The organism is Massilia luteola (assembly GCF_034420155.1).
GTDB lineage: Bacteria > Pseudomonadota > Gammaproteobacteria > Burkholderiales > Burkholderiaceae_D > Telluria > Telluria luteola.
The window spans coordinates 1-91,296 of record NZ_JAXOFN010000026.1; the positions used below are offsets into that span (position 1 = coordinate 1).

A 91,296-nucleotide genomic window follows, 5' to 3' on the forward strand; every position below is an offset into this window, starting at 1 on the left:
ATCGGCATAGGGGGCAGCTAATGTTAGCTGCGCCCCTGCCACACCACCCGGCATGCGGGTCCGCACCGGGCGGTTCGAGTAGTTGAGGTCAGGACAAGCGTGGTACTCCCGACCGGTCGAAGTAGGCAACCGTAAGGACTGACTTCAACAGCCGGTCGGCGTTGCGCCACCAGCGACGGCTATTTGCCGCAACCTGCTCGGCAACAGCAGGCATTGCCCCGAGTCGAAGCAGTTCCCGATACATGGTCGTCCCGCGTTTCCAGTGCTTGAGCTGGATCGCCCGGAGCCTGTGACGCAGCCATTCGTCGAGTTGTCTCCATATCTTCGGGGTTTCGGCATATTTGAAGTACCCTTTCCAGCCAAGCATGTAGGAGCGCAGCCTCTCGACGATCTGGAGCATGCTGCGGCCGCCAGAGCGTCTTGTCAGTTCGCGGATGCGTTGCTTGAATGTTGCCAGCGGCTTCTCCGCGACCTTCAATTTCACCACCCTCCCCCTTCCCACCCACAGGCTGTAACCGAGGAACTTGCGACCGAAGGTGCTGCCGACCGCGCTTTTGGTTTCGTTGACCACGAGGTGCAACTTGGCATAGAGGCGGCGCAACAGCACCATCACCCGCTCGCCCGCACGCTTGCTGCGAACGTACACGTTCGCATCATCGGCGTAGCGCGCAAAGCAATGGCCGCGTCGTTCCAATTCCTTGTCCACTTCATCGAGCAGGACATTGGCCAGCAAGGGCGAGAGCGGACCGCCTTGCGGCGTGCCTTCATGCCGAGACTGCACCACGCCATGGTCCATGATGCCGCTGTTCAGATAGGCGCGCACCAGCCGGATCACGCCAGCGTCGTCGATGCGTTTCCGTAAGCGGTCGATCAGGATGTCATGGTTGACCCTGTCGAAGAATTTCGACAGGTCCACATCCACCACGATCCGCCGCCCCGACTGGACGTACGCTCGGGCGGCAAGTACCGCGTCCTGCGCACGCCGGCCTGGGCGGAAGCCGTAGCTGTGCTCGCTAAATGTGGGGTCAAGAATCGGTTGCAGCACTTGGAGCAGTGCCTGCTGGATCAGCCGATCCGTCACCGTCGGGATGCCAAGCTCGCGCTCGCCACCGTCGGGCTTCGGAATCGTTACCCTGCGTACCGGGCTGGGCCGGTACGTCCCCGCCAACAATTGTTCGCGTATCCCCGGCCAGGCCACGGCCAGGTAGCGCGAGGTTTCGTCGATGTCCCGACCATCCACCCCGGCTGCGCCCTTGTTGGCGCGCACACGCTTGAACGCTTGCAGCAGGTTTTCCCTTCTCAACGCTGCATGCAGCAGCATTGATCCCGCGTCTCCTGACGCATGTCGCGGGCGACAGGCTTCGTCGCTGGAGATTTCAGCCAAGGCTTCACCCTGACCTACGGCCTCCCGCCCCGCCTTGGCGGGCATCTGACGCATTGCCTGTCGCATCGACATGCCGGACAACACTCCTACTCGTTCGGTCCTTCGTCGGCGGGGTCGAGCCTTCCCGGCGCTACCGCCAACTACTATGACCTCTGCTGAGACCCCGCTACGGCAGCGCCGCCGCCCTTTCAGGCGTGAGGCGGGGCGTCCCCAGGTAAGGGCCGCACTCCTTCATCACACAACCGCCGCATCTACGCCGCTTCGCCTCGACCACAAGAGCTTCGCGGTTTGTCGCCCGCTCGCCCTGCTCGGCAGCGCCTTCTATGCGATTCTTGTCCATCGGCTCATGATTTACGATTCACGCTTCCTCCCCACGGTCGATTACTCTTCCGCAGTTGCGCTTCACTTCGCTCGCTGTGGTCAGCTTGCGGCGGGACTTTCACCCGCAAGAGTGCGCCCATGCTGGGCGCACAACAAAAAACGGACCCGCGTGGGTCCGTTTTCGATGCTGCGGACGGGTCGCCCCGTCCCTGCGGGATGCCGATTACTTGGCGGCGTCCTTGTGCGCTTCGGCCGCGGCTTCGGCGCGCTTTTCGTTGGCCTTGGCGTGGGCCTTGGCCTTATCGGCGTTGGCGTCGACGATCTTCTTCTGGGCCTTTTCATCGGCCTTGATCATGGTCTTCTGGGCGCCGTAATTGGCGTCGGCGGTCTTTTCCTCGGCCTTGGCGCTGGCCTTGGCCTTGTCTTCCGGATCAGCCTTGGCGACCTTCTCGTTGGCCTTGGCGATCTTCTTCTCGGCCTTGCTCTGTGCCTTGGACTTCTTCTCGTTGGCCTTGGCGGTGGCCTTGCTGATCTTCTCGTCCTGCTTCGAGACCTCCTTGGCTTCCTTCTCGTCCGCCTTGTTGATCTTCTTGTCGGCCTTGGCGTCGCCGGTCGACGTCATGCCGGCGGTGCCGCTCTGGCCCGAGGACATGGTCGTGTCGGTGGTCGTGACCGGGGTCGCCGGTGCGGTCGCGGTCTGCGCATAGACCGAGGTGGCGAACAGGCCGGCGATCAAGGTAGCGAGCAGTTTATTCATGGTGGTTCTCCTGAAGTGAGTATGGTGGGAAGGCGCGACGGCGCGCCGTGTGTTTTTGTTAACTCGAGCCATCAGAATAGGCTTCGGCGGTCCGGCGCTCTGTTCGCCAGCGCACGCAGTACATACCGGCCGTCATCCAATTTGTGACCAGATCTTTCCGTCGTCAGGAACCGCTGCCGTCCGTCCCGTGCGTGCGTGCGGCCGCTTTCGCGGCGCCCTTGCGCTTCGATTCGGCACGTTTCTTCTCGGTCGCCCGGGCCGAGCTTTCCGTCTTCATGCGGCTGCCCGGCACATCCTTCACCGCGCGCGCATTCGCCTTCATGACCTCGCGCTCGGCTTTCGTGCCGGGCGCGCCGCGTCCGCCGGTGGCCTTCGCGTGCGCCGCGGTGCTGTCGGGCGCCGTCGTGTTGGTCGCCTGGGCATTCACATTGTCGGCCTTGCCCGGCGCCGGGTTGATCACGGCCGTGCTCTTGCCGACGACCCTGCCCGTACTGTCGACGCCGGCCGCCTGCCGGCCGGTGTCCCCGTGCTTCGAGCGCGTGTTGGCCGTGCCGTCCGTGCGCAGGCCGGTGCCGGACACGCCCGCGGCGGTGGTGTTGTTGCCGGACACCGCCTGGCCGATCGGCGGCGTGCCGGCGCTGGTCTGCGCCCAGGCCGACGACGCCAGCAGGGCGCACGCAAGGGTGGAGAGGAATTTGTTCATGATGATCCCGTTTCGTATGGTGCATGTCGAAACGAGGATAGGAGGGGCGCCCCCGTATATCTGTTCGGGAGCGCACCCTGGCGAAGCGTTACGCGATTACCGCTTGCTGGCCGGGCCGGCGTACAGGTCGATGATGTCGCTGATGCCGTCCTGGCAGACCGGACAGAACTGCTCGCTGCGGTCGAACATGATGCACTGCATGGCCGGACGGTAATAGCCGGTCGCCTCGTAATTCGCCCCTTCGAACGCGCCGATCGCCTTGCGGTACCTGGCCTGCGCGAACAAGGCGTTCGTGTGCGCCAGGTCGTCCCGGAACAGCGCGTTCATCTCCGCTTCCGGCCGGTTCGCTGCCCGCAACGCCGCGCGCTTTTTCTGGTATGCGCGCGAATACGCTTCGTACTCGGCCTTGGGCCACGGTGTCGGCAGCGGCGTGCCGGCCTGCACGTACTTCTTCCACTTCAGGTGGGCCGGGTCGCGCAGCGCCGTCACGTTCGGCTCCCACGGCTCCATGCGCGCGCCGCTGGACTGGTAGGCGACGGGCGACGTGTAGTACTCGTCGGCCAGGCCGGCGAAGTGGTGGCCGAACTCGTGCACGAACAGGTAGTTGGCCCAGTCGTTATTCGCCGCCGCCGTGCTGAACTGGCCGAAGATGCCGCCACCGCCATACGTATCGTTGTTGACGAGGATCTCGATGAATTCGTAGGGCGCGTACTGGGCGATGTCGCGCAGCGCACGATTGTCGAGGGTCAGCACATAGCGTTCGCTGCCGAAGATGTCGTAGCGCGTGCCCAGCGCGGACGCGTGGTGCACGCCCGTCGACGGCCGCGACACCCCCGATTCCTGCGTCGGCACCGCCAGCGCCCACACGTTGAAATCGTTGGCGCGCTCCTTGAACGGCGACACCTCGAACAGGTGTTGCGCCAGGCGGCGCACGGTGGCCTCGAACCTGGGCATCTCGGCCTGCGTATAACCGTCGCCCAGCACGAGCAGGTCGACCTTGTGCGGCGACGGGCCGCTGATCCGGATCGGAATCGGCTTTGCCGGCGCCGGTCCCTGCGCGCGCACGACGTCCTGCGCATCCGGGTCGACGTCGACGCTCCACGCGACGGAGAACTGGTTGCGCTCGTCGCGCTTCAGGATGCGCACGCGCACCGGGCGGTCCGGCTTCGGGAAGCGCACGGATTCATGGAAGCCGCGGCTGAGTGTATTGGCTTCCGCGGTCGACTTCCACTCGCCGAACACGGTGGAAAAGTCGCGCGAATACAGCAGGTCGCCCGTCTTCGCATCGGCCACCTCGACGCGGTTGTTGCCGCGGTTGGTGTCGTCGAACGGGCGCGCCATGTCGCCCGGCCACGGCAGCGGTTCGATCAGCACGCGCTCGATGGCGTACTGTTCGGACAGCGCGTTGCCGCTGTGGATGTAGTCGAGGCGGACGGTGGCGGGCTGGGTTGCCTGGGCAAGGGCCAGCGCGGGAAAGGCCCAGGCGGCCAGCAGGCGCAGTATCGATCGGTACATGAGGTCTCGATTCCTCATCAATGCGCCGCGGCCACGGCATTGTCGGCCTTCGGCAGGTCCTTCAGCAAGCTTTGCAGATTGCCGTCGATGCTGCCATAGGCGCTGCGCACCTGGGTCAGCGCCTTGAGCATCTCGTGCGGCGTCGCCGTGCCGGTTTCCAGGTCGCTCATCATGTCCGTCATGCGCGGACCGTCGACGAAACGCGTGCCGCCGCCGGTCGACAGCGCCTGCACGTCGCGGATATCGGCATAGGCCGTCACATAGCGTTGCAACTGCTCGTCGGCCATCCACGTGACGGCCTGGTTGGCGACGGCGGCGTCCCACGCTTCGTGACGCAGCGAAGGCACCGTGATGCTGAGAACGAGTCCCGGCTTCCAGTCGGTCTGGAAGCGCGCCATCAACGCATCGTCGGCCACCTTGTCCCGGATGCCCTGCAACAGTTCGGCGCGGACCTTTTTGACCTGCGCCAGATCGTGCTCGTTATGCGCGAGCACGTCGTTGATTTCCTTGGCGTTCGCCCGCAATTCGGCCTCGATCTTCTCGCTGGCCTCGTGGGCGAGCTGCCGGTGGTCGAGCGCCTGGAAGGCGTGCTCGAGTGCCAGGGCGGTCAGGATACTGATGACGATCATCACGTATTCGCCGCCGAATTCCTTCAGGCGCTTTGATTTCGGAACTTCGAAGTGCATGGTCATACCCTGCGATAGAAATAAACGTGCAATCTAGCGCAGGTTTGATTTTCTGACAATCAACAAAGTGTCACCAACCCTGGTCACTGCCCCGTCGCCAGTTCGAACCCCTCGTCGACCCAGCCCGTGATGCCGCCGATCATCAGCTTCACGGGCCGCCCCAGCTTCGCCAGCCGGTATGCCGCGCGATGGGCGCCGTTGCAATGCGGGCCGGCGCAATAGACGACGAACAAAGTATCGAGCGGATAATCGCGCAGCTTCGCCTCGACGATTTTCCCGTGCGGCATGCTGATTGCCTGCGGCACATGGCCGCGCGCATACAGGTCGGGGCTGCGTACGTCGAACAGGACAAAATCCTGGGTTCCACTGGCGATCGCATCGTACACGTCCCAGCAATCCGTCTCGAATTCGAAAGCGGTGCCGAAATGGACCATCGCGCGCTCGCCGGATGCCGCGGGGATGGTGGATACGGATGAAGTCATGGGTCTCTCCTGTCAGTGAGCCGCCAGTGTCGCAGCGCCGGCACGCCGGCGGCAGTACCTTGCGTGACAGAAATTGGTAACATTGCGCCATGTCCCATCACGTCTCCATCATCGCCTACGATGGCCTGTGCACTTTCGAATTCGCCTGCGCCATCGAGCTGTTCACCCTGGAGCGTCCGGAACTGGGCGTGCACTGGTACAGCCATACCGTGTGCGCCATCGAGCCCGGTCCCCTGCGCGCCAGGGGCGGCCTGACCGTGCAGGTGCCGCACGGCCTCGACGCGCTGGCGCGGGCCGACACGATCGTCATTCCCGGCTGGCGCGACCTGGCGGATGCGCCGCCGGCCGCCCTCGTCGATGCCCTGCGCGCGGCGCATGCACGGGGCGCGCGCATCTGCTCGATCTGCACGGGCGCGTACGTGCTTGCCTACGCCGGCCTGCTCGATGGCCTCGTGGCGACCACGCACTGGCACTACCTGGACGACATGCGCGCCCGCTTTCCCGGCGTCGCGATCGATGCGGACGCACTGTACGTCGACGCCGGGCGCATCGTCACGTCGGCCGGTTCCGCGGCCGGCCTCGACATGCTGCTGCATCTCGTGCGCACCGACTTCGGCGCGGCCGTCGCCAACAAGGTCGCGCAACGCCTCGTGATCCCGGCCCACCGCGACGGCAACCAGGCGCAGCGTGTCGCGCGTCCTCTCCCCGACGCCGGCACGGACTTGATCGCCCGCCTCATGGACCAGGTGCGCGAAAACATCCGCGTCGACCATACGGTGGCCTCGATGGCGGCCGCCGCATGCCTCGGGACGCGCACGTTCCAGCGCAGGTTCAAGGAAAGGACGGGCCTGGCGCCGCTCGGCTGGCTCGTGCGCGAACGCGTCGCCCTGGCCGCGCAATTGCTCGAGTCGCGGCCCCAGCTTGCCATCGATGCGATCGCGGACCTGGCCGGGCTCGGCTCGGCCGAATCGCTGCGGCGCCATTTCCGCGCGCACGGCCTGGCGACGCCCGGGCGCTACCGCAAGCGCAGCGGCGCGCGCGCGCCGACCTAGGCCGGCTATTTGTACTGGTACAGCGGGCGGCGGATGAGGATGGGCCGGATGTCCAGCCTCATGTTGTAGATCGAATAGGTTTCCATGGACGCCGACTGGTAGCCGACGCTGTCGTCCGTGCGGGTAAAGCGGAATTCGAAGCCGAGATCGGGCTGGACGCCGTTCGGGCTGCCGAGCGTGATGCCGATGGCGTCCGGCTGGTCGCTGTCGATCAGCTTGCTCATCAGGTCGACGACGGTGCTGTTGCCGAGGATGTCGGCGGTGAACAGGGGCTCGCGGTAATACGGCCGCGACGGGTCGAGCTTGCCGTCGGCCTTGTCGTCCGACGGCGTGTATTCATGGGTGACGATGTTGAAGCGGTCGCCGTTGTCGAGGTAGCTGACACGCACGTTGGTCACGTTGAACGCGCCTTCGTGCACGGTGGCATCCGCCAGGTCGAGCACGAGCGCGCCCTTGTAGCCGATCACCTCGACGTCGCGGCTGGGCAGCACGACCATCGCCGTGTCCTCGTCGATGCCGAGCCCCAGTTTGTAGCCCTTCTTGAGCATGGCGGGCAGCATGCGCGCGAAGCGGCCGCGTACGAGCAGGTGCTGGTCGATGAACACGTCGTCGCCGATGAAACCGAGCCCGTCCGTGATCTCCTGCCCTTCCGCGACACCCAGCTTGAGCGTGGCCAGCACGGCCTTGGGCCGGGCGAACATCGTGCTGCTCATGATGGCGGCGCCGGCGCTGGAGCCGGCGATCACGCCGCCGCCGCGGTACATCTCCCACAGGGCATCGAGCACGCGGGTATTGCTGCCGTCCTCGTGGCGCAGGGCGCGCGTGATGCGGCTCTGGTCGCCGCCGGCGAAGAACGCGCCGTTCGCACCGCGCACGGCCTCGGCCAGCCCGGGATCGTCGGCGGCGGCCCGGTAGTCGCTGCCGGACAGCTTGACGGCGACGGGCACGAAAAACGCCTTGGCGCCATAACTGTCGAGGCGCCCAACGAGGCTCTTGCCGGACTGTTCCGGCATCCCCGACGCCGACGCGAACACGGCGATGCGCGCGCCCTTGCCGCCCGCCAGCTGGATGATGCGTTCCCACACGGGGCCATTCGCGGGACGCAAATTCCCGCCGATGATGACGAGGGATCCCTTGGGCGGCGGCGCGTCGGCGGCGGCGCACCAGGGCGCGCCGGCCAGCAGCAGCACGGCCAGCAGAAGTCGCAGCGCGGAGCGAATCATATAATCCTTCCCAGCGTCAACATTTAACGAACAGACCGATCGTAAGACTGATTCTAGAGGACTGTCGCCGTGTTGAGTCCGGTCAGGAAAGATAGATGTTCGGGTAGAAGCGCTCCATCAGGGTGTCCGGACGTTGCGATGGCGCGAATCCGAAACGGGCATACAGGCTGTGCGAATCGCTCGTGTTGAGCGTGAAGCGCCGCAGCCGCTGCAGGCTCGGATGCTCCATGACGACGCGGAGCAACTGCTTGGCATAGCCGTGTCCGCGGTACTCCGGGACGACGAAGACGTCGACCAGGTGGGCCACGGTCGCATAGTCGGTGACGACCCGCGCGAACGCGATCTGGCGATCGTCGAGGTAGCCGCCGAAGCACAGCGAATTCTCGATCGAGCGCTCGACCACGGTGCGCGAGATACCCACTGCCCAGGTCGACTGCTCGCTGAGGAAGCGGTAGATCATCGGAATATCGAGCCGCGTCCGGTCGGTGCTGACCTGGAAACCGGAATCGTTGGTAGTTGAAATCATGGACACGCCGCACCGTCACTCTGGTAAAAAAACCAATTCTAGCCCCGTTCCGGTCCGCGCGGACGATTCGGTCAATCGTGCGTGCATGATCGGACCGGCGCCGGGGCAGATAGCGCTCCGGCAAGCGCAGCGAGGCATCCTCGACGCGCCACCACGTTCGCCATCCGCCGGCGCTCGCCGTGCCCTTGCCCGCAAGGGTCGTCTCCTATCGTTATGTTTATGAACGGAAAAGTTGGCGGCACCGATTCGCCGGGGGCGCGTCTGCACAGTTTATAATCAGGAATCCAAGAAAATCCCCTCACCGTCTCCCATCATGACTGAACAATTTGCCAAAAAAGCGGAAGCCTGGTCGGCTCGCTTCTCCGAACCCGTCTCCGACCTCGTCAAGCGCTACACCGCGTCCGTGTTCTTCGACAAGCGCCTGGCCCTGTTCGACATCCAGGGTTCGCTCGCCCACGCCGACATGCTGGCCGCCCAGGGCATCATCAGCGCCGAGGACCGCGCCGAGATCGAACGCGGCATGGCCCAGATCCGCGGCGAAATCGAAACCGGCAAGTTCGAGTGGCTGCTCGACCTGGAAGACGTGCACCTGAACATCGAAAAACGCCTGACGGAACTCGTCGGCGACGCCGGCAAGCGCCTGCACACGGGCCGCTCCCGCAACGACCAGGTGGCGACCGACATCCGCCTGTACCTGCGCGCCGCCATCGACGACATCCTGACCCTGCTGAAAGGCCTGCGCGGCGCCCTGACCGACCTGGCGGAACGCAACGCGGACACCATCATGCCGGGCTTTACGCACCTGCAGGTGGCACAGCCGGTGACGTTCGGCCACCACCTGCTGGCCTATGTGGAAATGTTCGGCCGCGACGCCGAGCGCATGGCGGACACGCGCCGCCGCGTGAACCGCCTGCCGCTGGGTGCCGCCGCCCTGGCGGGCACCACCTTCCCCATCGACCGCCTGCGCGTGGCCAGGACCCTCGGCTTCGAAGACGTCTGCCACAACTCGCTCGACGCTGTATCTGATCGCGATTTCGCGATCGAGTTCACGGCCGCCGCATCGGTCTTGATGATGCACATCTCGCGCATGTCGGAAGAGCTGGTGACATGGATGAGCCCGCGCGTGGGCTTCATCGACATCGCCGACCGCTTCTGCACCGGCTCGTCGATCATGCCGCAGAAAAAGAACCCGGACGTACCGGAACTGGCGCGCGGCAAGACGGGACGCGTCTACGGCCACCTGATGGGCCTCCTGACCCTGATGAAAGGCCAGCCGCTGGCCTACAACAAGGACAACCAGGAAGACAAGGAACCGCTGTTCGACACCGTCGACACGGTGCTGGACACGCTGCGCATCTTCACCGACATGGCCTCCGGCATCTCGGTGAAGGCCGAGAACATGCGCGCGGCCGCCCTGCAGGGTTATGCGACGGCGACCGACCTGGCCGACTATCTCGTCAAGAAGGGCCTGCCGTTCCGCGACGCCCACGAAGCCGTGGCGCATGCCGTGCGCGCGTGCGACGACGCCAAATGCGACCTGTCGGAGATGTCGCTGGAGCGCCTGCGCGAGTTCTCGCCGCTGATCGAGCAGGACGTGTTCGCCGTGCTGACCCTGGAAGGTTCCGTGGCGGCCCGCGACCACGTGGGCGGCACGGCACCGAACCAGGTGCGTGCGGCCATCGCGCGCATCCGGAGCCAATTGGCGTAGGGTCGGCGGCCCCCGCCCACGCGTGACGTATGTGGTGTGTTGACGTCACGCGTGGACAGAGCGTGCCCGCCCGACATTAGGGAGGGCACCATGCAACGCTACGGCAACCAGAGTCGCGAATCCGGCGTCGTCGCCTACGACATCGACCCCGGCCGGATCGTCGTCCAGTTCAGGAACGGCGACCGCTATCTCTACACGGAAGACAGCGCCGGCGCGGCCAATATCGCCAGGATGCACGAGCTGGCCCGGGCCGGGCGCGGGCTGTCGACCTTCATCAGCCAGCACGCGCACGACCGCTACGAACGCAAGATTACTACCCACAAGAAAGATCCATGACCGCAACGCCCGACCTGCCCCAGCGCGACTTCGCCGCCTTCCTGTTCGACATGGACGGCACCCTCCTCACTTCCATCAAGGCCGCCGAGCGAGTCTGGGGCGACTGGGCCGCCGGCCACGGGCTCGACGTGGCCGCCTTCCTGCCCACCATCCACGGCAAGCGCACGGAAGAAACCATCCGCGCCCTTGAACTGCCCGGTGTCGATCCGGTGGCGGAAGCCGCGCGCATCACCCTGGCGGAAATCGAGGACGTGGCCGGGATCGAAGCCATCGAAGGCGCCGCCGCCTTCATCGCCGGCCTGCCGGCGCAGCGCTGGGCCATCGTCACCTCCGCGCCGCGGGCGCTGGCCGAAGCGCGCATCGCCGCGGCCGGCCTGCCGCAGCCGGCCGTGCTGGTGGCCGCCGAAGACGTCGAGCGGGGCAAGCCGGCGCCCGATCCCTTCCTGCTGGGCGCGCGCAAGCTCGGCGTCGAACCGCAGGATTGCCTCGTGTTCGAGGACACGCTGGCCGGCCTGCGCTCGGCCGCTGCCGCCGGCATGGCGAGCATCGTCGTGACGGTCACGCATGCGCATCCGCTCGAGACGGACGTTACTGCAGTGCTCGATTATGCGGACCTGCGCGCCGTGACGACGGCGGACGGCCTGCTGCGCGTGCAGCGCCGCGCGTGACGCCGGAACAACGGTAGGCTATCGCGGCTCGTCCGGACTGACGCCGGCCTGCTCCCCGTGGTCGGCGCGGAACACGCGCGGGTCCAGCGTCTTTTCGTCCGTTTCGATGGCAGCGCCCTTGCCCGTGGCCGGCATGGCCGACGTGCGCGTGTCGCGCTTGGGATAGGGCGTACCGTCGCGGTGAAAATAGCTGTCGGTCTTGCCGCTGTAGACGAGGTCGATGTCCGGATACTGGGCCTGGTCCTCCTGGTGACGGGAGCCGACGCACAGGAACAGCGCATTGCCCCAGCCCCGGTTGATGAGCTGGTGGCCGTTCGGCCGCCCGGCCGGAAAGGCCGCGCAATCGCCCGCGCGCATCAGGGTTTCGCCTTCGTCCGTGACGAGCGTCAGTTCGCCGGACACGACCATCACGAATTCGTCCTCGTGGCTGTGCCAGTGGCGTTGCGACGAGGCGGCGCCGGGTTGCAGCTCGACGAGGTTGGCGCCGAACTGGGTCAGGCCGCCGGCGTCGCCCAGCGACTGCCGGCTGCGGCCATTGACGGCTTCGGCAAAGGGATCGGGATACCCGGTACCGGTCAGCACGGGAATACTGCTCAGGTCTAGCCGCGACATGGATCACTCCTTTCACGGAACGTCGAAAAACCCGGCGACGGTTTTTCGAGGTCCCTTTCAGTTTCACGCGCGGCTTCGGACCCTCCTCAGCCGCGTTTTTGCACCAGCGTCAGGATATCGTAACTTGCGACGAGTTCGTCGTTCTGATTCGTTACCTGTACGTCCCACGCGACCACGCCCTGCCCGCGCCCCTGGTCGTCCGTGCGGTTGCGGTCGACCTTGCGCTTGCACGTGAGGCGCGCGCGGATCGTGTCGCCGATCGCCACCGGCGCCACGAAGCGCAGGTTGTCGAGGCCGTAGTTCGCCAGCACCGGCCCCGGTGCCGGCGACACGAACAGGCCCGCCGCCGCCGACAGCACGAAATAGCCGTGCGCGATACGCTTGCCGAACTGCGTGTCACGCGCCGCGATCTCGTCGAAGTGCATGTAAAAATAATCGCCCGACACGCCGCCGAAGTTGACGATGTCGGCCTCGCTGACGGTACGACGGTGCGTCAGCAGCGAGTGGCCGATCTCCAGGTCTTCGAAATAGCGGCGGAACGGGTGCACGTCCGATTCCTTGACGGCCGCGCCGCGCACGTATTCTCCCGTGACGGCGGCAAGCATCGTCGGCGACCCTTGCACCGCCGCCCGCTGCAGGAAATGTTTGACCGCGCGGATACCGCCGAGTTCCTCGCCACCGCCGGCGCGGCCCGGACCGCCGTGCTTGAGCATCGGCAGCGGCGAGCCGTGCCCCGTCGAGTCGACGGCCGCGACGCGGTCGAGGATGTGCACGCGGCCATGCGACGCGGCCGCCACCGGCACGGCGTGCGCCGCGATGGCCGGGTCCTTGGTCACGAGCGTCGTCACGAGACTGCCCCTGCCGCGCGCGGCCAGCGCCAGCGCCTCGTCGATGTCGCGGTAGGCCATCATCGTGCTGACGGGGCCGAAGGCCTCGATATCGTGCACGGCGTCGTTATCCATCCCGTTGCGGCACAGGAGGAGCGTGGGCGCGAAGAAGGCGCCGGCAGCGGCGCCGGCGCCGACCGGATTGAAACCGTCGCGGGCGCTGAACAGCACCTCGTTGCCGCGCGCGAGCATCTCCACGCGCGCGCTGACGTCGCGCTGCTGGTCCAGCGACGCGAGCGCGCCCATGCGCACGCCCTCGACCTTCGGATTGCCCACGACGATCTTCGCGAGGCGCGCGCGCAGGCGCTCGCCGACGACGTCGACGAGGTGCCCGGGCACGATCACGCGGCGGATCGCGGTGCACTTCTGGCCCGCCTTGCCCGTCATCTCGCGCGCCACTTCCTTGACGAACAGGTCGAGCTCCTCGTCGTCGGGCGTGACGTCGGGTGCGAGGATGGCGGCGTTGAGCGAATCCGCCTCCGCCGTGAACGGTACGGATTCGCGGATCAGGTTCGCATTGCCGCGCAGCTTGGCCGCGGTGTCGGCCGAGCCGGTGAACGTGACGGCATCGAAGCCGTTCAGGCGGTCCAGCAGGTCGCCCGTCGAACCGATGACGAGCTGCAGGCAGCCTTCCGGCAGCAGGTTCGATTCCATCATCATCTTCACGACGGCATGCGTGAGATAGCTGGTGGCGGTGGCCGGCTTGGCGATGCAGGGCATGGCGGCGAGGAAGCTCGGCGCGAATTTTTCCAGCAAGCCCCAGATCGGGAAGTTGAACGCGTTGATGTGCACCGCGACGCCGCCGCGCGGCACGAGGATGTGCGTGCCCGCGAAGCCGCCCCGCTTGCCGAGGGCCATGGCCGGACCTTCGTGCAGCACGTTCGACGACGGCAGTTCGCGCCCGCCGATGCCGGCGTACGCGTACAGGGTGCCGATGCCGCCTTCGACGTCGACCCAGCTGTCCGGCCGCGTGGCGCCCGTCAGGTGCGAGATCTCGTACAGCTCTTCCTTCCGCTCCATCAGGTAGGCGGCGAGGGCTTTCAGGCACTGGGCGCGCTGCTGGAAATCCATCCGCATCAGCGCCTGCACGCCCGTCTTGCGGGCATATGCGACGGCCTCGCCGAAGTCGATCCGGTCGGCGTGCGTGTGGTAGATCAGCTGGTTGTCCAGGGCGCTGTGCAGCGGCTGGTGGGCTTCGGTGCCGAGCCAGCGGCCGGCGATCAGGCTTTGCAGGGTGGGGGTCATTTCTTGTCTCCTCCGGGAGGTGTATGCGACGTCGGATGCTTAACTTGGGTCCCCGCCTCCGCGGGGACGACGTTCTTAAGCACGAGTCCTAAAATTACCGTCGTTCCCGCAAAGGCGGGAACCTGATTTCAGCGTGTATCAACGCGGCTACTTTTTGGGCTTGTGCGGCTCGTCGAACACGATGCGCCGCCTCCCCGGCTCCACGTCCGTGAGCGCTTCGACTTCGCGCATCGTGCGCATCGACCTGACGTTCAGGTCGTGGTACTGCCGCGTGCCATAACGCTTCCACGCGATTTCCTCGTCGGACACGGCGCGCACGATCTTCGCCGGCGCGCCCAGCACGAGGCTGCGCGGCGGGATGACCATGCCGGCCTTGACGAAGGCCGCCGCGCCGACGATGGATTCGCTGCCCACGACCGCCTTGTCCATCACGACCGCATTCATACCGACCATGGCATTGCGTCCGACCCGGCAACCGTGCAGCACGGCGCCGTGGCCGATGTGGCCATCCACCTCGACGACCGTGTCGTCTTCGGGAAAGCCGTGCATCACGCACGTGTCCTGCACGTTCGCGCCCTCTTCCAGGATCAGGCGGCCGAAGTCGCCGCGCAGCGACGCGAGCGGCCCGACATAGCAGCGCGGGCCGACGATCACGTCGCCGATCAGCACCGCCGTCGGGTGCACGTACGCGGTCGGGTGCACGACGGGACGCAGGCCATCGATTTCATAGACCTTGACCATCTCACACCCGTTCCACGATCAGGGCGATGCCCTGGCCGACGCCGATGCACATCGTGCACAGGGCATAGCGGCCGCCCGTGCGGTGCAGCTGGTTCACGGCCGCCGTGACGAGTCGCGCGCCGGATGCGCCCAGCGGGTGGCCGATGGCGATGGCGCCGCCGTTCGGGTTCACGTGCGCCGCGTCGTCCGGCAGGCCCAGGTCGCGCAGCACGGCGAGGCCTTGCGACGCGAACGCTTCGTTCAGTTCGATCACGTCCATCTGGCCGATGGAGAGGCCCGTCATCGCCAGCAGTTTCTTCGTCGCGGGCGCGGGACCGAAACCCATGATGCGCGGCGCCAGGCCCACGGCCGTCATGCCGACGACGCGGGCACGCGGCATCAAACCGTATTGGTCGACGGCCGCGCCGGACGCCATCAGCAGCGCGCAGGCGCCGTCGTTGACGCCGGACGCGTTGCCGGCGGTGACCGTGCCGTCCGGCGCGACAACGCCCTTCAGGCGGGCCAGCGATTCCAGGCTCGTGTCCGGGCGCGGATGCTCGTCGGTGTCGAACACGCGCGATCCGCCTTTCTTGTCGTGCAGCGTCACCGGCACGATCTCCTCCTTGAACACGCCGGCCGCATGCGCCGCGGCCCAGCGCTGCTGGCTGCGCAGCGCGAACGCGTCCTGGTCGCCGCGCGCGATGCCGAATTCGCGCGCCACGTTCTCGGCCGTCTCCGGCATCGAGTCGATGCCGTACTGCGCCTTCATCTTCGGGTTCACGAAGCGCCAGCCGATCGTCGTGTCTTCGATCTTCGCGGTGCGCGAAAACGCGCTGTCCGCCTTGGCCATCACGAACGGCGCGCGCGTCATGCTCTCGACGCCGCCGGCGATGATCAGGTTCGCCTCGCCGGCGCGGATGGCGCGCGCGGCGCTGCCCACGGCATCCAGGCTGGAGCCGCACAGGCGGTTGATGGTGGAACCGGGCACGCTGGGCGGCAGGCCGGCCAGCAGCGCGGCCATGCGCGCGACGTTGCGGTTGTCCTCGCCGGCGCCGTTGGCGCAGCCGTACAGCACGTCGTCGACCTGCGACCAGTCGACGCCGGGATGACGTTCGATGAGCGCGGCGATCGGCAGCGCGGCCAGGTCGTCCGCGCGCACGCCGGACAGGGCGCCGCCGAAGCGGCCGAACGGGGTGCGGATGGCGTCGACGATGAATGCGTCAGTCATGCTGGAGCTCCTTATTGGTGTTTGGGTCGCTTGTCGACCACGCGGCGCGCCTTGCCCGTCAGCGAGCGTTCGATGCCTTGCGCGGGCAGCAGCGTGACGGCGGTCGTCACGCCGATATAGGTCTTGATGCGGTGCCGCAGGTCGCGGGCCAGCGCATCGACGTCCGCCGCCGCGTCGCCTTCACGCAGCTCGCAATGGAGGGCCAGCGCGTCGAGGTGGCCGTCGCGCGTGACGACGAGCTGGTAATGCGGCGCCAGCGCGGGCATCTGCAGGATGAGTTCCTCGACCTGGCTGGGGAAGACGTTCACGCCGCGGATGATCAGCATGTCGTCCGAGCGTCCGCTGATGCGGTCCATGCGGCGCATCGAGCGCGCCGTGGGCGGCAAGAGCCGCGTGAGGTCGCGCGTGCGGTAGCGGATGATCGGCAGCGCTTCTTTCGTGAGCGACGTGAATACCAGCTCGCCCTCTTCCCCGTCCGGCAGTACTTCGCCCGTGTCGGGGTCGATGATCTCGGGATAAAAATGGTCTTCCCAGATTACGGGACCGTCCTTCGCTTCGATGCATTCGCTCGCCACGCCCGGCCCCATCACTTCCGAGAGGCCATAGATGTCGACGGCGTCGATGCCGGCGCGCGCTTCGATCTCGCTGCGCATCGCGTTCGTCCACGGCTCGGCGCCGAAGATGCCGACCTTGAGCGACGACGCGGCCGGATCGAGGCCCTGGCGCCGGAATTCCTCGACGATGTTCAGCATGTACGACGGCGTCACCATGATGATCGAAGGCTTGAAATCCTGGATCAGCTGGACCTGTTTTTCGGTCTGCCCGCCCGACATCGGCACGACCGTGCAACCGAGGCGTTCGGCGCCGTAGTGGGCACCGAGGCCGCCGGTGAACAGGCCGTAGCCGTAGGCGATGTGCACCATGTCGCCGGGCCGGCCGCCGGCCGCGCGGATCGAACGGGCGACGACGCTTGCCCACGTGTCGATGTCGCGCTGCGTGTAGCCGACGACGGTCGGCTTGCCCGTCGTGCCGGACGACGCATGCACGCGCACGACCTGCTCGCGCGGCACGGCGAACAGGCCGAACGGATAATTGTCGCGCAGCGTCTTCTTTTCCGTGAACGGGAATTTCGCCAGGTCGGCGAGCGTCTTCAGGTCGTCCGGATGCACGCCCGCTTCATCGAACGCGCGCCGGTAGTGCGCCACGTTGTCGTAGGCGTGCGTGAGGCTCCACTTGAGGCGCTCGAGCTGCAAGGCCTGCAGCTCATCGCGGCTCGCACGTTCGATCGGGTCCAGTTCGCCGGGTTGCGGAATGCGTTGCACCATCGTTGTCTCCTCCGTTTTACATGTCCACCGGTGAAGGTGGCGCTTCGACCACGTGGCCGGCGACGCGATGCGACTTCCCGCGGAACAGCGCGACCTTGCGCCCGTCCCCGTCCGTCACGACGACGTCGTAGACACCCGTCTTGCCGGACAGCGCCTGCTCGACCGCTTCCGCGACGAGCACGTCGCCCGCGCGGCCGGGCGCCAGGTAATCGATCGTGCAGCCGGCGCCCACGGTATTCAAATTGTGCGAATTGCAGGCGAACGCGAACGCGCTGTCGGCCAGCATGAAGATGTAGCCGCCGTGGCAGGTGCCGTGGCCGTTCAGCATGTCGTCGCGCACCCGCATGCGCATGCGCGCGTAGCCGGGACGGATCACGTCGAGCGTCATGCCCAGGGCCTGGCTGGCCGGGTCGCGTTCGTACATCGTCTTGCCGGCCAGTTCGGCCAGTGCTTGCGGATTACCGTGCATGGATGCGTGCTCCGTCGGGGTTGGCGGCCAGCTTGCGGCGCAGCAGCGGCGACACGCGGTAGCGGTCCTCGCCGTACGCCGCGCCCAGGTTGGCCAGCACGGTGAACACGTGGCGCAGGCCCACGGCATCGGCCCACGCCAGCGGACCGCGCGGATAGTTCACGCCCTTCTGCATCGCGATGTCGACGGCGGCCGCGGAGCACACGCCCTGGTTGACGGCATCGAGCGCCTCGTTGGCCAGCATCGCGACGGTGCGCATCACGGCCATGCCCGGCACGTCGTCCAGGCGGGACACGGTGAAGCCGGCTTTCTGGAACAGGCCGACGGCGGCATGCCAGGCGGCGTCGCCGCACTGGTCCGCGCGCGCCAGCGCGATGCGCGTGGCCTGGGACGGGTCGAGCAGCAGGTCGAACAGGATCGTGTCCGGGCAGCCGTCATCGAACGCGCGCTGCGTGGCGCTGCGGCCGTCCGTCAAAACGATGGCGGCGCCGCCGGCGTGGAAGATCGGGCCCGCGCCATCCGCGTGGTCGATCGCGATGCCGGCTGCGCGCAGGCGCGCCTCGATTGCGTCGAACAGCGGATGCGCACCGGCGCGCGTCACGCGCACGTTCTCCTGGCAGGCCTGCGCCGCCTCGGCCTGCGCCGGCGGCATCGCCACGCCCTCGCCATAGCGGTAGAATCCGCGTCCCGTCTTGCGGCCCAGGAAGCCGGCGTTCACCAGTTCCTGTTGCACGACGGACGGCGCGAAGCGCGGATCGCCGTAGTAGGCGTTGAAGACGGATTGCGTGACCGAGTAATTGACGTCGTGGCCGATCAGGTCCATCAGCTCGAAGGGGCCCATGCGGAAACCACCGCAGTCGCGCATCACGGCGTCGATCGTGGCCGGATCGGCGGCGCGTTCGAGCAGCAGGCGCAGCGCCTCGGCATAATAGGGCCGCGCCACGCGGTTGACGATGAAGCCGGGCGTGGACTGCGCATGCACCGGGTTCTTGCCCCAGGCCGCGGCAGTCGCGTACACGGTGTCGGCGCAGGCCTTGTCGGTGGCGACGCCTTCGACGACTTCGACCAGCGCCATCAGCGGCACCGGATTGAAGAAGTGCATGCCGACGAGGCGTTCCGGGTGCTTCAGCGCCGCGCCGATGGCCGTGACCGAAATCGACGACGTGTTGGTGGCGAGGATGCAGCCAGGGCGCACGATGTCTTCCAGTTCGGCGAACAGGACACGCTTGACCTCCAGGTTCTCGACCACGGCCTCGACCACCAGCGCGGCGTCGGCCGCCTCGTCGAGCGCGCGCATCGGCAGCACGCGTTCGCGCGCGAGATCCGCCTCCGCCGCGCCCATGCGGCCTTTTTCGACGAGCCGTGCCAGAGCCCTGGCTATGCCGGCGATGGCCTGCCCGACGGCTTCCGGACGGGTGTCGTACAGGCGCACCGTGTGTCCGGCGACGGCCGCCACCTGGGCGATGCCGGCGCCCATCGCGCCGCTGCCGATGACGGCGACCACGCTGTTCTTTTCCAGTGCCTGGGCCATCCTCACTCTCCCTTGAATGCCGGCTGGCGCTTGGCGATGAAGGCACTCACGCCTTCGCGGTAATCATGGCTGTAGCCCAGTTCCCGCATCATGGTCCCTTCCAGCTGCAGTTGCTGTTCCAGCGTGTTCGTCCAGCTTTCCTGCATCGCGCGCTTGGTGAAGGCCAGGCCTTTCGTCGGCGCGGCAGCGAAGTGGCGGGCCATCGCCAGCGCTTCGTCCATCAACGATTCGTCCGCCACGCAGCGCCAGATCAGGCCCCATTCCTCGGCCTTTTCGGCCGGCAGCTTGTCGCCCAACAGCGCGAGGCCCATCGCGCGGGCCGGCCCGATCAGGCGCGGCAGCACCCACGTGCCGCCCGTGTCGGGGATCAGCCCCAGCTTGCAGAACGCTTCGATGAAACTGGCCGACTTCGCGGCCAGCACGATGTCGCACGCGAGCGCCAGGTTGGCGCCGGCGCCCGCGGCCACGCCGTTGACGGCGCAGATCACTGGCAGCGGCAGGCTGCGCAAGGTGAGCACGAGCGGCGCATAGAATTTTTCGACGGATTCGCCCAGGTCGACGCCCGGCGCGCCCGGTTCGACCGCGCGGTCGTTCAGGTCCTGGCCGGCGCAGAAGCCACGCCCGGCGCCCGTCAGCAACAGCACGCGCACGCTCTTGTCTTGTTCCACGCGCGTCAGCGCGTCGCGCACCTCGCGATGCATGGCCTGCGTAAAGCTGTTCAGGCGCTCGGGGCGGTTCAGGGTCACGGTGGCGATGCCGGACTCGATGGTGAACCGGATGGTTTCGTAGGTCATGCGTGTCTCCATTTTTATTCGACCACGTCGAAATCGACGACGACCTTGTCCGTCACCGGGAAACTCTGGCAGCTCAGCACGAAGCCGCGCGCGACTTCGTAGTCTTCCAGCGCATAGTTGACGTCCATGTCGACCTGCCCCTCGCGCACCTTGCAGCGGCACGTCGAGCACACGCCGCCCTTGCAGGAGTAACGCATGTCGATGCCCGCGCGCAGGCCGGCGTCGAGGAGCGATTCCTTGTCGCGGTCCATCGTGAAGACGGCGTGGTTGCCGTCCATGATCACGGTGACTTCGGTCAGGTGGTGCGCTTCGCTTGGCGCCTGGCGGCGCGGCTTGCGCGGCTCTTGTGCGCTGCCTGCCGCGAACAGTTCGATGCGGATGCGCTCTTTCGGCATGCCCGCTTCCTGCAGCGCGGCGGACACGCCGTGCATCATGTCTTCCGGGCCGCAGATGAAGGCGTGGTCGACGTCTTCCACGCGCAGCCAGCGCTGGAACAGCTGGCGGCATTTATCCTGCGTGATGCGGCCGCTGAACAATTCGATGTCCTGCTGCTCGCGGCTCATCACGTAGATGAGGTTCAGGCGTTCCAGGTACTGGTCCTTCAGTTCGGCCAGCTCGTCGCGGAAGATCACGGACGACGTTGCGCGGTTCCCGTACAACACGGTGAAGCGGCTGTGCGGCTCGGCGATCAGGGTCGTCTTGACGATCGAGAGGATCGGCGTGATGCCGCTGCCGGCCGCGAAGGCGAGGTAGTGGCGGCGGCTGTCCGGTTCGAGCGGCAGGTTGAAACGGCCTTCCGGCGGCATCACGTCCAGCGTGACGCCGGGACGGATGCACTCGTTGGCCCAGGTCGAGAACAGCCCGCCCTGCACGCGCTTGATGGCGACGCGCAGGCGGTCGTCCTGCACGGCCGAGCAGATCGAATACGAACGGCGCACGTCTTCGCCGTCTATCGTGGCGCGCAACGTCAGGTGCTGGCCCTGGCGATACCGGAAGGCTTCGCGCATGTCGGGCGGCACGTCGAAGGTGACGGCGATGGCGTCGCGCGTCTCGTGCTTCACGTTCGCCACGGTCAATGGGTAGAACTTGCTCATGTGGGCCTCAATGGCATTTAAAGTAGTCGAACGGCTCGCGGCAATCGAGGCACTGGTAGAGCGCCTTGCACGGCGTCGAGCCGAACTGGCTGGTCAGGCGCGTGTGCATCGAGCCGCAGTGCGGACACGCGACGTCGGGCGGCCGGATCGCGTGGCGCTTCACGCCGTGGGACAGGGCGCTGATGTCGATCACCTGCCGCACCGGCGGCGCGATGCCGTAGCCCTTCAGCGCGGCCTTGCCGGCGTCGCTCATCCAGTCCGTCGTCCACGCCGGCGACAGGCGGGTGGCGATGCGCAGACGGTCCACGCCGCGCGCGCGCAAGGCCTGTTCGATGTCCTCGGCGATGACGTCCATGGCCGGGCAGCCGGAATACGTCGGGGTGATCGTGACGACGCATGCGCCGTCGTCGGCCACCGTCACGTCACGCACGATGCCCAGGTCCACGACCGAGATCACCGGGATCTCCGGGTCGGGGACTTCTGCAAGCCAGGCCCGGACCTGGTCGGCCGTGACGGTCGGCGCGTCCACGCTCATCACCATTCCACGCCCGGATAGGCGCGCTGCAGGACCTGCATCTCGGCCAGGATATAGCCGAGGCGTTCCGTGTGGCGGCCCTGCTTGCCGCCGCGCTGCACGTAAGCGTCGACCGGCGGCATCGTCAGGGTCGCCTCCTCCAGCACCTCGGCCACGTGGCCCAGGAAGGCGGCGCGCAGCGGCCCGGCGGCCGGTGCGACGCCCTGCTCGACCATCGCCAGGTCGACGTCGTCGTAGATGAACATCTCGCCAGCATACGTCCACAGTTCGTCGAGCGCGTCCTGCATCTTGCGGTGGCTGACGTCCGTGCCGTCGCCCAGGCGCACGACGAGGTCGCCGCTGCGGCGCAGGTGGTACGTCACTTCCTTGACCGATTTTTCCGCGATCTCGGCGATGCGGCGGTCGCTGGAGGCCAGCAGGCCGCGCATCAGGAAGTAGTGCCACGTATCGAACAGGAACTGGCGCGTCAATGTCTGCGCGTAGTCGCCGTTCGGCTGCTCGACGAGCAGGCAGTTGCGGAATTCACGGGCATCGCGCAGATAGGCGAGGCGGTCCTCGTCGCGGCCCCGACCCTCGATGTCGCCGGCATACGTGAGCCACATGCGCGTCTGGCCAAGCAGGTCGAGGGCGACGTTGGTCAGCGCCATGTCCTCTTCCAGCGCCGGGCCCTTGCCGCACAGCTGCGACAGTTGCTGCGACAGGATCAGCGCGTTGTCGCCCTGGCGCAAAAGGTAGTCGAACTTGTTCGCGTCCACGGCCGGCTCACAGGTTCTTGACTTCTTCCGGCATCGGGAAGAAGGTCGGGTGGCGATAGACCTTGCTGTTCGACGGTTCGAACAGTGCGTCCTTGTCGGCCGGGCTGGAGGCGACGATGTCGGCGGCCTTGACGACCCAGATCGACACGCCTTCGTTGCGGCGCGTGTAGACGTCGCGCGCGTTGTTGATCGCCATCTCGGCATCCGGGGCGTGCAGGCTGCCCACGTGTTTATGGGCGAGGCCGTGCTGGCTGCGGATGAAGACTTCCCACAGGGGCCATTCTTTGCTCATTTTTGTCTCCGTTAAGACCGTCATTCCCGCGCAAGGCCACCGTTCCCGCGCAAGACCGTCATTCCCGCGCAAGACCGTCATTCCCGCGCAGGCGGGAACCCAAGTTTTTCGAACCGCACGAACATTGGGTCCCCGCCTGCGCGGGGACGACGGTTTCACGGGACGACGGTTTCACGACTCGACGGTTTCGCCGGGATGGCGGTTTCACGGGGATGACGGTGTCGATAAAGTGTTTGAATTCTTATGCGGCCGCTTTCCTGGCCGCCTGCTTGTCCGCATGCGCCACGAGCGCCTCGCGGAACCACGCGCCGTCCTCGTACGCTTTTACCCGCGTACGCAGCCGGTCCTTGTTGCACGGCCCATTCCCTTTCAGGACGTTGTAGAACTCGTCCCAGTCGATGGCGCCGAAGTCGTAATGCCCGCGCTCCTCGTTCCACTTGAGGTCCGGATCGGGAACGGTCAGGCCGAGGAATTCGGCCTGCGGCACGGTCTGGTCGACCATGCGCTGGCGCAGTTCGTCGTTCGAGAACAGCTTGATGCGCCAAGCGGTCGACTGCGCGCTGTTGACGGACTCCGCGTCCGACGGGCCGAACATCATCAAGGAAGGCCACCACCAGCGGTTCAGGGCATCCTGCGCCATCGCCTTCTGTTCGGGTGTGCCCTGCGCGAGCTTCATCATGATGTCGTAACCCTGGCGCGCGTGGAACGACTCTTCCTTGCACACGCGGATCATCGCCCGCGCATACGGGCCGTACGAGCAACGGCACAGCGGGATCTGGTTGATGATGGCCGAACCGTCCACCAGCCAGCCGATGGCGCCGATGTCGGCCCAGGTCAAGGTCGGGTAATTGAAGATGCTCGAATACTTGGCGCGGCCCGCGTGCAGGGCCTCCAGCAGTTCGTCGCGCGACACGCCCAGCGTTTCCGCGGCGCTGTACAGGTACAGGCCGTGGCCGGCCTCGTCCTGAATCTTGGCCAGCAGGATGGACTTGCGCTTCAGGCTCGGCGCGCGCGTCACCCAATTGCCTTCCGGCAGCTGACCGACGATCTCGGAATGGGCGTGCTGGGAAATCTGGCGGATCAGCGTCTTGCGATACGCCTCGGGCATCCAGTCCTTTGCTTCGATCTTCACGCCGGCGTCGATGCGCGCCTGGAACGCCTGCTCTTCCTCGCTCATGTCGGCGCGGGCCTGGACCTGTTTCAGGCCGGTTTCCACCATCTGGGCATACATGGACAGTCTCCGTTTGTCATCTGCTCCGATTCATAATACGATACAAGAATCGTGATGTATAGCGAAATTTTGAATCATATCGAGACCGGGTAAAATCGCCGCCATGACCGACCCCAGCAGCCTTCAGTGGATCAACCACTTCCTCGGCACCAACCCGCCGCGTTCCAAATCGCTCGTGATGACGATCTTCGGCGACGCCATCGCGCCGCACGGCGGCCGTCTGTGGCTGGGCAGCCTGATCGAACTCGTGGCGCCGCTGGGGGCGACGGACCGGCTCGTGCGCACGAGCGTGTTTCGCCTCGTCCAGGAAGGCTGGCTGGTGGCCAGTCGCGAGGGCCGGCGCAGCAGCTATGCGCTGCAGCCCGACGCCGAGCCCCGCTTCGCGCGCGCCAACCGCCGCATCTACGCGCCGCCCGGCGTCGACTGGGACGGCCGCTGGACGCTGCTGCTGGCGCCCAACGGCAGCATCGACAGTGCCCTGCGCGCGACGGTGCGCAAGGAACTCGAATGGGAAGGTTTTGCCATGCTGGCCCCCGGCCTGCTGGCGCATCCGGCGGCCGACCAGGATGGCGTGGCCGAGGTGCTGCGCCGCGTGGACGGCGCCGGCAAGGTGTTCGTGTGCGCCGCGACGGAACTGCCGGATGTCGGGGCGCGGCCGTTCGCGGAACTGGTGCGCGAAGGCTGGGATTTATCGGGCGTCGTGGCCGGCTACCGCCGCTTCATCGCGGATTTCACGCCGCTGCTCGACCTGTTGCGCGCGGCGCCGGCACCGGACCCGCAGCAGGCGTTCATCGTGCGCACCTTGCTGATCCACGCCTACCGCCGCGTCCAGCTGCACGATCCGAGGCTCCCGCTGGCCCTGCTGCCGCAGCCGTGGCCGGGGTCGGAGGCGTATACGCTGGCGCAGGCGATCTACCGCCTCGTGTGGGCGCCGGCCGAGCGGCACCTGATGGATGTGTTGCGGCGCGAGGATGCGGAAGCGCCTGAAGCGGATGCAGGGTTGGCCGAGCGGTTCGGCGGCCTGCAACTTCAATAAACAACGTCGCCGCCGCGAAGGCGGGGGTCCAATGTTGCGTGCGTGGCTGAAGCATCAAACTTGGGCTCCCGCTTGCGCGGGAACGACGAGCCAACTCAACAATCCAGCGCGAACTGCGCCGCCGCCATCGGATGGCGGATCCGGTCCAGCGCGAGTTCCAGGTCCAGCCCGGGCCAGTACAGGCACGCCCGGCCCAGCTGTTCGATGCGGCACAGCTGCGCCACCGTGGCGTGCTCGAACCAGGGGAACAGCGCGAACGGCAGATACAGTTCCTCGTCGCGCCAGCGCAGCCAGAAGCCGCGCCGGTCGATGCTCGTGATTTCCGGCCGCGCCACACGAATATCCTTCATCGCCTATCCTCCCGTGCCGCATCGATACGATTCGGCCAAGCAAGAACGGTAACAAAAGCGCCGGCACCACGCTTTGAGCGGCAGCAGAGCATCTGGTTTCCGACGGCGAAAGCGGTATCATGCTCGCCTCACACCCAACAAGAACAGGACGACATACCATGTCTATCAAGATCAGCAGCCAGTTCGACGCTGGCGCCATCGAGGTCGTGAACGCCACGAGCGCGAACGCCATCGACCTGAACATCCGCAAGGACTCGCACGCCGACATCACCCAGTGGTTCTACTTCCGCCTGCAGGGCGCGCAAGCGCAGCCGTGCACGATCCGCCTGCTCAACGCCGGCAAGTCCGCCTACCCGAAGGGCTGGGAAGACTACAACGCGATGGCCAGCTACGACCGCGTCAACTGGTTCCGCGTGCCGACGAGCTTCGACGGCCAGGCGCTCGCCATCGAGCACACGCCGGCCATGGACAGCGTCTATTACGCCTATTTCGAGCCGTATTCGTGGGAGCGCCACCTGGAGCTGCTCGACCGTGCCCAGTTGTCGGAACACGTGCGCATGCTGGACCTCGGCTCGACCGTCGACGGCCGCGACCTGAACCTGCTCGTCATCGGCGACGAAGACGCGGGCAAGAAGAAGGTGTGGGTCATCGCGCGCCAGCACCCGGGCGAGACGATGGCCGAATGGTTCGTCGAAGGCATGCTCGACGCCCTGCTCGACCCGGCCCACCCGTTCGGCCGCCAGTTGCTGAAGGAGACCGTGTTCTACGTCGTGCCGAACATGAACCCGGACGGCTCCGTGCGCGGCAACCTGCGCACGAACGCGGCCGGCGCCAACCTGAACCGCGAGTGGCTCAACCCGTCGATGGCACGCAGCCCGGAAGTCTTCCTGGTCCGCAAGAAGATGGAAGACACCGGCGTCGACCTGTGCCTCGACGTGCATGGCGACGAGGGCCTGCCCTACGTCTTCATCGCCGGCAGCGATGCCCTGCCGACCTTCACCGCCGGGCAGGCCGCCGCGCAACAGGCATTTTCGGATGCGCTCATGATCGCGAGCCCCGACTTCCAGGACGTCCACGGCTATCCGAAGGAACCGTACACGGACGAGGTGCTGACGATGGGTTCGCCGTACGTCACGCACGCCTTCGGCTGCCTGTCGCTGACCCTGGAACTGCCATTCAAGGACAATGCCAACGACCCGGATCCGCAGGTCGGCTGGGACGGCGCCCGCAGCGCGCGCCTCGGCGCCGCCGTGCTGCAGCCGGTGCTGCAGGCGATCCGCACACTGCAGAAATAAAAAACGGGGCGCAGGCCCCGTCCAGGAAAGACGAACGCCACGGCCGCTTGTCGCACCGTGGCGTTTTTATTCCACTTACAGGAACGTAAACACCTGATCCTGCGCCAGCCGCGACTTCGGCAGGGCGGCATTGAAATCGCTGTCGGCGTGGTAGCCGAAGGCCAGCAGCACGAGGCTGGACAGGCCTTGTTCGTGCAGGCCCAGTTCCGCGTCCAGCGCGGCCGGGTCGAGGCCTTCCATCGGCGTCGTGTCCACGCCCAGCGCGCTGGCGGCCAGCATGGCGTTGCCGAGGGCGATGTAGGCCTGCTTCTCGAACCACTGCGGCAAGTCCTTCAGCGTGTAGCGGTGCAGGTTGACATAGCCCTGGCGGCCCTTGGCCTGGCCGGCCCTGGCGGCATCGTCCTTGAAGCGGCCGTCGCGCTGTTCCTGCTCGAGCAGGCGCTCCAGGTGGCCGCCTTCGGTATCGACGCGCGTGCAGAACAGGATCACGTGCGACGCATTGAGGATCTTCGCCTCGTTGTAGCTGTACGGCCCCTGCACGCCCTTGGCCAGGCGCGCCTTGGCTTCCGGCGTGGCGGCGACGATGAAGTGCCAGGGTTGCGAGTTCACCGACGACGGGCTGTTGCGCAGCACTTCGTAGATCTGCTGCATCGTCTCTTCGGGCACGCGGCGGGTCGGGTCGTAGGCCTTCGCGGTGTAGCGTTTGCGGGCGGCGGCGAGAATGTCCATATGGGTTCCTTTCGTGCTTGAACCCGCGATTATCGCAGCTGGGCGCCGATCGTGCAGGACGCCCCCGCCGGGCCGGCCGTCAGGTCGTGAGCGGTTGGTCGAGCACCAGCCCGTTGCCGATCAGCGCCGCCGTGCCGTCGATGTTTTCATGGCTTTCGCTGATCGCGGCCAGCACCTGGGCGCCCGTGGCCACGTGGCTGTCGAGGGCGCCGGTCCAGAAGTCGAGGCCGGCCTGGTCCGGGGCGCGGTGCAGCACGTTCTCGTAGAATTTCGCGACCAGGTCGTGGTTGCTGAGCCCCGTGCCGTAGTGCGCCTGGAATTCGCCCGACTTGATGAAGGCGTCCGCCATCGCGTCCAGCTTGACGTCGTGCTGGGTCGCGTAGGTCCAGTACAGCAGCCCGGCGTTGTCCGGCAGGCGGTCGAACGCGGCGCGGTACAGGCGGAAGATCTGGCCGCCCGGGCTGTCGGGCGTGACGTCGGCGGCAATCAGCTTGTCGTCGAAATCGAGGCGTTCGACGTTCGTCACCGTATCGACGCTGCCGTCCTTCAGGCTCGTGACGGTATAGACGTCGCCGCTGCGCGCCACCTTGTAGTCGGACAGCGCCCCGGTCCAGATCATTTTGTCGAAACCGCTGCCGCCATCGATGGTGTCGTTGCCGGCGTCGCCGTAGACGGTGTCGTCGCCCGCACCGGCATCGATGCGGTCGGCACCCGCGCCAGCATGGATGATGTCATTGCCGCCGCCGGCGAGCAGGACGTCGTTGCCCGCGCTGCCGGTGAAATAGTCGCGGTCGTCGAACATGCCCGTCAGCGCGAGCCACTGCTTGAGCGTGCCGCCCAGGGGCGCATGCGAAACGTCGTACGGATCGCCCGATCCGGTGTCAATCCGCAAGATTTCCCCGGCATCGTTGGACAGGTGGATTTCGCCTACGCCGCCGGTCAATTGTCCGCCCTGGTAGGACAACAGGGAAATGGGCGATGCGCCTTTGCTGTCCAGTTCGAGCCGCAGGGTCCCGTTCGTGAAGACGAGCTGCTCGACATTCTGCGCGGGCGCGGGCGGCGTCCAGTCGTTCGGGACAACGGACATGTCGAACGGCTGGGAAAAGGTAACGATCGCCATGGTGTTTTTAACGATTTGTTAAAAACACCACGCTACCATTTCAATATCGAACGGTCAATTGCCCGCCACGACCATCTTCTCGAGCAGGATCGACCCGGTCGACTTGTTCCCGCGCGTCAGCACATCGTTGCCGACGCCGACGATGGCCTGGAACATGTCCTTCATGTTGCCGGCGATGGTGATTTCCTCGACCGGGTACTGGATGACGCCGTTCTCGACCCAGTAGCCGGACGCGCCGCGCGAGTAATCGCCCGTGACGTAGTTCGTGCCCTGCCCCATCAGCTCCGTGACGAGCAGGCCGGTACCCATCTTGCGCAGCATGCCTTCGAAGTCGTCGGCGATCTTCGTCTCCTTGGACATGATTTCCAGGTTGTGCGAGCCGCCCGCGTTGCCCGTCGTCTGCATGCCCAGCTTGCGGGCCGAGTAAGACGACAGGAAATAGCCCTGCAGCACGCCGTCGCTGACGACGTTGCGGCGCTGGGTGCGCACGCCCTCTTCGTCGAACGGAGCCGAACCGACGCCGCCGATCAGGTGCGGGTCTTCCACGATCTGGATGTGGGACGGGAAGATGCTCTGGCCCAGCGAGTCGAGCAGGAAGCTGGATTTACGATACAGGGCGCCGCCCGAGGTTGCCTGGACGAACGCACCCAGCAGGCCGGCGGCCAGCGGTGCCTCGAACAGCACGGGGCACGTGCGGGTGTCGAGCTTGCGCGCGTTCAGGCGCGCGAGGGCGCGTTCGGCGGCGTAGCGGCCGATCTTTTCCGGATCGCCCAGGTTCTTGGGATCGCGCGCCGACGAATACCAGTCGTCGCGCTGCATGTTGGCGCCCTTGCCGGCGATCGGGGCGACCGACAGCGTGTGGCGCGAGAACGGGTAGCCGGCGCAGAAGCCGAGCGAATTGGCCGCCACGAAGTGCGACTGCTGCACGTAGACGCTGGCGCCCTCGCTGTTGGTGACGCGCTTGTCGACGGCGAACGCGGCCGCCTCGCAGCGCTGGGCGATGGCCACGGCGTCCGCGGCGCTGATCTCCCACGGGTAGCACAGGCGCAGGTCGCGCGGGTTCGTTTCCAGCAGCTCGACTTCGGGCAGGCCGGCGGCCGGGTCCTCGGCCGTGAAGCGGGCGATGTTGTACGCCGCCTCGACGGTGGCGCGCAGCGAATCGCGCGAAAAGTCGGACGTGTTGGCGTGGCCGCGGCGCTGGCCGCAGTAGACGGTCACGCCGATGCCCTTGTCCTTGTTCTGCTCGATGGTTTCGATCTGGCCCTTGCGCACTGTCACCGCCAGCCCGCTACCCTCGCTGATCTCGACCGACGCATCGGTGGCGCCCGTTTCCTTGGCAATGGCCAGCACGTCCTGTGCGAGCTGCTTGAGCTGATCCTGGGTATGGGTGAAGACGGTGTCGTTCATGTGTGTTTTTCGAAAGCAGAGCCCTAAAACAGTTATCATAGCAGCCGTTTACTGTTTTTACCGACGGGCCGTGCGCCTGTCGAATCTAGATCATCATGCCAAATGCAAACCGCGGCTCCGTCGGCTTCCGCTCCGACGAGTTCGACCAGGAATACGACCGCCCCTCCAAGTCCGAACTCAAGCGCCAGAGTAACGAGTTGCAAAAGCTCGGCGAACAGCTCATCGAGGCGCCGCGCGACCGCGTCAAGCGCGTCCCGATGCCGGACGACGTCCGCGACGCCATCCTCATGTGCCAGACCATCACCAACCACGAAGGGCGGCGCCGCCAGCTGCAGTTCGTCGGCAAGCTGATGCGCACCCTCGACGAGGAAGAGGTGTCCGTCATCCAGCGCACCATCGAAAGCTGGAAAGGCACCTCGAAGGCCGAGGCGGCCGCCCTGCACGCGCTGGAGCGCCGCCGCGACAAGCTGCTGGCCGACGACAAGGCGCTGACCCAGCTGCTGGAAGAGCATCCGCATCTGGACGTGCAGCACCTGCGCACCCTGATCCGCAATGCGCGCAAGGAACAGGCCGAGAACAAGCCGCCCAAGGCCTATCGCGAAATCTTCCAGATCCTGAAGGACCTGGCGAAGGCGCCGAAAGCCGCCGCCGGCGACGGCGAAGCCGATACCGAGGACGACGAAGACGATGAGTCTGGAGAATAAGGTCGAAGAGCTTATGGTCGAAGAGCTGGTCGTCGGCCTGGTATCGGTCTCGGACCGCGCCAGCGGCGGCGTCTACGAAGACAAGGGCATCCCGGCGCTGCGCGCGTGGCTCCAAGCGGCGCTCGTCACCCCGTTCCGCGTCGAGACCCGCTTGATCCCGGACGACCGCGCCAGCATCGAACAGACGCTGGTCGAGCTGGTGGATACCGTCCGCTGCCACCTCGTGCTGACGACGGGCGGCACGGGCCCGGCGCGGCGCGACGTCACGCCGGAAGCGACCGTCGCCGTGGGCACGAAGGAGATGCCCGGCTTCGGCGAGCAGATGCGCCAGATCAGCCTGCACTTCGTGCCGACCGCGATCCTGTCGCGCCAGACGGCCGTGATCCGCGAAACGCTTGATCACGCCGCGCTGATCATGAACCTGCCGGGCCAGCCGAAGTCGATCAAGGAAACGCTGGAAGGCCTCAAGGACGCGGACGGCAAGACCGTCGTGGGCGGCATCTTCGCGGCCGTCCCGTATTGCATCGACCTGATCGGCGGCCCGTACGCCGACACCGATCCCGCTGTCTGCAAGACCTGGCGCCCGAAATCGGCGCAGCGTCCTGCCGCATCCTGATCACACACGAGGACACTGCATGAGCGAACTGCTCGAACACATCCAGATCGAGACCAACGACAACCCGGAAATCGCCATCATCTGGATGCACGGCCTGGGCGCGGACGGCAACGACTTCGTGCCGATGGTGCGCGAGCTGGACCTGGCCGGCCTGCCCGGCATCCGCTTCATCTTCCCGCACGCGAAGACGATGCCCGTCACCGTCAACAACGGCTACGTGATGCGCTCGTGGTACGACATCACGAACGCGGACCTGACGCGGCGCGAGGACGAGGGCGGCCTGCGCGCGTCGCAGCAGGACGTCGAAGCGTTCATCGAGCGCGAAAAGGCGCGCGGCATCCCGGCCTCGCGCATCATCCTGGCCGGCTTCTCGCAAGGCTGCGCGATGGCCATCCAGACGGGCCTGCGCCATCCGGAACCGCTGGCGGGCCTCCTGTGCCTCTCCGGCTACGTGCCGCTGTCCGCCAGCCTGGCGACCGAATGCACCGACGCCAGCAAGGCCACGCCGATCTTCATGGCGCACGGCCGCTACGACAACGTGGTGCCGTTCAACCGCGCCGAAGCGTCGCGCGACCTGCTCGTCTCGCTCGGCTACCGGCTCGAATGGCACGAATACGCCATGCAGCACTCGCTGTGCCTCGAGGAAGTCGAGCATATCTCGGCGTGGCTGAAGAAGGTGCTGGGCTGAGCCGATACGACGCTTTCTCTACATCCACGAAACGGGCTGGAAGGGCTGGCTGACAGGTAGCCGCGCCAGATGGCCGCGCAGGTGCAGCAGGGCACCCTCCCCGCTGCGCGCGGCTGCCTAGCGTTTGATTAGCAAGGCGATACATGAAAAAGCGCGCAAAGCCGAATGCAGTCATCAAGATGAACTGCATCGCCAGCGCCCCGCGTCTTTTCGTGCCGAATGACTCGTGCAAGCCAGCATGATGATCCTTGGCGCCCCTACCGGTTGTCGAACGCCCAGGACCTGAAGTTGGGAAGTGCCGACTTTTCGCTGCGCATCGCCGCCAACAGTTCATCCCGCGTCACGCCCTTTCCCAGCCTGGCAAGCCAGGTAGCGGCCCATTCGGCGCTTTCGTGGTCCCGCTTGTTCCTTACCAACGTATTGAATACCTGATAGCAGTCGGCGGGATCTCCCAGCCATGCATAGGCCAGCGCGGCCGCGCGCGCGAATGCCGGGACATCGTGCCCGTGGCGCCAGGCGTCGACCGCCCTGGCCATGTCCTTGTCGGTCGGATTCGAGCCCATGAGTCCGACGCGGAACAGCGCATACGATATCTCGGGCGCGTCCGGCGCCAGGGCGGCGGCCTGCGTCAAGCCGGTCCGTGCCGACGCCAGCAAGTCCTGCCTGTTCGGGCCTGCGCCTTCCGCCAGCTTCGCATATGCCAGCCCCAACAGATAATGCGGCTCGGGATTGCGCGGACCGTTCGCCACGGCGCGCGACAGGTAGCCGATGGCGTCGCGTGGATCGCCCCAGTCGACCTGGGCGCGGCTCAAGGCGATCTGGGCAAGATCGACGGCCGGCGCATTGGCTGCCGTAAGCTTCAAATGCTCCAGCAGCTTCCTGCCGTCGGCGGGCGACGGGCAAGTCTTCAGTAAGGCGTTGTCGAGTACGAATTCGCCCTCGATACGGCTCAGGCGAGTGAAATCGATGTTGGCCTTGGGCAAGCGAGGCACGTCGACCTGGAGGATTTTCAGAGACGCTCGACGATATCGCAACATTGCCGCGTCGAGATCGCGCCCCGCCAGGCCGAATACGTCGGCAAACGCTCCGGCGGAATCGCCGCCGTTATTGACCAGGTCGAGGTATTTCGCCATCTTGTTGCGGTTTTCCTCCGACGAAAGCATGTAGTGCACAAGATTGAAGGAACGCCCCAGGAATTCAAATTGCTCGAAATACTCGGGCGTGCCTAGTTCAAAAGGCTTGGACATGCCTTTGAAATTCAATACCTGGTCGAAAGAAAGACGTGCTCCCGCTTTGCCTTCGTCGATCCATTGCAACCGGTTATATGACGTACCGCCATCGCGCCCTATCGCCATCTCGGTATCGGTAAAACGCGTACCGCTGAAGTACGCTACAAAGCCGGACATGAACCAGATGGGCGCCCGGATGCGGGTCTGGCGGTACAGGAAATTATCGACATACAGCGACAGGTTATGCATCAGCGTGAAATCGTCTTCGGCGTGGAGCAGTGACGAATTTTGCAGCTTCCAACTCTTTCCGACACCGTAGGTAAACACCTGGGTCGCCGCTACGCAGCTGTTGACCAAGCCGACGGCGAAGGGAGAATGCGCGCCGACTTCCGGCGGCCAGTTCACCTGGTCCTGGAAGTACAGCGTAAGCTTGGGCATGGTGTCCCGCCTGTCCAGAAACGAGTTCAGGTACAGGCGTAAAAGATAATCGAGCCGTTCCAGGTTGTTGACCAGCTCAATGACCTCGTCAGGATCGCCGTTCGAATAGACGATCAGATGCTGACTCTCGATCCGGAACCATGCGGACGGATCGCGCACGCCTTTGACGACAACTCTGGAAGGATCCTGTTTGCCCGTCGCGACCGTCTTTGGCGATTCATTCCCGTATGCGCAGGCCGGCACGAGTGAGATTGCCACGAGCAGGGAAAAGACGTATTGGGGTATGGCCATTCGTGCCTCCGCACATTACAGACCGATAGCGATAAACGATGCCATGGCGGCTAAACGGCGCATACGCCACCAGCAGAGCCGTCTACCGGAGACTGGGCTGAGCGGCGCGAGCGCTCACTCGCGTACGGCGTTACATGCCGGCGCACTGGCCGCGACCCATTCCGCGGCCGTCCTGAGCGACGCTTCCACCGGTTCCCCTTGCGGCGCCGGCTGCATGGCCGGGATGCCGCCCCGGTAGCCGGGCCCGTCGCCCAACGCCGAACGCGCCTGCGTCAACACGAGCATCGCACCGTCGGGCAGCGGATACGTCGCGTTCGCCGTCGACATGCCATACGACGTCTGCCCGAACGTCCGCACCCGTTCTTCCCCCATCAACGCAATGAGCAGCATCTCGCCGGCGCTCGCCGTATTCGCCCCCACCAGTACGGCCAGCGGCCCCGTGGCGAAGGGTGCCAACGGGTTGGCGCGGCCCGGGGCATACGTGCCGGCCTTCGTTTCGAGGCCGGCGCGGTAGACCACCGGGATCGCCTTGCCGTCGCGCTCCACCCAGCGCGCCTTGTTCGCATTGCCGAACAGCGGATACATCGCAATGAGCGGCGGCCACCCATTGCCGCCCGTCTGTGCGCTCAGGTCGACGACGAGCGCGCAGGCCGTGCGAATGCCGGGAAGCGTGGCCGCTTCGTCATACACAGCCTGGACATAGGCGGCCATGGCCTCGGGCGCGGACGTGGTGATGGCCGGCGGGACCCAGCGCAGGACCGTGCCATGGCCCGTCGCGACGAGCTGGAACGTCGGCATGCGCGGGCCGGCCGGTGCCGGTACGGCGGATTGCCCCGGCGCCGCGGGCGGCATCAGGAACGAATGCTTGTCGGTGTCGAGGGTAGCGAGCAGTTTGTTGATACGCATGTACAAGCCGCTCCGGTCGACCTCCGGCGCGCTGCCGTCGACGGCGGCCAGCAATTCCTTTTTCGCCTGCGCATACGCTTCCTGCCGCAACGGATACAAGCCCTTGCTCTCGACCAGTCCAATGGTCTGGTCCGTGACGGCGCGCGCCAGGGACAGCGGCATGGCCTGCGCCGGCGCACCGGCGGCGGCATCGGCGGCCGTGACAAACGACAGGGCGCAAACGACCGCCCGCAACATGTTGCGATTCATGGGATTCTCCTCTGTTGATGGGTAAACAAAGTGCAGTTACATCCCGCGGAACAGATGCTGGAAGCGCTGGCTGACGGGCAGCCGCGCCGGATGGCCGCGCAGGTGCAGCCACAGGGCGCCATCCTCGGCGCGCGCGGCGCTGGCGATGCGCCGCACCGCGACCATATAGCCCCGGTGGATCTGCCAGAAGGCGGCCGGGTCGAGCGAATCGGCCAGCTCCTTCAAACTCAAACGGATGTGCGCCTCTAGACCGTCCGTCACGACGCGCGTGTACTTGGCGTCGGCGCAGAAATAAACGACGTCGGCCAGGTCGATGAAGTGAATGGTGTTGCCGACCGTCGCCTGCAGCCAGGATGGCTCCCTGGACACAGGCCGCAGTTTCGACACGAGGCCAGCCAGATCCGGCGGCGGATTGGCCAGGCGCGCCCGCACGCGCTCGACCGCGCGCGCGAGGCGTTCCATCGCGATGGGTTTCACCACGTAGTCCACGGCGCCTTCGTCGAAGGCGGCCAGCGCGTGCTCGCCGTACGCCGTCACGAACACGACGTGGGTACGCGCGCCGAATACGCGCGCCACTTCCAGGCCATCCAGGCCCGGCATGCGGATGTCGAGGAAGGCCACGTCCGGCGACCATTCGCGCCCGAGGCGCAGCGCCTCGATGCCGTCCTGCGCGGCGGCGATGCCGGCCTCGGGCCAGAGACGTTCGAGCGCTTCGACGAGTTCCGCGCGCAGCAGCGGTTCGTCGTCCGCGACGAGGATGCGGGGCGCCGTCATGCCGCCAGCTCCACGTCCCCGGCCACCGGCAAGGTCAGCACGGCTTCCGTCAGGCCGGTTTCAGCGCGTCGCAGGACGAAGCCGGCGCGCGCGCCGTACAGGGCCTGCACGCGCTGGCGCAGGTTGCGCAGGCCGACGCCGCTGCCCAGCGCGGTCGCTTCGATGCCGGCACCGTCGTCGGTGACGACGATCGACAGCGTGGCGCCGGCGCGGCAGGCCGTCACGTCGATACGCACACTCCCCGGCTTCGGTTCGACGCCGTGGCGCACGGCATTCTCCACCAACGTCATCAACAGTAGCGGCGGCATCGGCATGGCCGCCAGCGCGGGCGGGAAATCGAGGCGGTATTGCAGCCGTTCGCCGAAACGGATCGCCATCAGCGCCAGGTAATGGCCGGCCAGTTCGAATTCACGGCCCAGCGTGGACGTCTGGCTACGCATGTCCGGCAAGGCGCTGTGCAAATAGGCGATCAGGTGCTCGAGCATCTCCACGGCGCGCGGTGGCTGGTGGCGCGCCAGGTAGCGCGTATTGGCCAGTGTGTTGTACAGGAAGTGCGGCTCGACCTGCGCCTGCAGGGCCTTGAGCTCGGCCGCCAGCGCCACATGGCGCAGTTCCGCCAGCTGCTGCGCATGCGCACGGGTGCGGGCGAACCACAGCGGCAGCCCGAGCATGGCGGCGTTCACGCCGAAAGCGCAGGCCAGCAACTGCTGGTCGGGCAGCGCGTACACGTCCCACGCCGCGAGCATGTTTTTATAGGCCGGCAGCACGGCCCATGCGCCGACGCCGGTCGCGAACAGCAGCAGGCCGGCGGCGCCGGTCCAGCCGAGCCGGCGGCCGAGCAGGCGCGCAGCAAGCAGCAGCAGCGCGCACGCCACGAAACCCGGGACCAGGATCGCACCGAACAGGGCCAGCAGGGCATTGCGCCGCAGGAGCAGCGCACCACCCGCGACGAGTGCCACGCACAGAAGGCTGAGCAGCCCCTGGCGCCACGAGCAGCCATACAGGCCGCGCACGGCGCGGGCGCAATCGTCATCCGCCATGGACGCGCTCACAGGGTCGGCGTGCTGGGCAAGGCGGCCTGCGGCGGCATCCGGTCAACCGGGACCTCGCGGCCGACGCTCTCGAACGCCACCGGCTCCATCCACACCTGCCCCGTCCCCGCGCCGATCACGCCGAACGTGATCATGGCCGCGTCGGCCGGCACGTCCAGCACCACGCTGCGCTCCTGCCAGCCGGTCGTGCCCCTGGTCTTCCGGTCCTGGCTGTTATAGAAGGCCAGCGTGGCCCCGCCGCGGGCGCCGACACTCATCCACAAGCCCGCCCAATTGGTCAGGTCCGCGGTACGCAGGCGGGCGCGGAAACGCACGCGCTGGCCGACGTAGCGCTGCGCCAGGATCGACTGGCCCAATGACGCCCAGGCCGTGGTATCGCTGGTCGCGCTGCGCAGGAACTTGGCGCCATGGCCCTCGCGGGACGCATCGATGCCGGCCGTGAATTTGTCGGGGTTCTGGCCGAGCAGGGACCAGTTCGGCGGCAGCGGCGCCGGCGCGGCGGCCAGCGCCAGCACGGTGGTGGCCGCCGCCGCCGCGGCGAGGATGTACTGAGGTTTCATCGGGTTGTCATTCTCAACGATTGGATGCCGTCACTATGCCACCGGCGCGGACGGCGCGCGCCGCCATGCGACGGACGGCCGCCGCGCCGCGACGGGCGCAATCCGGCGCCGACGAGCTAGTCCGGCAAGGGGTTCGCACTCGACGCCGGCGCTTCCGTGCGCGCCGTGTTCATCACCATCGCGAGGAACGTGTAGTAGCCGTTCACGCCCATCAGGTCGACGACGCCCTGCTCGCCGAACAGCGCCAGCGCGTCGTCGTAGACGCGGTCCGACACGCGCTTGTGGCGGTGCAGTTCGAGGCAGAAGTCGACCACCACCGCTTCGTCGACGAGCAGCGCGGCCGGCCGCTCGCGCCGGGCGATGGCGTCGATGACGTCGGGCGGGACGCCCACCTGCTGCGCGATCGGCGCGTGGATCGCCCACTCGACCTGCTGGTCCCACTCGCGCGCGGTGACGAGGATCGCCAGTTCGGACAATCTGACGCCGATGGCGCTGCGGTAGCGCAGGTATTCGCCGAGCTTTTGCGCATAACCCAGCAGCTCGGGGCTGCGCAGCAGCGGCACGAACGGACCGTACAGCGCGCCACGCGGGCCGTTGATGATGTCCTGGGCCGCGGCGCGCTGGGCGTCGGTCCAGTCTTCCGGCAGAATCGGGCGGAGGCGGTCGGTCATGGCGAAAATATTCGCATGCCTTGAGGCAAAAATCAAAAGAATCCGGACAGTTCTCCTTTATTGTCAATCGTCAACTTTTTAGGGAGCGTTCATGACTCACATCCTGCACCGCAGCCTGCGCCAGACGCCGCCCGTCGCGGTCGGCGGCGCGGGCGTCTATCTGTACGATCGTGACGGCCGCAGCTATCTCGACGCCAGCGGCGGGGCGGCCGTGTCGTCGCTCGGGCACGGCCATCCGGACGTGATCGCGGCCATGCACCGCCAGATCGACCGCTGCGCGTATGCCCACACGGCCTTTTTCACGACCGAGGTGGCGGAAGAACTGGCCGACTGCCTGGTGGCGAACGCGCCGGCCGGGGTCAAGGGCGTGTACCTCGTATCGGGCGGATCGGAAGCGATGGAGGCGGCGCTGAAGATGGCGCGCCAGTACGTCGTCGAAGGCGGAGAAAGCGAGCGCACGCTGTTCATCGGGCGGCGCCAGAGCTACCACGGGAATACCCTGGGCGCACTGGCCGTGGGCGGCAACGAATGGCGCCGCCAGCCGTTCGCGCCCCTCCTGATCGACGTCGAGCGGGTATCGGCGTGCTACGAATACCGCGGCCGCGCCGACGACCAGACCGTCGAGCAGTACACGGCGATGCTGCTGGACGAACTGGAAGCGGCGATCCTGCAGGCAGGGCCGGAACATGTGATCGCGTTCTGCGCCGAGCCTGTCGTCGGCGCGACGGGCGGCGCGATCCCGCCCACGCCCGGCTACTTCCGCGGCGTGCGCGCGCTGTGCGACAAGTACGGCATCCTGTTCATCGCCGACGAGGTGATGTGCGGGATGGGCCGCACGGGCACCATGTACGCGATCGAGCAGGACGGCGTGGCGGCCGACCTGATCGCCGTGGCCAAGGGCCTGGGCGCGGGCTACCAGCCGATCGGCGCGGTGCTCGTGAACGGCGCCATCGTCGAACGGCTGCGCAGCGGCAGCGGCGCGTTCCTGCACGGGCACACCTATATCGGGCATCCGGTGGCGGCGGCGGCGGCCCTCGCCGTCCAGCGGGTGATCGAGCGCGACGACCTGTTGACGCAAGTCCGCCTGCGCGGCGCGACGCTACGCGCCATGCTGGACGAGGAATTCGAGGACCACGCCCACGTCGGCGACATCCGCGGCCGCGGGCTGTTCCTGGCGCTGGAACTGGTGCGCGACCGCGAGAGCAAGGCGCCGTTCGCGCCCGAGCTGAAACTGCACGCGGCGATCAAGGCGCGCGCGATGGAGAATGGATTGCTGGTCTATCCGATGGGCGGCACGATCGACGGCCGCCACGGCGATCATGTGCTGCTGGCGCCGCCGTTCGTCGTCACGCAGGGAGATCTGGGCGAGATCGTGGGGAGGCTGAAAGAATCGGTGGAGGGTGCGTTGAAGGCGGTAGCAATGTAACGCACGTTCGATCCGTCGCTACTTAAAACAACGTCGCCCCTGCGCAGGCAGGGGCCTGATTTTTTGGCTCATCCACGAACTTGGGTCCCCGCCTCCGCGGAGACGACGTTTCATGCGTCTCAGGCCTTCGGATACGCCACCACTTCCTGCTGCTGCTCGCCGAGCCCCGCAATCCCGAGGCGCAGCTTGTCGCCCTTCTTGAGGAAGCGCTGCGGGCTGCGTCCGAGGCCCACGCCCGGCGGCGTGCCGGTGCTGATGATGTCGCCCGGCTCCAGGGTCATGAAGCGCGACAGGTAGCTGACGATGTGCGCCACCGGGAAAATCATCTTCGACGTGTTCCCGGTCTGCATGCGCTTGCCGTTCAGTTCCAGGTACAGGTCGAGGTCCTGCACGTCGAAGATCTCGTCCTTCGTCACGAGGAACGGACCGACGGGACCGAACGTGTCGCAGCCCTTGCCTTTGTCCCACTGCGAACCCAGTTCGAACTGGTAGGCGCGTTCGGAGACGTCGTTGACGACGCAGTAGCCGGCCACGTACTTGAGCGCGTCCGCCTCGTCCACGTACTGGGCGCGGGTGCCGATGACGACGCCCAGCTCGACTTCCCAGTCGGTCTTCTTCGAGCCTTTCGGCAGCTGGACGGGATCGTCGGGGCCGGACAGGCACGACGTCGCCTTCATGAACATGATCGGTTCTTTCGGGATCGGCGCGCCGACCTCGGACGCGTGGTCGGAGTAATTCATGCCGATGCCGATGAATTTGCCGACGCCCCTGACCGGCACGCCCAGGCGGGGATTGCCGCGGACCAGCGGCAACGTCTTCCAGTCGATCTTGGCAAGCTTGCGCAGCGCCTTTTCCGACAGCACCGCCGCATCGACATCCTCGATCACGCCGGACAGGTCGCGCAGGCGGCCTTCCTCGTCGAACAGGCCCGGCTTTTCCTTACCGGGGCGACCGTAACGAACCAATCTCATATTCTTCCTTCTGGGTGAGCATAACGATGCCGCATTTTACTTGACGGCGCTGAAGGAAGTTGAGGACATAGCCGACGAGGCCAGGCAGCTGCAGCGCCACCAGCACGCCGAACGCGACGCGGTAGGCCACCGCCGGGAAGTGGCTGGCGGCGTCGGGACGCCACAGGCCGACGATCAATCCGAAGCCCGCCTGCACGAGGAAGGCGCCGATGAAGATCAGGAGATTCAGGCATGTGGCGGCGCGTCCCGTCAGCGCGCGCGGCAGGCTCTGGGCGACGATCGCGTATTCGATGCCGGTGATCGTCCCCACGAGCGTGAACAGCACCGACAGCAACTGCAGGCTGGGCCGCCAGTTGCAGACGATCGCCAGTTGCACGAGCACGAACAGCGCGACGCCGACGGCGGCCACGTCCAGCGCCTCGATGCCGCGCCGCCCGGCCCATTCCGTGATCATGCCGACGGCGATGGCGCCGAAGATCACGGACGCCATCCCCATGTACAGCAGGTAGGCGACGGCGCCGTCCGGAAAGCGGGCCACGTCGGACAGCCAGCGCCCGATCCACAGGCCCTGGATGCCGAAGAAGATCGCATGCGGCACGAGCACCAGCGAGATCGTCGTGCGGAACGCCGGCGCACGGTACACGTCCAGTACCGAGCGCACGGTCGGCAGCGCGCCGCCGGACGCCTTCGACCGCGGCGTGACGAGCCAGATCAGCAGGCCGCAACAGGCGACCAGCGCGGCCAGCAGCACGAACAGGCCGCGCCAGTCCGTGTGCTGCAACAGCATGCGCACCGGCATGGTGCTCGAGGCCGCACCCAGGCCGCCCACGGCGATCAGATAGCCCTGCACGGACGGCAGGCGCGTGGGCGAGATCCACGTGGAGATCGCCTTCACGGCCGACATGAAGCATCCGCCCAGGCCACAGCCGATGACGGCGCGCGCCAGGACCAGCTGGCCGAACGAATGGCCCGTGGCGAACAGCAATGTGCCCAGTGCCGCCAGCAGCATCAGCACCAGCTGCACCTTGCGCGGGCCGTAGCGGTCGAGCGCGATCCCGACCGGCAGCTGGACGAGGGCGAACGCGAAAAAGAACGCGCTGGTGAGGAGGCCGAGCTGGCCCGGCGTCAGCGCGAGCGCGCCGACCAGATGCGGTGCCAGCACGGCGTTCACATTGCGCAGCAGCGACGACAGGTAATGCCCCAGCGCGAACGGCAGGAACACGTAGAAAAACACTGCCATCCCGGAAAGGCGCGGCTGGCTCTCGTCGGCTTCCATGGGCACCTCCTGCGGCTCAAGCCGCGTCGGGTTGGCTGTCGCTGGCGCGCGCATCGTGCGTGCGCGCCGGCTGGATCGGGATCACGCGGCCCAGCGCTTTGAGGTCGTCGTGGTCGTCCTCGCCGCCTTCGAAGAAGAACTTCTTGCGGCCGAACGCGGGTTTCAGGTGATCGAGCCAGGTGGCGTGCGGGTCGTATTTCGCGAAGAACGGCCGCCGCACCCATTCCGGATTACGCGCTTGCAGGAACTGCAGCGCGAACAGCTTCTCGCCATTGATCGTGACCACGCCGTCGATCACGACCTTGCCCGGGAAGGCGCTCATCGACGGGCCGCGCACGGTACGCGACAGCCCGGACACCATGCTGTACGCGGCCTGGAAGATCTCGTGCGCGCGCGCCAGCGGCAGCGCGAAGTACTCGCGCGGGCCGGTATCCCGCTCGACGAACATGTAATAGGGGATCGCACCCAGGCGCACACCCGTCGTCCACAGTTCGGCCCAGCTGTTCGGGTCTTCGTTGATGTGGCGGATCAGCGGTCCCTGCATGCGCAAGGTGGCGCCCGTGCCGACGATGCGCTTGACGGCCTGCTGGGCGATAGGCTGGCGCAGCTCGACCGCATGGTTGTAGTGCCCCATCAGCGCGAGGTTCTTGCCGGCCTTGACGACGCTTTCGAACAGGCGCATCAGGTCGTCGCTGTCCTTGTCCGACACGTAGCGCTGCGGCCAGTACGCGACGGATTTCGTGCCGATGCGGATGTTCTGGATGTGCGCCAGTTCGGGCGCCAGCAGCGGTTCGATGAACTCGGCCAGCGAGCGCGTATTCATGATCATCGGATCGCCGCCCGTGATCAGGACGTCCGTCACGTCCGGATGCGTGGCCAGGTAGGACACGAGCTCCGTGCACTCGCGCGCGTCGAACTTCATCTCTTCCATGCCGACGAACTGCGGCCAGCGGAAGCAGAACGTGCAATAGGCATGGCACGTCTGGCCCGCGCTGGGGAAGAACAGCACGGTTTCCTTGTATTTGTGCTGCAGGCCCTTGAGCGGGGCGTCGTTTACGCGCGGCACATTGTGCGTCATCTGGCCGGCCGGGTGCGGGTTCATGCGCATGCGGATGGCATGCACGAATTTGGCGATCGCGGCGGCGTCCTTCCCGACCAGCACCAGGTCGCGCAACTGCTCGTATTCTTGCGCGGGCAGCATGTCGCGATGGGGAAACGTCAGGCGATATATCGGATCGTCCGGGATATTGTTCCAGTCGATCAGCTGATCCATCACATATTCATTCGTGCGGAACGGCAGCACATGGGAGACCACCTGCACCGCTTCCTGCAGGTCGGGGCTCATCCATTGCCACTGGCGGGCACTCTGGATCGACTGGCGGGTGTACGGCTTGAACTTGGCGGGCGTCGTGGCTAGGGTCACGGGAGTTCTCCTGAGGGAAATGGTTGATGACAGCAAAAGGTGACGCATGGAAATAATTGCCGACAGGAACCGATGGTAGGCAGCCGATATCGCCGCCGAGTTGCCGCGAGTCAAGTTCACGTGCCATTTCTCACCCATTTCCACATGCACTGCGAAAGATCAGCGTTGCCATTGCGGCCGCACATCGGAGGCCGCTTGCGTTAGCACAACAGGACGGCCGGGACCGCGGCGTAAAGTAGGAAATGCAAATAGGCAACATTTAGACCTATCCATCTTTCCCCGAAAGGACGTCCTATGAAAACGACCGCAACCGTAACCGCTGCCGTCCTGTGCCTGTCCTGCGCCGGCGCATTGGCTTCCGAACCGACCGAAAATGATGCGATCGCCATGGCCGAGCGCGGCGCCGCCATGATCAAGGCGAAGGGCAAGGAAGAAGTGATGAAACGCATCTCGGCCAAGGATCCGGAGTTCGTCCAGGGCTCGCTGTATATCGACATGCGCGACGTCAAGACCGGCATCGTGCTGGCCCATCCGTACAACCCGTCGATCGTCGGCAAGGACTTGACGGACGTTCCCGATGCCAACGGCAAGAAATACCGCCGCGAGATCATCGAACTGGCCGCCGCCAAGGGCAAGGGCTGGGTCGACTACCAGTATAAAAATCCGACCAGCGGCAAGATCGAGCCGAAGACGACCTACATCCTGCTCGTCAACGGCGTCGTGCTGGAGGCGGGCCTGTACAAGAAGTGAGGCGCAACATGCTGAAAAAGCTACGGATCGGCCCCAAGCTGCTGCTGGCGCCCGGCATGGTACTGGTGCTGTTGTTGATGCTGTCCGGTGCCGCCTGGTACGGGATGGTGCGCCAGAACGCGTCGCTGGAAAACATCGTGCAGGTCCGCGCCGCGCGCCTGAAAAGCGTGGCCGACGTGGCGGGCGACGCCAAGTACGTCCACGCCAACGCCTATCAGCTGCTGGCCTGGATCAACGGCAGCTTTGCCAAGAACCGCCTCGATGCACTGATCGCGGACATCGGCAAGCGCCACGCGGCCGTGCAGGCGCAATTGCAGGAACTGGCGCGCACGACCGCCGGCGCCGAACGCAAGCCCGTGGAGGCGTCGCTGGCGGCGCTCGCGGCCTACCGCAAGGCCGTGCAGGACACGATCGAGATGGCGCAGGTCGACCAGTCGATCGCCACCAACTCGATGCAGAAGGCGGAAAAGGAATTCATGGTACTGAACCAGCAGCTGGCGCAATTGGCCGCACTGGAAAAGGCCCTCAGCGAACAGGCGTATGACGCCGCGCGCACGGAATTCCACGACCTGGGCACGTGGATGGCCGTGCTGGTCATGCTGTCGATCGCCGTCTCGCTGGCCGTGACGATGTTCGTGCGCCGCGCCATGCTGCGCGACATCGGCGCCATCTCGGCCGTCATGGGCGAGCTGGCCGAGGGCCGCCTGTGCGCCAGCGCCCACAACGACGGCCGCGACGAGATCGCCGATACCGCGCGCGCGCTCGACCAGACCATCTCCAACCTGAACACGACGCTGCGCAGCGTGCTCGATTCGGTGCGTTCGATCGACACGGCGTCGCAGGAAATCGCCACCGGCAACCTGGACCTGTCGACGCGCACCGAACTGCAGGCCGGTTCGCTGCAGCAGACGGCGAGCGCGATGGAGACGCTGACCCTGGCCGTCAAGGGCAATGCCGACAACGCCCGCCTGGCGACGGAACTCGCGGCCGAGGCGGCCCGGCTGGCGGCCGGCGGCGGCCAGGCCGTCGACCGCGCCGTCGCCACGATGGAATCGATCCGCGCCAGTTCGCGCAAGATCGTCGAGATCACCGGCGTCATCGACGGCATCTCGTTCCAGACCAATCTGCTGGCGCTGAACGCCGCCGTCGAAGCGGCGCGCGCCGGCGAACAAGGCCGCGGCTTCGCCGTCGTCGCCAGCGAAGTGCGCACGCTGGCCCAGCGCTCCGCCTCCGCCGCCAAGGAAATCAAGGCGCTGATCGCCGATTCGGTGGCGATCATCGACAACGGCAGCGCATCCGTCAACGAAGCCGGATCGAGCATGGGCAGCGTGGTCGCCTCCGTGCGGCAGGTGAACGACATCATCAACCGCATCAGCGCCGCCAGCACCGAGCAGGCCGACGGCATCGCCGAAGTCAATCTCGCGGTCGGGCAGATGGACGACATGACGCAGCAGAACGCCGCCCTCGTCGAACAGGCCGCGGCGGCGGCGGCCAGCCTGCACGAACAGACCGTCAACCTGGCGCGCGCCGTGTCGATCTTCCGCATCGAGGACGGCCAGGGCCAGGCAGCGGCCGCGCTCGAGCGGCGCGCCCCGGACAGCCCGCTGCGCGGCCGCCCGGTGCTCGAACACCGGACTGCGCGCGCCGACGCGGACACGCCCCGCCCGCGCCGCGCCGCCAACGGCTGACGGCCCTCAGCGGAAGGGCTTGCTGACCCAGCGCGAGCCCGCGAGGCCGAAGCGCCAGGCCACGTCGACGGCCTTGGAAATCCCGATGCGCGGTCCGCTGACCACCTCGATGCCGGCCGGCGCCGGCGCCAGTTCGAACGGTGCCGCGGCGAGCGACCGGCCATTCAACGCGCGCGTCACGCCCAGCGCCTGGCATAACTTGCCGGGCCCGGAACACAACAGCCAGTGGTCGTGCGTGCCGCGCCGCTCGAACATCGTGTCCAGTCCCGTCACGGGTTCGAGCGCGCGGATCAGGACCCCGGCGCCATGCCCCTCTTCCCGGCAGACGAAGTTCAGGCACCAGTGGATGCCGTAGGAGCGATAGACATAGGCGTGGGCCGGCGGTCCGAACATCGCGAAGTTGCGGTCGGTCGGGCCGGAATAGCTGTGCGAGGCGGGATCTTCGCCGTCATAGGCTTCCGTCTCGACGATGCGCCCGCCGACGCCGTCGACAAGCACCGTCACGCCGATCAGCTGGCGTGCGACCAGGTGGGAGGGAGCGGAAAAATCGATGCCGGCGAGGATGATTGAAGACATAAAGCAATTCTATATTGTTAAGATTCGACCGGTCGCACTGTCTGTTTTGCTACACAAAAGCAATACTTTGCTGCAACTTCGACAGCACTGGTTTATAGTGACAAACTTCGCACGTATTTCCGTGCAGCATCATCCGTTCTTCCCCGTCCAGTCATGAGTACAGCAGCTGCCCAGGCGCGTTCGAGCGCCGCCGCCGAGGATCCCGTCGACGCCCTCATCAAGTCGATCCGGATCCCGCCCCGTCCCAGCCTGCTCGCAGACCTGCAACGGGAACTCGCGTCGCCCGACCCGAGTCCGGCCGTGATCGGACGCATCGTCGCCAGCGACGTCGGCATGTCGGGCGCCCTGCTGAAACTCGCCAACTCGTCCATCTTCGGCGGCCGCCGCAAGGCCAAGTCGATCGAGCAGGCGATCCTGTTCCTCGGCATTAACCAGGTCGCGTCCCTGATGACGGGCCTGCTCGCGCGCCAGGCGATTCCGGCGAACAGCGCCGCACTGGCCAGTTTCTGGGAAGTGTCGAGCCGGCGGGCCGAGGCGATGGTCTTCCTGTCGCGCCGCCTGCGCATCGGCGAGGCGGACGTGGCGCACACGTTCGGCCTGTTCTGCGACACGGGCGTGCCGCTCCTGATGGACCGCTTCGCCGACTACGCGAGCACCTATGCGTGCGCCTCGCTGGACGCGGACCGTCCGTTCACGGCGCTGGAAAACGAACGCCACAACACGAGCCACACGACCATCGGCACCCTGCTGGCGCGCAACTGGGGCCTGTCGGAAGATGTCGCCTGGTCCATCCTGCACCACCACGATTACGCGGTCCTGGACGATGTCGACACGACGTCGACGGTGCGCTCGCTCGTGGCGTTGTCGCTGCTGGCCGAAAGCGCGATCCGCAAATACCAGGGCGACGCCGAATCGCTCGAGTGGAACAAGGGCGGCGCGCAGGCGATGGCCTATCTCGGCCTCTCGGACGAAGAAACGGCCGAGCTGCTCGACGAACTGCACGAAGCCTTCCACGTCGACCAATAGCGCGTCTTTACTTCCGCCCCGGACCGGCAGATACTTCGAGTCATAAGACCGATAATCGACGAATCGCCGGCCGAGGAGGAGATATGAACCGCCTGGCGTCCCTGTTCATCCTGATACCCCTGCTGCTGGGCGGCTGCGCCAGCACTCCGCAACTCGCCGCGCCGCCGCCGCTGTTCGCCGACGCGTCCTTCAAGCCGCCGTCGGAAACCATCGGCGCGCGCAACCTGTTCACGCTGAGCCCCGCGATGCGGGCCTATCTCCACAGTCCCGCCTTCGAAGCGCATTTGCGCAACAAGGGCCTGGAACGCGGCCTGATCGACGCGCTGTACAGCAAGACCGACCTGAAACTCGAATACGATTCCAGCCGTACCCGCACGGCCGCCGAGACCTATGCGGCGCGCGCCGGCAACTGCCTGTCGCTCGTCCTCATGACGGCCGCCTTCGCGCGCGAGCTGGGCATGACGGTGCACTTCCGCAGCGTGATGGCGGACGAGACGTGGAGCCGCGACGGCGGCATCTACCTCGTCTCGTCCCACGTCAACATCGCCCTCGGCCACCGCCGGCCCGCCGGCCTGCTGTACGACGAAACATCCGAGCACGAACTGGTCGTCGACTTCCTGCCGCCGCCGGACGCGAGCCGCCTGCGCAGCCGCCAGCTGGAAGAAGAAGACATCGTCGCGCTCTACCTCAACAACCGCGCCGCCGAATCCCTCGTGCAGGGCAAGCTCGACGACGCCTACTGGTGGGCGCGCGCCGCGGTGGCGACCAATCCGCCGAGCGCCATCGCCTACAACACGCTGGGCGTGATCTACCAGCGCCACGGCGATCTCGTCATGGCCGAAAAGGCGCTGCGCACCGCGCTCGAACGCGAGCCGGAAAGCATCGTCGTGATGCAGAACCTGGGGCCCCTGCTGGCGGCGACGGGCCGCCCGGCCGAAGCGGCCGAGATGGCGCGGCGCGTGGCCGCCGTCGAACCGGTCCCGCCGTTCCAGTACTTCGACAAGGGCATGGTCGCGCTCAAGGCAGGCGACTACGACGCCGCGCGCAAGCTGTTCGAACGCGAGGTCAAGCGCGCGCCCTACTACGACGAATTCCACTTCTGGCTGGCGGTGACGCTGCTGCGCCTGGGCGAGGCGCAGGCGGCGCGGGAACAGCTCGCGCAGGCGATCGACACCAGCACGAAGTCCGACAACCGCCAGCTGTACTCGGCCAAGCTGGCGCACCTGCGGCGCCAGAGCGCGAACAGCGTGCAGTTGTACTGATTTCGATCCGTGCCGATCCGTGTCGATCAGCGGCGGCGCTGGCGTGCGGCCGACGGCGCGGGCATGCCGCGCGTTTCGAGATGGCGGAACACGATCCTGCCCTTGCTCAGGTCATACGGCGACATCTCCAGCGTGACGCGGTCGCCGGCGATGATGCGGATGTGGTTCTTCTTCATCCGGCCGGACGTGTACGCAATCAGCTGATGACCGTTCTCGAGGTCCACCCGGAAACGCAGCTCCGGCAGCACCTCGGTGACCTTGCCATGCATTTCGATCAGCTCTTCTTTCATGGTTTTCCTTTCGACGTCGTCCCGCCCGGCACCGGCACGCGCCCTCGATGACGAATAGCCGTCGCAACGTCATCCTCGGGACGCTGGTCACGCATTGCCTGCTGAGGGTCGGGGAAAAGCGGCGCCAGCCTGGGTCGTGGCGCCGTGAATGGGGATGCATCCGATATGGGGCCGTTGCCGCGAAAAAAAAGGGATGACGATGCCGCCAGCCGGATCGTGATCAAGAGGCAACACGCCGCTGAACCGCCCGATATCCATGTTAAGCTTGTATCCAGAGAAAGATCGGGCGCAACAGATGACGCCACTGTCGACACGAAGGGGAAGGCGATGGGCTCAATGTGTTCCGCCATGCCGTGGAGCGTCATCCGGCGCTGGATCGCGACCGCGTTCGCGCTCCTGGCATTCGTGTCACACGCCGACGCCAAGCCCCTGCGCGTCGTCGCCGACAACAACTATCCGCCTTTCCTGTTCCTCAACCCGGACGGACGTCCCGAGGGATATATCGTCGACCTCTGGCACCTCTGGGAACAAAAAACCGGCGTCCACGTCGATCTCCAGCCCATGCAATGGGCGGATGCGCAACAGGCGCTGCGCGACGGCCGGGCGGACGTGATCGACATGATTTTCCGTACCCCGGCACGTGAACCGCTCTACGATTTCTCCCGGCCATACGACCGCCTGTCGGCCAGCATCTATGTCGATCCGTCGATTTCCGGCATCCACGACGTGCGCTCGATGAGCGGTTTCGCGGTGGGCGTACAGCGCGGCGACGCCTGCGTGGAACAACTGGCGAAGCAGGGCATCACGAACCAGGTGACCTACCCCAGCTATGTCGCCATCCTGAACGCGGCCCGCTCCGGCGACATCAAGATCTTCTGCATGGACGACCGTCCGGCGAACTACTATCTCTACCTCTATCGCGACCAGAAGAAGTTCACCAAGGCGTTCACGCTGTATTCGGGACAGTTCCACTGGGCCGTCGCAAAGGGCGACACGGCGACCTTCGCGCTCGTCGCGGAAGGCATGGGGCGCATCACACCGGCCGAGCGCGAGGCGCTGCGCAGCAAGTGGTTCACCCGGCCGGTGGAGTTCCAGCCTTACCTGCGCCTCGTGGCGATCGTGGTGCTCGGCGCGCTGGCGGCACTGGCCGCCACCCTGTTGTGGATCCGGATCCTGCGCCGCGCCGTCCATGCGCGCACAGCCGAAATCCAGCACAAGAACGCGCAGCTCGAGCAGACCGCCCGCGCGCTCGGCGTCGAGCAGGCCCAGTTGCGCACGCTCGTCGAAAACAGCCCGGACGCAATGGTGCTGAAGGACAGGAACAACGTCTACGTCCACTGCAACGCCGGCGCCCAGGCCCTGCTCGGCCTGCCGCGCGACAGGATCATCGGCCGCACCGACGACGAGCTTTTCGCCGACAAGGCATTCGCCGCGTTCATCAAGGAAAACGACGAGGACGTGCTGCGTACCGGCCAGCCGCGCAGGTACGAGGAAACCATCGCGGCACCGGATGGCGCCATGCGCGACCTGGAAGTGATCAAGGTGCCGATCCACGCCGCGGAAGGCGAGGTCGCGGGCGTCCTCGCCGTCGCGCGCGACATCACGGAGCGCCGCCGCGCCGACCGCGAACAGCGCATCGCCTCGGTCGCCTTCGAAAGCCAGGACGGCATGCTGATCACCGATGCCGACGGCAACATCGAGCGCGTCAACGCCGCCTTCACGCGCATCAGCGGCTATGCGGCGGCAGACGCCATCGGCCAGAATCCGCGCATCCTCCGCTCCGGACTGCACGACGCCGTCTTTTACGAATCCATGTGGACCACGCTGACGGCGACCGGCTACTGGACGGGTGAAGTGATCAACCGGAACCGCGACGGCGGCCTGTACACGGCCCGGCTCTCGATCACCGCCGTACCGGACGCGCAGGGCCGGACGATCCGTTACATCGGCAACCTCCAGGACATCTCCGCGGAAAAGCAGGCCCACGCGCTGGCCGAACACCTCAAGCTCTTCGATCACCTCACCGACCTGCCGAACCGCATGCTGCTCGCGGACCGCATGAGCCACGCCATGGCCCGCGCCGTGCGCACCCAGGAGTTCGGCGCCGTCATGATGGTGAACCTCGACCACTTCCAGAAGCTGAACGATTCCCTGGGCCATGCGGTCGGCGACCAGCTGCTCGTGGAAATCGCGCGGCGCATCCGCTCGATCAAGCGCGAGGACGATACGCTGGGCCGGTTCAGCGGCGACAGTTTCGTGCTGCTGGCCGAACGCCTCGGCACGGACTGGCATGCCGCGGCGGCGCGCGCCCTGGCCATCGCGGAAGCCATCCGCACGACGATCGCCGAGCCGACGATCGTCGACGGGCATCGGCTGACCTGCACCGGCTCGCTCGGCGTCACCCTGTTCCGCGACGGCGAGGGTGCCCCGGATACCCTGCTGTGCCAGGCCGAACTCGCCCTTTACAAAAGCAAGCGCAGCGGACGCGATACGGTCCGCGTCTTCGCGGACGAGATGCAGTCCGAACTCGCCGACCGCAACTGGCTCGAAAAGGCACTGCGCGACGCGATCCGCGACAACCGGCTGACCCTGCATTATCAGGTCCAGGTGGACGCCCACGAGCGCCCGATCGGTGCCGAAGCGTTGCTGCGCTGGACCCACCCCGAGCGCGGCGCCATCCCGCCCGCCGCCTTCATTCCACTGGCCGAGGAAACCGGACTGATCGAACCGATCGGACGCTGGGTGCTCGCCACGGCCTGCCTCCAGCTCGCCGCGTGGGCGCGCCATGACATGCTGCGCGGCCTCACCTTGGCCGTGAACATCAGCCCGCGCCAGTTCGAATCGGACACCTTCGTCGACGACATCCTGGCCGAAATCCGGCACACGGGCGCACCGGCGGACAAGCTGAAGCTCGAAGTGACCGAAAGCCTGGCGATCGGCGACCTCGAATCTTCGATCTTCAAATTACACACGCTCAAGGCCAGCGGATTCAGTATCTCCCTCGACGACTTTGGCACCGGCAATTCCTCGCTCAATTACCTGACGAAGCTGCCGCTCACGCAACTCAAGATCGACAAATCCTTCGTCGACGACCTGCCGGCCAGCCACCGGGATGCCATGGTGGCCCAGACGATCATCGCCATGGGACGGGGCCTGGAACTGGACGTAATCGCCGAGGGCGTGGAGACGGCCGCGCAACGCGATTTCCTCGCCGCCCACGGCTGCCATTCGTTCCAGGGCTACCTGTTCGGCAAGCCCTTGCCGGTCCACGAATTCGAAGCGCAGATACAGGCTGCGCTGCTGGCGGCGGAGGTGCCGTAGGCCAACATGAAGGGGCCGCGCGCGACGCGTGCGTAGCAAAGTCGTCCGTCTGGCTACACTGGCTTGCCGGGTTCGATCCGCCTTGGCGGTTCGAGAACCCTTCATTTGCACAGGAGCCAGTCAAGATGACATTTCGCAGCCTGCTCTCTTCCGCTTTGATCGGCGCCGTTGCCAGCGCGCGCTCGATGACGCCCATGGCGACCCTCGCGACGGCACGCCTCGCGCACCGCCGTACGACGGGGCAACTATTCCTCCTGAATCGCCCTCTCTTTACGTTCGGTGCACTCGCGATGGGCGTCGGGGAACTGTTCGGTGACAAGATGAAGACTGCGCCCGACCGCACCGTCTTCCTGGGCCTGCTGGCGCGCGTCATGAGCGCGGGGATCGCAGGCGCGGCGCTGGCGCCACGGGGCCGCGAAGAAGCCGGCGCGGCGGTCGCGGTCGCAACCGCTGTCCCGCTTGCGTACTGCACCCTCGCCGTCCGCAAACAGGCGATGGCGCGTATCGGTCAGACCCGCAGCGGACTGATCGAGGATGCGCTGATCGTCGCAGCCGGGGCCGCGGTCGTGGCGTTGGCCACAAGACCGGCACGCGTCCGTCACGTGTCCGTCAACCGGCCAGGGTCGATCTGACTAACTTGTTTCGCCAGCAGTAAGATCGTCGCCCCTGCGAAGGCATGGGGCCAAGTTCGTGGCGTTTCGCGGCATACAAGCTTGCGGGACAGCATCAGGCGCGCTCAATCCTTGTCGACCAGCCCCCGCCACACGTCCAACTTTTGCTCGAACGTCATCGCCATATGCGCCGGAGAGCTCGACGGCAGCACGACGGTGCGATAGCCGTGCTGTTCAAATTGCGGCGCGAACTTGCCCGACGTTTGCCCATTGAAGCCGACCGTCTCCAGTTCGGGACACAGCCGGTGCAGCCGCTCGAAGTCATTGGCCGCCGGCTTGCGGATGCTTGAGTCGAGACTGCCTTCGCGCTCGCACCCGGCCAGCACGTCCCACAAACCGAAGCGGTGCGCCAGCAGGCGCGGCAACCGTTCTTCGTAGGGCAGCGAATACAGGTCTTCGCCGATCAACGCACCGACCAGCTTCCAGAACTGATTGCGCGGATGCGCATAATACTGCTGCGCCGCAAGCGACGCGGCGCCCGGAAAGCTGCCCAGGATGAGGATGCGCGTGTCGGGCGCGATGACGGGCGCGAGGCCGGTGAGCTGGGAAGAATCGGGTGATATCGGCATGGTGCGATTCTAGCGCCGGCGCCAGAAAAAAGCGGCGATACGCTTTCACGTACCGCCGCAAAGGGCATTACCGGAATCACGGTAAAGCCAGGGACTTCAGTTCCTTGCCTGCGCAGTATCGTCGGCTTTCGCCACGGCCGGTGCCGCATCCCAGCCGCCGCCCAGCGCGCGGATCAGCGCCACGGTGGTGACCGCGCGGTCGCCGCGCAGCTGCACGGCGGTGCGTTCGACGTTCGCCAGGTTGCGCTGCGCATCCAGCAGTTCGAGGTAGCTGCCGCGGCCCGCGTCGTACAGCTTCTGCGCCAGGTCGGCCGAACGGCGTGCGGACATCACCGCTGCTTCGATCTCGGCGCTCTGCCCTGCCAGGATGCGCAGGCCGGCCAGGTTGTCCTCGACCTCGGCGAAGGCCGTCAGCACGCTCTGGCGATACGAACCGACGGCTTCTTCCAGTGCCGCCTCGCTGCGCACGACGTTGTTGCGGTTGCGGCCACCGTCGATCAGCGGCATCGACAGCGCGGCGCCCAGCAGCCACGAACGGCTGCTCCACTTGAAGACTTCGGCGAAGCTGGTGCCGACGCCGCCGGCGCCCGCCGACAGGCTCAGCGCCGGGAACATCGCGGAGCGGGCGACGCCGATGCGGGCGTTCGCCGCTTCCATCGAGCGCTGGGCGCTGGCGATGTCGGGACGGCGCTCCAGCAAGGTCGATGGCAGGCCGGCCGGAATCAGCGGCAGCGCGCTGGCGTCCTGCAGCGGACGCGAAGGCGCGGCGAAGTTCGATGCGGGTTTGCCCAGCAGGACGGCCAGCGCGTGTTCCGTCGTCGCGCGCTGGCGTTGCAGGCCGATGGCCTCCGAACGCGCCGTCGCCAGTTCGGTCTTCGCCCGCGACAGGTCGAATTCGCCGATGTCGCCCGCGTCGAAGCGGCGGCCCGTCACGCGCACGCTCTCGTCGCGCAGTTGCACCGTGTGGTTGACGGTCGCGATTTCGGCATCCAGCGAACGCAGACGGAAGTAGGCCTGCGCCACATCGGCCTGCAGCGACAACAGCACCGAGCGGTACGTCGCTTCGACCGCGCCGGCATCGCCGCGCGCCGCCGCCACGTTCGACGACACACGCCCGAACAGGTCGACTTCGTAGCTGGCCGACAGCCGCGCGGAGTAGCTGTTGGCCGCCGCGACGGGCGTGCCCTGCGGCAGCGACGCTTCCAGCGGCGACAGGCGGGCGCGCTGGGCACCGGCGCCGACGCCGATCTGCGGGATGCGGTCCGCTTCGGCGATGCCGGCGATGGCGCGGGCTTCCTTCACGCGGGCCGCGGCCACCGTCAGGTTCTGGTTGTTCGCCGTCGCGTCAACGATGAGACCATTCAGCGTCTCGTCGTTGAAGGCGCGCCACCATTCACCGCGCGGCTGGGCTTCGGCCGGGCGGCCGACGGTCCACGTGGTGCCGTCGGCGGCGCTGCGCACATCGTTCGCGGCGGCAGCCGGCGTCGCCTGCGATTCCTTGAAGGCGGTCGGCGTGGCGACGGCCGGCTGCTTGAATTCGGGCGCGGCGCATGCGCTCAAGAGCAAGGCTGCCATCAGCGGGGCCACACCCCTTGCGATCATCTTTTTCATATCAGTTTCCTTCCAGTGCAGCCGTATGGTCGCCGCCGGCGGCATTCGGTGCCGCGTCGTGGGCGTGGGCGTGGGCATGTTTCGGTCGTTCGAAACGCTTGGCCAGGGTGCGCAGCAGGACATAGAACACCGGCGTCAGGAACAGGCCGAAGAACGTCACGCCCAGCATGCCGGCGAACACGGCGACGCCCATCGCATGGCGCATCTCGGCACCGGCGCCGTGCGACAGCACCAGCGGCACCACGCCCATGATGAACGCGATCGACGTCATCAGGATCGGACGCAGGCGCAGGTGGCAGGCTTCCAGCGCGGCGGCCACGATGCTGCGGCCATGGTGTTCCAGCTCCAGGGCGAATTCCACGATCAGGATCGCGTTCTTCGATGCGAGACCCACCAGCACGAACAGGGCGATCTGCGTGAAGATGTTGTTGTCGCCGCCGGTGAGCTTCACACCGATCAGGGCGCACAGGATCGACATCGGCACGATCAGGATCACGGCCAGCGGCAGGGTCCAGCTTTCGTACTGCGCGGCGAGCACGAGGAACACGAGCAGCACGCACAGCGGGAACACGTAGATCATGGTGTTACCGGCCAGGATGTCCTGGTACGTCAGGTCCGTCCATTCGTACGAGATCCCTTTCGGCAGCGTGGCCTTGACGATTTCTTCCATCGCGGCCTGGGCCTGGCCCGACGACACACCCGGTGCCGGGCCGCCATTCAGCTCGGCGGCGACATAGCCGTTGTAGCGCTGGACGCGGTCAGGTCCGTAGGTGTCCTTGATCTTCATGATCGTGGACAGCGGGATCATCTCGCCCTTGTCGTTGCGGACCTTCAGCTGTGCGATCTGTTCGCGCTGCGAACGGAACGGCGCGTCGGCCTGCACGCGCACCTGGTAGGTGCGGCCGAACTGGTTGAAGTCGTTCACGTACAGCGAACCGAGGTTGATCTGCAAGGTCTGGTTGATCTCGGCCAGCGGCACGCCCAGCTGCTTGGCCTTCACGCGGTCGACGTCGGCGAACAGCTGCGGCACGTTGATCTGGTAGCCGGAGAACACGCCCTGCAGGCGCTTGTCGGTGGCGGCCTTGGCCTGGATGGCCTGGATCGCCTTGTACAGTTCATCGTAGCCGACGCCGGCACGGTCCTCGATCATCATCTTGAAGCCGCCGGTGGTGCCCAGGCCGTTCACGGGCGGGGGCGACAGCACCATCACGAACGCGTCCTCGATGGAACCCATGCGCTTGTTGATCTCGGCGGCGATCGCCTCGGCGCTCTGCGCCTTGCCCTTGCGCTCGTCGAACGGTTTCAGCGTGGTGAACACGATGCCGGCGTTCGGCGCGTTGGTGAAGCCGTTGATCGACAGGCCAGGGAATGCGACCGACGATTCCACGCCCGGGATCTGCTTGGCCACGTCGGACATCTTGCGGATCACGGTGTCCGTGCGGTCGAGCGAGGCGGCGTCCGGCAACTGCGCGAAGCCGATCAGGTAGGCCTTGTCCTGCGACGGCACGAAGCCCGGCGGCACGGCCTTGAACATGAAGACGCCCGCGATACCGAGCAGCACGTACACGCCCAGCGTGGCGCTCTTGCGCTTCAGGACGCCCTGCACGCCGCGTTCATACCTGTGCGACGAGCGGCCGAAGAAGCGGTTGAAGGCGGCGAAAAAGCGGCCGAACACGGCATCCATCAGGCGGGTCAGGCCGTCCTTCGGCGCGTTGTGCGACTTCAGCAGCGCAGCCGACAGGGCCGGGGCCAGCGTCAGCGACGAGAACGCGGAGATCACGGTCGAGATGGCGATGGTCAGCGCGAACTGGCGGTAGAACTGGCCGGTCAGGCCCGACACGAACGCGATCGGGATGAACACGGCGCACAGCACGAGGGCGATCGCGATGATCGGGCCCGAGACTTCCTTCATCGCCTGCACGGTCGCATCATGCGGATTGAGGCCGTTGGCGATGTTGCGTTCGACGTTCTCCACCACGACGATCGCATCGTCCACCACGATACCGATGGCCAGCACGAGGCCGAACAGCGACAGCGTGTTGATCGAGAAGCCGCAGGCGAGCATCACCGCGAACGTGCCGACGACCGACACCGGCACGGCCAGCAGCGGGATCACCGAGGCGCGCCACGTCTGCAGGAACAGGATGACGACGAGCGCCACCAGGATCACCGCCTCGACCAGCGTGTGGATCACGGAGTCGATCGACTCACGCACGAATTGGGTCGGGTCGTACACAATGCTGTATTCGACGCCTTCCGGGAAATTTTTCGACAGCTCCTTCATCTTGGCGCGCACGTCGGCCGACAGTTGCAGCGCGTTGGCGTTCGGGGCCTGGAAGATGGGGATGGCCACGGCCGACTGGTTGTCCAGCAGCGCGCGCAGGGCGTACGAGTTCGAGCCCATTTCCAGGCGTGCGACGTCCTTCAGCAGCGTGGTCGCGCCGTCGGCATTGGTCTTGATGACGATGTTGCCGAACTCCTCGACCGACTGCAGGCGGCCCTGCGTGTTGACGGTCAACTGGAAGTCCGCGCCTTTCGACGGGCCTTGGCCGATGACGCCGGCCGCCACCTGCACGTTCTGCTCGCGGATCGCGTTCACGACGTCGCCGGCGGTCAGGTTGCGCGCGGCGACCTTCTGCGGATCGAGCCAGACGCGCATGGCGTAGTCGCCCGAACCGAACAGCTGGACTTCGCCCATGCCGTTGATGCGCGCCAGTTCGTCCTTGACGTTCAGCGTCGCGTAGTTGCGCAGGTACAGGTCGTCATAGCGGCCGTCCGGCGATTTCAGGTGCACCACCATCGTGATGTTGGGCGAGCTCTTGACCGTCGTGACGCCGATCTGGCGCACTTCGTCCGGCAGGCGCGGGAGCGCGCGCTGGACGCGGTTCTGCACGGCCGTCTCGGCCTGCTCGACGTTGGTGCCGATCTTGAAGGTCACCGTCAGCATCAGCGCGCCGTCCGACGTGTTTTGCGACGTCATGTACAGCATGTTTTCGACGCCGTTGATTTCCTGCTCCAGCGGCGTGGCGACGGTTTCCGCGATGACCTTCGGGTTGGCGCCCGGGTACTGGGCGCGCACCACCACGGAGGGCGGCACGACGTCGGGGTACTCCGAGATCGGCAGCTCGAAGATCGAGATGAGGCCGGCCACGAAGACCAGCACCGACAGCACGGCCGCGAAGATCGGCTTGTCGACGAAAAAGCGTGAGATGTTCATGTGTTCTTGTCCTTATTTGCTGTCTGCCATGGCCAGCGCCGCATCCTTGGCGGGCGCCTTGCCCGTATCGAGCGTCGCGACCATCGGCACCATCTGCGCCGTGATGGGCGAACCCGGACGCACGCGCTGCAGGCCGTTGACGACGATCTTCTCGCCCGGTTTCAGGCCGGTGCGCACGACGCGCAGGCCGTCGACGACAGGGCCGAGCTTCACTTCGCGATACTCGGCCTTGCCGTCCGCGCCCACGACGAACACGAACTTGTGGCTCTGGTCCGTGCCGATCGCGCGGTCCGTGATCAACAGGGCGGGCTTCGCGTCGCCGCCGCCGATCTGCACGCGGGCGAACAGGCCGGGCGCCATGGTGCGGTCCTTGTTCTCGAACGTGGCGCGCATGCGCACGGAACCGGTCTGCGCGTCGAGCTGGTTGTCGACGAATTCCAGCTTGCCCTCGTGCGGGTAGCCGTCCTCGTTGACGAGGCCCACGTTCACCGGCACCGCCTGGCCGTCGTGGGCCAGCTTGGCGACGCGCAGATAGGTTTCCTCGTCGCCGTCGAAGCTGGCGTAGATGCGGTCCAGCGACACGACGGACGTCAGCACGTTCGACGCGTCGACCAGGTTGCCGAGGGTGATCTCGGCCTTCGACACGCGGCCGTCGATCGGCGAGATGATGCGGGTGTACGACAGGTTCAGGCGCGCCGCCTGGGCCTGCGCTTCCGCGGCGCGCGCCGTGGCGTCGAGTTCCTTCTGGCTGGACAGGCTCGCGTCGTATTCGCGCTGCGCGATCGCCTTGTCGCCCAGCAGGCGCTCGGCACGGGCCAGCTCGGTGCGGGCCAGGTCGGCCTTGGCGCGGGCGGATTTCGCGGCCGCCTCGGCGCGCTCGGCTTCGGCCTGGTACGGACGCGGATCGATCACGAACAGCACGTCGCCTTTCTTGACTTCCGCACCCGGCTTGAAGTTGACGGCCGTGATATAGCCGGACACGCGCGGACGGATCTCGACGTGCTCGATGGCTTCCAGGCGGCCCGAGAATTCCTGGGTTTCGGCGATCGGCTTCTCGAGCACGGTCGCGGCCGACACCGGCGGACCGGCCTGCGCCTGGGCCTGCGCCTCGGCGGCCTTGCCGGTTGCGTCCGAGCAGCCCGCGATCAGGGCCGCGATGCCTGCGGCACCCAGCGCCAGCACGACGGGACGCACAGCCATCTGGAATTGTTGAATCGGTTTCATGGTTAGCCCTCCGGTTATTAACTATTTATTAATGATTGGACGAAAACGGTCCTTCCCAGGCTTTTTCAGGAAAAGACAGGTCTCCCGTGCCTCGAGGGCACGTTTTTATCGTGAGTGGTGGATTACTTGACCCGCGGGATCAACAACTGGCCGGCTCTTCTTCTTCGTCGAGTCCGGCAATGAAGTTGGCGATCTCGCTTAATGCGTGGCCTCGACAGGCACACGTGTTGCGTGCATTTGGTTCTTGCAGGCCTTGTTCCGCCTGCAAGCGCCTGACCGTCGTCGGCACGCCCGACTGGATCAGTTTGCCGCCGTAGGCTTCCGCTTCGTCGCGCAGCGGGTCGTCCTCGATCGACAGGATCAAGGCCGGCGGCAGATTCTTCAAACGGCTCGACTGCAGCGGCGATGCATACGGATGGCTGCGGTCGGCCGCGTGCGGCAGATAACCCCGGTAGGCGGCCGCGCACTCGTCGAACACCTTCGCCCGCTCGGAGCAGGTCGGCATCTCGCGCATCGAACAGGTCGACAGGCCAGGGTCCAGCATCGGCATCAGCAGGATCTGGCCGGCCAGTTGCGGCGCACCGCGGTCGCGCGCCATCAGGGCGCACACGGCGGCGAGGTTCGCACCCGCCTCGATGCCCGCGACCAGCATGCGCTTGCCTGTCCAGCCGAGCTTGCTCTTATTCTTCTTTGCCCACATCAGCACGGCATGCGCATCCTCGGCGGCGGCCGGGAACGGCTTCTCCGTCGCCAGCGTATAGGCCGACGACAGTACGACCGGGTAACCGCTCGCCTCGGCCAGCTGGCGCAGGAACGGGTCCGAGCATTCCAGATCGCCGTCGACGAAGCCGCCGCCATGGAAGAACACGATCAGCACGTCGCGCTTGCCGTCGACCGCCGCCTTGTACAGGCGCGCCGCCAGCGGTCGTTCCGCGCCCACGACCTGCAGGTCACGTACCGCCAGCGTATGGCCGTTCTCCAGCTTGCGCGCCACGGTCATCGCACGGCCTCGTTGGACGCCACCAGCACGGCCGGGATCGCGTTCGCATCGCATTGTTCGCCCGTCGCGACGACGTGGAACAGCGCATCGTAGCCACGCGCCTCGGCACCGGCCGCATGCGCGTACTCGTCGGTGAGTACCGTGCCTGCCATGGCCGCCACGCCGAGCACCAGTCCGAACACTGCCGCGACTGCATCGCGATGCGCTTTCATGATCCGCTCCTGTCGTTGGGTTTTACAAATATCGCATTTACCAGCTACCGTACCGACACTATAGTCTTCATCTACAATCCAATAAATAGTCCATTTGCGAATCCATTGTTCAGATTTTTGAACAATCATACATATTCGCGATCAAAACCCGACATTGAAGGGTGTCCTTACAGACAAGGTTGTGTCATGAACAAGCTACAAGCCATGGAAGTCTTCGTGCAGGTCGTCGACGCCGGCAGTTTTACCCGCGCGGCCGACTTGATGAACCTGCCCAAGGCGACGGTGTCGACGCTCGTGCAGGCGCTCGAGGCGGCGCTGTCGGCCAAGCTGCTGCACCGGACCACGCGCCAGGTGACGGTGACGACGGACGGCGCCGCCTATTACGAACGGTGCCTGCGCATCCTGTCCGACGTGCGCGACGCCGAGGAATCGCTGTCGCGCACGCGCCTGTCGCCCAGCGGCCGGCTGCGCGTGGACGCGCCGACCGGGTTGTCGAGCGAGATCCTCGTGCCCGCCCTGCCCGCGTTCTTCGAGCGCTATCCGGACATCATGCTGGAACTGGGCAGCTCCGACCGCCCCGTCGACCTCGTCGAGGAAGGCGTCGACTGCGCCGTGCGCGGCGGCACGTTGACCGATACGAGCCTGATCGCACGGCGCGTCGGCGTCCTCAACTTCCTGACGGCCGCGGCGCCCGGGTACATCGCGCGCTACGGCATGCCGCAGCACCCGCGCGACCTCGACCGCCACCGCTGCGTCAATTATTTCTCGGCCAAGACGGGCAAGATCTACGACTGGGATTTCAGCCGCGGCGACGAACGCATCGAGGTGCCCATGCGCGGCGTGATCGCGCTGAACGATTCCAACGCCTACGTCGAAGCCGGACTGGCGGGCCTCGGCGTCATCCAGATGACGGATTACATGCTCGACAAGCACGTGGAGGCCGGGCGCATGGTGCAGGTGCTGGCGGACTGGCGCAGCGATGCGGTGCCGGTCCACCTCGTGTATCCGCAGAACCGCCACCTGTCGGCCAAGGTGCGCGTGTTCGTCGAGTGGGTGGCCGAATTGTTCGCCGCGAACCCGTATATGCACATGGGGGCGATGCCGCGCGTGCAGGGCGCGCCGGCGCCGCTGCTGGTCCCGCTCACGGCATGAAACCGAGTGTAGAATCGAAAACACAATAACGGACAGGAGACTCCGATGACCCAGCCGCGCACGATCGACGTGCTGCTCGACCACTACAGCGACAGCCACCGCAACCCGACCAACGAGCTGATCCATTTTGTGTGCGTGCCCGTGATCGTGTTCACGTTGCTGGGCATCCTGTGGAGCATCCACCCTTTGCTTGCCGTCGGCGCGGTGCTCGCGGCGCTCGTGTATTACTTCCGGCTGTCGCCGCCGTTCGCGTTCGGCATGCTCCTGATGAGCGCCGTGATGCTGGCCGTGCTGGCGCTGATGCCGCCGTTCACCGTGCTGCCGCTGTCGATCGCGATCTTCGTCGTCGCCTGGATCGGCCAGTTCATCGGCCACAAGATCGAAGGCAAGAAACCCTCGTTCTTCGACGACCTGCGCTTCCTGCTGATCGGCCCCCTGTTCGTGCTGGGCTTCCTGTATCGCCGTCTGCACGTGGCATATTGATTTACTACAATGCCGGAGCAGCGGCGCGCCGGTGCGGGAACGGGTAAGCTAAGCGCGTCCGAATAATTGCCCTGGAGTCGAATATGAAACCATTATCCGCCCTCGCCCTCGTCTCGCTGACCGCCGTGCTCGCCGCCTGCGCGGGCCCGTCGAACTCGGGCAGCGTCTACAGCAGCTACCAGACGATGAATGAACAGACGGTGCGCATGGGCACCGTGGAATCCGTCCGCAACGTCACCATCGCCAATCCGGAATCCGGCGTCGGCACGATGGCCGGCGCCGCGCTGGGCGGCCTGGGCGGGTCCCAGGTCGGCGGCGGCAACGGCTCGGCCGCGGTCGGCATCCTGGGCGCCGTCGCGGGCGGCATCATCGGCAACCGCGTCGAGAACCAGGCCAACAACCGGCCCGGCTTCGAAATCACCGTCAAGCTTGACAACGGCGAACTGCGCTCCATCACGCAGGCGGCCGACGAGATGTTCCGGCCGGGCGAGCGCGTGCGGCTGCTCAGCAACGGCTACACGACGCGCGTGACGCACTGACATCGGCCACCGGCCACGACAGTAGAGGGATCGCGATATACTTTCGCGATGCCCTCCTACGCCCTGTTCACCATCGCCTCCCTGATCTGGGGATCGACCTTCTTCGCGATCACCCTCGAGCTGGGTGAAGTCCCGCCCGCCGTGTCGGTCGTCTACCGGTTCGCGCTCGCGTCGCTGGTGCTGTTCGCGTTCTGCCTGCTGCGCGGCGACAAGCTGCGGCTGCCCTGGCGCGTGCAGCGCTGGGCCTTGCTGCAGGGCTTCTTCACGTTCTGCGTGTCGTACGTCTGCACGTATAACGCCGAACAATACGTCGTCTCGGCCCTCGTCGCCGTGCTGTTCGCGCTCATGGTGTTCTGGACGCCGATCTGCGCGCGCATCGCGTTCGGCACACCGATTCCCCACCGCACCTGGGGCGCCGGCGCGGCCGCGATCGGCGGCGTCACGCTGCTGTTCTGGCACGCGATCGGCAACGCGCTGCGCGAACTGCACCAGGGCGGACAAGGCCATTTCATCCTCGGCCTCCTGCTCGGCATCGCCGCGTCGATCGCCAGCTCGGCCGGCAGCATCGTCGTCGGCAAGGTGCGCGAGGAGTCCAGCAACCTGGTGCTCACGACGGGCTGGTCGATGTTCTGGGGCACGTGCATGGTCGCGGCATGGTGCGTCGCGACGGGCCAGGCCTTCATCGTTCCGCGCACGGCCAGCTATGTGCTGGGCTTGCTGCACCTATCGATCTTCGGCTCGGTCGTCGCGTTCATCTGCTATTTCACGCTGATCAACCGCATCGGCTCGAACAAGGCCGTATACATCGGCGTCATCACGCCCGTGATCTCCGTGCTGCTGTCGATCAAGCTCGAACACTACCGCCCCGGCCTCACCGAATGGCTGGGCATGGCCGTCTGCCTGGGCAGCGTCGCCTGGGCCTTGCGCGCCCCGGCCGCCAGATTGGCCCCATCCGTCACCCTCAACGATTGCATCGAAACGACCCCATGACTCTTGAAACGACCTTCGCGATCCGCCCCGCCACCCCGGCCGACGTTACCCACATCCAATCGATGATCGTCGAGCTGGCCGTGTTCGAAAAGCTCGAGCACCTCGTCGTGGCGACGGAAGAGAAATTGCACGAGGGCTTGTTCGGCGCGCATCCCGCCTGCGAAGCCATCGTCGGCGAGGCCGATGGCGAAGTCGTGACGTTCGCGCTGTTCTTCCATAATTTCTCGACCTTCTTGACCAAGCGCGGCCTGTATCTGGAAGATCTGTACGTGCGGCAAACGCACCGTGGCCAGGGCATCGGCAGCCGCATGTTGAAACACCTGGCACGCCTGGCCGTCGAGCGCGGCTGCGGCCGGTTCGAGTGGTCGGTGCTGGACTGGAACGCGCCTGCGATCAATTTCTACAAATCGATGGGCGCCGAGATCTTGCCGGACTGGCGCATCTGCCGCGTCACGGGCGCGCCCCTGGATGCGCTGGCCGGGGCCTGATTCTTTCCGCAAGCGGACAAGAAAAACCCACGGGCCGCGTGGCAGCGCCGTGGGTGAACCCATTCGTCATGGGGAGGGGAGACTTGAATCCAACGGTTTCAATATAAGCCTCCGTCCGCCGCATTTGCAGGTTCCTTACAAATGCTTACCTCGGTAACAGAATGCTGTCATTTGGTTGGCCGGGCTCGATTGAGTGATCACAAATGCAAGAACGCGTCGAGCGGGACAATGTGGTCACTGACGAGGACACGGACATGAAAACGCCGACAAAACCGCACAGCACGTCGATTACCAGGTGGGTCTACCGGGCCTGGCTGCGTTCCCGGATCGACACCTATACCCGCAGCCTGCACGCGATCGCCGTCCAGCGCGAAAACGACTTCCACGCGGAACGCATCCTGCACCACGCGATCTCCACCACCCGTTCCAAACTTCAATCCCTGTAGCGACGGCGCGCCAGCAGGCGCTCGCCCAGCTCGAAGGTCGCCTGGGTCAGCAAGGCCAGCAGCGCAGCCGGAATCGCACCGGCCAGCAGCATGTCGTTGTCGTTCAGCGCGAGGCCCGTCGTGATGCGCTCGCCGAAGCCGCCGGCGCCGATGAACGCGGCGATGGTCGCCGTGCCCACGCTCATCACGGCGGCCGTCTTGACGCCGGCCAGGATCGTCGGCGCGGCGAGCGGCATCTCGACCAGCAGCAGCGATTGCCACCGGGTCAGTCCCAGCGCCAGCGCGGCCGTGCGCAGCCCGGACGGCACCTGCAGCAGCCCCGTGCACGTATTGCGCACGATGGGCAGCAACGCATACGCGCACAGGGCCACGAGCGCCGGCACCGTGCCGATGCGGCCGAGCAGCGGGATCAGGATCGCCAGCAGGGCCAGCGACGGCACGGTCTGCAGGACGCCCGCCACGGCCAGCACGGCCTGGCGCAGGCGCGGCACGAGCGCGGCCACGATCCCGAGCGGAATGCCGGCGAGGCAGCCCAGCAGGACGGCCATGACGACCAGCAGCAGGTGCTGGCGCGCAAGGTTCATAAAGCCATTGCCGAAGGTTTTACTCAACAGCCCGTCGCGCACAACGGTAGAGTGGATGGGTCTCCCGTCCACGCGTTCAGCTACCGCTCGCACGCCACGGCAATTCACCCGTGGCGTGGACGCGTCGCCGGCACAGCCGTCCACCCCACCCAACCACGTCCGCGCAATGTCCGCGAAACGCTGTCCATCCAGCTCGGCCGCCGCATTCATCGCGATCATGTCGCTGGCCGTGATACTGCCCTCCAGCCGCCCGATGGCACGCCACGCTTGCGGGAACCGCTGCGGCAAGTCGAGCCGGTACAGCAGCACGGCGTCGTAGCGCGGAAAGTAGTGTTTATCGTCGTCCAGCACGCGCAGGCCGTATTGGCGGATCTTGGCGTCGGTCGAATAGATGTCGATGGCATCGACCTGGCGCTGCGCCAGCGCCTCGTACGCGATGCCGTGGTCCAGGCCGCGCGGTTGCTGCGCCAGGCCGTAGCGCCGCGCGAGGCCCGGCCAGCCGTCGGCGCGGCCGAGGAATTCGTGCGACAGGCCGATCTTCATGTCCGGGTGGAGCGCCAGGTCGGACAGGCGGCGCAGGCCGGCATTGCCGCGTACGGCCAGCGCGTACCCGTTGGAAAACCCCAGCGGCACGGCCACGCCGAGGCCCAGCGGACGCAGCGCGGCACGCATCGCATCCAGCGACGTCGGTTGCGGATTCTTGAGGATTTCCAGGTCGATGGTGCCCAGGTATTCCGGATAGACGTCGATCGCGCCCGAGCGCAGCGCGCCCAGCACGATGGCCGTGTTACCCAGTCCCTGCTTATGTTCGGCCGGCCCGGTGCGCGCCGCGGTCTGGGTGAGGATCTCGCCCAGGATGTACGACTCGGTGAAGCGCTTCGAGCCCACGCGCAGCACGTTCTCGGCGTGGGCGGACGACAAGATGCCGGCGCAGGCGAGCACCAGCACGGCGAATCTCAGCATGCGGCTTCCGATGACGTTGTGGACGAGTGGTCAAGGATAACCGATTAACGTGATCGGCCGTGCCCGGCGGGCGGGAGCCGCCCACCCTACGTTGCGTCGATCCGGGGCGTGCGCCACACGCCGGCGTTGACGACGCCGCGGCATGGGTTCGCGCCGATGGCGTAGGCCAGGTCGGCCGGGCGGGCGATGTCCCACAGGGCGAAGTCGGCGCGCTTGCCCGCTTCGAGTGTGCCGACGTCGGTGCGGCCGAGGGCGCGCGCGGCATTGACGGTCGCGCCGCGCAAGGCTTCCAGCGGCGTCAGGCGCCACAGCGTGCACGCCATGTTCAGCGCCAGCAGCAGCGACGTCATGGGCGACGTGCCCGGGTTGCAGTCGGTGGCGACGGCCAGCGGCACGCCCGCGGCGCGCAATTCGGCGAGCGGCGGCATGCGCGTCTCGCGCAAAAAATAATAGGCGCCGGGCAGCAGCACGGCCACGGTGCCGGCCTGCGCCATCGCCGCCACGCCCTCGGGCGACAGCCATTCGAGGTGGTCGGCCGACAGCCCGCCATGGCGCGCCACGAGCGCCGCGCCGCCCTGGTCCGACAGCTGCTCCGCGTGCAGCTTCACGGGCAGCCCGAGGCGCCGCGCCACGTCGAACACGCGCGCCGTCTGGTCGTGCGAGAAGCCGATGCGCTCGCAGAACGCGTCGACGGCATCGACGAGACCCTGCGCCGTCAGCGCCGGCAGCATCGCGTCGCACAGCATGTCGATGTAGTCGTCGGCGCGGCCTGTGTATTCGGGCGGCAGCGCGTGCGCGCCGAGGAACGTCGTGCACACGTCCACCGGCAGCAACGCGCCCACGCGGCGCGCGACGCGCAGCATCTTCGCCTCGGATTCCAGGTCGAGGCCGTAGCCGGACTTGATTTCCAGCGTCGTGACGCCCTCGGCCAGCAGCGCGCGGATGCGCGGCAGGCTGGCGTCGAATAAATCGTCTTCGGATGCCGCGCGGGTGGCGCGCACCGTGGACATGATGCCGCCGCCCGCGCGTGCGATGTCTTCGTAGGTGGCGCCGTTCAGGCGCGCTTCCCATTCGTCGCTGCGGTTGCCGGCGTGGACGATGTGCGTGTGACAGTCGACGAGGCCGGGCGTCAGCCACAGGCCGCCGCAATCGTGGACACGCTGCGCCGGCGGCGCCTCGGCACGGGGTCCGACCCAGGCGATGCGTCCGCCGCGCACGGCCACGGCGCCATCCTCGTCGATGCCGTAGCCATCGCCATCCGCCAGCGTCGCCAGGCGCGCGTTGGTGTACAGCACGTCGGCGCGGTTCCCCCCCGCATCACTCATAGGCGCCGTCCTCGTGTTCGAGGTCGTGTTCGTCGTCGTAGTAATGGATGTCGACGACGAAGATGGCGCCCTGCCCCGCCTGCAGCTGCCACGTCGTGTCCGGGTCGAGCACGACGGCGTCGAAGCGCACCAGGTTGATGCGCTGGTCGTCGCTGCACAGCTCCAGGCTGTCGCCTTCGGCCAGGAACAGCACGGTGACGTCGGCGCGCGCGACGAACGTGGAGTCGCCGTCCAGCTGGCGGCGTCCGAAACGGTGCCAGCAGCGGTCCGTGCGGGTCATCACGTTGAAGTCGGTGCTGGCGCCGCGATTCAGCTTGGCCTCCACGCGCGACTCGCCGTCGAACGCGGCGACCGGTTCGGCTTTCGACAGCAAGGTGGGCGCGCCGTCGATCTCGAGCGTCATGCCGTGGCCGTCGACCAGCACCAGCGTGCGCTCGACGCCGTGGAACATGGAAAACGGCCCGTCGTTCGCGATCGTGGCCAGGCTCACGCGCCAGTCGAATTCGTCGAAGCCGGCGTCCGGCGGGAACACGGCGATCTCGGTCGTACTGCCGCCACCGTTCTTCCACGATACCGGCGCGAGGCCTGCATACGGGATCAGCATCGTCATGACTTGCACCTCATCGTTTGGGAATCAAAGTGCGTGCAGTGTACGCACGGCCGCCTTGTAACGCTGCGCGATCGCCTCCTGCGCCTTGTGGCGGCCGCCCTGCACCACCCAGTGGCCGCCGGCCAGCACGTCGCGCACGAGATTGTCGCTGCCGCTGAACAGGAAGCGGCCGAGCACCTCGTGCGGCGGCACGCCGTCCAGGTTCGGGTGCGCGCCGTCCAGCACGAGCAGGTCCGCGCGCCGGCCCGGTGCCAGCACGCCGACGCGGCGCCCGGCCGCCTGCGCGCCGCCCAGCAGCGCATGTTGCCACAAGAAGCCCGCGACGTCGCGCTCCTCGCCATGCACCGCGATATTGCGGCGCTGGTGCGCGAGGCGCTGGCCGTATTCGAGCCAGCGCAGTTCTTCGACGGGACTCTGCGACACGTGGCTATCGCTGCCGATGCCGAAGCGCCCGCCGGCCGCGATGTATGAATCAAAGGGGAACAGGCCGTCGCCCAGGTTCGCTTCCGTCGTCGGACACAGCCCCGCGACGGCGCCGCTGCTTGCCAACCGGTCGCGTTCGGCGTCGGACAGGTGCGTGGCATGCACGAGGCACCAGCGCGCGTCGACCTCCACTTCGCGCATCAGGTAGTCGACGGGACGCATGCCGGTGGCCGCCACGCACTGCGCCACTTCGAGCTGCTGCTCCGCGATGTGGATGTGCAGCGGCCGGTCGCCCGGCAGCGCCTGCGCCAGCTCGCGCAGCTGGCCGGCCGCCACGGCGCGCAGCGAATGCGGCGCCGCGCCCACTTCCAGCTGCGGCCCGCGCAACGGGGCCAGTGCCTCGACGATGCGCAGCACCTGGGCGGGGTCCGTGCGAAAACGTTCCTGTTCCGGCTTGAGCGGCGCGTCGTCGAAGCCCGCGTACGCGTACATCACGGGCAGCAGCGTCAGCCCGATGCCCGATTCGTGCGCGGCCTGGGCGATGCGCTGCGCCGTCTCGGCCGGATTGCCGTAGACCTGGCCGCCCGGCGCCCGCTGTACGTAATGGAATTCGCAGACGGCCGTGTAGCCGTGGCGCAGGCATTCCGCGTACAACTGCGCGGCCACGGCTTCCATCTGCTCGGGCGTGATGCGGTTGGCGACGCGGTACATCAGGTCGCGCCACGTCCAGAAGCTGTCCGGACCGTCGCCCGCCCTTTCCGTCATGCCGCCGATCGCGCGCTGGAAGGCATGCGAATGCAGGTTGATCATGCCCGGCAGGACGTAGTCGGCACGCGCCACGCCGAGCGGCGGCGCCGCCTCCGGCGCGACCCGGGTCAGGTCGCCGCGCACGTCCCATTCGAGCAGCACGTCGCGGTGCCAGCCGCCGGCCAGCAGGGCGTGGCGCGCGAACAGGGCATTCATGCGTGCCCTCCCGCGCGCGCCCACGCAATCGCATCACCGAGCAATTCGTGCAGCAGCGGTTGCACCCTGGCGGCGACGTCGGGCTGGTAGTCGAACGGAGGCGATTCGTCCATGTACAGGCATTGGCACATCTCGAGCTGGATCGCGTGCACGCCGGCAGCGGGATCGCCGTAGAAGCGCGTGATGTGGCCGCCCTTGAAGCGGCCGTTGAACACGAAGGAAAAGCGGTCCTGCGATTCGGCCACGCGCATCATCTCGCCCTGCAGCTGCAACGAGCACGAACGGCCGTCGGCCGTGCCGAAGTTCAGGTCGGGCAGGCGGCCGTCGAAGAAGCGCGGGACGACGGACGCGATCGAATGCGCATCCCACAGCACCACCTGGCCGTGCAGCGCAAGCAACCGGTCGAGCTCCGCGCGCAGCTGCCGGTGATACGGGCGCCAGTACCGTTCCAGGCGCCGTTCGACGTCGCCGGCGTCCGGTTCCTGGCCGGGCTGGTACAGGCGTTCGCGCCCGAACGTGTCGACGGGGCACAGGCGCGTCGTGTCCTGGCCCGGGTACAGGTTCGTGTCCTCGGGCGGCCGGTTGAGGTCGACGACGTAGCGCGACCAGCGCGCCGACAAGGTCGAGGCGCCGATGCCGTCCGCGAACGCGTACAGGTCGGGCAGGTGCCAGTCCGTATCGGCCCGGACCAGCGCGCACGGCGCCATGCGCGCCGCGATGTCGTCGGGAATGTCGGTGCCGGCATGCGGCATCGACAGCAGCAGCGGCACCGAACCCGCCTTGAACCTGAAATCCATCGTGACTCCGTAGTAGGGTGGGCACCCCGTGCCCACCATGCATTACCGCGACGCGCGTTCGGTGGGCACAGGCCGCCCACCCTGCCGGTTCGCCCTTAGTGCAGCGTGGCGAACAAATCCTTGCACGCGGCCGACAATTCGCCTTCCATCACCATCCGGCGCGCCGCCTCGATGTCCGGCGCGAAGAACCGGTCGGCGTCGAATGCGGGTACTTGCTCGCGCAATTTTGCATGAACATGTTCCAGGTGGCTGGAACTCGTCAGCGGGCGGTGGAATTCGATCCCCTGCGCCGCCGCCAGCAGCTCGATGCCGACGATGACACCCGTATTGTGCGCCATCTGGCCGAGACGGCGCGCCGCGAATGTCGCCATGCTGACGTGGTCTTCCTGGTTCGCGGACGTCGGCAGGCTGTCGACGCTGGCCGGATGCGCCAGCGACTTGTTTTCCGACGCCAACGCGGCCGCCGTCACGTGCGCGATCATGAAGCCGGAATTGACGCCCGGCTCGCGCACGAGGAACGGCGGCAGGCCGGACAAGGTGGCGTCGATCAGCAGCGCGATGCGGCGCTCGGCCAGCGCGCCGATCTCGGCGATCGCCAGCGCCAGGATGTCGGCGGCGAAGGCGACGGGTTCCGCGTGGAAATTACCGCCGGAAATTACTTCACCCGAATCCGGGAACACGAGCGGATTGTCGGTCACCGCGTTCGATTCGATCAGCAGGGTGCGGCCGGCCTGGGCGATAAGGTCCATCACGGCGCCCATCACCTGCGGTTGGCAGCGCAGGCTGTACGGGTCCTGCACGCGCTCGTCGCCGACGAGGTGCGACGCGCGGATCGCGCTGCCCGCCACCAGTTGGCGATAGATCTTCGCCGCCGCGATCTGGCCCGGCTGGCCGCGCACCTCGTGCACGCGCGGGTCGAACGGGGCGTCGCTACCACGCGCGGCGTCCAGCGACAGCGCGCCCGACACCATGGCCGCTTCCAGCAGGCGCTCGGCCAGGAACAGGCCGTGCAGCGCCAGCGCCGTCGAGACTTGCGTGCCGTTGATCAGGGCCAGCCCCTCCTTCGCCGCCAGCACGACCGGTTCGATGCCGGCCGCCGCCAGCGCGGCGCGCGCCTCCATGATCTCGCCGCGCATGCGCACCTCGCCCACGCCCAGCATCGCGAGCGTCATGTGCGCCAGCGGCGCGAGGTCGCCGGACGCGCCGACCGAGCCCTGGCAGGGAATCGCGGGCATGATGCCGGCGTTGTACAGGGCGATCAGGGTGTCGACGATCAGCGGCCGCACGCCGGAATACCCGCGCGCCAGGCTGCCGATCTTGGTGAGTAGGATCAGGCGCACGACGTGGTCCGGCAGGTACTCTCCGGTGCCGACGGCATGCGACAGGATCAGGTTCTGCTGCAGCTGTTCGAGCTGCGCCTGCGGGATGTGGCGCTTGGCCAGGATGCCGAAGCCGGTGTTGATGCCGTAGGCCGGATCGCCCTTGGCGACGATGGCCTGCACGGTGGCGGCCGACGTCTCGATGGCGGCATACGCTTCCGGCGTCAAGGCCAACGCGCCGGGCGTGCCCCAGGCCGCGCGCAGGTCGTCCAGGGACAATGCGCCGGGTTTCAGGATGAGGTGATGTGCTTGTGTCATGGTGTCGATAGTCTGCATTACTTGATCATCGGGAGGCGCAGGCCGAAGCGCTTCGCCGTCTCGATCGCGAGTTCGTAGCCGGCATCCGCGTGGCGCATCACGCCCGACGCGCAATCGTTGACGAGGACGCGGGCCAGGCGTTTATCCGCGGCCTCGGTGCCGTCCGCCACGATGACGACGCCGGCGTGCTGCGAATACCCCATGCCGACGCCGCCGCCGTGGTGCAGCGACACCCACGTCGCGCCGCCGGCCGTGTTCAGCATGGCGTTCAGCAGCGGCCAGTCGGACACGGCGTCGGTGCCGTCGCGCATGGCTTCCGTCTCGCGGTTCGGGCTCGCGACGGAGCCGGTGTCCAGGTGGTCGCGCCCGATCACGATCGGCGCCTTCAATTCGCCCGTGCGCACCATCTCGTTGAACGCGAGGCCGGCCAGGTGGCGCTCGCCCAGGCCCAGCCAGCAGATGCGCGCCGGCAGGCCCTGGAACGCGATGCGGTCGCGCGCCATGTCGAGCCAGCGGTGCACGCGCGCGTGCTGCGGGAACAGCGCCTTGATCTTCGCGTCGGTTTTATAGATGTCTTCCGGGTCGCCGGACAGCGCGACCCAGCGGAACGGGCCGCGGCCCTCGCAGAACTGCGGGCGGATGTAGGCGGGCACGAAGCCGGGGAAGTCGAAGGCATTTTTCACACCCTGGTCGAACGCGACCTGGCGGATGTTGTTGCCGTAGTCGACGGCGTGCGCGCCCAGCGCCTTGAAGTCGAGGATGGCCTGCACGTGCACGGCGCACGATTCGGCCGCCGCCTGTTTCAAAGCGGCGTGTTGTCCCGGGTCGCGTTGGGCCGCCAGCCATTGGTCGATGGTCCAGCCGCGCGGCAGGTAGCCGTGGATCAGGTCGTGGGCCGACGTCTGGTCCGTGACGACGTCCGGCACGAGGCCGCCCTCCTTTGCACGACGCACGAGTTCCGGCAGCACGTCGGCCGCGTTGCCCAGCAGGCCGATGGAAACGGCTTCCTTGCGTTCCATATGCGTCTTGATCATCGCCAGCGCCTCGTCGATGTCCTTCGCCTGCTTGTCCAGGTAGCGGGTGCGCAGGCGGAAGTCGATGCTGCTCTGCTGGCACTCGACGTTCAGCGACACCGCGCCGGCGAACGTCGCGGCCAGCGGCTGCGCGCCGCCCATGCCGCCCAGGCCCGCGGTCAGGATCCAGCGTCCCGCCATGTCGCCGCCGAAGTGCTGGCGGCCGGCTTCGGCGAAGGTCTCGTACGTGCCCTGCACGATGCCCTGGGTGCCGATATAGATCCAGCTGCCGGCCGTCATCTGGCCGTACATGAACAGGCCCTTGCGGTCGAGCTCATTGAAATGCTCCCACGTCGCCCATTTCGGCACCAGGTTCGAGTTCGCGAGCAGCACGCGCGGCGCGTCGGGATGGGTCTGGAACACGCCGACCGGCTTGCCGGACTGGATCAGGAGGGTCTGGTCGTCGTCCAGCTCGCGCAGCGACGCGAGGATCTGGTCGAAGCAGGCCCAGTCGCGCGCCGCGCGGCCGATGCCGCCGTAGACGACGAGGCCTTGCGGGTTTTCCGCCACCTCGGCATCCAGGTTGTTCTGCAGCATGCGGTAGGCGGCTTCGGTCAGCCAGTTCTTGCACGTGAGTTCGCTGCCGCGCGGGGCGCGGATGACGCGGGTGGGATCGAAACGCGGATCGCCGCTGGGAGAGGCTTGGGTCATGTTGGACTCCTCGAAAAGGATGCGCGGAAATAGCGGAGCAAGATCGGCGCCGCTCGCATTCCAGAAAGTCTAAGTTGTCTATACAACTACGTCAATCTTTTTTCCAGGGCTAGGGCCGATAGCTGAGGTTCGGACGGTAGCGCAGCAATTCATTGTCCACCTTGTCGACGCCCGCCTGCGTATAGGGCGTCCCCAGCGTGGCGGCGGCACCGAACGACGGCACGGCGCGCAGCAGCACGTATTGCGGCGCCTCGCCGCCGGCCTGCAGCCGGTACCAGGTCTGGCACGCCGTGCCGTGTTCACGGGCCACCGCCCGCTCGAATGCCGCTTCCTGGCCGGGACGGATGTGGTAGGTCGTCATGGCCAGGAAAGGCGAGGCGTCCGGCAACGGTTCGCCCGCGCTCATCGCATCCATCCGCTGGTACATGCCGTGGCTGACGAAATCCGCATACGGGGCCACGTTCACGTTGTTGTCGGCGGCATCGGCCGCGGGCTGCACGGGCGTGTCGAAGTCGGTGGCCGCGTGGCCGAACGTGCCGTCCATGAACCGGTTGATGCGGTTGCCCAGCACAAAGGTCCAGCCGTACCACGTCCAGGGATCCTGCGCGCCCCGGTGCCACTGCAAATGCCGCTCGTAGCCCTTTTCGAAGGCCTCGGCCTGCCCCGGCCTGGACACGATGACGACCATGCGCGCATACGACGCGCCCGTCTGCTGGGCATGGGCATGGGCGGGGGACAGGCAGGCAAGGGCGAGGGCGGCGGCGGCGAGGGCTTTCAACGTGATTCCTCCGGATGTCGATGTCATTGTTTGCGATAGACCTGGCGCCCGCCGGCCCACGTTTCCAGTACGCCGATCTGGTGGATGTCATGGGGCGAAATCGTGACATGTCGCGGTCGACGACGATGAAATCTGCTTGTGGCGCCGGCGTGTCGGGGTCTCCGTCCGAGGATGGATGAACCGCGGTGCGGTTCAACAGCAAGAAACAGAGTGTATAGAATTTTACATTGTGGTCAATCGCCGGGCCGGCGTTCGATCGCAAGAACCGGAGGGTGCGGCGCGCCGCGCGATGGTCCAATCGTGGCTCAACCAATGGAGACCACGATGCTCACCCTGTACGATTACCTGCCCTCCCAGAACGCCTGGAAAGTCCGCCTGCTGCTGAACCACCTCGACAGGCCCTATCGCACGGAGATCGTGCGCATCTTCGAAGGCGAGGGCCAGCGCCCCGATTTCCTGGCCGTGAGCCCGACCGGCGCGGTGCCGGCGCTGCGCCTCGCGGACGGCCGCACGCTGGCGGAGTCGAACGCCATCCTGACGTATCTGGCGCACGGCACGCCATATTCTCCGGCCGATCCGTTCGGCCAGGCGAAGGTGCAGCAATGGCTATCGTTCGAGCAGGACCACGTGGCGTCGATCGCCACCTTGCGCCACTGGACGCTGACGGGCAAGCTGGCGCGGCGCGCACCGGCGCTGGTCGAACGCCTGCGCCGCGTCGCCCACAAGGCGCTGGCGATCCTCGAGCGCGAGCTGGCGGGACGTCCGTTCATCGCGGGCGACACGTACACGATCGCCGACATGGCGCTGTTCGCCTACGTCCACCGGGCCGACGAAGCCGCGCTGGCGCTGGCCGACCATCCGCACGTCGTCCGCTGGATCGCCCGGGTGCGCGCGCAGCCGGGCTTCCTGGGCACCGTGTACCCCTACTCGATCGATCCGTTTTCGGGCGGCGAACTGCCCTGAACGCGCGGGTTTACTCGAACTGGATGCGCGTGATGTAGTAGGGCGAATACGCGCTGCCCTGGCCCTGCCAGATGATGGCGTCGATGGTCTTGCCGGCCGCGTTGATGTCCTTGAGTGGCACCTCGACGACGGCCCAAGTCTTCGCCTTGGGCTGGATGACGTAGTCGGCGTCGATCGCTTTGCCGTCCGCCATGGCCTTGACCATCAGGGTCTGGCCGCCGTCCTTGCCGCCGTTGATGACGAAGGTCAGCTTGCTGTAACCCTCGGTGGAGAACGGATCGTGGTGGAGCGCGAGGGCGCTCCACGGATCGCCTTCGACGCGGATCGGCTTGCCGTTGCCGATGGGGACCGCCAACTGCGTCTTGGCCCAGCTCCAGTTCTGGAAACCGTTCTTCAGCTCGTCGTCGTAGGCAACGAGGGGTTGCGGCAGGTTCCCGGCCCGGGCCAGGCTCCCGCCAGCCACGCCGGCCGCACCGAGGGCGGCCAGGAACAGGCGACGCGATACGTTCATGCTTGTCTCCGTTGGAATCGTTTTTATGCCTGCGGCAACGCAGGTATGTCGATCTTAGGGCCGAAACATATGCATGCCTGGCACCTGGTAAAAATTATGTGCCGCCTGGCAGATTTCATAAAGTCGTAAATTCGGGGTCAGAGCCCCGCACATGGTCCGGATACTCCTGCACAGTTGATCTTGCTCGCCCGCCCCCGCGGGACGATTTTGTATCCTCTCGCATTCCGCCGCTTTCGACTTTCGCCATGCCACGTCCGCGCCGCCTCGTCCTGCCGTCGGTTCCGCTCCATGTCATCCAACGGGGCAACAATCGGCTTCCGTGCTTCATCTGTCGCAGCGACTATCTCGTGTATCTCGACATGCTGCGTGCATGCGCATACGACTGTGGCTGTACCCTGCACGCCTACGTACTGATGACCAACCACACCCATCTACTTTTCTCTCCGGATGATGAGCATGGGGCCAGCGTACTGATGCGGCACCTGGGCCAGCGTTACGTGCAATACTTCAACCGCCGCCACACGCGTACGGGAACCTTAGGGGAAGGCCGGTTTCGTTCTTGCCTCGTGCTCGACGAGCGCTACTTTCTGGCATGCCAGCGCTACATCGAGCTGAATCCCGTCCGCGCGCGGATGGTGGACAAGCCGGAGCACTATCCCTGGTCCAGTTACCGAATCAATGCCTTCGGACTGGATAGCCCGCTGATCAAACCGCATCCCGCTTACCTGAGCCTGCATCACGAGGCAGCCTCGCGCCACGCAGCTTACCGGCAGCTATGCGGGGATGCGTTGCCCGATCAACTCCTCGCAGAAATCAGGGATGCCAGCAATGGCAACCGTCCTCTCGGCATCGCAGAAGCGAGCGGCACGGCGCCTGATGAGGCGCTCGAACAATTTCCAAAAACCGGGCTCTGACCCTAATGCCGTTAAGTTAAGCGTGATTTCAGCCAGTTTAGGACCGGTAAGGTCCGCGCGAAGCCCTTGAAAAGGCCACTCAGATGTTAGTCGGAGCGGTCTTTTTGGCCTTAACTTAACGGCATTAGGCTCTGACCCCGGTTCAGGCGGCATCGTGGAAGATGATGCCGAGGGTATGCCGGTGGCCGCCGCGCACGCGGCTGACGCCGTGCCGCATGTTGACCCGGTAGATGCCGCGCGTGCCGTTGACGGGGCGCGTGTGCACGGGGAATACGACGGCATCGCCCTGCCCCAGCGGCACCACCTCGACGCGCGACTGCATGCGCGGACGCTGCTCGGTCAGGACGAATTCGCCGCCGTCGAAGTCGATGCCGGGGCGCGCCAGCAGCACGGCCACCTGCAGCGGGAACACGTGGTCGCCGTACAGGTCCTGGTGCAGGCAGTTGTAGTCGCCCGGACCGTATTGCAGCAGCAGGGGCGTCGGCCGCAGCTGGCCGGCCGCGTGGCAGCGCGCCAGGTAGTCGGCGTGCGCGTCCGGATAGCGGTCGGAAAGCCCGAGCGCGGCCTGCCAGCGGTTGGCGATGCGCGCCAGTGGCGGATACAGCGCCGTACGCAGGCTCGCCAGGCCGGGCGGCAGCGGGTATGCGTAGTAGCGGTACTCGCCCCGGCCGAAGCCGTGGCGCTCCATCACGACGCGGCTGCGGAAGCGCGCGTCGTCCGTGTAGCCGGCCGCATACGCCGCGCACTGGCCGGGGTCCAGCAGCGCCGGCAGCACGGCGCAGCCGAACGCGTCGAGGTCGGCGCCGGCGCGGTCCCAGTCGATGGCCGTCATGCCTCGGCCTCGCGCTGGAGCAGCGCCTGCTTGCGCTCGACGCCCCAGCGGTAGCCGGAGATCGAACCGTCGTTGCGCACCACGCGGTGGCAGGGAATCGCCACCGCCACCGGATTGGCCGCGCAGGCCCCGGCGATGGCGCGCGCGCCCCGCGGCATGCCCAGGCGCGCGGCCAGTTCGGCATAACCGACCGTCTGCCCGGCCGGGATCTGGCGCAGCGCCTGCCAGACGCGCTGCTGGAACGCGGTGCCGCGCACGTCGAGCGGCAGGTCGAGGCCGAGGCGCGGCGCTTCGACGAACGCGACGACCTGGGCCACGGTACGCTCGAAGCCGGGTTCGGCGCCGATCAGTTCGGCCTTCGGGAAGCGGTCCTGCAGGTCGCGCACGAGCGCGTCCGGATCGTCGCCCAGCAGGATGCAGCAGATGCCCTTGTCGGTCGCCGCCACGAGCAGCGCGCCCAGCGAGCACTGCGCCACGGCGAAGCGGATGGCTTCGCCGCCGCCGCCGGCGCGATAGCGCTTGGGCGTCATGCCCAGCACGCCGGACGACGCGGCATAGAAACGGCCGCTGGAATTGAAGCCGGCGTCGTACGCGGCGGCCGTCACGCTGCCTGCCTGCGCGAGTCCCTGCTTGAGGCGTTCTGCCCGGCGCGCCGCCGCATAGGCCTTGGGCGTGATCCCGGTATGGGCCTTGAAGATGCGGTGGAAGTGGAAGCGGCTCATGCCGCAGGCCTCGGCCAGGCTGGCGAGATCCGGTTCTTCCTCGGCGGCCTCGATCAGGCGGCAGGCCCTGGCCACGGCGTCGGCCTGGCGTTCGGCCAGCGGCGGCGCGTCCGGACGGCAGCGCAGGCAGGCGCGGAAACCCGCCGCCTCGGCGTCGCCCGGCGTCGCGTGGAAGGCCACGTTGGCGCGGCGCGGCGTGCGCGACGGGCACGAGGGCCGGCAGTACACGCCGGTGCTGCGCACGGAATAATAAAACTGGCCGTCGGCGTCGCGCGCGCGGGCGACGACGGCCGTCCAGCGCTCGTCGTCGGTGAGGTAGGCGGCGGGTGCGGCCGCGGATTGGCGGATGGTGGCGGTGTTCATCTCGTTCTCCAGATTCTCGATGGCCCCATCGTAAGCGCGGGCGTGGCGGCAAACACTTCGGGTCTTGCTTTCGAATTCGCGGTGTTAGAATGGCGCCTCTAATCGCCGAGGTGGCATCCAGGATTCCGGAGAGTAGTTTGGACGAACAGATCGCGCAAGACAGCACGCCCATTTTCCAGCGCATCAAGGACTACCTGCTCGGCGAAATCGCGTCGGGCCGCTGGAAGGAAGGCGACCTGGTGCCCTCCGAGCAGGCGCTCGTGCGCCAGTTCGGCGTCTCGCGCATGACCGTCAACCGCGCCGTGCGCGAACTGACGGCGGAACAGGTGCTCACGCGCCGCCAGGGGTCGGGCACCTACGTCGCGCCCCAGAAATACCAGGCGACGCTGGTCGAGATCCGCAACATCGCCGACGAAGTCCACGCGCGCGGCCACGTGCATGCGAGCCGTCCGCGCCTGCTGGAACAAAGCCCGGCGGGCGAGACGCTGGCACAGCAGTTCGAGCTGGAACCCGGCACGTCGTTGTTCCATTCCCTGATCGTGCACGACGAGAACGGCCGGCCGATCCAGGTCGAGGACCGCTGGGTCAATCCGGCCTGCGCGCCGGCCTACCTGGAGCAGGATTACTCGCGCATCACGCCCAACGAACACCTGATGGCGGCCGCGCCGCTGCAGGGCGCCACCTACAGCATCGAGGCGCTGCCGGCGCCGCGCGACGTGGCGGAGATGCTCGACGTCGCCCCCGGCACCTCGTGCCTCGTGCTCAAGCGCCGTACCACGTCGAACGGCCGGGTGGCGTCGGTCGTGACGATGTGGCACCCGGGACATTTGTATAAATTCACGGGCAGCGTCGGCTGACGATGCCACTTGGACCACGGCGCGAAAAAAAGTTCCGCCGGGGTCGCCACGGCGACCGGACTTCCGCGATAATGGCTGCGGTCAATCAGGAACGCTGCGCATGCCGCGGCATATGTTGAGCTTTTGTACAAAGCTCACGAACACGTTCCAAAAAAATCGGTTATTATTCCGATTAAACCCCGCCTGACATCCTCTTGCAGCTCTTCCACTATTGAATATTGCACACATTGGCACCACCTCTGTGCAGCAAGCCAGTCGGACAAGTACGGGAACCGGCTGACACTACCGAGCAGGATCGATGAAGGTCCACGAAGACCTGCAGGGATTAATTGACCTACCTCTCACTGAGGAAAACATGAGCGAAAACATCAAACACATCAGCGATGCATCTTTCGAAACCGACGTGCTGAAGTCCGAACGTCCGGTCCTCGTCGACTTCTGGGCCGAGTGGTGCGGCCCTTGCAAGATGATCGCGCCGATCCTGGAAGAAGTGGCGAAAGAATACGATGGCAAGCTGCTGATCGCGAAGATAGACGTCGATGCGAACCAGGCCGTGCCGGCCAAGTTCGGCATCCGCGGCATTCCGACGCTGATCCTGTTCAAGAACGGTGTCGCAGCCGCCCAAAAAGTCGGCGCCATGGCAAAAGGCCAGCTGACTGCTTTCATCGATAGCAACATCTGATACCATTGGTGGCGGCAGCGCGCCCGCACTGCCGCCTGTTCCGGACCGGGTAGACGATCGATTCCGATCCTATCCCTTTGATTAACCCACGCAGTCCCCTCCCCTACCTTTACATTCCCGTCACGGGACACCCGACACATGCACTTATCTGAACTGAAGGCAATGCACGTCTCCGCCCTTCTGGAGATGGCGATCAGCCTGGATATCGACAACGCAGCTCGCCTGCGCAAACAAGAACTGATGTTCGCGATCCTTAAAAAGCGCGCGAAACAAGGCGAACAGATTTTCGGCGACGGTGCGCTCGAAGTGTTGCCGGACGGGTTCGGTTTCCTGCGATCGCCGGACGCGAGCTACATGGCTTCGACGGACGACATCTACATCTCGCCGTCGCAGATCCGCCGCTTCAACCTGCATACGGGTGACTCGATCGAGGGCGAAGTACGTACGCCGAAAGATGGCGAGCGCTACTTCGCGCTGGTGAAGGTGGACAAGGTCAACGGCGAATCGCCGGAAGCCTCGAAGCACCGTATCCTGTTCGAGAACCTGACCCCGCTGCATCCGAACGAGCCGCTGCGCCTCGAGCGCGACATGAACGGCGCGGAAAACATCACCGGCCGCATCGTCGACCTGATCTCGCCGATCGGCAAGGGCCAGCGCGGCCTGCTGGTCGCGTCGCCGAAGTCGGGCAAGTCGGTCATGCTGCAGCACATCGCCCACGCGATCACCGCCAACCACCCGGACTGCACGCTGATCGTGCTGCTGATCGACGAACGTCCCGAGGAAGTCACGGAGATGCAGCGCTCGGTGCGCGGCGAAGTCGTGGCGTCGACGTTCGACGAACCGGCGACCCGCCACGTGCAAGTCGCGGAAATGGTGCTGGAAAAGGCCAAGCGCCTCGTCGAGATGAAGAAGGACGTAGTGATCCTGCTGGACTCGATCACCCGCCTGGCCCGCGCCTACAACACCGTGATCCCGGCCTCGGGCAAGGTGCTGACCGGCGGTGTCGACGCCAACGCGCTGCAGCGTCCGAAGCGCTTCTTCGGCGCCGCCCGTAACGTCGAGGAAGGCGGCTCGCTGACCATCGTCGCCACCGCGCTGATCGAGACCGGCTCGCGCATGGATGACGTGATCTACGAGGAATTCAAAGGCACCGGCAACATGGAAGTCCACCTCGAGCGCCGCCTGGCCGAAAAGCGCGTCTACCCCTCGATCAACCTGAACAAGTCGGGCACCCGCCGCGAGGAATTGCTGATCAAGCCGGACCAGTTGCAGAAGATCTGGATCCTGCGCAAGCTGCTGTACTCGATGGACGAGATCGAGGCGATGGAGTTCATCCTCGACAAGATGCGCGCGACCAAGAACAACATCGAGTTCTTCGACCTGATGCGTCGCGGCGGCTGATTCCAGTCGCAGGCATCCCACGAAAAGGCGAGTCGTACTCGCCTTTTCTGCTTTTTGCGCTACGATTCATCTAGGTCAAGCCGATGGTAGCTGTCGCGCGGAGAATCCGCACGGAGACCACCAAGGAGACCCAAATGACGCCCGACGAATTGCATGATGTCCCGGCGCAGCGCAACAAGGAATTGCTGCTCGACCGCCGGCTGACTGTCCTCGAAACGCGCTTCGATACGACGATGACCATGCTGCCCAACAAAGCCGACCTCTCGGAACTGAAAGCCGAACTCAAGACCGACATCCATGGCGAAGCCGCCCGTTTGAGCAAGTGGATGGCGGCAACAGCCGTCACGATGGTCCTGGGCTTCGCCGGCATGATCCTGACCATGATGGGGCGCCTGCACGGCGCCTGAGCGCCGCCGGTTGCCTTGGCGGCACGGCTGGCTTATAATCGCCGGTTCCGTATCCACCCCTGGCAAGTGATCGGCAATCGGGTCAAGAAGCAGCTCGACCGACGAAGTGCCGTTTGGCTACCAACTTAAACCAAGGCAAAACCATGAAGACCGATATCCATCCGGATTACCGCGAAGTCGTGTTCCACGACCTGTCCTGCGATTTCAAATTCATCACCCGTTCGACCATCTCCACCCGCGAAACGATCAATTTCGAAGGTAAGGACTACCCGCTGATCAAGATCGAGGTGTCCGCTGAATCGCACCCGTTCTTTACCGGCAAGCACAAGATCGTCGACACCGCTGGCCGCGTTGAAAAATTCCGCCAGAAGTTCGGCACGGTCGGTTCGAAGACCAGCGTCGCCAACGGCTAAGTCCCCGACGAGCGAACACCGGAAGGCCTGCGGCCTTCCAAAGAAGGAAGCCCGCAGGCTTCCTTTTTTTTCGCGGTTACGCCTGGTAGCAATGCCACCCGCGACGCTTTTCCTTGCTCCCCTTATACTACGCGACATTAATTTACTGCATTACTTCGCGCTATCGATGAAACCCGTCCGCCTTCCCGCCGCCGCCACCCTCGCGCTGCCACGCTGGGCTTTGTATGCACTCGGCCTGTTGTACATCCTGCCGGGCCTGATCGGGCGCGATCCGTGGAAGGATGACGCCGCCAGCTTCGGTATCATGTGGACGATGGCGCATGGCGGCATCCACGACTGGCTGCTGCCGAACATCGCCGGCCTGCCGTCGCCCGACGAGGGGCCGCTGACGTTCTGGCTGGGGGCATTGTGCATCAAGCTGTTCGGCTGGCTCGTGGGCGACGTGCTCGGCGCGCGCATCTCGACCATCGGCATCTTCGCGCTGGGCACGGTATCGCTGTGGCACACGGCCTTCCACCTGGGCCGGCGTTCGGAAGCCCAGCCGCTGCGCCTGGCGTTCGGCGGCCAGCCGGAACCGGACGACTACGGCCGCACGCTGGCCGACACGGCCGTTCTGATCTATCTCGGCTGCCTGGGCCTGCTGCTGCACAGCCATGAGACGCTGGCCGTCACCCTGCAGGGCGCGCTGCTGTCCTGGTTCCTGTTCCGCGCCGTGCGCTACATCGAGGACGGCACGCCGCGCAACGCCGTGTTCGTCGGCGCCGCGCTGGGGCTGCTTATCCTGACGCGCGGCTTCGCGCCGTCGCTGGCCCTGCTGGCCGCGCTCTACCTGTGCACCCGTTTCCTCAAGCTGCCGACGGCGCCCCTGTTCCGCCACCTCGGCCAGGCCGCCGGCACCGCCCTGCTCATCACGCTCGCGTGGGCCGTGCCGGCCACGCTGGCGCATCCGTACGGCCTGTCGCCCGTCGCCGGCTGGCTGACGTGGAACGCCGAGCAGCTGAGCGTGCCGGGCTGGCATGCGATCAAGGCCTTCTTCCGCGTCGGTATCTGGTATTTCTGGCCGGCCTGGCCGTTCGCCGCCTGGGCCGCCTGGGCCTGGCGCCGCCAGCACGGGCTGCTGCACATCATCCTGCCGACCTGCTTCGTCGGCGTCCTCGCGCTCGTGGTCCTGTGCGATCCCGTGCCGGAACGCGGCGACCTGCTCAAGCTGCTGCCGCCGATGGCATTGATGGCAGCGTTCGGCCTGCCGACGATGAAGCGCGGCGCGATCAATGCGATCGACTGGTTCTCCGTGATGGTGCTGACCCTGCTGGGCGGACTGGTCTGGATGTTCTGGATCGCCAAGCTGACGGGTTGGCCCGCGCAACTGGCCAAGAACGCCCTCAAGCTGGTGCCGGGCTTCAAGCCGGAATTCGGTATCGTCGCCTTCCTCGTCGCGGCCGCGACGACGGTCGGCTGGATCTTCCTCGTGCACTGGCGCCTGTCGCGCCAACCGTCGGTGCTGTGGCGCGCCGTGGTGCTGTCCTCGGGCGGCCTGATCCTGCTGTGGGTTCTCCTGATGACGCTGTTCCTGCCCGACCTGAATTACGGCAAGAGCTACGCCAGCGTGGCGCAGCAGATCGCCGCGCGCCTGCCCGCCGATGCCGACTGCATCGACACGAACGTCGGCGCACCGCAGCGCGCCTCGTTCGCCTACTTCGGGCACCTGCCCTTTGCCCCCGTTGACGGCGCCAGGTGCCACTTCCTGCTGCTGCAGGACAGCGCCGCCCAGACGGCGCCCCTTCCGGGCAGCGCGATGCAGAACGGCGTGCCCGTGCGCGGCGGTGCGGCGCTGCCCTTCCACGCACGCGACTGGACGCTGCTGTGGGAAGGCCGCCGCCCGTCCGACCGCGACGAACGCTTCCGCCTGTACCGGCGCGTGCGCTGATCCGCAGCGCGCCGGCGCGCTATCCGTTCAGGACATGCGCCGGACGCGCCAGTCGCCCGCGCGCACCCGCACGAGCTGGCGCCGGCGCCAGGCCAGCGCCGAGCACACGCCCAGGCCGGCCAGCAGCATGCCCCAGGTCTGCGGCTCCGGCACCGGCGAGATCGTCAGATCGGCGCCGAACGCCCCGCCGCCGACGCCGCGCACCTTGCCATCGACCTGGACCGCGTAGGAACCACTCGTCAGCCCATAGCCGGAGAGCGACCAGGAATCGGGCGCATCGGCACTAGATCCGGTCCCGTCGATGCCGGCGATAGCCGTCCCCACCAAGACCTTCGTGACCGGATCGTAGCGGTACAGGCTCAAGCCCGTGATCAGGAGATCCTTGGCCTGCGGGGTGTTGAGGTAGGACGACGTCAGCGAGGCGGCAGCATCGAACGGCGTGCCGACGTCGAAGGTGAAGATATCGGTGAAGGTGCTGCCGGTGGTCGATTGCGCAAACGTATCGCCGAAATGCGCATTGAAACCGCCGAGGCCGTCGTCCGCCGTCACGAGCGGCACCGTACGATTGACGGTTGCCGCCCCCGCGCCTTGCGCCATGAGGGCTGCGCCCGCGACCACGGCCAGAACGAGAGATTTGAGTGTCATGATAGTTCCGTTGAAAGATTAATCGGACTCGCTATCCAGGAACGCGTGTCTTACACCGATCCGTCGCCACAGCATAAATTCCGCAAGCCTGACTAACCGTTAGATCTCGCACAAATTTCACGCATTTCCGTTCAGAAAAGAATTTTCCGCCTAGGAACTTTTCATTCTAAAAGCAGTTCATTTCGGAAAAAGCGAGTTTGAGGGAAGTCAATCCGCTGTGGAGGCGCTTGATCAAAATGGAGTGTGCGGCCGGTACCAGCCGTCGTTCAACGAAAGGACTCTCCATGAAAAGCGTGACGTTTTCCGAGATCGAGCGCGTCCGGAAGGGATCGCATCGCCCATCCCCGGCCGTCCCCGTCCAGCGCGCGACGCTTCTGTTGCTGAGCATGGTGCTGGGCCTGCCCGCCCTGGTCCTCGCGTTCCACCTGATCGATCCGACGGCCCCGCTCGGCTACATCATCGTGCCGGTGCTGCTGGGCGGCCTGCTGCCGGCTGTCGCGCGGACGCTTCCCGGCCGTTTCGAGGTCACGACGCGCTTCTCGGCCTGCCACCTGGTCGGCACGCTGGACGATGCCATGGAGCGGCTCGGCTATGCGCCGGACGAACGCGGTCCCGGCACCGTGCGCTACCGCATGCGCGCGGCGCGCTGGCCGACATGGCAGGGCGCCGACATCACGGTCACCGTGCGCGACCACATGCTCGAAGTCACCGGCCCGATGCGCACGCTGCGCGTCCTGCGCGGCCAGCTCAGCTGCTGACCCGGACCTCGCCGGCGGGCCTCACACCTTCATCGGCAGGATCACCATCTGCAAGCCTTCCAGGTGCAGCCGGCGCTGCACCGCCAGCGACGCCTGGTTGTGCAGCAGCCGCGTGAACCAGTTGTCGGATGCGAAGATCAATTTACTGGTGAAGAAAATGGTGTTCGGATACTCGCGGTTGATCTGCTCGCACATGCGGGTCACTTCTTCCACCGCGTCCGTGCCGAAGCCGATGTAGGACGCCGACGCCATGCCATGGCTCTGGCAAAAATCGACGAAGTATTCCAGCGTCCGCGCCGCATCCTTGCGCATCTTCTCGAGCGCACCCTCGCCGCCGTACGCGTGCGAGTCGACCGTGCGCGCGTTCACGAACAGGAAGTTCTTGAAGTGGCCGGGGAACATGCGCAGCACCCACAGCAGCGCATGCAGGCCGCCGCCGCGGGAGTTACCGACGATGAACACGGCCGTCTGCGCTTCCGGCTCCGGCTCGACGACGTCCTTCACCGGACCGAACGGCTGGTTGGCGAACACCCGGTCGACCGAGCGGATGGCGCGCTTGGTTTCGCGGTAGTGGTTGCGGATGAAGATGCACAGGCCGGCGATGGCGGCGATGATGAGCGCCGTGGCCCAGCCGCCCTGCGTGAAGCGTTCGACGAGCAGCACGGCCAGGATGCCGGCGCAGATCACGAAGCCGACCAGCGACAGCAGGAAGCGCCGCACCCAGCGCGCATTGTCGGTGTCCTTGCGATGGCGCCACCAGTACAGGCACAGGCCGAACAGCGAGATCGCGAACGTCAGGAACACCGAGATCGAATACAGCACGACGAGCAGCGTGACCTGGCCGCGCGTCCAGAACAGGATCGCCAGCGCGGCGATGCCCATCACGAGGATGCCGTTCTGCGTCACGAGACGCGTGGACAGGTAGCGGAACTGGTGGGGCACCCAGGAATCCGACGCCATGTTCGACAGCACCGACGGCCCGCCGAGGAAGCCCGTGTTGGCGGCAACGAACAGCAGGCCGGCCTCGAATGCGAGCGCGACGGCGAGCAGCACCTGGTTCACCAGTTCGCTGCCGAGGCCCATGCTGGCGATGATGCGGCGGAACGTGGTCGCGTTCAGCGTCTCGCCGGCCGTCGGCCGCGCATCCCACAACAGGTACAGGAGGATGATGCCGCCGGCGGTGATCGCCAGCGACAGCGCCATGTAGAACATCGTCACCTTGCCCGTGCGGACGCGCGGCTCGGCCAGCAGGTTGACGTTGTTCGACACGGCCTCCAGGCCCGTATAGGTACCGCCGCCCTGCGAATACGCGAGCAGCAGCATGCCGGCCACGCCGGTCCAGCCGATCTGGCCGGCGAGCGCGCCCGTTTCGGCCATCGTATTCGGCAGCAGCTGCGGCAGGTGCGACGCGTGCGCCACGATGCCGTACACGATCAGCACGATGTGCGTGGCGACGAAGCCGAGGAAGATCGGCAGCAGGATCTGGATCGCCTCCTTCAGCCCGCGCAGATTCATCACGATCAAGAGGCCGATGAAGAACGCTTCGGCCCAGAGTTTATAAGGCTGGAACCCGAGCGGTAGGAACGACGCCAGCGCATCGACGCCGGACGCGATCGAGATCGCAATGGTGAGCACGTAGTCGAGGATCAGGGCGCAGCCGGACACGAGGCCCAGGTACGGCCCGACGAGCTTGGTGGCCACGCGGTAGCCGCCGCCCCCGGTCGGGAACAGCTCGATCACCTGGTTGTAGGCGAGCGCGATGATGAACACCGTGACGGCGGTGGCGGCAGCCATGTACAGGCCGAGGTGCGTATGGGGACCGAGCGCGCGAAAGGTTTCTTCCGGACCGTACGAGGATGAGGACAGGCCATCCGCCCCGAGCCCGACCCAGGCCAGGAAGGCGACCAGGGCCATCGAGTGGCGCGTCTCGCTCTTCATCGGGTCGAGCGGCTTGCCGAGGATGATCTCGCGTATCTTCTTATTCTTCATCGTCCAGGCCGCTTGAGGGCGGCGCGTTAGCTCAAGTAGGCGAGATCATACGCCGGAACGCCCCCTGCGCCCACTGCCGGCAATACGCCATCCTCGCGCGCTGGTCAGTTTGGCATCACATGTGCTAATATGCGCGCCTGCGCTTGCAGCCTCTGTGGCGGAATTGGTAGACGCACTTGACTCAAAATCAAGCGCCGAAAGGCGTGCCGGTTCGATTCCGGCCGGAGGCACCAACAGCTTGCAACGCACTGCACCACATCTTCCCGCTTCCTAAGTAAAATCAAGCACTTAGGCAGTGCGACAGACCTAAAGTCTCGCTACACCTCCCCGCTTTTTACCGCTTTATCTCGTCACTCATTACCCACGTTTTACGCAATAATTACGCACGGGATTACTCATCAGGAGTTTTGGGCGTGGCTTCATATGCAAAACGGACGAACGGCTGGCGCGCGCAGATCGCGATCCAGGGCGTCCGAGAATCGAAAGTACTATCAACCAAGGCCGAAGCCGTCGCATGAGCGACGGCACGAGAGGCCGAAATCCGGGCCGGGAAGGCAACCGGAATTCAGGCTGGACGAACGGTCGGCGACGCGTTCGATCGCTATGAAAAGGAAGTCTCGAGCACGAAGTGTGGGCATCGGTTCGAGGCTCTCAGGCTGGCGGCGATCGGCAAGTGGGAAGTCAACGGCAAGCCGTTCCGCGACATGCGACTCGTCGACGCCACCTCCGAGGCGCTCGGTAAGTGGCGAGACCACCGCATCAATATCGACAAGATGAGTGGCTCGACCGTCAACCGTGAGTTGAACCTACTTTCCAATGTCTTCGCGACTGCCGCCAAAGAGTGGAAGTGGATCGCAGCCAGCCCGACCACCGACGTCCGGCGCCCGAAAGAATCGGAGCCGCCCGATAGGCTATACACCGATGACGAGATCGAGCGAATCTGTTTTGCCCTAGGCTTCGACCTGGACGGTGAAGAGGAGGTCAAAACTGTCAGCCAGCGGATCGCCGCGGCCTTTTTGTTCGAGATCGAGACGGCCATGCGCGCCGGCGAGATTTGCGGTCTGGAGTCGCGCGACGTATTCGGCCGCGTCGCCACTCTGACGGAGACAAAGAACGGCACCAAGCGGAAGGTCCCCCTATCGAAGCGCGCCGTGGAGTTGCTCGAGCTGCTGCCGCTGCCCGAGGGCGATGGCCCGCTTTTCGGGGTCACAACGAAGTCGCTCGACACCCTGTTCCGCAAAGCCAGGACCAGAGCCGGCGTCGACGATGCCACATTCCACGACACCCGACATCTGGCCATCACCAGATTGGCGAAAAAGCTCAACGTGCTTGACTTGGCCCGGATGGTCGGACACCGCGACCTTAGACAGCTTCAGGTCTATTACAACGAAACAGCCGAGGAGATGGCCTCGCGGCTGGACTAACGAGCTTCGACAGGAACTGAGCGCGGTACATCAGGGCAGCCGACCTTCATGCACCCGCACGTCCAAAACTTTCAGGAAAATCGACAAAGCTTGGAACATGCTTCATTAACCGGCTCAGCACCCTTAAAGTTTGGCTATGCAGACGTCTGCATAGCTTTTTCCTGCGACGAAGTAGGCAGCGAAGCGGCCTCGTCATGACTTGCTTATTTCCCGGAGGACAACTAACATTTGAACTGCCGCACGTTGCCTGAGCGGTTTCTGAACAGCTTCGACATCACATTCAAAATCTTTGAAAGCACATTATGGGCGTCAAACAGCAAATTGATGATGCAATTTTCTTATTTGAAAACGGTAGATACATTGGCGGACTCACAAATGCTTTGCTTGCCGCCGCTGGTTCTTCGAGGAAAATGTTTCCAAAAGCAACAACGAAATCCATCAAATATCCCGGAAAGGAGATGGGCGACGGGGAAGCATTCGAGCTATTTCTAAGAACCAGTGACCAACGCGCGAAGTTTGAAGATGGCGTGCCTTTAAACGCTGGTCATTCGATGGTCGCACTTCCCTTCAGGGGAAAGCAACTTACCATCGAGCATATCTTGTATAAGTACTACCGGTGTCACCTCGCGCACCAATCAGAACTTCCCTCAGATGTTGAGTTTGACCCTTCGCATAACGGCAATGGCGCAAGAATCGACTTCCAAGACAACAAGCTTATACTTGACGCAGGCTGGCTCAAAATTCTTATTGACAAGGTTGTTAACTCACCGGTAAACGGCCCGGAGTTTGGCATTACACACTATGGTTTAGATCCAGTGGCTCCAAACGAGGAAGAATTTAAAAGCTTACTATGCGAGAAAAGAAATATCACTCCCGGCCACTTTGAAATTCTACAACTCGCGGCACGCGCTTTATCCCCCGAAAAGATCTCGCAAAGCAACGATCAAATGCTAAAACGGGATTTCAAGGATATAGTCCAACGTGAAGTCATAAACGGTGGGATGCTCGGAGGATTAAGATCACGTCAAATTGTCAACGACAGTTTCGACTTAACCGACCGAGGAGCAGAGATATTACGCGAAGTCGCAGCCGGATATAAGCTAGTCCGCATTTCGTAAGCTAAAGTCTGACCGCGGCCAACATCCTCGTCGGCCGTGATCCGGTTTATTACTAACTTTCTAGAAAGTAGAGCCATGGTCTCTCATAGGGGAAAGCGTGACTTTACTCGCCAGAAGGTTACTATCTAGCTGTCCAGTCCCGTTTGATCATAAACGCGTTTGACGAATAATTCAGGTCGCTTCTGCTGCCACTCCTTAAGCGCGAGGATGGGCGTTTTGCTGCCGATGGCGCGTTGCGGGATATGGTGGTTGTACAGCTTTAGATAGTTCTGCAAAGTGGCTTGCAGGTCGGCCCGGCTATCGAAACGGGTTTGCTGCAGTAGCTCATTGATACGACCATTGAAGCGCTCGACCATGCCGTTGGTTTGCGGGTGGCGCGGCGGTGCCAGGCGATGCTCGGCAGGAAGCGCCGCGCAAGCCACGTCGAAGGCGTGCTTGCCGCTGGGTTTCTTGTCTTTGGTAGTGAAGCGGTCGGTAAATTGCGAGCCGTTGTCGGTGAGGATCTTGCTGATCTTGATGGGCGAAGCCAGCTTGAGTCGACGCAGGAAATCGACGCTGCTGGTCTCGGTCATGTCGCCGTAGATGTGCATGAAGACCCAGCGCGTCGCGCGGTCGATGGCGACGAACAGATAGCGGCGTGAGGTCTCGTCCGGCATCTGCGGCAGATACTTGATGTCGATGTGAATGAAGTTTGGTTCGTAGTCCTTGAAGGTCTTCTTTGGCGCGATCGTTTCGCCCTCGGCCCTCGGGATCACATCCTC

89 protein-coding genes and 1 tRNA gene are annotated in these 91,296 nt (G+C 66.0%); 34 read left to right on the plus strand and 56 right to left on the minus strand.

Annotation, left to right across the window (positions count from 1 at the left end; translation table 11 throughout):
- Positions 1-88: 88 nt before the first annotated feature.
- From ltrA to U9J41_RS22275, 6 genes are all read right to left on the minus strand, one after another.
- Positions 89-1,456, minus strand: coding sequence for a group II intron reverse transcriptase/maturase (ltrA, locus tag U9J41_RS22250; RefSeq protein ID WP_322401867.1), 1,368 nt, complete (start codon positions 1,454-1,456; stop codon positions 89-91).
- 472 nt (positions 1,457-1,928) lie between these two features.
- Entirely contained in the window at positions 1,929-2,462 is a 534-nt protein-coding gene (locus U9J41_RS22255; protein ID WP_322404338.1) for a hypothetical protein, read from the minus strand.
- 163 nt (positions 2,463-2,625) lie between these two features.
- A complete protein-coding gene (locus U9J41_RS22260; RefSeq protein ID WP_322404339.1) occupies positions 2,626-3,165 on the minus strand; it encodes a hypothetical protein in 540 nt (179 codons plus the stop codon).
- A 96-nt stretch (positions 3,166-3,261) separates the two neighbouring features.
- Positions 3,262-4,680: an IgA Peptidase M64 gene (locus tag U9J41_RS22265; protein WP_322404340.1), complete on the minus strand. Its 1,419-nt coding sequence runs from the start codon at positions 4,678-4,680 to the stop codon at positions 3,262-3,264.
- A gap of 17 nt (positions 4,681-4,697) precedes the next feature.
- The gene (locus U9J41_RS22270; RefSeq protein WP_322404341.1) at positions 4,698-5,366 is read right to left on the minus strand and encodes a hypothetical protein; all 669 of its coding nucleotides are present in this window, start codon (positions 5,364-5,366) and stop codon (positions 4,698-4,700) included.
- A gap of 83 nt (positions 5,367-5,449) precedes the next feature.
- Positions 5,450-5,848, minus strand: a complete 399-nt coding sequence (locus U9J41_RS22275; protein ID WP_322404342.1) for a rhodanese-like domain-containing protein — start codon at positions 5,846-5,848, stop codon at positions 5,450-5,452.
- 89 nt (positions 5,849-5,937) lie between these two features.
- Here U9J41_RS22275 and ftrA point away from each other — a divergent pair, with 89 nt between their 5' ends.
- On the plus strand, positions 5,938-6,900 hold the full coding sequence (ftrA, locus tag U9J41_RS22280; protein ID WP_322404343.1) for a transcriptional regulator FtrA: 963 nt from the start codon (positions 5,938-5,940) through the stop codon (positions 6,898-6,900).
- Between the two features lie 5 nt (positions 6,901-6,905).
- Here ftrA and U9J41_RS22285 read toward each other — a convergent pair whose 3' ends face one another.
- Together U9J41_RS22285 and U9J41_RS22290 are read right to left on the minus strand one after the other, a co-directional pair.
- Positions 6,906-8,123, minus strand: coding sequence for a cyanophycinase (locus tag U9J41_RS22285; RefSeq protein WP_322404344.1), 1,218 nt, complete (start codon positions 8,121-8,123; stop codon positions 6,906-6,908).
- 82 nt (positions 8,124-8,205) lie between these two features.
- Positions 8,206-8,649, minus strand: a complete 444-nt coding sequence (locus U9J41_RS22290) for a GNAT family N-acetyltransferase (protein ID WP_322404345.1) — start codon at positions 8,647-8,649, stop codon at positions 8,206-8,208.
- Between the two features lie 313 nt (positions 8,650-8,962).
- On the opposite strand from U9J41_RS22290, the gene argH reads away from it, so the two are divergent.
- The 3 genes from argH to U9J41_RS22305 all read left to right on the plus strand — a co-directional run bounded on the left by argH (position 8,963) and on the right by U9J41_RS22305 (position 11,361).
- A complete protein-coding gene (argH, locus tag U9J41_RS22295; protein WP_322404346.1) occupies positions 8,963-10,357 on the plus strand; it encodes an argininosuccinate lyase in 1,395 nt (464 codons plus the stop codon).
- Positions 10,358-10,447: 90 nt separating this feature from the next.
- A complete protein-coding gene (locus U9J41_RS22300; RefSeq protein ID WP_322404347.1) occupies positions 10,448-10,693 on the plus strand; it encodes a hypothetical protein in 246 nt (81 codons plus the stop codon).
- Positions 10,690-11,361, plus strand: a complete 672-nt coding sequence (locus U9J41_RS22305) for an HAD-IA family hydrolase (RefSeq protein WP_322404348.1) — start codon at positions 10,690-10,692, stop codon at positions 11,359-11,361. The genes U9J41_RS22300 and U9J41_RS22305 overlap by 4 nt, the downstream gene beginning before the upstream one ends.
- A gap of 18 nt (positions 11,362-11,379) precedes the next feature.
- Here the strand turns inward: U9J41_RS22305 and U9J41_RS22310 are convergent, their stop codons facing one another.
- The 13 genes from U9J41_RS22310 to paaA all read right to left on the minus strand — a co-directional run bounded on the left by U9J41_RS22310 (position 11,380) and on the right by paaA (position 24,079).
- A complete protein-coding gene (locus U9J41_RS22310; protein WP_322404349.1) occupies positions 11,380-11,973 on the minus strand; it encodes a cupin domain-containing protein in 594 nt (197 codons plus the stop codon).
- Between the two features lie 86 nt (positions 11,974-12,059).
- Positions 12,060-14,105, minus strand: coding sequence for a phenylacetic acid degradation bifunctional protein PaaZ (gene paaZ, locus U9J41_RS22315; RefSeq protein ID WP_322404350.1), 2,046 nt, complete (start codon positions 14,103-14,105; stop codon positions 12,060-12,062).
- A gap of 147 nt (positions 14,106-14,252) precedes the next feature.
- Positions 14,253-14,846 carry a phenylacetic acid degradation protein PaaY gene (gene paaY / locus U9J41_RS22320; protein WP_322404351.1) on the minus strand — a complete coding sequence of 198 codons (594 nt, stop codon included), beginning with the start codon at positions 14,844-14,846 and terminating at the stop codon, positions 14,253-14,255.
- A gap of 1 nt (position 14,847) precedes the next feature.
- Positions 14,848-16,053: a 3-oxoadipyl-CoA thiolase gene (pcaF, locus tag U9J41_RS22325; protein WP_322404352.1), complete on the minus strand. Its 1,206-nt coding sequence runs from the start codon at positions 16,051-16,053 to the stop codon at positions 14,848-14,850.
- Between the two features lie 11 nt (positions 16,054-16,064).
- Positions 16,065-17,378 carry a phenylacetate--CoA ligase PaaK gene (gene paaK / locus U9J41_RS22330; protein WP_322404353.1) on the minus strand — a complete coding sequence of 438 codons (1,314 nt, stop codon included), beginning with the start codon at positions 17,376-17,378 and terminating at the stop codon, positions 16,065-16,067.
- 16 nt (positions 17,379-17,394) lie between these two features.
- Positions 17,395-17,847 carry a hydroxyphenylacetyl-CoA thioesterase PaaI gene (paaI, locus tag U9J41_RS22335; protein WP_322404354.1) on the minus strand — a complete coding sequence of 151 codons (453 nt, stop codon included), beginning with the start codon at positions 17,845-17,847 and terminating at the stop codon, positions 17,395-17,397.
- Entirely contained in the window at positions 17,837-19,378 is a 1,542-nt protein-coding gene (paaH, locus tag U9J41_RS22340) for a 3-hydroxyacyl-CoA dehydrogenase PaaH (RefSeq protein ID WP_322404355.1), read from the minus strand. The genes paaI and paaH overlap by 11 nt, the downstream gene beginning before the upstream one ends.
- 2 nt (positions 19,379-19,380) lie before the next feature.
- Positions 19,381-20,172, minus strand: a complete 792-nt coding sequence (gene paaG / locus U9J41_RS22345; protein WP_322404356.1) for a 2-(1,2-epoxy-1,2-dihydrophenyl)acetyl-CoA isomerase PaaG — start codon at positions 20,170-20,172, stop codon at positions 19,381-19,383.
- Positions 20,173-20,186: 14 nt separating this feature from the next.
- Positions 20,187-21,266 carry a 1,2-phenylacetyl-CoA epoxidase subunit PaaE gene (paaE, locus tag U9J41_RS22350; protein ID WP_322404357.1) on the minus strand — a complete coding sequence of 360 codons (1,080 nt, stop codon included), beginning with the start codon at positions 21,264-21,266 and terminating at the stop codon, positions 20,187-20,189.
- Positions 21,267-21,273: 7 nt separating this feature from the next.
- On the minus strand, positions 21,274-21,801 hold the full coding sequence (gene paaD, locus U9J41_RS22355) for a 1,2-phenylacetyl-CoA epoxidase subunit PaaD (protein WP_322404358.1): 528 nt from the start codon (positions 21,799-21,801) through the stop codon (positions 21,274-21,276).
- Positions 21,801-22,556 (minus strand): 1,2-phenylacetyl-CoA epoxidase subunit PaaC, encoded by a 756-nt coding sequence (gene paaC / locus U9J41_RS22360; RefSeq protein ID WP_322404359.1) that lies wholly within the window; start codon positions 22,554-22,556, stop codon positions 21,801-21,803. The genes paaD and paaC overlap by 1 nt, the downstream gene beginning before the upstream one ends.
- Before the next feature lie 7 nt (positions 22,557-22,563).
- A complete protein-coding gene (gene paaB / locus U9J41_RS22365; protein ID WP_036170214.1) occupies positions 22,564-22,848 on the minus strand; it encodes a 1,2-phenylacetyl-CoA epoxidase subunit PaaB in 285 nt (94 codons plus the stop codon).
- A gap of 241 nt (positions 22,849-23,089) precedes the next feature.
- Positions 23,090-24,079, minus strand: a complete 990-nt coding sequence (paaA, locus tag U9J41_RS22370; RefSeq protein ID WP_322404360.1) for a 1,2-phenylacetyl-CoA epoxidase subunit PaaA — start codon at positions 24,077-24,079, stop codon at positions 23,090-23,092.
- Between the two features lie 103 nt (positions 24,080-24,182).
- On the opposite strand from paaA, the gene paaX reads away from it, so the two are divergent.
- On the plus strand, positions 24,183-25,115 hold the full coding sequence (gene paaX, locus U9J41_RS22375) for a phenylacetic acid degradation operon negative regulatory protein PaaX (protein WP_322404361.1): 933 nt from the start codon (positions 24,183-24,185) through the stop codon (positions 25,113-25,115).
- Between the two features lie 95 nt (positions 25,116-25,210).
- On the opposite strand, the gene U9J41_RS22380 is transcribed toward paaX, so the two are convergent.
- Complete coding sequence (locus tag U9J41_RS22380) at positions 25,211-25,465, minus strand: DUF2442 domain-containing protein (protein WP_322404362.1); 255 nt, start codon at positions 25,463-25,465, stop codon at positions 25,211-25,213.
- 158 nt (positions 25,466-25,623) lie between these two features.
- Between U9J41_RS22380 and U9J41_RS22385 the strand changes: the two genes are divergently transcribed.
- Positions 25,624-26,760, plus strand: a complete 1,137-nt coding sequence (locus tag U9J41_RS22385) for a M14 family metallopeptidase (protein ID WP_322404363.1) — start codon at positions 25,624-25,626, stop codon at positions 26,758-26,760.
- A gap of 75 nt (positions 26,761-26,835) precedes the next feature.
- On the opposite strand, the gene nfsB is transcribed toward U9J41_RS22385, so the two are convergent.
- The 3 genes from nfsB to pmbA form a co-directional block, all read right to left on the minus strand.
- Entirely contained in the window at positions 26,836-27,489 is a 654-nt protein-coding gene (gene nfsB / locus U9J41_RS22390; RefSeq protein ID WP_322404364.1) for an oxygen-insensitive NAD(P)H nitroreductase, read from the minus strand.
- Positions 27,490-27,568: 79 nt separating this feature from the next.
- Positions 27,569-28,609: a DUF4214 domain-containing protein gene (locus tag U9J41_RS22395; RefSeq protein WP_322404365.1), complete on the minus strand. Its 1,041-nt coding sequence runs from the start codon at positions 28,607-28,609 to the stop codon at positions 27,569-27,571.
- Between the two features lie 54 nt (positions 28,610-28,663).
- Positions 28,664-30,016 (minus strand): metalloprotease PmbA, encoded by a 1,353-nt coding sequence (pmbA, locus tag U9J41_RS22400; protein WP_322404366.1) that lies wholly within the window; start codon positions 30,014-30,016, stop codon positions 28,664-28,666.
- Between the two features lie 95 nt (positions 30,017-30,111).
- Here pmbA and yjgA point away from each other — a divergent pair, with 95 nt between their 5' ends.
- From yjgA to U9J41_RS22415, 3 genes are read left to right on the plus strand one after another with little or no spacing between them, the layout of a single operon-like run.
- A complete protein-coding gene (gene yjgA / locus U9J41_RS22405; protein ID WP_322404367.1) occupies positions 30,112-30,720 on the plus strand; it encodes a ribosome biogenesis factor YjgA in 609 nt (202 codons plus the stop codon).
- Complete coding sequence (gene mog, locus U9J41_RS22410; protein WP_322404368.1) at positions 30,704-31,336, plus strand: molybdopterin adenylyltransferase; 633 nt, start codon at positions 30,704-30,706, stop codon at positions 31,334-31,336. The genes yjgA and mog overlap by 17 nt, the downstream gene beginning before the upstream one ends.
- 19 nt (positions 31,337-31,355) lie before the next feature.
- On the plus strand, positions 31,356-32,024 hold the full coding sequence (locus U9J41_RS22415) for an alpha/beta hydrolase (RefSeq protein WP_322404369.1): 669 nt from the start codon (positions 31,356-31,358) through the stop codon (positions 32,022-32,024).
- Between the two features lie 257 nt (positions 32,025-32,281).
- On the opposite strand, the gene U9J41_RS22420 is transcribed toward U9J41_RS22415, so the two are convergent.
- From U9J41_RS22420 to U9J41_RS22445, 6 genes are all read right to left on the minus strand, one after another.
- The gene (locus tag U9J41_RS22420) at positions 32,282-33,982 is read right to left on the minus strand and encodes a tetratricopeptide repeat protein (RefSeq protein ID WP_322404370.1); all 1,701 of its coding nucleotides are present in this window, start codon (positions 33,980-33,982) and stop codon (positions 32,282-32,284) included.
- Positions 33,983-34,096: 114 nt separating this feature from the next.
- On the minus strand, positions 34,097-35,137 hold the full coding sequence (locus tag U9J41_RS22425) for a S41 family peptidase (protein WP_322404371.1): 1,041 nt from the start codon (positions 35,135-35,137) through the stop codon (positions 34,097-34,099).
- A 36-nt stretch (positions 35,138-35,173) separates the two neighbouring features.
- On the minus strand, positions 35,174-35,911 hold the full coding sequence (locus U9J41_RS22430) for a LytR/AlgR family response regulator transcription factor (RefSeq protein ID WP_322404372.1): 738 nt from the start codon (positions 35,909-35,911) through the stop codon (positions 35,174-35,176).
- Complete coding sequence (locus U9J41_RS22435; RefSeq protein ID WP_322404373.1) at positions 35,908-36,951, minus strand: sensor histidine kinase; 1,044 nt, start codon at positions 36,949-36,951, stop codon at positions 35,908-35,910. Before U9J41_RS22435 ends, U9J41_RS22430 begins: the two co-directional genes overlap by 4 nt.
- 8 nt (positions 36,952-36,959) lie before the next feature.
- Positions 36,960-37,523 carry a transcriptional regulator gene (locus U9J41_RS22440; protein WP_322404374.1) on the minus strand — a complete coding sequence of 188 codons (564 nt, stop codon included), beginning with the start codon at positions 37,521-37,523 and terminating at the stop codon, positions 36,960-36,962.
- A gap of 116 nt (positions 37,524-37,639) precedes the next feature.
- Entirely contained in the window at positions 37,640-38,194 is a 555-nt protein-coding gene (locus tag U9J41_RS22445; RefSeq protein ID WP_322404375.1) for a carboxymuconolactone decarboxylase family protein, read from the minus strand.
- Positions 38,195-38,285: 91 nt separating this feature from the next.
- Here U9J41_RS22445 and U9J41_RS22450 point away from each other — a divergent pair, with 91 nt between their 5' ends.
- Positions 38,286-39,620: an aspartate aminotransferase family protein gene (locus U9J41_RS22450; RefSeq protein WP_322404376.1), complete on the plus strand. Its 1,335-nt coding sequence runs from the start codon at positions 38,286-38,288 to the stop codon at positions 39,618-39,620.
- Between the two features lie 119 nt (positions 39,621-39,739).
- Here the strand turns inward: U9J41_RS22450 and U9J41_RS22455 are convergent, their stop codons facing one another.
- From U9J41_RS22455 to U9J41_RS22465, 3 genes are read right to left on the minus strand one after another with little or no spacing between them, the layout of a single operon-like run.
- A complete protein-coding gene (locus U9J41_RS22455) occupies positions 39,740-40,591 on the minus strand; it encodes a fumarylacetoacetate hydrolase family protein (protein WP_322404377.1) in 852 nt (283 codons plus the stop codon).
- Positions 40,560-41,867 (minus strand): MFS transporter, encoded by a 1,308-nt coding sequence (locus U9J41_RS22460; RefSeq protein ID WP_322404378.1) that lies wholly within the window; start codon positions 41,865-41,867, stop codon positions 40,560-40,562. The genes U9J41_RS22455 and U9J41_RS22460 overlap by 32 nt, the downstream gene beginning before the upstream one ends.
- Positions 41,868-41,883: 16 nt before the next feature.
- Positions 41,884-43,212, minus strand: coding sequence for a KamA family radical SAM protein (locus tag U9J41_RS22465; protein ID WP_425260943.1), 1,329 nt, complete (start codon positions 43,210-43,212; stop codon positions 41,884-41,886).
- Between the two features lie 372 nt (positions 43,213-43,584).
- Between U9J41_RS22465 and U9J41_RS22470 the strand changes: the two genes are divergently transcribed.
- Positions 43,585-44,040 (plus strand): cache domain-containing protein, encoded by a 456-nt coding sequence (locus U9J41_RS22470; RefSeq protein WP_322404380.1) that lies wholly within the window; start codon positions 43,585-43,587, stop codon positions 44,038-44,040.
- Positions 44,041-44,048: 8 nt separating this feature from the next.
- Complete coding sequence (locus U9J41_RS22475; RefSeq protein ID WP_322404381.1) at positions 44,049-45,728, plus strand: methyl-accepting chemotaxis protein; 1,680 nt, start codon at positions 44,049-44,051, stop codon at positions 45,726-45,728.
- A 6-nt stretch (positions 45,729-45,734) separates the two neighbouring features.
- On the opposite strand, the gene U9J41_RS22480 is transcribed toward U9J41_RS22475, so the two are convergent.
- A complete protein-coding gene (locus U9J41_RS22480; RefSeq protein ID WP_322404382.1) occupies positions 45,735-46,304 on the minus strand; it encodes a DNA-3-methyladenine glycosylase in 570 nt (189 codons plus the stop codon).
- A gap of 153 nt (positions 46,305-46,457) precedes the next feature.
- On the opposite strand from U9J41_RS22480, the gene U9J41_RS22485 reads away from it, so the two are divergent.
- Together U9J41_RS22485 and U9J41_RS22490 are read left to right on the plus strand one after the other, a co-directional pair.
- Complete coding sequence (locus U9J41_RS22485) at positions 46,458-47,330, plus strand: HDOD domain-containing protein (protein ID WP_322404383.1); 873 nt, start codon at positions 46,458-46,460, stop codon at positions 47,328-47,330.
- A gap of 83 nt (positions 47,331-47,413) precedes the next feature.
- The gene (locus U9J41_RS22490) at positions 47,414-48,592 is read left to right on the plus strand and encodes a tetratricopeptide repeat protein (protein WP_322404384.1); all 1,179 of its coding nucleotides are present in this window, start codon (positions 47,414-47,416) and stop codon (positions 48,590-48,592) included.
- A gap of 26 nt (positions 48,593-48,618) precedes the next feature.
- Here the strand turns inward: U9J41_RS22490 and infA are convergent, their stop codons facing one another.
- Positions 48,619-48,882 carry a translation initiation factor IF-1 gene (gene infA, locus U9J41_RS22495; protein WP_322404385.1) on the minus strand — a complete coding sequence of 88 codons (264 nt, stop codon included), beginning with the start codon at positions 48,880-48,882 and terminating at the stop codon, positions 48,619-48,621.
- A gap of 336 nt (positions 48,883-49,218) precedes the next feature.
- Here infA and U9J41_RS22500 point away from each other — a divergent pair, with 336 nt between their 5' ends.
- Both U9J41_RS22500 and U9J41_RS22505 read left to right on the plus strand, forming a co-directional pair.
- On the plus strand, positions 49,219-52,203 hold the full coding sequence (locus tag U9J41_RS22500) for an EAL domain-containing protein (RefSeq protein WP_322404386.1): 2,985 nt from the start codon (positions 49,219-49,221) through the stop codon (positions 52,201-52,203).
- Between the two features lie 125 nt (positions 52,204-52,328).
- Positions 52,329-52,835 carry a hypothetical protein gene (locus tag U9J41_RS22505; RefSeq protein ID WP_322404387.1) on the plus strand — a complete coding sequence of 169 codons (507 nt, stop codon included), beginning with the start codon at positions 52,329-52,331 and terminating at the stop codon, positions 52,833-52,835.
- 104 nt (positions 52,836-52,939) lie between these two features.
- Here the strand turns inward: U9J41_RS22505 and U9J41_RS22510 are convergent, their stop codons facing one another.
- The 6 genes from U9J41_RS22510 to U9J41_RS22535 form a co-directional block, all read right to left on the minus strand.
- A complete protein-coding gene (locus U9J41_RS22510) occupies positions 52,940-53,443 on the minus strand; it encodes a DNA-deoxyinosine glycosylase (protein ID WP_322404388.1) in 504 nt (167 codons plus the stop codon).
- Between the two features lie 96 nt (positions 53,444-53,539).
- On the minus strand, positions 53,540-55,054 hold the full coding sequence (locus tag U9J41_RS22515; RefSeq protein WP_322404389.1) for an efflux transporter outer membrane subunit: 1,515 nt from the start codon (positions 55,052-55,054) through the stop codon (positions 53,540-53,542).
- 1 nt (position 55,055) lies between these two features.
- Positions 55,056-58,271 (minus strand): efflux RND transporter permease subunit, encoded by a 3,216-nt coding sequence (locus U9J41_RS22520; RefSeq protein WP_322404390.1) that lies wholly within the window; start codon positions 58,269-58,271, stop codon positions 55,056-55,058.
- A 12-nt stretch (positions 58,272-58,283) separates the two neighbouring features.
- A complete protein-coding gene (locus U9J41_RS22525; RefSeq protein WP_322404391.1) occupies positions 58,284-59,495 on the minus strand; it encodes an efflux RND transporter periplasmic adaptor subunit in 1,212 nt (403 codons plus the stop codon).
- 139 nt (positions 59,496-59,634) lie between these two features.
- A complete protein-coding gene (locus tag U9J41_RS22530; protein WP_322404392.1) occupies positions 59,635-60,495 on the minus strand; it encodes an alpha/beta hydrolase in 861 nt (286 codons plus the stop codon).
- Positions 60,492-60,707, minus strand: a complete 216-nt coding sequence (locus tag U9J41_RS22535; RefSeq protein WP_322404393.1) for a hypothetical protein — start codon at positions 60,705-60,707, stop codon at positions 60,492-60,494. Before U9J41_RS22535 ends, U9J41_RS22530 begins: the two co-directional genes overlap by 4 nt.
- Positions 60,708-60,893: 186 nt before the next feature.
- Between U9J41_RS22535 and U9J41_RS22540 the strand changes: the two genes are divergently transcribed.
- The 6 genes from U9J41_RS22540 to U9J41_RS22565 all read left to right on the plus strand — a co-directional run bounded on the left by U9J41_RS22540 (position 60,894) and on the right by U9J41_RS22565 (position 64,805).
- Positions 60,894-61,859: a LysR family transcriptional regulator gene (locus U9J41_RS22540; RefSeq protein WP_322404394.1), complete on the plus strand. Its 966-nt coding sequence runs from the start codon at positions 60,894-60,896 to the stop codon at positions 61,857-61,859.
- A gap of 45 nt (positions 61,860-61,904) precedes the next feature.
- Complete coding sequence (locus tag U9J41_RS22545; RefSeq protein ID WP_322404395.1) at positions 61,905-62,342, plus strand: Mpo1 family 2-hydroxy fatty acid dioxygenase; 438 nt, start codon at positions 61,905-61,907, stop codon at positions 62,340-62,342.
- Between the two features lie 83 nt (positions 62,343-62,425).
- A complete protein-coding gene (locus tag U9J41_RS22550; RefSeq protein WP_322404396.1) occupies positions 62,426-62,881 on the plus strand; it encodes an outer membrane lipoprotein in 456 nt (151 codons plus the stop codon).
- Between the two features lie 48 nt (positions 62,882-62,929).
- The gene (locus U9J41_RS22555; protein ID WP_322404397.1) at positions 62,930-63,871 is read left to right on the plus strand and encodes a DMT family transporter; all 942 of its coding nucleotides are present in this window, start codon (positions 62,930-62,932) and stop codon (positions 63,869-63,871) included.
- Positions 63,868-64,359: a GNAT family N-acetyltransferase gene (locus U9J41_RS22560; protein ID WP_322404398.1), complete on the plus strand. Its 492-nt coding sequence runs from the start codon at positions 63,868-63,870 to the stop codon at positions 64,357-64,359. The genes U9J41_RS22555 and U9J41_RS22560 overlap by 4 nt, the downstream gene beginning before the upstream one ends.
- 254 nt (positions 64,360-64,613) lie before the next feature.
- Positions 64,614-64,805: a hypothetical protein gene (locus U9J41_RS22565; protein ID WP_322404399.1), complete on the plus strand. Its 192-nt coding sequence runs from the start codon at positions 64,614-64,616 to the stop codon at positions 64,803-64,805.
- On the opposite strand, the gene U9J41_RS22570 is transcribed toward U9J41_RS22565, so the two are convergent.
- From U9J41_RS22570 to U9J41_RS22605, 8 genes are all read right to left on the minus strand, one after another.
- The gene (locus U9J41_RS22570; protein WP_322404400.1) at positions 64,793-66,352 is read right to left on the minus strand and encodes an ABC transporter permease/substrate-binding protein; all 1,560 of its coding nucleotides are present in this window, start codon (positions 66,350-66,352) and stop codon (positions 64,793-64,795) included. The two genes, U9J41_RS22565 and U9J41_RS22570, sit on opposite strands and share 13 nt — an antisense overlap.
- A gap of 86 nt (positions 66,353-66,438) precedes the next feature.
- On the minus strand, positions 66,439-67,677 hold the full coding sequence (hutI, locus tag U9J41_RS22575) for an imidazolonepropionase (protein ID WP_322404401.1): 1,239 nt from the start codon (positions 67,675-67,677) through the stop codon (positions 66,439-66,441).
- On the minus strand, positions 67,670-68,287 hold the full coding sequence (locus tag U9J41_RS22580) for a HutD/Ves family protein (protein ID WP_322404402.1): 618 nt from the start codon (positions 68,285-68,287) through the stop codon (positions 67,670-67,672). Before U9J41_RS22580 ends, hutI begins: the two co-directional genes overlap by 8 nt.
- Before the next feature lie 24 nt (positions 68,288-68,311).
- Entirely contained in the window at positions 68,312-69,673 is a 1,362-nt protein-coding gene (locus U9J41_RS22585) for a formimidoylglutamate deiminase (protein WP_322404403.1), read from the minus strand.
- The gene (gene hutG, locus U9J41_RS22590; protein ID WP_322404404.1) at positions 69,670-70,470 is read right to left on the minus strand and encodes an N-formylglutamate deformylase; all 801 of its coding nucleotides are present in this window, start codon (positions 70,468-70,470) and stop codon (positions 69,670-69,672) included. Before hutG ends, U9J41_RS22585 begins: the two co-directional genes overlap by 4 nt.
- A gap of 95 nt (positions 70,471-70,565) precedes the next feature.
- Positions 70,566-72,125, minus strand: a complete 1,560-nt coding sequence (hutH, locus tag U9J41_RS22595) for a histidine ammonia-lyase (protein WP_425260936.1) — start codon at positions 72,123-72,125, stop codon at positions 70,566-70,568.
- On the minus strand, positions 72,125-73,831 hold the full coding sequence (gene hutU / locus U9J41_RS22600) for a urocanate hydratase (RefSeq protein ID WP_322404405.1): 1,707 nt from the start codon (positions 73,829-73,831) through the stop codon (positions 72,125-72,127). The genes hutH and hutU overlap by 1 nt, the downstream gene beginning before the upstream one ends.
- A 109-nt stretch (positions 73,832-73,940) precedes the next feature.
- Positions 73,941-74,609: a hypothetical protein gene (locus U9J41_RS22605; protein WP_322404406.1), complete on the minus strand. Its 669-nt coding sequence runs from the start codon at positions 74,607-74,609 to the stop codon at positions 73,941-73,943.
- 324 nt (positions 74,610-74,933) lie between these two features.
- Here U9J41_RS22605 and U9J41_RS22610 point away from each other — a divergent pair, with 324 nt between their 5' ends.
- The gene (locus U9J41_RS22610) at positions 74,934-75,572 is read left to right on the plus strand and encodes a glutathione S-transferase family protein (RefSeq protein WP_322404407.1); all 639 of its coding nucleotides are present in this window, start codon (positions 74,934-74,936) and stop codon (positions 75,570-75,572) included.
- 10 nt (positions 75,573-75,582) lie between these two features.
- On the opposite strand, the gene U9J41_RS22615 is transcribed toward U9J41_RS22610, so the two are convergent.
- Entirely contained in the window at positions 75,583-76,083 is a 501-nt protein-coding gene (locus U9J41_RS22615; protein WP_322404408.1) for a hypothetical protein, read from the minus strand.
- Between the two features lie 245 nt (positions 76,084-76,328).
- On the opposite strand from U9J41_RS22615, the gene U9J41_RS22620 reads away from it, so the two are divergent.
- On the plus strand, positions 76,329-76,997 hold the full coding sequence (locus U9J41_RS22620) for a transposase (RefSeq protein ID WP_322404409.1): 669 nt from the start codon (positions 76,329-76,331) through the stop codon (positions 76,995-76,997).
- A gap of 142 nt (positions 76,998-77,139) precedes the next feature.
- On the opposite strand, the gene U9J41_RS22625 is transcribed toward U9J41_RS22620, so the two are convergent.
- Both U9J41_RS22625 and ada read right to left on the minus strand, forming a co-directional pair.
- Positions 77,140-77,829 (minus strand): 2OG-Fe(II) oxygenase, encoded by a 690-nt coding sequence (locus tag U9J41_RS22625; protein ID WP_322404410.1) that lies wholly within the window; start codon positions 77,827-77,829, stop codon positions 77,140-77,142.
- Complete coding sequence (ada, locus tag U9J41_RS22630) at positions 77,826-78,914, minus strand: bifunctional DNA-binding transcriptional regulator/O6-methylguanine-DNA methyltransferase Ada (protein WP_322404411.1); 1,089 nt, start codon at positions 78,912-78,914, stop codon at positions 77,826-77,828. The genes U9J41_RS22625 and ada overlap by 4 nt, the downstream gene beginning before the upstream one ends.
- A 137-nt stretch (positions 78,915-79,051) precedes the next feature.
- Between ada and hutC the strand changes: the two genes are divergently transcribed.
- The 6 genes from hutC (at position 79,052) to U9J41_RS22660 (ending at position 84,601) form a co-directional block, all read left to right on the plus strand.
- Positions 79,052-79,771, plus strand: coding sequence for a histidine utilization repressor (gene hutC / locus U9J41_RS22635; protein ID WP_322404412.1), 720 nt, complete (start codon positions 79,052-79,054; stop codon positions 79,769-79,771).
- Between the two features lie 355 nt (positions 79,772-80,126).
- Positions 80,127-80,453: a thioredoxin TrxA gene (trxA, locus tag U9J41_RS22640; protein WP_322404413.1), complete on the plus strand. Its 327-nt coding sequence runs from the start codon at positions 80,127-80,129 to the stop codon at positions 80,451-80,453.
- 138 nt (positions 80,454-80,591) lie between these two features.
- Positions 80,592-81,854 (plus strand): transcription termination factor Rho, encoded by a 1,263-nt coding sequence (gene rho, locus U9J41_RS22645; protein WP_322404414.1) that lies wholly within the window; start codon positions 80,592-80,594, stop codon positions 81,852-81,854.
- 134 nt (positions 81,855-81,988) lie between these two features.
- Positions 81,989-82,261, plus strand: coding sequence for a hypothetical protein (locus U9J41_RS22650; RefSeq protein ID WP_322404415.1), 273 nt, complete (start codon positions 81,989-81,991; stop codon positions 82,259-82,261).
- Positions 82,262-82,404: 143 nt separating this feature from the next.
- Positions 82,405-82,674 carry a type B 50S ribosomal protein L31 gene (locus tag U9J41_RS22655; protein WP_322404416.1) on the plus strand — a complete coding sequence of 90 codons (270 nt, stop codon included), beginning with the start codon at positions 82,405-82,407 and terminating at the stop codon, positions 82,672-82,674.
- A 166-nt stretch (positions 82,675-82,840) separates the two neighbouring features.
- Positions 82,841-84,601, plus strand: a complete 1,761-nt coding sequence (locus tag U9J41_RS22660) for an ArnT family glycosyltransferase (RefSeq protein WP_322404417.1) — start codon at positions 82,841-82,843, stop codon at positions 84,599-84,601.
- Between the two features lie 27 nt (positions 84,602-84,628).
- On the opposite strand, the gene U9J41_RS22665 is transcribed toward U9J41_RS22660, so the two are convergent.
- Positions 84,629-85,246 carry an FxDxF family PEP-CTERM protein gene (locus tag U9J41_RS22665; protein WP_322404418.1) on the minus strand — a complete coding sequence of 206 codons (618 nt, stop codon included), beginning with the start codon at positions 85,244-85,246 and terminating at the stop codon, positions 84,629-84,631.
- A gap of 284 nt (positions 85,247-85,530) precedes the next feature.
- Here U9J41_RS22665 and U9J41_RS22670 point away from each other — a divergent pair, with 284 nt between their 5' ends.
- Positions 85,531-86,004, plus strand: a complete 474-nt coding sequence (locus U9J41_RS22670) for a hypothetical protein (RefSeq protein ID WP_322404419.1) — start codon at positions 85,531-85,533, stop codon at positions 86,002-86,004.
- 21 nt (positions 86,005-86,025) lie between these two features.
- Here U9J41_RS22670 and U9J41_RS22675 read toward each other — a convergent pair whose 3' ends face one another.
- Positions 86,026-87,993, minus strand: a complete 1,968-nt coding sequence (locus tag U9J41_RS22675) for an APC family permease (protein ID WP_322404420.1) — start codon at positions 87,991-87,993, stop codon at positions 86,026-86,028.
- Positions 87,994-88,141: 148 nt separating this feature from the next.
- Here U9J41_RS22675 and U9J41_RS22680 point away from each other — a divergent pair.
- From U9J41_RS22680 to U9J41_RS22690, 3 genes are all read left to right on the plus strand, one after another.
- A tRNA-Leu gene (locus tag U9J41_RS22680) sits at positions 88,142-88,226 on the plus strand.
- A 471-nt stretch (positions 88,227-88,697) separates the two neighbouring features.
- Positions 88,698-89,417 carry a tyrosine-type recombinase/integrase gene (locus U9J41_RS22685; protein WP_322404421.1) on the plus strand — a complete coding sequence of 240 codons (720 nt, stop codon included), beginning with the start codon at positions 88,698-88,700 and terminating at the stop codon, positions 89,415-89,417.
- Between the two features lie 302 nt (positions 89,418-89,719).
- Positions 89,720-90,535: a hypothetical protein gene (locus U9J41_RS22690; RefSeq protein ID WP_322404422.1), complete on the plus strand. Its 816-nt coding sequence runs from the start codon at positions 89,720-89,722 to the stop codon at positions 90,533-90,535.
- Between the two features lie 125 nt (positions 90,536-90,660).
- Here U9J41_RS22690 and U9J41_RS22695 read toward each other — a convergent pair.
- Positions 90,661-91,296 (minus strand): integrase core domain-containing protein (locus U9J41_RS22695; RefSeq protein WP_322404423.1); only part of this gene is annotated, 636 nt, incomplete at its 5' end.

Bases quoted from the DNA above. Each gene is read 5' to 3' on its own strand.
- ltrA (WP_322401867.1), bottom strand. From the start codon at position 1,456: ATGTCGATGCGACAGGCAATGCGTCAGATGCCCGCCAAGGCGGGGCGG.
- U9J41_RS22255 (WP_322404338.1), bottom strand. From the start codon at position 2,462: ATGAATAAACTGCTCGCTACCTTGATCGCCGGCCTGTTCGCCACCTCG.
- U9J41_RS22260 (WP_322404339.1), bottom strand. From the start codon at position 3,165: ATGAACAAATTCCTCTCCACCCTTGCGTGCGCCCTGCTGGCGTCGTCG.
- U9J41_RS22265 (WP_322404340.1), bottom strand. From the start codon at position 4,680: ATGTACCGATCGATACTGCGCCTGCTGGCCGCCTGGGCCTTTCCCGCG.
- U9J41_RS22270 (WP_322404341.1), bottom strand. From the start codon at position 5,366: ATGCACTTCGAAGTTCCGAAATCAAAGCGCCTGAAGGAATTCGGCGGC.
- U9J41_RS22275 (WP_322404342.1), bottom strand. From the start codon at position 5,848: ATGACTTCATCCGTATCCACCATCCCCGCGGCATCCGGCGAGCGCGCG.
- ftrA (WP_322404343.1), top strand. From the start codon at position 5,938: ATGTCCCATCACGTCTCCATCATCGCCTACGATGGCCTGTGCACTTTC.
- U9J41_RS22285 (WP_322404344.1), bottom strand. From the start codon at position 8,123: ATGATTCGCTCCGCGCTGCGACTTCTGCTGGCCGTGCTGCTGCTGGCC.
- U9J41_RS22290 (WP_322404345.1), bottom strand. From the start codon at position 8,649: ATGATTTCAACTACCAACGATTCCGGTTTCCAGGTCAGCACCGACCGG.
- argH (WP_322404346.1), top strand. From the start codon at position 8,963: ATGACTGAACAATTTGCCAAAAAAGCGGAAGCCTGGTCGGCTCGCTTC.
- U9J41_RS22300 (WP_322404347.1), top strand. From the start codon at position 10,448: ATGCAACGCTACGGCAACCAGAGTCGCGAATCCGGCGTCGTCGCCTAC.
- U9J41_RS22305 (WP_322404348.1), top strand. From the start codon at position 10,690: ATGACCGCAACGCCCGACCTGCCCCAGCGCGACTTCGCCGCCTTCCTG.
- U9J41_RS22310 (WP_322404349.1), bottom strand. From the start codon at position 11,973: ATGTCGCGGCTAGACCTGAGCAGTATTCCCGTGCTGACCGGTACCGGG.
- paaZ (WP_322404350.1), bottom strand. From the start codon at position 14,105: ATGACCCCCACCCTGCAAAGCCTGATCGCCGGCCGCTGGCTCGGCACC.
- paaY (WP_322404351.1), bottom strand. From the start codon at position 14,846: ATGGTCAAGGTCTATGAAATCGATGGCCTGCGTCCCGTCGTGCACCCG.
- pcaF (WP_322404352.1), bottom strand. From the start codon at position 16,053: ATGACTGACGCATTCATCGTCGACGCCATCCGCACCCCGTTCGGCCGC.
- paaK (WP_322404353.1), bottom strand. From the start codon at position 17,378: ATGGTGCAACGCATTCCGCAACCCGGCGAACTGGACCCGATCGAACGT.
- paaI (WP_322404354.1), bottom strand. From the start codon at position 17,847: ATGCACGGTAATCCGCAAGCACTGGCCGAACTGGCCGGCAAGACGATG.
- paaH (WP_322404355.1), bottom strand. From the start codon at position 19,378: ATGGCCCAGGCACTGGAAAAGAACAGCGTGGTCGCCGTCATCGGCAGC.
- paaG (WP_322404356.1), bottom strand. From the start codon at position 20,172: ATGACCTACGAAACCATCCGGTTCACCATCGAGTCCGGCATCGCCACC.
- paaE (WP_322404357.1), bottom strand. From the start codon at position 21,266: ATGAGCAAGTTCTACCCATTGACCGTGGCGAACGTGAAGCACGAGACG.
- paaD (WP_322404358.1), bottom strand. From the start codon at position 21,801: ATGAGCGTGGACGCGCCGACCGTCACGGCCGACCAGGTCCGGGCCTGG.
- paaB (WP_036170214.1), bottom strand. From the start codon at position 22,848: ATGAGCAAAGAATGGCCCCTGTGGGAAGTCTTCATCCGCAGCCAGCAC.
- paaA (WP_322404360.1), bottom strand. From the start codon at position 24,079: ATGTATGCCCAGATGGTGGAAACCGGCCTGAAACAGGTCCAGGCCCGC.
- paaX (WP_322404361.1), top strand. From the start codon at position 24,183: ATGACCGACCCCAGCAGCCTTCAGTGGATCAACCACTTCCTCGGCACC.
- U9J41_RS22380 (WP_322404362.1), bottom strand. From the start codon at position 25,465: ATGAAGGATATTCGTGTGGCGCGGCCGGAAATCACGAGCATCGACCGG.
- U9J41_RS22385 (WP_322404363.1), top strand. From the start codon at position 25,624: ATGTCTATCAAGATCAGCAGCCAGTTCGACGCTGGCGCCATCGAGGTC.
- nfsB (WP_322404364.1), bottom strand. From the start codon at position 27,489: ATGGACATTCTCGCCGCCGCCCGCAAACGCTACACCGCGAAGGCCTAC.
- U9J41_RS22395 (WP_322404365.1), bottom strand. From the start codon at position 28,609: ATGGCGATCGTTACCTTTTCCCAGCCGTTCGACATGTCCGTTGTCCCG.
- pmbA (WP_322404366.1), bottom strand. From the start codon at position 30,016: ATGAACGACACCGTCTTCACCCATACCCAGGATCAGCTCAAGCAGCTC.
- yjgA (WP_322404367.1), top strand. From the start codon at position 30,112: ATGCCAAATGCAAACCGCGGCTCCGTCGGCTTCCGCTCCGACGAGTTC.
- mog (WP_322404368.1), top strand. From the start codon at position 30,704: ATGAGTCTGGAGAATAAGGTCGAAGAGCTTATGGTCGAAGAGCTGGTC.
- U9J41_RS22415 (WP_322404369.1), top strand. From the start codon at position 31,356: ATGAGCGAACTGCTCGAACACATCCAGATCGAGACCAACGACAACCCG.
- U9J41_RS22420 (WP_322404370.1), bottom strand. From the start codon at position 33,982: ATGGCCATACCCCAATACGTCTTTTCCCTGCTCGTGGCAATCTCACTC.
- U9J41_RS22425 (WP_322404371.1), bottom strand. From the start codon at position 35,137: ATGAATCGCAACATGTTGCGGGCGGTCGTTTGCGCCCTGTCGTTTGTC.
- U9J41_RS22430 (WP_322404372.1), bottom strand. From the start codon at position 35,911: ATGACGGCGCCCCGCATCCTCGTCGCGGACGACGAACCGCTGCTGCGC.
- U9J41_RS22435 (WP_322404373.1), bottom strand. From the start codon at position 36,951: ATGGCGGATGACGATTGCGCCCGCGCCGTGCGCGGCCTGTATGGCTGC.
- U9J41_RS22440 (WP_322404374.1), bottom strand. From the start codon at position 37,523: ATGAAACCTCAGTACATCCTCGCCGCGGCGGCGGCGGCCACCACCGTG.
- U9J41_RS22445 (WP_322404375.1), bottom strand. From the start codon at position 38,194: ATGACCGACCGCCTCCGCCCGATTCTGCCGGAAGACTGGACCGACGCC.
- U9J41_RS22450 (WP_322404376.1), top strand. From the start codon at position 38,286: ATGACTCACATCCTGCACCGCAGCCTGCGCCAGACGCCGCCCGTCGCG.
- U9J41_RS22455 (WP_322404377.1), bottom strand. From the start codon at position 40,591: ATGAGATTGGTTCGTTACGGTCGCCCCGGTAAGGAAAAGCCGGGCCTG.
- U9J41_RS22460 (WP_322404378.1), bottom strand. From the start codon at position 41,867: ATGGAAGCCGACGAGAGCCAGCCGCGCCTTTCCGGGATGGCAGTGTTT.
- U9J41_RS22465 (WP_425260943.1), bottom strand. From the start codon at position 43,212: ATGAGCCCCGACCTGCAGGAAGCGGTGCAGGTGGTCTCCCATGTGCTG.
- U9J41_RS22470 (WP_322404380.1), top strand. From the start codon at position 43,585: ATGAAAACGACCGCAACCGTAACCGCTGCCGTCCTGTGCCTGTCCTGC.
- U9J41_RS22475 (WP_322404381.1), top strand. From the start codon at position 44,049: ATGCTGAAAAAGCTACGGATCGGCCCCAAGCTGCTGCTGGCGCCCGGC.
- U9J41_RS22480 (WP_322404382.1), bottom strand. From the start codon at position 46,304: ATGTCTTCAATCATCCTCGCCGGCATCGATTTTTCCGCTCCCTCCCAC.
- U9J41_RS22485 (WP_322404383.1), top strand. From the start codon at position 46,458: ATGAGTACAGCAGCTGCCCAGGCGCGTTCGAGCGCCGCCGCCGAGGAT.
- U9J41_RS22490 (WP_322404384.1), top strand. From the start codon at position 47,414: ATGAACCGCCTGGCGTCCCTGTTCATCCTGATACCCCTGCTGCTGGGC.
- infA (WP_322404385.1), bottom strand. From the start codon at position 48,882: ATGAAAGAAGAGCTGATCGAAATGCATGGCAAGGTCACCGAGGTGCTG.
- U9J41_RS22500 (WP_322404386.1), top strand. From the start codon at position 49,219: ATGTGTTCCGCCATGCCGTGGAGCGTCATCCGGCGCTGGATCGCGACC.
- U9J41_RS22505 (WP_322404387.1), top strand. From the start codon at position 52,329: ATGACATTTCGCAGCCTGCTCTCTTCCGCTTTGATCGGCGCCGTTGCC.
- U9J41_RS22510 (WP_322404388.1), bottom strand. From the start codon at position 53,443: ATGCCGATATCACCCGATTCTTCCCAGCTCACCGGCCTCGCGCCCGTC.
- U9J41_RS22515 (WP_322404389.1), bottom strand. From the start codon at position 55,054: ATGAAAAAGATGATCGCAAGGGGTGTGGCCCCGCTGATGGCAGCCTTG.
- U9J41_RS22520 (WP_322404390.1), bottom strand. From the start codon at position 58,271: ATGAACATCTCACGCTTTTTCGTCGACAAGCCGATCTTCGCGGCCGTG.
- U9J41_RS22525 (WP_322404391.1), bottom strand. From the start codon at position 59,495: ATGAAACCGATTCAACAATTCCAGATGGCTGTGCGTCCCGTCGTGCTG.
- U9J41_RS22530 (WP_322404392.1), bottom strand. From the start codon at position 60,495: ATGACCGTGGCGCGCAAGCTGGAGAACGGCCATACGCTGGCGGTACGT.
- U9J41_RS22535 (WP_322404393.1), bottom strand. From the start codon at position 60,707: ATGAAAGCGCATCGCGATGCAGTCGCGGCAGTGTTCGGACTGGTGCTC.
- U9J41_RS22540 (WP_322404394.1), top strand. From the start codon at position 60,894: ATGAACAAGCTACAAGCCATGGAAGTCTTCGTGCAGGTCGTCGACGCC.
- U9J41_RS22545 (WP_322404395.1), top strand. From the start codon at position 61,905: ATGACCCAGCCGCGCACGATCGACGTGCTGCTCGACCACTACAGCGAC.
- U9J41_RS22550 (WP_322404396.1), top strand. From the start codon at position 62,426: ATGAAACCATTATCCGCCCTCGCCCTCGTCTCGCTGACCGCCGTGCTC.
- U9J41_RS22555 (WP_322404397.1), top strand. From the start codon at position 62,930: ATGCCCTCCTACGCCCTGTTCACCATCGCCTCCCTGATCTGGGGATCG.
- U9J41_RS22560 (WP_322404398.1), top strand. From the start codon at position 63,868: ATGACTCTTGAAACGACCTTCGCGATCCGCCCCGCCACCCCGGCCGAC.
- U9J41_RS22565 (WP_322404399.1), top strand. From the start codon at position 64,614: ATGAAAACGCCGACAAAACCGCACAGCACGTCGATTACCAGGTGGGTC.
- U9J41_RS22570 (WP_322404400.1), bottom strand. From the start codon at position 66,352: ATGCTGAGATTCGCCGTGCTGGTGCTCGCCTGCGCCGGCATCTTGTCG.
- hutI (WP_322404401.1), bottom strand. From the start codon at position 67,677: ATGAGTGATGCGGGGGGGAACCGCGCCGACGTGCTGTACACCAACGCG.
- U9J41_RS22580 (WP_322404402.1), bottom strand. From the start codon at position 68,287: ATGACGATGCTGATCCCGTATGCAGGCCTCGCGCCGGTATCGTGGAAG.
- U9J41_RS22585 (WP_322404403.1), bottom strand. From the start codon at position 69,673: ATGAATGCCCTGTTCGCGCGCCACGCCCTGCTGGCCGGCGGCTGGCAC.
- hutG (WP_322404404.1), bottom strand. From the start codon at position 70,470: ATGGATTTCAGGTTCAAGGCGGGTTCGGTGCCGCTGCTGCTGTCGATG.
- hutH (WP_425260936.1), bottom strand. From the start codon at position 72,125: ATGCAGACTATCGACACCATGACACAAGCACATCACCTCATCCTGAAA.
- hutU (WP_322404405.1), bottom strand. From the start codon at position 73,831: ATGACCCAAGCCTCTCCCAGCGGCGATCCGCGTTTCGATCCCACCCGC.
- U9J41_RS22610 (WP_322404407.1), top strand. From the start codon at position 74,934: ATGCTCACCCTGTACGATTACCTGCCCTCCCAGAACGCCTGGAAAGTC.
- U9J41_RS22615 (WP_322404408.1), bottom strand. From the start codon at position 76,083: ATGAACGTATCGCGTCGCCTGTTCCTGGCCGCCCTCGGTGCGGCCGGC.
- U9J41_RS22620 (WP_322404409.1), top strand. From the start codon at position 76,329: ATGCCACGTCCGCGCCGCCTCGTCCTGCCGTCGGTTCCGCTCCATGTC.
- U9J41_RS22625 (WP_322404410.1), bottom strand. From the start codon at position 77,829: ATGACGGCCATCGACTGGGACCGCGCCGGCGCCGACCTCGACGCGTTC.
- ada (WP_322404411.1), bottom strand. From the start codon at position 78,914: ATGAACACCGCCACCATCCGCCAATCCGCGGCCGCACCCGCCGCCTAC.
- trxA (WP_322404413.1), top strand. From the start codon at position 80,127: ATGAGCGAAAACATCAAACACATCAGCGATGCATCTTTCGAAACCGAC.
- rho (WP_322404414.1), top strand. From the start codon at position 80,592: ATGCACTTATCTGAACTGAAGGCAATGCACGTCTCCGCCCTTCTGGAG.
- U9J41_RS22650 (WP_322404415.1), top strand. From the start codon at position 81,989: ATGACGCCCGACGAATTGCATGATGTCCCGGCGCAGCGCAACAAGGAA.
- U9J41_RS22655 (WP_322404416.1), top strand. From the start codon at position 82,405: ATGAAGACCGATATCCATCCGGATTACCGCGAAGTCGTGTTCCACGAC.
- U9J41_RS22660 (WP_322404417.1), top strand. From the start codon at position 82,841: ATGAAACCCGTCCGCCTTCCCGCCGCCGCCACCCTCGCGCTGCCACGC.
- U9J41_RS22665 (WP_322404418.1), bottom strand. From the start codon at position 85,246: ATGACACTCAAATCTCTCGTTCTGGCCGTGGTCGCGGGCGCAGCCCTC.
- U9J41_RS22670 (WP_322404419.1), top strand. From the start codon at position 85,531: ATGAAAAGCGTGACGTTTTCCGAGATCGAGCGCGTCCGGAAGGGATCG.
- U9J41_RS22675 (WP_322404420.1), bottom strand. From the start codon at position 87,993: ATGAAGAATAAGAAGATACGCGAGATCATCCTCGGCAAGCCGCTCGAC.
- U9J41_RS22685 (WP_322404421.1), top strand. From the start codon at position 88,698: ATGCGACTCGTCGACGCCACCTCCGAGGCGCTCGGTAAGTGGCGAGAC.
- U9J41_RS22690 (WP_322404422.1), top strand. From the start codon at position 89,720: ATGGGCGTCAAACAGCAAATTGATGATGCAATTTTCTTATTTGAAAAC.